Source organism: Bifidobacterium leontopitheci (assembly GCF_009193355.1).
Classification (GTDB): domain Bacteria; phylum Actinomycetota; class Actinomycetes; order Actinomycetales; family Bifidobacteriaceae; genus Bifidobacterium; species Bifidobacterium leontopitheci.
The window spans coordinates 1-115,343 of record NZ_WBVT01000003.1 but is presented as its reverse complement, the minus strand read 5'-3'; the positions used below and the strand labels follow the sequence as shown (position 1 = coordinate 115,343).

General features: G+C 65.0%; 84 protein-coding genes, 2 tRNA genes, 1 other RNA gene and 1 pseudogene (1 of these 88 running past the window's edge). 32 read left to right on the top strand and 56 right to left on the bottom strand.

Annotated elements, in window-relative coordinates; translation table 11 throughout:
- Positions 1-1,660, top strand: the 3' portion of a protein-coding gene (locus tag F7D09_RS01850) for a Stk1 family PASTA domain-containing Ser/Thr kinase (RefSeq protein WP_152233730.1). 620 nt of this gene lie to the left of the window's left edge; only the last 1,660 of its 2,280 coding nucleotides appear in the window; the start codon falls outside the window, past its left edge; its stop codon occupies positions 1,658-1,660.
- Between the two features lie 233 nt (positions 1,661-1,893).
- Here F7D09_RS01850 and F7D09_RS01845 read toward each other — a convergent pair whose 3' ends face one another.
- The gene (locus F7D09_RS01845) at positions 1,894-2,634 is read right to left on the bottom strand and encodes a lysophospholipid acyltransferase family protein (protein WP_152233729.1); all 741 of its coding nucleotides are present in this window, start codon (positions 2,632-2,634) and stop codon (positions 1,894-1,896) included.
- 48 nt (positions 2,635-2,682) lie between these two features.
- Between F7D09_RS01845 and F7D09_RS01840 the strand changes: the two genes are divergently transcribed.
- Positions 2,683-3,261, top strand: a complete 579-nt coding sequence (locus tag F7D09_RS01840; protein ID WP_152233728.1) for a cytochrome c-type biogenesis protein — start codon at positions 2,683-2,685, stop codon at positions 3,259-3,261.
- Positions 3,262-3,472: 211 nt separating this feature from the next.
- On the opposite strand, the gene trpD is transcribed toward F7D09_RS01840, so the two are convergent.
- From trpD to hpf, 3 genes are all read right to left on the bottom strand, one after another.
- A complete protein-coding gene (trpD, locus tag F7D09_RS01835; protein WP_152233727.1) occupies positions 3,473-4,528 on the bottom strand; it encodes an anthranilate phosphoribosyltransferase in 1,056 nt (351 codons plus the stop codon).
- A gap of 323 nt (positions 4,529-4,851) precedes the next feature.
- The gene (gene secA / locus F7D09_RS01830) at positions 4,852-7,797 is read right to left on the bottom strand and encodes a preprotein translocase subunit SecA (RefSeq protein WP_152233726.1); all 2,946 of its coding nucleotides are present in this window, start codon (positions 7,795-7,797) and stop codon (positions 4,852-4,854) included.
- Between the two features lie 218 nt (positions 7,798-8,015).
- A complete protein-coding gene (gene hpf / locus F7D09_RS01825) occupies positions 8,016-8,693 on the bottom strand; it encodes a ribosome hibernation-promoting factor, HPF/YfiA family (protein WP_152233725.1) in 678 nt (225 codons plus the stop codon).
- A gap of 227 nt (positions 8,694-8,920) precedes the next feature.
- Between hpf and rnpB the strand changes: the two genes are divergently transcribed.
- Positions 8,921-9,285: RNase P RNA component class A (gene rnpB, locus F7D09_RS01820), an RNA gene on the top strand.
- 53 nt (positions 9,286-9,338) lie between these two features.
- Here the strand turns inward: rnpB and F7D09_RS01815 are convergent.
- The 7 genes from F7D09_RS01815 to F7D09_RS01785 form a co-directional block, all read right to left on the bottom strand.
- Positions 9,339-9,947 (bottom strand): regulatory protein RecX, encoded by a 609-nt coding sequence (locus tag F7D09_RS01815; RefSeq protein WP_193312275.1) that lies wholly within the window; start codon positions 9,945-9,947, stop codon positions 9,339-9,341.
- 287 nt (positions 9,948-10,234) lie between these two features.
- The gene (gene recA / locus F7D09_RS01810) at positions 10,235-11,428 is read right to left on the bottom strand and encodes a recombinase RecA (protein ID WP_152233724.1); all 1,194 of its coding nucleotides are present in this window, start codon (positions 11,426-11,428) and stop codon (positions 10,235-10,237) included.
- A 330-nt stretch (positions 11,429-11,758) separates the two neighbouring features.
- Entirely contained in the window at positions 11,759-11,992 is a 234-nt protein-coding gene (locus F7D09_RS01805) for a DUF3046 domain-containing protein (RefSeq protein ID WP_152233723.1), read from the bottom strand.
- A gap of 134 nt (positions 11,993-12,126) precedes the next feature.
- On the bottom strand, positions 12,127-12,636 hold the full coding sequence (locus F7D09_RS11655) for a helix-turn-helix domain-containing protein (RefSeq protein ID WP_226835849.1): 510 nt from the start codon (positions 12,634-12,636) through the stop codon (positions 12,127-12,129).
- Between the two features lie 60 nt (positions 12,637-12,696).
- The gene (locus F7D09_RS01795) at positions 12,697-13,278 is read right to left on the bottom strand and encodes a CinA family protein (RefSeq protein WP_376862793.1); all 582 of its coding nucleotides are present in this window, start codon (positions 13,276-13,278) and stop codon (positions 12,697-12,699) included.
- 14 nt (positions 13,279-13,292) lie between these two features.
- Positions 13,293-14,003, bottom strand: coding sequence for a CDP-diacylglycerol--glycerol-3-phosphate 3-phosphatidyltransferase (gene pgsA, locus F7D09_RS01790; RefSeq protein WP_376862814.1), 711 nt, complete (start codon positions 14,001-14,003; stop codon positions 13,293-13,295).
- A 111-nt stretch (positions 14,004-14,114) separates the two neighbouring features.
- A complete protein-coding gene (locus F7D09_RS01785; RefSeq protein ID WP_404979576.1) occupies positions 14,115-17,141 on the bottom strand; it encodes a DNA translocase FtsK in 3,027 nt (1,008 codons plus the stop codon).
- A 242-nt stretch (positions 17,142-17,383) separates the two neighbouring features.
- Here F7D09_RS01785 and F7D09_RS01780 point away from each other — a divergent pair, with 242 nt between their 5' ends.
- Positions 17,384-18,172, top strand: a complete 789-nt coding sequence (locus F7D09_RS01780) for a Fic/DOC family protein (protein ID WP_152233721.1) — start codon at positions 17,384-17,386, stop codon at positions 18,170-18,172.
- Positions 18,173-18,220: 48 nt separating this feature from the next.
- Here the strand turns inward: F7D09_RS01780 and miaA are convergent, their stop codons facing one another.
- Positions 18,221-19,222: a tRNA (adenosine(37)-N6)-dimethylallyltransferase MiaA gene (gene miaA, locus F7D09_RS01775; protein ID WP_152233720.1), complete on the bottom strand. Its 1,002-nt coding sequence runs from the start codon at positions 19,220-19,222 to the stop codon at positions 18,221-18,223.
- Positions 19,209-20,666, bottom strand: a complete 1,458-nt coding sequence (gene miaB / locus F7D09_RS01770; RefSeq protein ID WP_193312267.1) for a tRNA (N6-isopentenyl adenosine(37)-C2)-methylthiotransferase MiaB — start codon at positions 20,664-20,666, stop codon at positions 19,209-19,211. The genes miaA and miaB overlap by 14 nt, the downstream gene beginning before the upstream one ends.
- Positions 20,667-20,792: 126 nt before the next feature.
- Between miaB and F7D09_RS01765 the strand changes: the two genes are divergently transcribed.
- On the top strand, positions 20,793-21,530 hold the full coding sequence (locus F7D09_RS01765) for a GTP pyrophosphokinase (RefSeq protein WP_193312273.1): 738 nt from the start codon (positions 20,793-20,795) through the stop codon (positions 21,528-21,530).
- On the opposite strand, the gene F7D09_RS01760 is transcribed toward F7D09_RS01765, so the two are convergent.
- The 3 genes from F7D09_RS01760 to F7D09_RS01750 all read right to left on the bottom strand — a co-directional run bounded on the left by F7D09_RS01760 (position 21,487) and on the right by F7D09_RS01750 (position 24,574).
- A complete protein-coding gene (locus F7D09_RS01760; RefSeq protein ID WP_152233754.1) occupies positions 21,487-22,455 on the bottom strand; it encodes a DMT family transporter in 969 nt (322 codons plus the stop codon). The two genes, F7D09_RS01765 and F7D09_RS01760, sit on opposite strands and share 44 nt — an antisense overlap.
- 309 nt (positions 22,456-22,764) lie before the next feature.
- Entirely contained in the window at positions 22,765-23,637 is an 873-nt protein-coding gene (locus F7D09_RS01755; protein WP_152233718.1) for a Bax inhibitor-1/YccA family protein, read from the bottom strand.
- 178 nt (positions 23,638-23,815) lie between these two features.
- Complete coding sequence (locus F7D09_RS01750; protein ID WP_152233753.1) at positions 23,816-24,574, bottom strand: DUF5067 domain-containing protein; 759 nt, start codon at positions 24,572-24,574, stop codon at positions 23,816-23,818.
- 385 nt (positions 24,575-24,959) lie between these two features.
- On the opposite strand from F7D09_RS01750, the gene F7D09_RS01745 reads away from it, so the two are divergent.
- The 3 genes from F7D09_RS01745 to F7D09_RS01735 all read left to right on the top strand — a co-directional run bounded on the left by F7D09_RS01745 (position 24,960) and on the right by F7D09_RS01735 (position 29,322).
- Positions 24,960-26,264 (top strand): sensor histidine kinase, encoded by a 1,305-nt coding sequence (locus F7D09_RS01745; RefSeq protein ID WP_226835855.1) that lies wholly within the window; start codon positions 24,960-24,962, stop codon positions 26,262-26,264.
- A 4-nt stretch (positions 26,265-26,268) separates the two neighbouring features.
- Positions 26,269-26,967 (top strand): response regulator transcription factor, encoded by a 699-nt coding sequence (locus F7D09_RS01740; protein ID WP_226835845.1) that lies wholly within the window; start codon positions 26,269-26,271, stop codon positions 26,965-26,967.
- Positions 26,968-27,222: 255 nt separating this feature from the next.
- Positions 27,223-29,322 (top strand): GmrSD restriction endonuclease domain-containing protein, encoded by a 2,100-nt coding sequence (locus F7D09_RS01735; RefSeq protein ID WP_152233716.1) that lies wholly within the window; start codon positions 27,223-27,225, stop codon positions 29,320-29,322.
- A 140-nt stretch (positions 29,323-29,462) separates the two neighbouring features.
- Here the strand turns inward: F7D09_RS01735 and gmk are convergent, their stop codons facing one another.
- From gmk to F7D09_RS01685, 11 genes and pseudogenes are all read right to left on the bottom strand, one after another.
- Positions 29,463-30,170, bottom strand: coding sequence for a guanylate kinase (gene gmk / locus F7D09_RS11305; RefSeq protein WP_376862807.1), 708 nt, complete (start codon positions 30,168-30,170; stop codon positions 29,463-29,465).
- Between the two features lie 9 nt (positions 30,171-30,179).
- Positions 30,180-31,100: pseudogene (gene pyrF / locus F7D09_RS11300) on the bottom strand (orotidine-5'-phosphate decarboxylase); the annotation flags it as partial.
- 2 nt (positions 31,101-31,102) lie between these two features.
- Complete coding sequence (gene carB / locus F7D09_RS01725) at positions 31,103-34,483, bottom strand: carbamoyl-phosphate synthase large subunit (protein WP_152233714.1); 3,381 nt, start codon at positions 34,481-34,483, stop codon at positions 31,103-31,105.
- A complete protein-coding gene (carA, locus tag F7D09_RS01720; RefSeq protein WP_152233713.1) occupies positions 34,476-35,693 on the bottom strand; it encodes a glutamine-hydrolyzing carbamoyl-phosphate synthase small subunit in 1,218 nt (405 codons plus the stop codon). The genes carB and carA overlap by 8 nt, the downstream gene beginning before the upstream one ends.
- An 87-nt stretch (positions 35,694-35,780) precedes the next feature.
- Complete coding sequence (gene nusB / locus F7D09_RS01715) at positions 35,781-36,443, bottom strand: transcription antitermination factor NusB (protein ID WP_152233712.1); 663 nt, start codon at positions 36,441-36,443, stop codon at positions 35,781-35,783.
- Positions 36,444-36,464: 21 nt separating this feature from the next.
- The gene (gene efp, locus F7D09_RS01710) at positions 36,465-37,028 is read right to left on the bottom strand and encodes an elongation factor P (RefSeq protein ID WP_152233711.1); all 564 of its coding nucleotides are present in this window, start codon (positions 37,026-37,028) and stop codon (positions 36,465-36,467) included.
- A gap of 267 nt (positions 37,029-37,295) precedes the next feature.
- Positions 37,296-38,495 (bottom strand): elongation factor Tu, encoded by a 1,200-nt coding sequence (gene tuf / locus F7D09_RS01705; protein ID WP_152233710.1) that lies wholly within the window; start codon positions 38,493-38,495, stop codon positions 37,296-37,298.
- 172 nt (positions 38,496-38,667) lie between these two features.
- Positions 38,668-40,797, bottom strand: a complete 2,130-nt coding sequence (fusA, locus tag F7D09_RS01700; RefSeq protein ID WP_152233709.1) for an elongation factor G — start codon at positions 40,795-40,797, stop codon at positions 38,668-38,670.
- 29 nt (positions 40,798-40,826) lie between these two features.
- The gene (gene rpsG / locus F7D09_RS01695; RefSeq protein ID WP_152233708.1) at positions 40,827-41,297 is read right to left on the bottom strand and encodes a 30S ribosomal protein S7; all 471 of its coding nucleotides are present in this window, start codon (positions 41,295-41,297) and stop codon (positions 40,827-40,829) included.
- Between the two features lie 5 nt (positions 41,298-41,302).
- A complete protein-coding gene (gene rpsL / locus F7D09_RS01690; RefSeq protein WP_003813881.1) occupies positions 41,303-41,674 on the bottom strand; it encodes a 30S ribosomal protein S12 in 372 nt (123 codons plus the stop codon).
- A 302-nt stretch (positions 41,675-41,976) separates the two neighbouring features.
- Positions 41,977-42,052: transfer RNA gene (locus F7D09_RS01685), tRNA-His, on the bottom strand.
- Between the two features lie 209 nt (positions 42,053-42,261).
- Here F7D09_RS01685 and F7D09_RS01680 point away from each other — a divergent pair.
- The gene (locus F7D09_RS01680; protein ID WP_152233707.1) at positions 42,262-43,299 is read left to right on the top strand and encodes a threonine aldolase family protein; all 1,038 of its coding nucleotides are present in this window, start codon (positions 42,262-42,264) and stop codon (positions 43,297-43,299) included.
- Between the two features lie 131 nt (positions 43,300-43,430).
- Here F7D09_RS01680 and F7D09_RS01675 read toward each other — a convergent pair whose 3' ends face one another.
- Positions 43,431-44,621 carry a glycosyltransferase gene (locus F7D09_RS01675; RefSeq protein ID WP_152233706.1) on the bottom strand — a complete coding sequence of 397 codons (1,191 nt, stop codon included), beginning with the start codon at positions 44,619-44,621 and terminating at the stop codon, positions 43,431-43,433.
- Between the two features lie 281 nt (positions 44,622-44,902).
- On the opposite strand from F7D09_RS01675, the gene purT reads away from it, so the two are divergent.
- The 8 genes from purT (at position 44,903) to F7D09_RS01635 (ending at position 55,343) form a co-directional block, all read left to right on the top strand.
- Entirely contained in the window at positions 44,903-46,204 is a 1,302-nt protein-coding gene (gene purT, locus F7D09_RS01670) for a formate-dependent phosphoribosylglycinamide formyltransferase (RefSeq protein WP_193312272.1), read from the top strand.
- A 188-nt stretch (positions 46,205-46,392) separates the two neighbouring features.
- The gene (purC, locus tag F7D09_RS01665) at positions 46,393-47,145 is read left to right on the top strand and encodes a phosphoribosylaminoimidazolesuccinocarboxamide synthase (protein ID WP_152233704.1); all 753 of its coding nucleotides are present in this window, start codon (positions 46,393-46,395) and stop codon (positions 47,143-47,145) included.
- 187 nt (positions 47,146-47,332) lie between these two features.
- Positions 47,333-51,094, top strand: a complete 3,762-nt coding sequence (locus F7D09_RS01660; RefSeq protein WP_152233703.1) for a phosphoribosylformylglycinamidine synthase — start codon at positions 47,333-47,335, stop codon at positions 51,092-51,094.
- Between the two features lie 183 nt (positions 51,095-51,277).
- Entirely contained in the window at positions 51,278-52,525 is a 1,248-nt protein-coding gene (locus F7D09_RS01655) for a serpin family protein (protein ID WP_152233702.1), read from the top strand.
- Positions 52,526-52,700: 175 nt separating this feature from the next.
- A complete protein-coding gene (locus tag F7D09_RS01650; RefSeq protein ID WP_152233701.1) occupies positions 52,701-52,949 on the top strand; it encodes a hypothetical protein in 249 nt (82 codons plus the stop codon).
- A gap of 78 nt (positions 52,950-53,027) precedes the next feature.
- Positions 53,028-53,402 carry a hypothetical protein gene (locus F7D09_RS01645; protein ID WP_152233700.1) on the top strand — a complete coding sequence of 125 codons (375 nt, stop codon included), beginning with the start codon at positions 53,028-53,030 and terminating at the stop codon, positions 53,400-53,402.
- 106 nt (positions 53,403-53,508) lie between these two features.
- Positions 53,509-54,057, top strand: coding sequence for a DNA-deoxyinosine glycosylase (locus tag F7D09_RS01640; protein WP_152233699.1), 549 nt, complete (start codon positions 53,509-53,511; stop codon positions 54,055-54,057).
- Positions 54,058-54,167: 110 nt separating this feature from the next.
- Positions 54,168-55,343 carry a lactonase family protein gene (locus F7D09_RS01635; RefSeq protein WP_226835841.1) on the top strand — a complete coding sequence of 392 codons (1,176 nt, stop codon included), beginning with the start codon at positions 54,168-54,170 and terminating at the stop codon, positions 55,341-55,343.
- Between the two features lie 105 nt (positions 55,344-55,448).
- On the opposite strand, the gene F7D09_RS01630 is transcribed toward F7D09_RS01635, so the two are convergent.
- Entirely contained in the window at positions 55,449-55,667 is a 219-nt protein-coding gene (locus F7D09_RS01630; RefSeq protein WP_152233698.1) for a hypothetical protein, read from the bottom strand.
- Between the two features lie 169 nt (positions 55,668-55,836).
- Positions 55,837-57,546 (bottom strand): Y-family DNA polymerase, encoded by a 1,710-nt coding sequence (locus F7D09_RS01625; protein WP_152233750.1) that lies wholly within the window; start codon positions 57,544-57,546, stop codon positions 55,837-55,839.
- Between the two features lie 321 nt (positions 57,547-57,867).
- Between F7D09_RS01625 and purF the strand changes: the two genes are divergently transcribed.
- The 3 genes from purF to purD all read left to right on the top strand — a co-directional run bounded on the left by purF (position 57,868) and on the right by purD (position 61,958).
- Positions 57,868-59,379 (top strand): amidophosphoribosyltransferase, encoded by a 1,512-nt coding sequence (purF, locus tag F7D09_RS01620; RefSeq protein WP_152233697.1) that lies wholly within the window; start codon positions 57,868-57,870, stop codon positions 59,377-59,379.
- A gap of 130 nt (positions 59,380-59,509) precedes the next feature.
- The gene (gene purM, locus F7D09_RS01615) at positions 59,510-60,547 is read left to right on the top strand and encodes a phosphoribosylformylglycinamidine cyclo-ligase (RefSeq protein WP_152233696.1); all 1,038 of its coding nucleotides are present in this window, start codon (positions 59,510-59,512) and stop codon (positions 60,545-60,547) included.
- Positions 60,548-60,692: 145 nt separating this feature from the next.
- A complete protein-coding gene (gene purD, locus F7D09_RS01610) occupies positions 60,693-61,958 on the top strand; it encodes a phosphoribosylamine--glycine ligase (protein ID WP_152233695.1) in 1,266 nt (421 codons plus the stop codon).
- Between the two features lie 314 nt (positions 61,959-62,272).
- Here the strand turns inward: purD and F7D09_RS01605 are convergent, their stop codons facing one another.
- The 9 genes from F7D09_RS01605 to F7D09_RS01570 form a co-directional block, all read right to left on the bottom strand.
- On the bottom strand, positions 62,273-64,561 hold the full coding sequence (locus F7D09_RS01605) for an LTA synthase family protein (protein WP_226835839.1): 2,289 nt from the start codon (positions 64,559-64,561) through the stop codon (positions 62,273-62,275).
- Positions 64,562-64,832: 271 nt separating this feature from the next.
- Positions 64,833-66,155 carry an MFS transporter gene (locus tag F7D09_RS01600; protein WP_193312266.1) on the bottom strand — a complete coding sequence of 441 codons (1,323 nt, stop codon included), beginning with the start codon at positions 66,153-66,155 and terminating at the stop codon, positions 64,833-64,835.
- A gap of 147 nt (positions 66,156-66,302) precedes the next feature.
- Entirely contained in the window at positions 66,303-67,196 is an 894-nt protein-coding gene (locus F7D09_RS01595; protein ID WP_152233693.1) for a metal ABC transporter solute-binding protein, Zn/Mn family, read from the bottom strand.
- A 285-nt stretch (positions 67,197-67,481) separates the two neighbouring features.
- Positions 67,482-67,895, bottom strand: a complete 414-nt coding sequence (locus F7D09_RS01590; RefSeq protein ID WP_193312265.1) for a hypothetical protein — start codon at positions 67,893-67,895, stop codon at positions 67,482-67,484.
- 74 nt (positions 67,896-67,969) lie between these two features.
- Positions 67,970-68,104, bottom strand: a complete 135-nt coding sequence (locus F7D09_RS11590; RefSeq protein ID WP_264371963.1) for a hypothetical protein — start codon at positions 68,102-68,104, stop codon at positions 67,970-67,972.
- Between the two features lie 324 nt (positions 68,105-68,428).
- Positions 68,429-68,830 carry a Fur family transcriptional regulator gene (locus F7D09_RS01585; RefSeq protein WP_152233691.1) on the bottom strand — a complete coding sequence of 134 codons (402 nt, stop codon included), beginning with the start codon at positions 68,828-68,830 and terminating at the stop codon, positions 68,429-68,431.
- Positions 68,831-69,009: 179 nt separating this feature from the next.
- Positions 69,010-70,179 (bottom strand): 5-(carboxyamino)imidazole ribonucleotide synthase, encoded by a 1,170-nt coding sequence (gene purK / locus F7D09_RS01580; RefSeq protein WP_152233690.1) that lies wholly within the window; start codon positions 70,177-70,179, stop codon positions 69,010-69,012.
- Entirely contained in the window at positions 70,163-70,660 is a 498-nt protein-coding gene (gene purE, locus F7D09_RS01575) for a 5-(carboxyamino)imidazole ribonucleotide mutase (RefSeq protein ID WP_152233689.1), read from the bottom strand. The genes purK and purE overlap by 17 nt, the downstream gene beginning before the upstream one ends.
- 169 nt (positions 70,661-70,829) lie before the next feature.
- Positions 70,830-71,825 (bottom strand): zinc-binding dehydrogenase, encoded by a 996-nt coding sequence (locus F7D09_RS01570; protein WP_152233688.1) that lies wholly within the window; start codon positions 71,823-71,825, stop codon positions 70,830-70,832.
- 206 nt (positions 71,826-72,031) lie between these two features.
- Here F7D09_RS01570 and F7D09_RS01565 point away from each other — a divergent pair, with 206 nt between their 5' ends.
- On the top strand, positions 72,032-74,212 hold the full coding sequence (locus tag F7D09_RS01565) for a 1-deoxy-D-xylulose-5-phosphate synthase (protein ID WP_193312264.1): 2,181 nt from the start codon (positions 72,032-72,034) through the stop codon (positions 74,210-74,212).
- A 57-nt stretch (positions 74,213-74,269) separates the two neighbouring features.
- Positions 74,270-74,343, top strand: a tRNA-Arg gene (locus tag F7D09_RS01560).
- 599 nt (positions 74,344-74,942) lie between these two features.
- On the opposite strand, the gene amrS is transcribed toward F7D09_RS01560, so the two are convergent.
- Both amrS and amrB read right to left on the bottom strand, forming a co-directional pair.
- Entirely contained in the window at positions 74,943-76,028 is a 1,086-nt protein-coding gene (gene amrS / locus F7D09_RS01555; protein ID WP_152233687.1) for an AmmeMemoRadiSam system radical SAM enzyme, read from the bottom strand.
- A complete protein-coding gene (amrB, locus tag F7D09_RS11295; RefSeq protein WP_226835837.1) occupies positions 76,025-77,761 on the bottom strand; it encodes an AmmeMemoRadiSam system protein B in 1,737 nt (578 codons plus the stop codon). Before amrB ends, amrS begins: the two co-directional genes overlap by 4 nt.
- Before the next feature lie 234 nt (positions 77,762-77,995).
- On the opposite strand from amrB, the gene F7D09_RS01545 reads away from it, so the two are divergent.
- The 6 genes from F7D09_RS01545 to phnX all read left to right on the top strand — a co-directional run bounded on the left by F7D09_RS01545 (position 77,996) and on the right by phnX (position 86,436).
- Positions 77,996-79,240 carry an ATP-binding protein gene (locus F7D09_RS01545; protein ID WP_152233686.1) on the top strand — a complete coding sequence of 415 codons (1,245 nt, stop codon included), beginning with the start codon at positions 77,996-77,998 and terminating at the stop codon, positions 79,238-79,240.
- Positions 79,241-79,380: 140 nt separating this feature from the next.
- Entirely contained in the window at positions 79,381-80,250 is an 870-nt protein-coding gene (locus tag F7D09_RS01540; protein ID WP_152233685.1) for a MurR/RpiR family transcriptional regulator, read from the top strand.
- A gap of 307 nt (positions 80,251-80,557) precedes the next feature.
- Positions 80,558-81,355, top strand: coding sequence for an ABC transporter ATP-binding protein (locus F7D09_RS01535; protein WP_152233684.1), 798 nt, complete (start codon positions 80,558-80,560; stop codon positions 81,353-81,355).
- A 1-nt stretch (position 81,356) separates the two neighbouring features.
- Positions 81,357-84,221: an extracellular solute-binding protein gene (locus F7D09_RS01530; RefSeq protein ID WP_226835835.1), complete on the top strand. Its 2,865-nt coding sequence runs from the start codon at positions 81,357-81,359 to the stop codon at positions 84,219-84,221.
- A gap of 176 nt (positions 84,222-84,397) precedes the next feature.
- Positions 84,398-85,606 carry a 2-aminoethylphosphonate--pyruvate transaminase gene (locus F7D09_RS01525; protein WP_152233683.1) on the top strand — a complete coding sequence of 403 codons (1,209 nt, stop codon included), beginning with the start codon at positions 84,398-84,400 and terminating at the stop codon, positions 85,604-85,606.
- Between the two features lie 47 nt (positions 85,607-85,653).
- On the top strand, positions 85,654-86,436 hold the full coding sequence (phnX, locus tag F7D09_RS01520) for a phosphonoacetaldehyde hydrolase (RefSeq protein ID WP_152233682.1): 783 nt from the start codon (positions 85,654-85,656) through the stop codon (positions 86,434-86,436).
- 315 nt (positions 86,437-86,751) lie between these two features.
- On the opposite strand, the gene F7D09_RS01515 is transcribed toward phnX, so the two are convergent.
- Genes F7D09_RS01515 through F7D09_RS01500 form a run of 4 tightly spaced genes read right to left on the bottom strand, consistent with a single transcriptional unit; the run spans position 86,752 to position 91,211 of the window.
- Positions 86,752-86,961, bottom strand: coding sequence for a hypothetical protein (locus tag F7D09_RS01515; protein WP_152233681.1), 210 nt, complete (start codon positions 86,959-86,961; stop codon positions 86,752-86,754).
- Between the two features lie 48 nt (positions 86,962-87,009).
- Complete coding sequence (gene mcrC / locus F7D09_RS01510; RefSeq protein ID WP_152233680.1) at positions 87,010-88,074, bottom strand: 5-methylcytosine-specific restriction endonuclease system specificity protein McrC; 1,065 nt, start codon at positions 88,072-88,074, stop codon at positions 87,010-87,012.
- A gap of 11 nt (positions 88,075-88,085) precedes the next feature.
- Complete coding sequence (locus tag F7D09_RS01505; RefSeq protein WP_152233679.1) at positions 88,086-89,834, bottom strand: AAA family ATPase; 1,749 nt, start codon at positions 89,832-89,834, stop codon at positions 88,086-88,088.
- 36 nt (positions 89,835-89,870) lie between these two features.
- Complete coding sequence (locus tag F7D09_RS01500; protein ID WP_152233678.1) at positions 89,871-91,211, bottom strand: ATP-binding protein; 1,341 nt, start codon at positions 91,209-91,211, stop codon at positions 89,871-89,873.
- A 272-nt stretch (positions 91,212-91,483) separates the two neighbouring features.
- Here F7D09_RS01500 and F7D09_RS01495 point away from each other — a divergent pair, with 272 nt between their 5' ends.
- On the top strand, positions 91,484-95,146 hold the full coding sequence (locus F7D09_RS01495) for an LTA synthase family protein (RefSeq protein ID WP_152233677.1): 3,663 nt from the start codon (positions 91,484-91,486) through the stop codon (positions 95,144-95,146).
- A 53-nt stretch (positions 95,147-95,199) separates the two neighbouring features.
- Here F7D09_RS01495 and F7D09_RS01490 read toward each other — a convergent pair whose 3' ends face one another.
- Positions 95,200-97,323 carry a DUF2207 domain-containing protein gene (locus F7D09_RS01490; RefSeq protein WP_152233676.1) on the bottom strand — a complete coding sequence of 708 codons (2,124 nt, stop codon included), beginning with the start codon at positions 97,321-97,323 and terminating at the stop codon, positions 95,200-95,202.
- Between the two features lie 42 nt (positions 97,324-97,365).
- Positions 97,366-97,728: a phage holin family protein gene (locus tag F7D09_RS01485; protein ID WP_152233675.1), complete on the bottom strand. Its 363-nt coding sequence runs from the start codon at positions 97,726-97,728 to the stop codon at positions 97,366-97,368.
- A gap of 139 nt (positions 97,729-97,867) precedes the next feature.
- Here F7D09_RS01485 and F7D09_RS01480 point away from each other — a divergent pair, with 139 nt between their 5' ends.
- The gene (locus F7D09_RS01480) at positions 97,868-99,373 is read left to right on the top strand and encodes an aldehyde dehydrogenase family protein (protein WP_152233674.1); all 1,506 of its coding nucleotides are present in this window, start codon (positions 97,868-97,870) and stop codon (positions 99,371-99,373) included.
- Between the two features lie 43 nt (positions 99,374-99,416).
- On the opposite strand, the gene F7D09_RS01475 is transcribed toward F7D09_RS01480, so the two are convergent.
- The 5 genes from F7D09_RS01475 to F7D09_RS01450 all read right to left on the bottom strand — a co-directional run bounded on the left by F7D09_RS01475 (position 99,417) and on the right by F7D09_RS01450 (position 106,343).
- A complete protein-coding gene (locus F7D09_RS01475) occupies positions 99,417-102,170 on the bottom strand; it encodes a zinc ribbon domain-containing protein (protein WP_152233673.1) in 2,754 nt (917 codons plus the stop codon).
- A 140-nt stretch (positions 102,171-102,310) separates the two neighbouring features.
- Entirely contained in the window at positions 102,311-103,207 is an 897-nt protein-coding gene (locus F7D09_RS01470) for an SPFH domain-containing protein (protein ID WP_152233672.1), read from the bottom strand.
- A gap of 353 nt (positions 103,208-103,560) precedes the next feature.
- Positions 103,561-103,977, bottom strand: coding sequence for a nucleoside 2-deoxyribosyltransferase (locus F7D09_RS01460; RefSeq protein WP_226835833.1), 417 nt, complete (start codon positions 103,975-103,977; stop codon positions 103,561-103,563).
- 81 nt (positions 103,978-104,058) lie between these two features.
- The gene (locus tag F7D09_RS01455; protein WP_152233670.1) at positions 104,059-105,507 is read right to left on the bottom strand and encodes an RNA ligase; all 1,449 of its coding nucleotides are present in this window, start codon (positions 105,505-105,507) and stop codon (positions 104,059-104,061) included.
- Positions 105,508-105,572: 65 nt separating this feature from the next.
- Positions 105,573-106,343, bottom strand: coding sequence for a metallophosphoesterase family protein (locus F7D09_RS01450; RefSeq protein WP_226835831.1), 771 nt, complete (start codon positions 106,341-106,343; stop codon positions 105,573-105,575).
- Positions 106,344-106,497: 154 nt separating this feature from the next.
- Between F7D09_RS01450 and F7D09_RS11290 the strand changes: the two genes are divergently transcribed.
- The gene (locus F7D09_RS11290) at positions 106,498-107,067 is read left to right on the top strand and encodes a hypothetical protein (RefSeq protein ID WP_152233669.1); all 570 of its coding nucleotides are present in this window, start codon (positions 106,498-106,500) and stop codon (positions 107,065-107,067) included.
- A gap of 109 nt (positions 107,068-107,176) precedes the next feature.
- On the opposite strand, the gene dnaG is transcribed toward F7D09_RS11290, so the two are convergent.
- The 4 genes from dnaG to alr all read right to left on the bottom strand — a co-directional run bounded on the left by dnaG (position 107,177) and on the right by alr (position 113,434).
- On the bottom strand, positions 107,177-109,285 hold the full coding sequence (gene dnaG, locus F7D09_RS01440) for a DNA primase (RefSeq protein WP_152233668.1): 2,109 nt from the start codon (positions 109,283-109,285) through the stop codon (positions 107,177-107,179).
- 88 nt (positions 109,286-109,373) lie between these two features.
- Complete coding sequence (locus F7D09_RS01435; protein ID WP_152233745.1) at positions 109,374-110,690, bottom strand: deoxyguanosinetriphosphate triphosphohydrolase; 1,317 nt, start codon at positions 110,688-110,690, stop codon at positions 109,374-109,376.
- 244 nt (positions 110,691-110,934) lie between these two features.
- Positions 110,935-111,933 carry a hypothetical protein gene (locus F7D09_RS01430; protein WP_152233667.1) on the bottom strand — a complete coding sequence of 333 codons (999 nt, stop codon included), beginning with the start codon at positions 111,931-111,933 and terminating at the stop codon, positions 110,935-110,937.
- A 142-nt stretch (positions 111,934-112,075) separates the two neighbouring features.
- Complete coding sequence (alr, locus tag F7D09_RS01425) at positions 112,076-113,434, bottom strand: alanine racemase (RefSeq protein WP_152233666.1); 1,359 nt, start codon at positions 113,432-113,434, stop codon at positions 112,076-112,078.
- A gap of 313 nt (positions 113,435-113,747) precedes the next feature.
- On the opposite strand from alr, the gene F7D09_RS01420 reads away from it, so the two are divergent.
- Positions 113,748-115,175: an APC family permease gene (locus F7D09_RS01420; RefSeq protein ID WP_152233665.1), complete on the top strand. Its 1,428-nt coding sequence runs from the start codon at positions 113,748-113,750 to the stop codon at positions 115,173-115,175.
- The last annotated feature ends 168 nt before the right edge of the window (positions 115,176-115,343 follow it).

Sequence of the window (115,343 nt, the reverse complement as noted above, 5' to 3'; positions counted from 1 at the left end):
CATGGCATGGGAGATGCTGACCGGCGATGTGCCGTTCGTCTCGGACAATCCGGTCACCATGGTGTTCAAGCATGTGCATGAGGACGTGCCGTCGCTGACGACGGTCTGCCCCGGCATCGATTCGCATGTCGCCGCGTTCGTCTCTCATCTGACCGCCCGCGCGGTCGAGAAGCGTCCCGCGGATGCGGCGGACGCCTTGCAGGAGCTTCGTCAGATGACCGCCGAGCTGCCGATGGACGCATGGCGCTACCGCAAGCCGGTCCGGAAGGCCGCGGATGCGGGCGCGGACGGACAGCCTGCCGGCGATTTGCGCGACGCCACCGAGCCGGCGTTGGTGGGCGCGCTGCCGGATCCGCCCGTCCCCCCGTTGTTCGGGACGCACGGGCCTCTTGAAGGCAACGCCGCGACCACGGTGCTGCCCCCATCCGCAGGCGGGCCGTCCTCGCAGGACGACGCGGCCATCGACGACACGCTGCCGGGCGCCGGCTCGTCGCCGCGAGTCGTCAGCGCGAAGCCGAAGCCCACGGCCGTCATGCCGAAGGGGCGTGACGGACTGTCCTCTCCGAACGACGTGGCCACCCAGGTCATCGGCGATCTCGATACGCGCGAACCCACGCAGATCATCGGTCTGATGGACGTCAAGCCGCTTGATGGCGGCACCGCGCAGCACGCGAACGACAAGCCGCGCAAACGCAGCCGCAAGCCGCTGATCATCACGCTCGTGGTCGTTCTGGTGCTTGCGGCGGCTTCCGGCGGCACCGGCGCATGGTGGTATTACCTGGGGCCGGGCAGCTACTGGACGCTGCCGCAACCGAGCGACGTCACCTGCACCGCGCAGGCGAACTGCTCGATCGTCGGGGCCTCCTGGAACGAATACCGCAGCACGCTCAACGTGGCGAACATCCCGTTCACCGTGTCCGAAGACTACAGCGACACCGTGGAGAAGGGCAAGATCATCTCCGCCAGCCCCAAGCAGGTCGGCACGCATATCAGCAAGCGGCATGACGGCCGGGTCACCATCACGGTCTCCATGGGAGTGAAGCAGGCGACCGTTCCCGCCGGCGTCGACGATCCGACGACCGCTAACGGCCGCGACCCGATCACCGCGCTCAAGGCGGCGGGCTTCACGAACATCACCGAGGACAAGTCGAAGGAGGAGTACTCCATGGACCTTGCCGAAGGTGTGGTGCAGAGCATATCCGTGAAGCCCGGCGAGACGCTCGACCACAACACGGCCATCACCGTCGTGCTGTCCAAGGGGCCGATGCCGGTCACCATGCCCGATATCGTCGGCAAGACCAAGGACGAGGCGATGACCGCATTGGACAACGCACGGCTCAAGACCACGATCACCGAGCAGAACAGCGACAGCGTGGCCGCCGGCAGCGTGATCTCGGCCTCCCCTGATTCGGGTACGCAGCTGCATTGGGGCGACTCCGCCGAACTGGTCGTCTCCAAGGGACCGGAGACGGCCGACGTGCCCAACCTGGTCGGCAAGAGCAAGGATGAGGCCACCAAGACGCTGGAATCGCTGGGCTTCGAGGTGAAGACGAACGGGCTGAACATCCTCGGCCTGGTGCAACAGCAAAGCGCCAGCGGCAAGACACGGCTACGCGACAAGGACGGCAAGAAGACCGTGATCACGCTGACGGTCGTCTGAGCGCGGCCGATCCGGCATCGGATGGCAGCGGCAATCACCGGTGAGGCCCGGCACGGAAACGAATCCGTGCCGGGCCTCACCGGTTCCGGGGCTTCCCGGCGCCGCGGCGTCAAACGACCAGGCAACCGGACGCACGGGAACGTTCCGACGGACGCCATCGATCCCTATCATTCAACCGTGCGGCCGCTTCTCGCCCGGTTCGACCGCGTCCGCGTCGGCAGTCAGGTCAGCGCTCAGTCTGCGGTCTTCCCATCCGCGCCCGACTGGCCTTCCGCAGCCGCCTGAACGGCCTCCTTCTGCGCCTTGAGCTGCGCCTTCACCTTCTGCGCGTATTCGGGCACGTACTCCTGTCCGCTGAGCTTCTGGATCTCCGCGGTCAGACGGTCGGTGAGCCCGCGCAGGTCATCGTGCGTGATCTCGTCGGCCGCCTTCCTCTCCACATGAATCGGCTTGCCGTAGATCACCTGGGTGCGACCCTTCTTCGGGATGGTCGTGCCGATGGGCTGGAGCTTGTCGGATCCGATGAGCGCGGTCGGCACGATCGGGCAGCCGGTCTCCAGTGCGAGGCGCGCCACGCCGGTGTGACCCTTGTACAGGCGACCGTCCGGACTGCGCGTGCCCTCGATGTGGATGCCGAACAAATGGCCATCCTCGATGATCTCGCGCGCGTGCTCGAGTGCGCCGAGCGACTTGTTGCCGCCGGAACGGTCGACGGGGAACACGCCCACGGACGTGAACCACCATTTCTTGAACTTGCCCTTGATGCCCTTGCCTTCGAAGTATTCGGCCTTGCCCATGAAATGCACCATGCGCGGGCAGGTGATCGGGATGAGGGCGTCGTCGATGACGGCGAGATGGTTCGCCGCGATGATTGCGCCGCCTTCACGGGGGATGTTCTCAAGCCCATGCACGGTGGGCCCCATGCGACGGCGGGCGATCCAACCGAATCCTTTGACGAAGAACCAGTAGAGCATGATTGCCTCCTGCGCGGTTTGACTGGCCGCTTGATTACAGTGGAAAGTATGACCGAACACCACGATACCAGCCCCCACGATACCGGCAACGGCAACGACCCCGATAATGGCCGTGCAGCGAGCGGCGGCACGGACGCCGACCTCGACTGGGCGACGTTCGCCGCCGAACACGCCGAGGACCTGCAGGACGTCGCCTCGTCGCGCAACGCGCGCCGGTTCGAACGTCACGCGCAACGCAAGGAGAAGGAGGCGCTGCTGTCGGTCGCGGACCTTGACGCACGGGCGTTCACCGACGGCTCTCCCGCAGGCGACCGCGACCGAGGCCCGCGTGACCATGTCGGCCGCAGCTGGCTGGATACCGACGACGTGATGGACCGGTACGGCGACGACTTCGTGCCGCCGAATCCGAAGATCGGCCCGGTGAACGCCACGACGCTGGTGCTGTGGATCCTGCTGGTCGGCGGCATCGGCGGCATCATCGCCTCGGTGTTCGTGCCGGCACTGGCGATGGTGCTTGGCTCCGTGTTCGGCTTCTGCGCACTGATCGGCGGCGCCGGCCTGATTCTGCGGCATAAGGGGCACAGTGAGACCCGTTCCGGCCCGTTCGATGACGGCGCCCGGGTCTGATTCCGGCCGATTATCCCTATGATGACGTGATGCCGGTGCGCGTCGCGGTCCGGACTCTTGCTTGCGTCCGGTCATGACGCACACCGGCATCACGTGTTTCCGTAAGTCGGTCACAGGGCCGGCGATGCGAAAGAAGGGGCATCGCCGGCCACCGACGGCGCCGGAATACGGGCATGGCCCGGTCAGGGCCCGGCGGCTCAGGTCAGGCCGTTCAGTCCTTGTCGACCTTGGACTGCGCTGTGGCGATCCAGCGCTCGAACAGCGCTTCGGCCTTGCCGGAGTCGACGGCCTGCTGCGCGAGGTCGTATGCGGTGCGGAACCGTTCGGCCAGCGTCCCTTCGCCGGCCAGATGCCCGTCGGCCACGATGGCGGATGCGGCGTTCAGCAGCGCCGTGGTGCGTGCGGGGATGTCACGGCCGGCGAGGAAGTCGCGGAACGCCTTGGCGTTGACCTCCGGCTCTCCGCCGCGCAGCTGCGTGACGTCGATCTTCTCCAGACCGAGGTCCGTGGTCGGGTCGAAGTCGGTCTCGCTCACCTTGCCGTCGCGGATCTCCCACACGGAGACCGGGCCGGTGGGGGCAAGCTCGTCAAGGCCCTCATGGGACGTGTACACCATGCCGCTCTGGCCGTTGGCCGCATACACGGCCGCCATGATCGGGCTCATCTCGCGCTTGGCGCAACCGATGGCCACATGGGCCGGCTTGGCGGGGTTGGTGAGCGGTCCCAGCACATTAAACACGCACGGGATGCCGAGCGCGGCGCGGATCGGACCGACATAGCGCATGGCGGGGTGGAACGTGCGCGCGAAGGCGAAGGTGATGCCGACCTCGTCGCCCACTTCGGCGACTGCCTTCGGGGTGAGATTCAGCGGCAGGCCGAGCGTCTCGAGCACGTCGGCGGCGCCGCACTTGGACGATGCGGCGCGGTTGCCGTGCTTGACGATCTTCACGCCGGCCGCCGCGGCCGCGACCGAACCCATGGTGGACAGGTTGACCGTCGAGAAACCGTCGCCGCCGGTGCCGACGATGTCGGTCGTCTCGCCGGAGACGTCAAGCGGTACGGCGTGGGCGACCATGGCCTTCGCCGCGCCGGACACTTCGGCCGCGGTCAGGCCCAGCTGCTGTTGCATGGCGAGCGCGGCGCCGACGGCGGCCGGGTTCGCGTTGCCTTGCATCAGATCATCGACGAACCATTCGGATTCCTCTGCACTCAGGTGATGTCCTCCAACCAGCGTGGTGAGAATCGACTTCCATGTGATCTCGTCCATTGTTCCTCCTTGACGACTTCGCGTCTGCTGACGGCTATGGCCCTCATTGTAGCCGCGGCGTATTGCGTGGCCGTGGTTCTTCCATATAGCAGAATGCGATTGCCTATGGCGTCGGCGTTTCACCGAGCCGGAGGATCTGAAAGTGCCGCCGTAACGCGGAGGCAGGATGCGCTTCCGTATTCCGGACATACGAAATGAGGCCCTCCCCTGTTGTCAGGGGAAGGCCTCATCCACTGTCGTCAGTGATTGTCGTCAGTGATGTTTCCGCTCCGTCAGCGGTGTCTCGTCATCGGCAGCCATGTATAGCCGCCGATGACAGCGAATCACTGCTCGTTCTGGCCGTGGCACATCTTGTACTTACGGCCCGAACCGCACGGGCAGGGGGCGTTCTTGCCGGTGCCGGGGAACGTGCGGCCGTCGGCCCACGGGGTCTTCAGCTCGACGTTCTTCGGACGCTTGGAGGTCGGGACCTTGCCTTCAGCGTGGCTGATCGGCGCCGGGCCGACGATCGACGCAGTGGCTTCGCCGGCTTCGGAGGCCTTGGCGGATTCGGCGATGGCGGCGGCGGTCTCCGCGTCCTCCTCCTCGACTTCGCCTTCGGCGGCCTCGGTCTCGGTTTCGCCGTCCTCGTCGGGGCCGGCGGCGTCGGTGGAGACCTCACCGGCATCGGCGTCCTCATCGGCGGAGGAGGTGATGCCGATTTCGGCTTCCGCCTGGTCGACGGCGGCGTCCTCGTCAGATTCGGTCGTCAGGTCCTCGGTGCGGGCCACCTGCTGCACGTCCACGTGGAAGAGCAGCTGGACGGACTCCTCCTTGATCGCCTCGATCATGGAGTTGTACATCTGGAAGCCTTCGCGCTGGTACTCGACCAGCGGGTCGCGCTGGCCCATGCCGCGCAGGCCGATGCCGTCCTTGAGGTAGTCCATCTCATAGAGGTGCTCACGCCACTTGCGGTCGAGCACGGCGAGCACCACGCGGCGCTCGAGCTGGCGCATGCCTTCCTTGCCGACCTTGCCTTCGAGCTCCTCATACTGGTCCTTGGCCTTCGCGACGATGGCGTCACGCACGGCGGCGACGGCCTTCTCGCCCTTCAGCTTGCCTGCCGCGTCCTTGGCCTCGTCCTGATCGAAATCGATCGGGAAGACGGTGCGCAGCGCCTTGAACAGGCCGTCCCAATCCCACTCGGCGGGCTTGTCGGAACCCTTCTGGGCGCCCTTGATGTAGCTTTCGACGGTGTCGCCGATGAAGCGCTCGATATCCTCGTGGATGTCCTCGCCCTTCAGCACGGCCTGACGCTCGGAGTAGATGACGGTACGCTGCTTGTTCATCACGTCGTCGTACTTGAGCACGTTCTTACGAATCTCGAAGTTGCGCGATTCGACGGCCTTTTGTGCGCTGCGTACACCCTTGGAGACGCTCTTGGACTCGATGGGCTCGCCCTCCGGCATGCCCTTGGCCATGACGCGGGCGACGAGCTGCGTGTTGAACAGGCGCATCAGGTCGTCCTCCAGCGACAGGTAGAAGCGGGACTCGCCCGGATCGCCCTGACGACCGGAACGGCCGCGCAGCTGGTTGTCGATACGGCGGGACTCGTGGCGCTCGGTGCCGAGCACGTACAGGCCGCCGAGCTTGACGACCTCCTCATGCTCGTCCTTGACCTGCTCCTTGACTTCGGAGAGGGTGCCCGGCCAACGCTTCTCGTACTCCTCCGGCGTGTCCTCCGGCGAGTAGCCCTCGGACTTGAGCTTGGCGTCGGCGAGGAACTCGACGTTGCCGCCGAGCATGATGTCGGTACCACGACCTGCCATGTTGGTGGCCACGGTAACGGCGCCCTTGCGGCCGGCGACCGCGACAACCGCGGCCTCCTTGGCGTGCTGCTTCGCGTTGAGCACCTGATGCGGGATGCCGGCGACGTCAAGCAGCGAGGAGACGACCTCGGAGGATTCGACGGATGCGGTGCCGAGCAGCACCGGCTGGCCCTTGGCGTGGCGCTTCGCCACATCCTTGACGATGGCGGCGAGCTTCTCCTTCTTCGTGCGGAAGATGAGGTCGTCCTGATCCTTGCGAATCATCGGCTTGTTCGTCGGGATCGGCAGCACGCCCAGCTTGTAGGTGCCCATGAACTCGGCGGCCTCGGTCTCGGCCGTACCGGTCATGCCCGCGAGCTTGTCGTACATGCGGAAGTAGTTCTGCAGGGTGATCGTGGCGAAGGTCTGGTTCTCGGCCTTGATCTCCACGTTCTCCTTGGCTTCGAGCGCCTGGTGCAGGCCCTCGTTGTAACGGCGGCCGGGCAGGATGCGGCCCGTGTGCTCGTCGACGATGAGCACCTCGCCGTGCGTGACCACGTAGTCGCGGTCGCGCAGGAACAGCTCCTTCGCCTTGATGGCGTTGTTGAGGTAGCCGATGAGCGCGGTGTTGCTCGGCTCATACAGGTTGTCGATGCCGAGGAAGTCCTCGACCTTGGTGATGCCCGGGTCGAGGATGCCGACGACCTTCTTCTTCTCGTCGACCTCGTAGTCCTCGTCGCGGGTCAGCTTGGGGACCAGACGCGCGAACGTGCGGTACCAGCGGGTCACGTCGCCTTCGGAGGGGCCGGAGATGATCAGCGGGGTACGGGCCTCGTCGATGAGGATGGAGTCCACCTCGTCGACGATGGCGTAATGATGGCCGCGCTGCACCAGTTCGCTCTTGTCCCACGCCATGTTGTCACGCAGGTAGTCGAAGCCGAACTCGTTGTTGGTTCCGTAGGTGATGTCGGCGTTGTACTGCTTGCGGCGCTCGGCAGGCTTCTGGTCGGTGATGATGCAGCCGACGCTCATGCCGAGGAAGCGGTAGATGCGGCCCATCAGCTCGCTCTGGTAGCTGGCGAGGTAGTCGTTGACGGTGACGACGTGGACTCCCTTGCCCTCCAGCGCGTTGAGGTAGCTGGGCAGCGTGGCGACCAGGGTCTTGCCTTCACCGGTCTTCATCTCGGCGATGTTGCCCCAGTGCAACGCGGCGCCACCCATGAGCTGGACGTCGAAGTGACGCTGGCCGAGGGTGCGCTTGGAGACCTCACGCACCGTGGCGAACGCCTCCGGCATCAGCTTGTCAAGGCTCTCGCCGTTGTCCAGACGCTGCTTGAACTTGGCGGTCTGGCCCTTCAGCTCCTCATCGGACAGCGCTGAAATCTCATCCTCAAGGGCGTTCACGGCCTTGGCCACGTTCTCCAGTTTCTTGAGCTGGTGCCCTTCTCCCATTCGAAGGGCTTTGTCGACGATATCTACCACATTCGCTCCCTGTTTAGCTTTCGTACGTCAACGAGCATAGCCTGATGCCCGGCATCAGGCACAAACTTCATTCATGATAGGCGGACACACGGATTTTGGCGATTCGCTCCGCCCATGACGTCCGCCTGACGAACGTCCTGTTTTGTTCCCCTCACAACGATGTGGCCCGTCCGGACCACTGTTTCCGAACGGGCCACATCATGCGTTGTCGGGGCTGGCTACTCCTCCTTCGCCGCCTTCACGTTCTCGGGGGTGTCGATCTCGAACACGCCGTAGCTCCAGCCGTGGCGGTGGTAGACGACGGACGGACGTCCCGTCGCCTTGTTGACGAACAGGAAGAAGTCATGTCCGATCAGTTCCATCTCGTACAGCGCCTCGTCGATGCTCATCGGCTCTGCGATGTGCAGCTTGCGACGGATCACAATCGGCGTGTCGCCGACCTGGACCTCGACGGACTCGCCCGGTCCCAGATCGGAGGCGACGGCCGCCTCGGGGCTGTTGTTCGGCTCTTCCGGCTCGGTTTCCTCCTCGGGCTCCGGCTCGGGCGCGACAGTGCCGAGATCGACCGGCACCGGGTTGATGTAGCCGCGGCGGTGGTCCTTGCGACGGTCGCGGGCACGGCGCAGACGCAGCGTCAGCTTGTCGAGCGCCATGTCCAGCGCGCTGAACTCGTCCGTGCTGGAAGCCTCGGCGCGAACCACGGTGCTGCCTGCGATCACGGTGATCTCGACGCGCTTGGCGGTGTCGGCCTGACGCGGATTGCCCTCGTGCGTCAGCACGATCTGCGCGCGCTGCGCGTCCGGAGCGATAGCGGTCACACGATTCATCTTGCTTTCGACGACGTCACGGAACTTCTGCTTGACCTGCGTATGACGTCCGGTTACGACGATTTCCATGTTGACCTCCCTGGACTCAAGCGGTGTCACCCGCTGGTTGTGTGTCGGACGGCTTCTTCACCGCCCGGGTATGTTTCATTGTAGCCGAACATCGGGTGAACGGCCGGCTAACTCGCCAAAAGAAATAAGTTTCTTTTTTCCCAGTGTTTCGTAACGTAGGCATGGTTGAATGTGTCGGTTGCCCATCGGAACGGCGTTTCTCCGGCCCGTATGTATAATGAATCCCCTGAGACCCCCAGATGGCCGCGGCCGCGTCATTCATTTGGCAAGGCTGAGGAACTTCCGGGCTCCATAGAGCACGATGGCGGATAACGTCCGCCCAGGGCGACCTGAGAGATAGCGCAGCAGAGAACAGACCGCCCGTCCTCGACGGGTAAGGGTGAAACGGCGGTGTAAGAGACCACCGGGCCGCTGGCAACAGTCGGCCGCATGGCAAGCCTCATCGGGAGCAAGGCCAAGCAGATGGCGGTAAGGGCTGCTCGCCCGTGCCATCGGGTAGGCCGCTAGAGCCTGACGGCAACGTCAGGTCGAGATGGATGGTCATCCGCGTGGCGACACGCGACAGAACCCGGGGTATCGGGGGTCTCACATCACTGTTTTCCGGCCGGATCCGCCAGGCCGGTCTCCCCCGATACGGGTTTCCCTTCAGTCGAAGCAGTCGTGGGCGACTTCACGCAGGATTGCCGGATCATGCCCCTTGCGGCCGCCCGCCGACCAGAACCGGCGTTTGCGCACCTCAGGCTCAAGCCCTTGCGTCTTCGCCGCATAGCGGCGTCCCAGCTCCCAGGCGCATTCCTCGAACACGCCCTCGTCACGCGCCTGATCGCACACGCGCCTGGCGAGGGACCTTTCGACGCCCTTGCGCGTCATCTCCGCAAACGTTCCCCGGTATCCGAGAAGACGGCCTGCACAGTACCGAATCGCGGAGCGCGCATACTCCTCGTCGTCCACCAGACCGACTTCGACCAGCCTGGCCACGACCCGCTCCACGACATCGGCATCATATCCCTTGCCGCGCAATCGTTCGGCCAACGCACCGGAAGGGCGCGGCGCCGCATCCAGCAGACGCAGCGCCGCCTCACGGCAGGCATCGGCATCCCGGGCGTCGTCCCGCTCATGGGCCGACTCCGTCTTGGTCCCGGGATTGCCGGCAAACCCGCCTCTCCCCGCGGAACGGGAACGACGGGAGCCGTGACGGGAGTATCCGCCGGTTCGCCGTCCGCCGGAATATCCTCCGCCGACATTCCGGGCCATGCCACGCCCGGTTCCCGTGCCGCCGAACACGGGAACCGCATACGCATCGCCAGACGGTCCGTGCTCCGCCGACCCGGCTTCCTCCGACGACTCGAAGCCCTCAGCCGGCGCGATGTTCCGGGCTGCTGCGGCGTCCTGAGTGGATACGGCGTCCGAAGCGGCCCCCGCCGGCCGTGCCGTCGAAGAGTCAAGCCGTGCCGAACCGAATTGCACCGGAACGTCGCGCAAGTGGTCCTGCTCGCCGCCGATCCTCGGCGGATGGGCGGCGAGGAACTCGCCGACCTCGATCATGCGGTCTTGGCGGACTTGTCACCGCCATCCACCGGCTGCGCCTGCCCCTGCTCGCCGACATCGTTCCGGGCCTGTTCGTCGTCGCCTTCGGCGAGCTGGTCCGGCGTCTCGATCAGGCCGAAGGCGGCCTTGACCTTGTTGCCGATCTCTTCGGTGACATCCGGGTTCTCCTTGAGGAACTTGCGGACGTTCTCGCGTCCCTGCCCGAGCTGGTCGCCGTCATAGGTGAACCACGAACCGGACTTCTTGACCACGTTGCATTGCAACGCCATGTCCAGCACGGAGCCTTCCTTGGAGATGCCCTCGCCATACAGGACATCGAATTCCGCGGACTTGAAAGGCGGCGCCATCTTGTTCTTGACGACCTTCACCTTGGTTCGGTTGCCGACCGCCTCGTCACCGTTCTTGATGGTCTGGATCCTGCGGATGTCAAGGCGCACGGAAGCATAGAACTTCAGGGCCTTGCCGCCGGTCGTGGTCTCGGGGCTGCCGAAGAACACGCCGATCTTCTCGCGCAGCTGGTTGATGAAGATGGCGGTGGTGTTGGCCTGCGCCAACGCTCCCGTCATCTTGCGCAGCGCCTGGCTCATGAGCCTGGCCTGCAAACCGACATGGCTGTCCCCCATGTCGCCTTCGATCTCCGCCTTCGGCACCAGAGCCGCGACCGAATCGATGACGATGACGTCAAGCGCGCCGGAACGAATCAGCATGTCGGCGATCTCCAGCGCCTGCTCGCCGTTATCCGGCTGGGAGACGATCAGCGAGTCGGTATCCACGCCCAGATGACGCGCATACACCGGGTCGAGCGCGTGCTCGGCGTCAATGAACGCCGCCACGCCGCCGTTCTTCTGCGCGTTGGCCACCACATGCAGCGCCAGCGTCGTCTTGCCAGACGATTCAGGTCCGTAAATCTCCACGATGCGGCCACGAGGCAGGCCGCCGATGCCCAACGCCAGATCCAAGGCCAGCGATCCCGTCGGGATCACCTCGACGTTCTGCATGGGCTTGTCGCCAAGGCGCATGGCCGAGCCCTTGCCGAAGTTCTTCTCGACCTGCTCAAGCGCGGAATCAAGCGCGGCCTTGCGCCGCGGGTCGATGCCGTGATCGGCGGCGCCATTGTCGGCAGCGGGTCGCGTCGCCGAGGACTTCGCGGCCTTCGTGCCGTCCTTCGCCGTGGTACGTGTTGCCATCTCATTCTCCTTTACCCATATCATTGCGGCGCGTCGGCCCATACCGGCCCCCATCGGAGCGAATCCGTGGAATATGACGCGGTTCCACGCTACGGTTCACGTGCCGCGCTCGGCAAGCCGAACCCGGCATTGTGGTCGGAGCTTCGCTCCGGCGCCGATATCGACACCGCGAAACGCTTCCGACGCAAGGCTTCCATCGGCGTGTCGCCTCCACGTGGGTCACCGCACCGCCCTGTGGATAACCATACACCAATAGACGAACATCCGTTCGACAATCGTGGTTGTCAGCGTGTCATCCATGCGAACATGCAATCGTACGGCATGGATTGTCTAGCGCGCCGGCAACGGAGGCGCATTGTGCCCATGCCCCCATCGCTGCGGGTCCGCGATCCCCATATGGTCGCACAGCACATTCCACACGACGCGCGGCTGTTCCCCATCGTCGAGCGCCTCGGCCGCGCTCCTGCCGCCCAACGCGTCCAGCCGCTGGTCCTTGACCACGCTGCGGCCGTATCCGCGGCCGAACACCTCATCGACCAGTTCCCAGAATTCTCGTTCACGCATGGCATCACAGTGTACCCGGCCGCGCGTCCATCGCCCCGCATCATCAGCGGCGCACCCCGCGCATACGGCGGGGCCGTTCGCGGGCATTGCCCATGCCCGCGAACGGCCCCGCCGAACTCGCCTGCCAATGACGGCTAACGGCTCACCGCATCCAGATAATCCGCCACCATACGCAGCATCTGCGCGGTGGTCACCCCCAAGGAGCCGGCGATGGAGCTCAACAGCTCGGAGCTGGCCTCCTTCTGGCCACGTTCCACCTCGGACAGGTATCCAAGCGACACGCCGGCCTTCTCGCTGACCTCACGAAGCGTCTTGTTGTCGTGGGTCCGCAACTCCCGGAGCACATGTCCGATGGCCTCACGCAACGACACGTCACGTCCTTCGGGGCGGACGACCGGCTGCGGCGCGACCACCGGCTGCGGCTTCTCCTCGAAGGAGTCCTCCGCAAGACGCATGCGGTTGATTTCCGCCTGACGCTCGTCCTTGGCCTTTTTCGCGGCGCGCGCGCGAAGCACCTGCTGCTGGGCGAACAGCACCGCACGGCGTTGCGCCGGGGTCAAATCGCGCATACGCGCGGTTCCGGCCTGTACGACCGGAATGCCCGTCGTGTCCATCCGTTCACCAGTTCGGGTCATCATCTCCATGGGACCCTCCTTTCGCCTTGTCCGACTGATACTACATTCATCAACCGTCAGACGTCGGTTTTATTCCTGCGAAACGTCTGTGAGTTCCCTCACGATTGACAGAAGGCCATGCACCGTACGCCTGCGAACCTGCTCGCGCGTACCGTCAAGCCGCAGTTCCCTGGCGATCAGAAGATCCCGCCCATCGCCTGTCAGCTCGCCTGGCAGGCGGCATCCCACATAGACCAGACCGGCGGGTTTGCCGCCATCGGGTCCGGGACCCGCCACCCCCGTGGTGGACAGCCCGACGATGCGCCCCTCATACTCCGGCTGGCCATACAGCCGCGACACGCCGGCGGCCATCTGCCGGGCCACCTCCGGGTGGACCGCGCCCTCACGCTCCAGCAGGTCACGGTCCACGCCCAGAATCGAGGCCTTGGCCCTGATGTCATAGGTGACCGCCGATCCAAGGAACACCCGGGACGCCCCCGGGATCCGCACGAAGGCGTCCGCGAGCAGGCCGCCCGTCAGCGATTCGGCGCATGCGATATGCGCCCCGCGGCGCTCGCACAGTCTCAGCAGCCCGCCGGCAAGCTCATCGCATGCATTGCCCTCGAAATCCGACTCATCACGCATCCCCGACGGCGATTCGTCCATGTTCATACGCTACGCCCGAATCACTTGTCGCGCTTGCCGAAGGTGTTCACCAGATATACGCCGCCGGAGTACAGGCACAGGATGAGCGCCACATAGATCAGCGTGTAGGTGAGCGTGTAGTAGACGGTCATCCACATGGGGGCGGTCTGCGCGGGGTTGAGCACCCACATGGGCAGCATCAGCATCGACAGGCCGATGCACTGGAACAGCGTCTTGAGCTTGCCCGGCCACGCGGCGGCGATCACCTTGCCTCCCGGACGCTCCATCACGAAGAATCGCATGACCGTGATGCCGACCTCGCGCACGAGGAACAGCGCCACGACGACCCATCCCAGCCAGACCGGCCCGAGCTCGCCGAACGCTGCGGCCACGATGAGGGCGCCGCATGTCAGCAGCTTGTCGGCGATGGGGTCCATGAGCTTGCCGAGCTCCGTGACCTGATGGTACTTGCGCGCCATCCAGCCGTCCAGCTTATCCGTGGAGGCGGCGAGGATGAACAGCACCGCGGCCGTCCAGCGCATCGGGATGTTGCCCTCGCCCCATGGGCCGGCGGTGATGTACAGCGAGAGGAAAATCACCACGAGCACGATGCGCGAATAGGTGACGAGGTTCGGCGGCGCGTTCCATCCGTCGAACAGCGAGCCGGAGGACTTCCCCTGGCCTTCCGCCGCGCCGTCCGTGACTGTTGCCGTATCGTTGACTGTTGTTTCGTTGCTCATGGTATTCACGATACCCGCACACTACTACGTTACATGAACGGCACATGCGCGAATGCTGACAATTGCGTCCCCATATCACGAAAACCAGTCTCCCGCGCCCCAGCGCGCCGGCGCCGGCGCAGGTCAGGCCTCGTCCTGCGCCGGAGGTTGGGTGTGCTGCAACGTATCGGTCTGCCCTTTGATGAAGGCGAGCACGGCGGGCAGGTCCTGCGGCTGGACCAGCACCTGACGGGCCTTCGACCCTTCCGAAGGGCCGACCACGCCGCGCGACTCGAGCAGGTCCATGAGACGGCCCGCCTTGGCGAAGCCGACACGCAGCTTGCGCTGCAGCATCGACGTGGAGCCGAACTGCGTGGTGACGACCAGCTCGGCCGCCTGCAGCAGCACGTCCATGTCGTCGCCGATCTCCTCGTCAGGTTCGACGGCCGTCTTGTCCGCATCCTTGGCCATCTGCTCGATGTCCTCGCGGTAGTGAGGCTTGCGCTGGGTGCGCACGAACTCGACCGCCTTGCGGATCTCCGACTCGTTGACCCACGAGCCCTGCACGCGAATCGGCTTCATGGAGCCCATCGGCAGGAACAGCGCGTCACCCTGGCCGATCAGCGTCTCGGCGCCGACTGAATCGAGGATGACCCTCGAATCGGTGGCCGACGACGTGGCAAACGCGAGCCTGGAGGGGATGTTCGCCTTGATCAGGCCGGTGACGACGTCGACGGACGGACGCTGCGTGGCGAGCACCAGATGCACGCCGGCGGCTCGCGCGAGCTGCGTGATGCGCTGGATGGAGCTTTCCACATCGTTCTTCGCGACCATCATGAGGTCGGCCATCTCGTCGACGACGACCAGCAGGTACGGGTACGGGGCGACCTTGCGGTTGGAACCGGCCGGCGCGTGCACCTTGCCGGCGCGCACCGCCTCATTGAAGTCCTTGACATGGCGGAATCCGAAGAACTGCAGGTCGTCGTAGCGCGCGTCCATCTCCTTGACCACCCATTCAAGCGCCTGCGCGGCCTTCTTCGGATCGGTGATGATCGGCGTGAGCAGATGCGGGATGCCCGCGTACGCGGACAGTTCGACGCGCTTGGGGTCGACCATGATCAGGCGGACCTGCTCGGGGGTGGCCCGCATGATGATCGACATGAGCATCGAGTTGATGAAGCTGGACTTGCCCGATCCGGTGGCGCCGGCGACGAGCAGATGCGGCATCTTGGTCAGGTCGGCGGTGACGAAATGCCCTTCGACATCCTTGCCGACGCCGGCGAGCATCGGATTGGGGTCGCTCATCGCCTTATCGGACCGCAGCACGTCGCCCAGATGGACGATCTCACGGTCGTCGTTCGGGATCTCGATGCCGATGGCGGACTTGCCGGGGATCGGCGACAGGATGCGCACGTCCGAGCTGGCCACCGAATAGGCGATGTTCTTCTGCAGGTTGGTGACCTTCTCGACCTTGACGCCGGGGCCGAGCTCCACCTCGTACTGCGTGACCGACGGCCCGCGCAGGAACCCGACCACCTTGGCGTCCACGTTGAACTGCTGGAACGTGGAGGTGAGGGCGCGGATCACCCGGTCGTTGGCCGGCGTGCGCACGGCGTGGGGGCGGCCGTGCGACAGCATGTTGAGGTCCGGAAGCTGGTATGGGCGTTCGTCGCCGCCCGCGGGGGCGAGCTCCTCGAGGTTGGGGTTCATCGGCTCGCCGCCGTCCGGCTGCCCATCCGACATGGTCGGTGCGGCGGCCGTGTCGGAGGCCGCCGGCACCGCGGCCCATGGGTCGGCGGCGGACGAGGCGACTGACGGGGCGGCGCCGGCGGACGGCGTAGCCGGGAACTGCGTGGCTGCATCCGTCGGGAATGCGGCATCCGCCTGCATGGCCTGCGTCGCCGCGTCGGACGATACCGTACGCGGCGTTGGGGTCGCCGGTGATGCGGCGGCATCCTGCCACATGCCCGTCGCGGCTGCACCATCGGCGACGGACGATGCCGGCATATGGCCGGATAGCGGCGACGTCACCGCCGGCAACGTCACCGCCGGCAACGTCGCGGCCAGCGATGCCGCCGGCATGAAGGAGCCGGAGGATGCAGTGGCGGCGTTCGCCGCCGCGCCTGCGGCGGCGCCCATCGCCGCGCCGAGCGTGGAGGAGACGGTCCGCGGGATCACGTTGCCGTGCTCGTCCAATGACGTTTCGGCCGCCTGACCGTGCCGGCTTGCGGCATGGGCGAACGGGTCGTCGCCCTCATACCGGTCGAGCGCGGCATCCTGTCGGTCATGGTTGCGCCGACGGAACAGCTTGGACAGCCATCCGCCGACCGAAGACCGCGGACCGGCCCCCTGCCCGGTTTCCTCGTCGGTGCCGTCGTGGGCGGGCACGCCTTCGGCGAAGGCGAGCGTGTCGTCCTCGCCGTCGCCGACGCGAATCTCGTTCGGGAACTGCATATCGTCAGCCGGCAGGTCATCCGGCGCACCGTCGCCGCGTTTCGCGACATCGGGGTGAATCGTACGCTGCCGGAACATCGCGGCGAGGGTGCGGCAGCGGTCGGGGATCTCGGTCACATGGGTACGCGTGATCATCAGCAGCGCGAACAGGCCTACCACGACGAACACGATCGCCGCGAACACCTTCGACAGCCCCCATGCCAACGGCGAACCCAGTATGAAGCCGAGCAGGCCGCCGGCGCGCTGCAGCAGCCCGATGTCGAACGAACGGGCGTCGGCCGCCACGAGCACGTCGATAACCGAGCACACCGACCACAACAGCAGTGCCCAGCCGGCCACCACACGCGGATTGTCCGAGTTCCTGCCGCTGTTGCGGATCAGACGGAACGCGACGATCACCAGCAGCACCGGAAGCACGACGCTCATCACGCCGAGGACCCCGGACGAGAACGCATGCAGGATGCGTCCGAGCACGCCGTTGACGCGGAACCATTCCGACGCACAGAAGAACACGGCAAGCACGATCAGCAGGAAGCACAGGCCGTCACGGCGATAGACTGGGTCGAATTCGCCCACGCCCGCGACGGAGCGCACCAGCGATCCGAACCCCCTCGGAATCGCCAGCGCGACGCGCTTCCACAGCGGCTCCTGCTCCGGCTGATCGTCATGGTCGCCGGAGTCACGCCCGGCGGCGCGCCCGGAGGCGCCGCCGCGGATCGTCCTGCCGGCGACGTCGACGTTGCGCGCCGACGTCGAACGTGATGTACGACGGGGCCCCCGCGCGTCCCCTGCAGGGTCGCCCGCGCCCGTCCCCCCGCGCGCGGATGTGGAGGACCTGTGTTCTGATGAGGAAGTTGTTCGTGCCATAGCGTCTTCAGATTCTACCCATCGCCCGTCATTTTGCCGACATTCGCGTCGAAACGGCCTGCGGGGCGTCCCGGCGCATGTACCATCTAACTATGACTCCTGCGGAACGTGCGAGCGCAGTCGCATTTGCACTCAAAAACTGCGCATTGGAAGCGATGGTGCCCGGTGATGCCACAATGCGTGCGGCGCAGGCCTACGAACGCGGCGACGCCGACGTCTCCCGGCTGATCGACGCGGCGGACCGGGAGACGTCGGGAATCGTGAGCGGGAGGCTTGCCGACGGCAGTCTGGACGATCATGCCGCCGACCACGCCGGCAGCATATTCGCCAGGACCGTGCTGCTGGTCGAACGGCGGTGGAATCCGAGCGGCGACCTGGATGAGCTCATCGCCATCCATCGCGGCCTGTTCGACGGCGTGTTCGCCGACGCCGGACGGCTGCGGACGTCCAACACCACGCGCGAAATCACCGACAACCATGCGCGGGCGCGCAATCCGGAGGCGTTCTTCCCCGCCCAGCTCATCGAGACGGGCGCGCTGAACATCGCCACCGAACTGGCCGATTCACGAAACCTCGGCAATCTCGACCGTGACGTGTTCGTCCACGAGCTCGCCCGCATCTACGACGAGCTCGGATATCTGCACCCGTTCAAGGGCGGCAACGCCATGACCCTGCGGATGTTCGCCTCGCGTCTCGCCCATGACGCCGGATGGGACCTCGACTGGGGCCCGGTGACCCGCGCCATGTACAAGACGGCCAAGCACGCCGCGTACGGCGGTGACATCAGCGCCTTCGAGCGCCTGTTCGCACTCATGGTGAGGCCGGCGAACCCGACGCGCGTGTTCCTCATCGCCGGATGGAGCCAGGGCCCGGCGCACTGATCGCATCGCTCCGGCGGCTGAATCTTCGCGGCCGCCGGAGCTGGTCATCTATGCGATATCGCCCAGATGATGCTGGGTGTAGGCGTCCGCCTGCGCGTCGATGGCGTCGTAGTCGCCCGCATCGGCATGGGCGATGATGGCCATCGCATTGTCGACGAGCGCCGGATTGAGCGCCTGCAGCCAGTGGATGCGCGGGTCACGGCCGAACCATCCCATCTGTTTGCGCGCCAGGCGTTTCGTTTTCTGGGCGATGTCGAACCGCGTGTCGTCCAGGTCCTGCAGGCCGTCGAGATAGTCGATGACCTGCTGGTAGCCGAGCGCGCGGCCGGCCGTCGCCCCGAGCCGGGGACGCAGGCGTTCCACTTCGCCGACGAATCCGTCCTCGAGCATCGCCGCAGTGCGCAGGTCGATGCGCCGGTCGAGCTCCTCGCGCGGCAGGTCAAGCCCGATCTGCACGGAGGGGATCACATACCGGTATCGCGGCAGGCTCGCCGAATACGGCTTGCCGGTCAGCTCGATGACCTCCAGCGCGCGGATGGTGCGCCGCGGGTTGCGCGGGTCCATGCGGGAGGCGGCCTCGGGGTCCTTGGCGCGCAGCTCCTCGAACAATGCGCCCGCACCTTCCCGTCTCTCCCGCTCTTCAAGCCGGGCGCGGATGTCCGGGTCCGTTCCGGGGAACGATATGTCGTCGAGCGCGGCCCTGGCGTACAGTCCCGAGCCGCCGACGAGGATCGGGCGGATGCCGCGCGACTGCAGGTCATGGATCGTCTCGCGGACGATCCTCTGGAACCGCGCGACGGTCATCGTCTCATCGGGCTCGATGATGTCGATGAGGTGGTGAGGCACCTCCGCCTGCTCCTCGGCCGTCGGCTTCGCCGTGCCGATATCCATGCCGCGGTACATCTGGTAGGCGTCGGCGTTCACGATCTCGGCCTGCCCCCCACGCTCGCGCAACGCCTTCGCGACGGCGATGCCCAGCCCCGTCTTCCCGGACGCGGTGGGTCCGACGATGGAGACGACGCGATCGGTACCGATTTCAGTGCCTGACATGATAGGTCTGCCCCTTGCCGAGGTCCGGGTCGGCGATCAGGTTGTGACGGCCCGCATGCGTGACGGTAGCGGTGACGAAATCGCCGACCGTGGGCATGGGCTGCCCCTCGGGCGCGCCGATGTGGACCAGCACACCGGTGCGCTCCCTGCCGGTGACACGGTGCGTCGCCGCGTCCTTCTTGCCCTGCGTGCCGGTGATCATCACCTCGACGTCGCGGCCTTCGAACTTGGCCAGCTCCTCCTCGGTGATCTGCTCCTGCAGCCGCACAAGCCGGTCGAACCGCTCCTGAACCACATCATGCGGCACCTGCGGCATGGATGCGGCGGGCGTGCCGGGGCGCGGCGAATACTCGAAGGTGAACGCGGACTGGAACCGTGCCTGACGGACCACGTCCATCGTCGCCTCGAAGTCCTCGTCCGTCTCGCCCGGGAATCCGACGATGATATCGGTGCTGATCTGGGCGTCCGGCATGGCCTCGCGCACCTTGTGCAGGATGCCGAGGAACCGTTCGGAGCGGTAGGAACGACGCATGGCGCGCAGAATCCGGTCGGAACCGGATTGCAGCGGCATGTGCAGCTGGTGCATGACGTTCGGCGTCTCGGCCATCGCCTCGATGACGTCATCGGTGAACGCCGCCGGATGAGGCGACGTGAACCGCACGCGCTCCAGCCCCTCGATGTCGCCGCAGGCGCGCAGCAACTTGGAGAAGGCGTACCGGTCACCGATCGAATAGCCGTACGAGTTCACGTTCTGCCCGAGCAGCGTGACCTCCTTGGCGCCGCTGTCCACGCAACGCCGGATCTCGGCGAGGATGTCCCCCGGACGACGGTCATGCTCACGACCTCGGGTGGTCGGCACGATGCAGAACGTGCAGGTGTTGTTGCAGCCGATGGAGATCGACACCCAGCTGGACACCTTCGAGGCGCGCGCGGCGGGAAGCTGGCTGGGGAAGTAGTCCAGATCCTCCTTGACTTCGACCTGGCAGGTGCCTGCAAGCCGTGCCTGGTCCAGCAGACGGGGCAGCGAGCCGATGTTCTTGGTGCCGAACACCGCGTCCACCCACGGCGTGCGCTGCGCGATGCGCTGACGGTCCAGCTGGGCCATGCAGCCGCCCACGGCGATCTGCATGTTCGGGTGCGTGCGCTTGAGGTCGGCCCACAGTCCGATGGTGCCGTACATGCGCTCGGCCGCGTTCTCCCTGACCGCGCAGGTGTTCATCACAATCAGGTCGACGTCCTTGTCCGCCGCCTGCTCCTCGGTCGCCGGCACATAGCCTTCCTGTTCGAGCACGCCGGCGATGCGCTCGGAGTCATGCACGTTCATCTGGCAGCCCAGCGTATGCACGTAGAACACGCCTCGGCCCCGGCCCTGCCCCATCCGGCCTGCGGCGGGATCGGCCGTCACGGACGCGCGTTCGGCCTGTGTCATCATGTCTTCGTTCATGACACACCATCGTAACTATTGCCCACGCCAGCGGCGACGGGCCGGGGCCGCGCAACCCGCTGACGCCGGCGTCGCGAGCGTGACGGCACAGGAATTTTTCAGTTCCTCCGCAACCTCGCGGCTATGATGGTGACCGTGATACTTGACCGACAAAGCCGCATCAACACCAATGACCTGAAGGCGCGTCTCGATGCCGTCAGCGGCGACAGGCCACGGTTCTCCACGCAGGAGCTGACCGAGTTCGTCAACCTCATGCAGGTCTATGAAGGCGCCATGTACGAGATCAGCACGAAACTGGAGATCCTCGATTCCGAATTCCAGGTGCGCTTCGCCCATGACCCGATCCATCACATGGAGCGCAGGCTGAAGTCGGTGAATTCGATCATCGGCAAGCTCAAGCGCAAGGGGCTGCCCGTCAGCGTCGCCTCGATCAAGGACAACCTGTTCGACGTGGCCGGCATCAGGGTGATCTGCAACTACCGTGACGACGTGTACTCCGTGTCGAACTACCTGTCGGCCCAGAACGACATCTCCGTGCTGCGGGTCAAGGACTACATCAAGAACCCCAAGCAGAACGGCTACCGTTCGCTGCATGTGATCTACGCCGTGCCGGTGTTCCTGTCGTCGGGTGCGCACTATACGCCGGTCGAGGTCCAGTTCCGCACCATCGCCATGGATTATTGGGCGAGCCTGGAGCACGCGCTGCGATACAAGACCGACCTGCCGGACGCCAAGCTGGCCGAGCACTCGCAGACTCTGCTGGATTGCGCGCGCAGCCTGCAGAACATCGAGACGCAGATGCAGAACATCCACCGCGACATCAACGGCGCGCCTCAGGTCGAGGAGACGCCGAAGGCCGGCTGATCCTGACCTGCGCGAGCATGGTGCCGGCAAAGATCAGCGCGCAACCGACATACCCCCGTGCCGTCATCGTCTCGCCGAGCAGCAACGCGCCGCCGAGAACCGAGAAGAACGATTCGAGCGACATGATCAGCGAGGCGCGCGTCGGCGGCACCCATTGCTGGCCGATGACCTGCAGCGTGTAGGCGATGCCCACCGATCCTATGCCGGCGTACAGCACCGCGGGCCATGCCGCGGCAGCGCCCTGCCAGTTCACGGAGCCCTCGAGGAGAGAGCCCGCCCAGCTCAGCGCCGCCGTGGTGACGAACTGGATGAATGAGAGTTTCAGCGGCTCGACGCGCGAGCCCATCGTGTCGATCACGAGGATGTGGGCGGCGAACAGGACCGCGGTGAACAGCAGCAGCAGGTCGGCCATGGTCAGCGAGCCGAATCCGTCGGTGATGCAGAGCAGGTAGAATCCGGCGACCGCAAGGGCCACCGCGATGACGGTCATGATGTTCACCCGGCGGTGTTGGAAAACGAACGCCAGCAGTGGAACCATGACGATGTAGAGCGCCGTGATGAAGCCGGCGCGTCCGGCGTTGCGCCCATAGAGGATGCCGTACTGCTGCAGGGTGCTGGCCAGGAACAGGAACACCCCGCAGATGACGCCGACCCATAGCGGGTCTGCCAGCAGGCCGCCGATGCCGTCGCGCGGACGGGACATTTGCGCTGACGCTCGTTCGGCGGGGGTGATGGAGGCCGCATCGGCAGACGAACCGACGGCGGTCTGGCGTCTGCTTCGCCACCACAGCAATGGCAGGAGCGACATCGCTCCGAGCGTGAACCGGGCCGCGTTGAAGAACAGTGGGGTCATGGAGTCCATGCCCTGCACCTGCGAGACGAAGGCGAAACCCCAGATCAGCGCGGTCAGCAGCAGGCATCCCATACCGGCGAGCTCAACTTTTCTCATGAGGATTCACGCTAACGCATCGTCGTGACCGGCAGCCGGCTGCGTCGTCATGGAATGTCGGCGCATATGAAAATGCGTCCGGCCGCCCTCATGTCAGGGCGGCCGGACGCATTTCGTCATAGGGTTTCACCTGCCGGTGTTGCCGGGCATCCGCTGCCATGCATCATGCCCCGCCACCGCCGGCTGCGCTGGAACGCGATCGCAACGGACGCCTTGGGCGTCTGCAATGCCGGACATATGGCAATGGCGGACATATGGCACGGTCGGACCGGCGTCCGCCGACGATCAATCCCTGCTGCCGAACAGCTGCAGGATGTACAGGAACATGTTCACGAAATCGAGGTACAGGTTGAGCGCGCAGATGATCGACACCTTCTTGATCATCTCCGGCCCCTGGGCCTCGTACTGCTGGAACAGCATCCGGGTCTGCTGCGCGTCGTACATCGTCATGCCGGCGAACAGCACCAGTCCGATGGCGCAGATGATGCGGGTCGTCTCCGTGGTTCCGGGGACGAAGAACAGCACCAGCTGAGCGATGATCAGCACGATGAGACCCACCATGAGGATCGGCCCCAGCTTGAGCATGTCGAACTTGGTCGTCAGCGAGAACATGGTGAGCACGAAGAAGAACGCCGCGCACAATCCGAGCGACACGCCGATGGCCTGCGGCGCGAACAGCCAGAAGATCGAGCTGAGCGTGAATCCCATGAGCGCCGCGTACACGTAGAACATGATGCGGGCGGTGGACGCCTTCATCTGCATGATGCGGGCGCCGAGAACGACGGCAAGCCCGACCTGCACGATGCACAGGCCGATGAGGCCGACGTTGCCGGTGGCCATGAGGAAGTCGTAGTAGGCGTTCTGTCCGAGGACCGCCACGAGTGCGGTGACGATGAGGCCGAGCGTCATCTCGCCGTAGGCGCGGGTGACGGAGACCCGCCGGGCCTGCTGCACCTGATCGTAGCTGTAGGTCGCCTGCGCGTCCATCACCGCAGGGCCGTTCGCCGTCGCGTACGCATACTGCTGCCCGCCGTACGGCGCCTGCTGATACTGCTGCTGATACTGGCCGTTGTTGTTGTACTGCTGGTTGACGTTGTTGTACTGCTGATTGCCGCCATAATATGGGTTGCCGTTCTGCGGCTGTTGACCGAATGTCATGTTGGCTCCTTACTTGTTAAGCAAGGCCCACTGTAGTGGCGGAGGCTGAATGTTTGATGAACGTCCCGCCTCCGTCTCTCTCGCGCTCGCCGACCCATCCGCGACGCGGGATGTCGGCGTCGACAGGCACGGTCTTTCCTACCCACTTCTCTCGTGCAGGTCCATCCGCAATCGCCGTCTACAGGTTGAAGGTGTGTGCGACCTTGGCTGAGTCGTCCAGCGAGAATGTGTCGGTCACGTCGACGGTCACCGCCGACTGGTCCTTGAGCACGTATCCGACGGTCGCGGTGGCCGTGGCGCCGGGCTGTACGTCGGCCATATAGGAGCTCCCGTCATAGCCTTCGGGCTCATCCATGTACACGGCGGTCTCCAGCGCCTGGCCGTTCTGGAACACCTGGGCGTTGGCGAGCACCATGAACGAATTGTTCTTCTCGGTGGTGTTCTTCCACTCGTAGGTCACCAGGACGGTCGGCTTGCCTTCGTAGTCGTTGCCCGACTTGACCGCGGACACGATCTTGACGTGCATGGTCTTCAGGTCGCCTTCCATGTCCTGCTCGCCCTTGGCGTCCTTGGACGCGCTCTTGGAGGAGCCGGACTTCGCGGTCTGCGACGTGCCCACGGCCTTGTCCATGGCGTCGTCGATCGCCTTGCTGGCCGCCGCCTGCATCGCCAGGGTGATGACGATTGCGAGGATGGACAGCACCGCGGCGACGACGGCGACGATCTTCCCGTCCTTCTTGCCGCGGAACGTTCCCACTATGGCGATGATGGCAAGCACGACGCCGATGGCGCCAAGGATCGCCGCGATGTTGTTGATGATGGGAATGAAGCTCAATACCAGTCCCAGTGCGCCAAAGACCACGCCCACGACTCCGCAGATCGTGATTCTGCCTCGGCCCGCCGCCTGCGGCTTCTCCGTTATGGTTGTATTCGACATCGAATGCTCCTTCTTTCTCTGCTGCGCGGTCATGTTCTTCATGACGTCGTTGCTATGACGTCGTTGCTATGACGTCATGCTTCATGTTGTCGGCCTCCATGCTGCCGTTCTCAAGTTGCCGGGCACCTATGGTCCGGCATGATGGAGGACGTGATGTCTACGGTAGTGAACGACGGCAGGATGCGTCAGTGGACGAATGGCCATTTCGTGATGCACGTTCGGGCAATGCGTGATGTCCGCCGGTCCAATGGCGGACGAAGGTTCGGCGACGTACAGTGGATGCATGAACGAGCACGCACCGCAGACATGGCCATCGGCGCATCCGTCCTCTTCCGCTGACGAGGACGATGTTCCGGTGCGCACGCGCATGTGGTGCACGTCCGTGATGATCCTGCTGGCATCGTTCATGTGTCTGGTCCAGACATCCTACGCGGCACAGCGCTATGTCAGCGACCCCCACAACGCGATGTTCGTATGGATGACGGCCAGCACGCTTCTGTCGCTGGCATTCCCCTTCATGCTGCTGCTGCGTTCGCAATACCCCGAGTCGGTGTTCTGGACCTCCTGCGCGGTCATACTCGTGTTCCCGTACGATCCGCTGCTGATGCTCATGGCGTTGACGTCGCTGGTGGCGCGGCGAAGCGATACGGCGAGGACCATACGGGCGGTCTGCGCCGCGGCCGTCATCGGAGGATGGGCGCAGCTGCGCGACGTCCTGCGCACGCCGGACTCCTCGTTGTGGCAGTCCGCGATATTCGCCAAACCGCATACCGGTGTCGACGGAGAGCCGCTCATCGTGCTTGCCGGCATACCTACGATTGCGGCGACGGCGATCGTCGTGGAGCTGATAGCCGTAGCCGTCGCCACGCTCATCGGCCTCTACATCCGTTCACGCGCCAGGCTCATCAGGGCCGACGAACGCGCACAGGCCATCAGCCGTCATGCCGAGAACCTCGAACATGACCTCTCCGACAAGCGTCTTGCCGAAGCCATCGCCGCGGAGGCCCATGACACGCTGGCACATTCGCTCTCACTCATCGCGCTGAACGCGAGCGCCCTGCAGGTCGAGGCAAAGAAGCTGGCCAAGGCGAGCGCCAACGCCGATGATGGTTCCGTTCATGGCCGGCCATCCGGCGACGGCATCACGGAACTCGCCGCGAAAGCCGACGAGATCCGCCGTCAGGCCGCCGGCGCCCTTGACGAGGCGCACGCCATCATCGGCATGCTCCGTCACCCGCAGCAAGCCTGGGAGCAGCTCCAGCCGGATGGCGATACGTCACTGACCCGGGAATCGTTGGACGCGCTGTGCGCGGACGCCCGCAGCGCCGGCACGCAGCTCAACACGTGGATCGACGTGCAGCAGCTGTCCATGCTGGACGAGGATACGGGCAAGGTGGCGTATCGCACGATTCAGGAGGGGCTGACGAACGCCCGACGTCATGCCGCCGGCCAGCCGGTGTCCTTGGAGGTGCATGCGGATCCTGGGCAAGGGGTGCATGTGCATGTCAGCAACCCGATGCAGTCGGCAGCGATTGTGCCGGGCAACGGGCTCACCGGACTTGAGGCGCGCGCGAAGTCGGTCGGCGGCATCTGCCGGTTCGGCACCGACGACCGACGGCTGTTCCACCTTGACGTACGGCTGCCGTGGAGGCCACGGCATCCCACACCGGAGGCAGAGCGCGTACAATGAACCCGTGAGCGATTCCACCGTGACGGCGCGTCCTTCAATCACCGTGAGCATCATCGACGACGATCCCATGGTCTGTCAGGCCATGGGCATGATTCTGCGTGACTATTCGCAGCAGCGGATTCAGGTCTTGTCCACGTCGACCAGCGGAAGGGATGCGGTCGAGAGGGCCAGTCGGGAACACCCCGACGTCGTGCTGATGGACATCGCCATGCCCGGCATCGACGGCATCGAGACGACCCGTCTGATGAGAAGGCTGCCTCAGGCTCCCCACGTGCTGATCCTGACGTCGCTGAACCCGGAGCACACCGTGGAACGGGCCATCGAGGCAGGGGCTGAGGGATTCGTATCGAAAACGGACTCCCCCGAGGAGATCATCGAAAGGATCAACGGCGTATGCGACGGGACGCCGCAGTTCAATCCCACCAGCCAACGCCAGCTCATCGCCGCGATCAGCAGGCAGCAGCCCACATCACGGCGCGACGAGGCGCGAAGCCTGCTCGACTCCCTGCCTTCACGGGAACGCGAGGCCGTGCTGCTCGCCGCGGAAGGCCTCACCAACGCGCAGATAGCGAGCAGGATGTTCATCTCGGAGCGAACGGCGAAAGCGCATCTTTCCAGCGCATCCGACAAGTTGAGCATGGGGCGCGTCCAACTGGCCCGTCTGGTCGAACGGGCTGATATCGCGCCGCCGGCCGACGACTGAGCCCAAGCCGGCACCAGTAGCCGGCTGATGGCTGCAGTCAGTTCGCTTCCCGGTCATCCGGCACCGGGCATCATTGCCGCCCAGCATCATTGCCGCCCAGCATCATTGCCGCCCAGCATCATTGGAGCCCGGCAACAGCATCCGCCGGCAACAGCACAGTCGCGCCGCGCCGCACAAGGATGCCGGCGACATCTGCATCCATACCAGCCAGCTGGTAGGCTGAATACGATAAGCACGGCCAAAGGAGGGGGAATCATGGCGATCGACGCGACGGAAAAACCTTTGGGCAAGGTGTTCACACCGGATTATCAGCTGTCCATCCCATCGTTCCAGCGCGCATACATCTGGAAGCGGGAGAACATCCTGCAGCTCATCACCGACCTGCAGGACGCCTGCCAGTCGCCGGAGACCCCATACTTCCTCGGGTCGCTGATCCTGGTGCGCGAGGGGGAATGCCGCTATTCGGTCATCGACGGCCAGCAACGGCTGGTCTCGCTGTCGATCATCATCGCCGCGCTGCGCGACCTCGAGCATGACGAGGAATGGATGAAACTGCTCGACGCGCTGATCGTCGAACCCGGAGACAAGCTGCGCGGCATCATCGCCCAGCCCAGGCTCGCCCTACGCGAGCGCGACGCGGCATTCTTCCGTGAATACGTGCAGGAAGGCAATCTCGAGGCCCTGTTCGACATGTCGGACGAGGACTGCGCCTCGAACGCCCAGCGCAACATCCGCGCGAACACCCGCCAAGCCTACGATACGCTTTCGCTGATGAGCGAAGAGGAGCGTCGCCGCTTCGCCTCCTATGTGGTGAACATGGTCACGCTGGTCATCGTGACCACGGACGATCTGGACGGCGCGCATCGCATCTTCGACGTGATGAACATGCGCGGACTGCCACTCACCCCGTCCGACGTGTTCAAGGCGAAGGCGATATCAGGCCTCTCCCCCGCCGCGGCCGACCTGTATTCGGCCCGCTGGGACGACATCATGGATCCGCTCGGCGATGACGCGTCGAGGATCGAGGACTTCTTCTCCTATCTGCATCTCATCCTCACGCATACGCCGGCGACGGGGCGTCTCATCGAGGACTTTCTCACCGGATGCCTGCAGTCGTATATCGACCGGCACAGCATCGAATCGTTCATCGACGGCGTACTCGCCCCGTACGCCATGGCATGGCGGATCATCGACCGCCCGTCCGACACCGTGCTTCCGGATACCGTTCGCGGACGTCTTGAATCGTTGTGCGATTATCGTCATGACGAATGGCGTCCCGTCGCGATGTGGGCGCTCGTCCACTCCTACCGCAGCCTCGGCGACGCCGACTCGGTGTTCCAACGCCGTGGATCGCATTCGGCACGGCCCGGGCAGAGCGCGGCCGATGCCCTGGAGCCTCACGACCGTCAGCGGCTTGACGACATCCTGCGGCTGCTGGAGCGCGTGACCGGCATGGATACGCTGAACCGTCGCAATGCCATGATTCGCCGTGGCCATGCGGCAAGCGCAATCCGTGATCTTGACAAGGGATTCCCCGTGCATCTGGTGCGCGGCCTGAGCGTATCCGCCGATGATCGCGCCGGTGCCTTGGTGCGTCTGCACGGTGAGATGCAGGGCGATCCGGAGCTCATCCGGCTGCTGCTGATCCGCGCCAACGAGCAGCTCGCCGGGGCGCGCATCCCCCGGCCGCGTTCGCTCAGCGCCCTGCCCATCATGCCACTCGCCAACTATGCGGCCTCCTCGTTCGCCGGCTGGGATGATGACGCGCACGATTACTGGATGTACCGGCTGGGCAACATGGCGCTCGCCCAGGGAAACGACGAGCAGCTGAACAATCTTGACGACTATATCCGCCGGCGTAACCGCCTGCTGCTACGCGCCGACTCGCGCCGGTTCCCGCTGACCAGCCAGTTGCAGGATTTCAACGCGTGCACGCCGCAGATGGTCGAACACCGTCAGGCCGAGACCATACGGCTGCTCGCCGATTACTGGGACATCCGGTATGACGAGAATCATCGGGACCTGACTGATAACACACCGGAACGTTTGGCTGTCGACGCCGCCAAACCGTCGCGCGGATCCCAGCGCGTCACCATCAGGCAAGTGGTCGCCGCCGGACTGCTGATTCCCGGGGAGACCCTGGTCTGGGAACGCCCGCGCAAGGGCGAGCGGTGGACGGTCACCGTGACGCAGGACGGACGTTTCCGTCTCGAGGACGGTTCAGAATACACGACGCCGACCGCCGCTGCGCGAGCCGCAGGCGGTCACAGCGCCGGTCTTGACGTGTGGAGACGCACGTCGAACGGGGAAAAGCTCAGCGACATCTGGAAACGGTACCGTCTGCTGGGACGCTGATATCGCAGGACGCTGACGCCGGATGACGCCTCAGCATGGCTGACATATGACAATGGCCGGCGAACGGAACCGCCCTCTCGGGCACTCCGTTCACCGGCCACGCGCGTATATGGTCAGCGGCAATCACCGTCGGCCTGTCGTCACTCAGTGATGCCGTACTCCTTGGCGATGATGCCCCACAGCTCTTCCGAAGCCCTGTTGACATCGTCGTTGACGATGGTGACGTCGAACTCGTTTTCGGCGGCGAGCTCGACCTTGGCGGTCTCCAGGCGCTTGGCCACCTCCTCGGCGGATTCGGTGCCGCGTCCCTTCAGACGGCGGACGAGCTCGTCGAAGCTGGGAGGCGCGATGAAGACATACACCACTTCGAGTCCAAGCTCGGCGGCACGCTGCTTGACGCGCCGCGCTCCCTGCAGGTCGATCTCCAGCACGGTGGGGATGCCTTCGGCAAGATGCTCCTGCACAGGCTTGATGAGCGTACCGTATCGGGCCAGTCCGTGGACGACCGCGGTCTCCAGGAATTCGCCGTCCTTCTCCTTGGCCGAGAACTGCTGATCGTCAAGGAACCAGTAGTTGACGCCGTTCACCTCGCCGGGGCGGGGCTTTCGGGTGGTTGCCGAAACCGAGACCCAGACGCCGGGATGCTTCTTGCGCAGGGCGTTCTCCACGGTCCCCTTGCCGACTCCCGCCGGTCCGGTGAGCACGACGAGACGCTTCTTCGGCGTCTTGTCCGCAGGAGCGGCGGTCTCTTCGGCACCGGCCGCACCGGATTCGGACACCTGCACACCGGTCTTGTTGTCATGATCGTGGCTTGCCGCCGTCGTGCCGGACTTTCGGATGGTTCCCATGCCGTCCTTCTCCTTGTCTTCGCCTTCTTTCATGGCCTCGTACAATGCCTGGCGCACGTCAATGGCAATGGCTTCGGTGGCCTGCGAGAGCGCCGAGATGTCGGGGCCGTGCGCGGCGATGAACCGCGACACGGTGACGAGCACATTGCCCTTGGTGCCTTTGAACACGGTCTTGAGGTCCTTGGCCTCGGCGCCCTGCCAGCCGTATCCCGGCGACAGGATCGGCCCCGTGAACTTGGCGGGGTCGACGCCGCTGTCGGCGATCCACTGGCCGATGGTGGCGCCGATGATGAGGCCCACGGAGCCCATGCCGCTGACGCCATCATTGAACTTCTGCGCGGTGCTGGCGATGCCGTACGCCACGGTCTTGCCCTTGAAGTCGCCGGTCTGGCGGATGGCGGTCTGCATGCTCGCGCCCTCGGAATTTGAGGTGAGCGATGCGATGAAGACGCCACGGCCGTTGTTGAGGGCCTCGTTGGTCAGGCCCTGCAGCGAGCGTGCGCCGTAGTACGGCAACAGGGTGATGGCGTCGGCGAGCATGGGCGCGCCGGGCTTGAAGTAGGCGTCCGCGATGGCGGAGATGGTGGTGGACAGACCGCCGTGCAGGCAGTCGACGATGGTGATGATGCCCATCTGCCGCGCGGCATACAGGACGCGTTCGAGCGCGGCGAATCCTTTGGATCCGTAGCGCTCGAACATGGGCGCCTGGAACTTGACGGCAGCCGCACGGTCGCTCATGGCCTGCAGCATGCGCATCGAGAACAGCTCAGCGCCCTCAGCGTCGACGTTGTATCCCCAGTCGGTGAGGATCTTCCGGTGTGGGTCGATGCCCACGCACAACGGACCGTATTTCTGCATCGAACTGCTCAACCGCAGTCCGAAGTCCGATCGCAAGGCCTGAAGTTCCTGATCACTGCTGGGGTGTGTCATCGTTAATCCTGACTTTCCAACTCGAACAACTGCTTGGCGTGTTCCTGAATGCTCATGATCTGGTAGTCGTTGTTCTTCACGGCCTCGATGGCGAGCAACACCGCGGAGAACTCGGTTATGGTCGTGAACTGCGGCAGGTCGGCGGCGATGGCGGCGGCTCGAATCGAGTAGCCGTCGGAACGCGAGCCCCTCGAGTTCGGCGTGTTGAGGATCATGTCGATCTTGCCTTCCTCGATCAGCTCGACCACGTTCTTGCCGACGCTGCCCTCGGCGTGGACGACCTTGACCGCGGCATCCGGATCGGAGTCGATCCTGGTGCTGATCTTGTCGACCACCTTGGATTCGATGCCGTAGCGGCGCAGCACGGAGGCGGTGCCCTCGGTGGCCCAGATGGAGAATCCGAGCTGGACGAGACGCACGGCCATAAGCGGAAGCTGCCGCTTGTCGGTGTCGTTCACGGAGATGAAGACGTTGCCGCTGGTCGGCAGACCGCCTTCGTAGGCGGCGAGCTGGCTCTTGGCGAACGCGTGCGGGAAGTCTCGGTCGAAGCCCATGACCTCGCCGGTGGAGCGCATCTCGGGGCCGAGCAGGATGTCGACGGTCTTGCCGACCGGAGTGCGGAAGCGCTTGAACGGCAGCACGGACTCCTTGACGGCGACCTGCTGGCCGCGATGCATCACGCCGCCGTCTCCCTTCGGCAGCAGCAGGCCGTTGGCGCGCTGCTGGGCGATGGTCTCCCCCGCCATGATACGCGCGGCGGCCTTCGCCAGCGCGACGCCGGTGGCCTTGGATGCGAACGGCACAGTGCGCGACGCACGCGGGTTGGCCTCGATGACGTACAGCGTGTTCGCCATGAAGGCGTACTGCACGTTGATCAGGCCCTGGACGCCACAGCCCTTGGCGATGGCGTACGTACCCTCGCGCAGGCGGCGAATCTGATCGTCGGAGAGCGTCGACGGCGGCAGCGTGCAGGCCGCGTCGCCCGAGTGGACACCGGCCTCCTCGATGTGCTCCATGATGCCGCCGATGTACAGCTCCTTGCCGTCGAACAGCGCGTCGACGTCAATCTCGATGGCGTCCTGGAGGAACTTGTCGATGAGCAGCGGGGAGGGAAGACGACCGGAGACGACCGTATCGGCCTTCGCCTCGTCAAGTGCGCGGTTGACGTACTTGATCAGCTGGGCGTCGTCATACACGATCTCCATGCCGCGGCCGCCGAGCACGTAGCTGGGGCGGACGAGCACCGGGTAGCCGATGTTGTGCGCGGCCTCGCGCGCCTCTTCGAGGCTCAGCGCCGTGCCGTAGCGCGGCGCGTTCATGTGTTCGCGACGCAGCACCTCGCCGAACAGCTCACGGTTCTCCGCAAGGTCGATGGATTCCGGCGTGGTGCCGAGAATCGGAACGCCTGCGGCCTTGAGTCGCGCGGCGAGCGACAGCGGGGTCTGTCCGCCGAGCTGCACGATGACGCCCTTGACCGGCCCCATCTTCTTCTCGGCCTCGTAGATCTCGAGCACGTCCTCGAAGGTCAGCGGCTCGAAGTAGAGGCGGTTCGACATGTCGTAGTCGGTCGAGACGGTCTCGGGGTTGCAGTTGACCATGATGGTGTCATAGTCCTTGCCGAGCTCCTGCACGGCGTGCACGCACGTGTAGTCGAACTCGATGCCCTGGCCGATGCGGTTCGGGCCGGAACCGAGGATGATGACCGCCTCGCGCTCGCGCGGGCGCAGTTCGGACTCGTCGGCGTAGCAGCTGTAGTAGTACGGCGTGACCGCGTCGAACTCGGCGGCGCAGGTGTCCACAGTCTTGTAGACGGGTCGCAGGCCATACGTCCAGCGCAGCTCGCGGACCGTGTTCTCGCCTTCGTCGCCAAGATGGCGCAGGTGGGCGATCTGCAGGTCGGACAGGCCGGCCAGCTTGGCCTTCTTCAGCAGCTTGCGGGTCAGGGTCTCGGCGTCGCGCACCTCGAGCGCGGTGTCGTTGATGAGCGCCAGCTGACGCACGAACCACGGGTCGATCTTCGTGGCGTCGAAGATCTCCTTCTCGCTCGCGCCGCCCCACAGGGCGCGCTGAATCTGCAGGTAGCGATGCTCGGTCGGGATCTTGATCGCTTCGAGCAGCTCGTCGACCTCGTTGCGGTCGGGCTTGTCACCGTCCCAGCTGAAGCCCATGTGACGCTTGTCGATGGACCGCATGGCCTTGCCGAGCGACTCCTGGAAGTTGCCGCCGAGGGCCATGGCCTCGCCGACGGACTTCATGGAGGTGGTGAGCCTCGGATCGGCACCGGGGAACTTCTCGAACGCGAAACGCGGCACCTTGGTGACGACGTAATCGATGGTCGGTTCGAAGCTGGCGGGCGTGGACTGGGTGATGTCGTTGCGGATCTCGTCGAGCGTGTAGCCGAGCGCCAGCTTGGTGGCGATCTTGGCGATCGGGAAACCGGTGGCCTTGGACGCCAGCGCGGAGGAGCGGGAGACGCGCGGGTTCATTTCGATGACGATGATGCGGCCGGTCTCGGGGTGCACGGCGAACTGGATGTTGCAGCCGCCGGTGTCGACGCCCACGCCGCGGATGATGGCGATGCCGATGTCACGCAGCTTCTGGTATTCGCGGTCGGTGAGGGTGAAGCAGGGGGCGACGGTGATGGAGTCGCCGGTGTGCACGCCGACCGGGTCGACGTTCTCGATCGGGCAGACGACGACCACGTTGTCGTTGCGGTCGCGCATGAGCTCGAGCTCGAACTCCTTCCAGCCTTCGATGCCCTCCTCGAGCAGCACTTCGTCGGTCGGCGAGTAGTGCAGGCCGGCACCAGCGATGCGGTGCAGCTCCTCTTCGTTGTGGGCGATGCCCGAACCGAGGCCGCCCATGGTGAAGCTGGGGCGCACGACCAGCGGGAAGCCGAGCTCGGCGGCCACCGCGTCGACCTCCTTCATGGAGTGGGCCACTTCGGAGCGGGCGGACTCGGCGCCCGCCTCGTCGACGACCTTCTTGAACAGCTCGCGGTCCTCGCCGCGGTCGATGGCATCAAGGGACGCGCCGATGAGTTCGACGTTGTACTTCTTGAGCACGCCGGCCTCGCCGAGCGCCATGGCGGCGTTGAGCGCGGTCTGGCCGCCGAGGGTCGGCAGCAGCGCGTCGGGGCGCTCCTTGGCGATGATCTGCTCGAGGATCGGCGTCGCGATCGGCTCGATGTAGGTGGCGTCGGCCATCTCCGGATCGGTCATGATGGTCGCCGGGTTGGAGTTGACGAGAATGACGCGGATGCCCTCCTCGCGCAGCACGCGGCACGCCTGGGTGCCGGAGTAGTCGAACTCGGCGGCCTGACCGATCACGATCGGGCCGGAGCCGATGACCATCACTGACTTGATGTCGGTGCGCTTAGGCATTGCGGTGTTCCTCCTTGGACGTGTTCATCAGATCGACGAAACGGTCGAACAGATAGGCGGCGTCGTGAGGGCCGGCCGCCGCCTCGGGGTGGTACTGGACGGAGAACGCGGGGATGTCCACGCACTGCAGACCCTCCACCACGTTGTCGTTAAGGTCGATATGCGAGACGAACACCTTGCCGTAGCGGCCGGAGTCGAACGGGGAGACCACGGTCTCGCCGATTGGCGCGTCGACCGCGAAGCCGTGGTTGTGCGCGGTGACTTCGACCTTGCCGGTGGTGAGGTCCTTGACGGGCTGGTTGATGCCACGGTGACCGAACTTCAGCTTGTAGGTGCCGAAGCCGAGCGCGCGGCCGAGCAGCTGGTTACCGAAGCAGATGCCGAAGAACGGGTATCCGGCGTCGAGCACCTTGCGCAGCAGTTCGACTTCGGGGTCGGCCTGCTCGGGGTCGCCCGGGCCGTTGGAGAAGAACACGCCGTCCGGGTTGAGCGCCTGCAGCTCGTCGAACGTGATGGTCGAGGGCACGACGTGCACGCGGCAGCCACGCTCGGCCATGCGATGAGGCGTCATGGCCTTGATGCCGAGATCGACGGCGGCGACGGTGAACAGCGGTTCCTTGCCTGCGAACTCGCCGCACGGCTCGATGGTGTATGCCTGCTTGGTGCTGACCTCGTCATACAGGCTCAGTCCCTTCATCTGCGGGGTGGCCTTGACCTCGTCGATCAGCGAGTCGATACTGCGGATGCGGCCCTGCTCGTCCTTGAGCACATCGCCGGAGAAGATACCGGCGCGCATGACGCCTGCCGAACGCAGGTGACGCACCAGCTTTCGGGTGTCGATGCGGCTGATGCCGACGATGCCCTCGCGTACCAGATCGTCGTCAAGGCTGCCGGTCGCACGCCAGTTGCTGACGGTCGGGCTGGGGTCGCGAACCACGTATCCGGCGACCCAGATACGGGAGGATTCCGGATCCTCCTCGTTGATTCCCGTGTCCCCGATGTGCGGGAACGTCTGCACGACGATCTGCCGATCATAGCTGGGATCGGTCAATGTCTCCTGGTAACCGGTCATGCCGGTCGCGAACACGATCTCGCCAGTGGTCCTGCCGACCGCGCCGTAAGGCTCACCCACATACACTTGCCCGTCCTCGAGAACAAGAACGGCATCATCAGGGGAGAAACTCACGGCTTCGGAATCAATCTGGTTCACCAAAACCCCCTTATAATCTTGGGATATTCGTACCAACCATAACCGTCGGCGGGGACGCTCCCCGCCGCCCGGCATGGTGGTTTCACTTTATTTGTCTACGGACTCGCCGTCGTTCGCCGCCGCGTCGTCCGCAGGGGCGTCGTTCACATGGGCATCGTCCACGGAAACATCATCGAAGCTCATGTCCTCGAAGTCGACGGCACCGTCATCGTCGGCGGAATCAGCGCCGGCCGAATCGGCAGCGTCCGTCGCAACCGGCTTGTCCTCGGTGTCTTCATGGGACTCGCCGTCCTGATGCGAGGCATCGTCCTGGCCGTTCGCGTCAGCCGTCCTGCGCAGCTGGGTACGGGCCTCGTCGTCATCGCTGATCGCGCTGAGCAGACCATGGATGAAGGCCAGCGAATGCTCATCGCTCAGCAGCTTGGCCAGATCAAGGGCCTCGTCGATGGCGACGCGGTCGGGCACGTCGTCGTTGTAGATGATCTCCCACGCCGCGATGCGCAGGATGTTGCGATCCACGACGGCCATACGCCAGACCTTCCACCCAGTGGAGTGATCATTGAGCATACGGTCAATCTCGCGACGATGGTCTGCGACGCCGCGCACGATTTCGATGGCATAGTCGGGAAGCGGCGTCTGAGCGCCGGGCTGCTTGATGCGCTCAGCAAGAAGGGACAGGAAGTCCTGTCCCTTCTCGTCCGCTTCATACAAGGTGTTCAGAGCCCTTTTGCGAGCGGTGGAACGTGCCATGGAAGCTTGGTGTCCTTACTCTCAGTTCTCACGGCCGAGGTAGGAGCCGTCACGCGTATCGACCTTGACCTTCTCGCCTTCGCCGATGAACAGCGGCACCTGGATCTCGGCGCCGGTCTCCACGGTGGCGGGCTTGGTGCCGGCGTTGGAGCGGTTGCCCTGCAGGCCGGGCTCGGTGTGGGTGATGGTCAGGATCACGGACGCCGGCAGCTCGACGGACAGCGGGGTGCCGTCGTGGAAGCTCACCACGCAGTCGGTGCCCTCAAGCAGGAACTTGGCCTGGTCGCCAAGCAGCGTCTTAGGGATGTAGATCTGGTCGTAGGTGGTCATGTCCATGAAGACGAAGTTGTCGCCGTCCTCGTAGGAGTACTGGAGGTTGCGGTTGTCCACCGTCTCGAACTCCATCTTCATGCCGGCGTTGAAGGTCTTGTCGACGATCTTGCCGGAGAGCACGTTCTTGATGGTGGTGCGCACGAAGGCGGGGCCCTTGCCCGGCTTGACGTGCTGGAACTTGATGACGGTCCACAGCTGGCCGTCGAGGTTCAGGACGGATCCGTTCTTGATGTCATTGGTAGTCTGTGCCACAGTAACTCACCTTTTCATATGTCAATGTCGGCAAAGCTCAAAATTAGCCTTGGTAATTATGCCATGACCCGTATACAGCGCTGCGAGCGCGTGCCAAGGGCTGCATGGCAACGACGTATCACTGAGCGGCATAGGGGCGCAGGTAAGTGTAAGACCCGCTGGGTGATACTCCGTGGGGATATACGAATGGGCCCCGGAACCTCTTGCAAGGTTCCGGGGCCCATTCAGCGCGCTAGTTCAAGCGTGTCGGATGTCGTCTGATGAAAATCAGGCGAGAATCTTGGTGACACGGCCCGAGCCGACGGTGTGGCCACCCTCACGCACAGCGAAGGTCAGGCCCTCCTCCATGGCGATGGGCTGGATCAGCTCGACCGTGAAGGTCGCGTGATCGCCAGGCTGAACCATCTCGACGCCTTCCGGCAGCTCGATGACGCCGGTGACGTCGGTGGTGCGGAAGTAGAACTGCGGACGGTAGTTGGAGAAGAACGGCGAGTGACGGCCACCCTCATCCTTGGTCAGGACGTAGACCTCACCCTCGAACTTGGTGTGCGGGGTGACGGAGCCCGGCTTGGCCACAACCTGGCCACGCTCGACGTCCGTACGGTTGATGCCACGGAGCAGCAGACCCGTGTTGTCGCCGGCCTCGCAGGAGTCCATCGTCTTGTGGAAGGTCTCGATGGAGGTGACGGTGGTGTTCTGGGTCGGGCGGATGCCGACGATCTCGACCGGGGTGTTGACGGCCAGCTGGCCACGCTCAACACGGCCGGTGACGACCGTACCACGACCGGAGATGGTGAACACGTCCTCGATCGGCATCAGGAACGGCTTGTCGAGGTCGTGGACCGGGGTCGGGATGTACTCGTCGACCGCATCCATGAGCTGCTTGACGGTCTCGACCCAGTGCTCGTGGTTCGGGGCGTCGTCGTGCAGAGCGCCGTAGGCGGAGGTACGGATGACCGGGCAGTCGCGATCGAAGCCGTTCTCGTCGAGGAGGTCACGGACCTCTTCCTCAACGAGCTCGATGAGCTCCTCGTCCTCGACCATATCGCACTTGTTCAGGGCGACCAGGATCTTCGGGACGCCGACCTGACGGGCGAGCAGAACGTGCTCGCGGGTCTGGGCCATCGGGCCGTCGGTGGCGGCCACAACGAGGATGGCGCCATCCATCTGGGCGGCACCGGTGATCATGTTCTTCACGAAGTCGGCGTGGCCCGGGCAGTCCACGTGAGCGTAGTGGCGCTTCGCGGTCTGGTACTCGATGTGGGCGATGTTGATGGTGATACCACGCTGCTGCTCTTCCGGAGCGGCGTCGATCTGGTTGAAATCGTACTCCGGGTTGACATCCGGGTACTCATCGTGCAGCACCTTGGAGATGGCTGCGGTCAGCGTCGTCTTACCGTGATCGACGTGGCCGATGGTACCGATGTTAACGTGCGGCTTGGAGCGTACGTACTTTTCCTTTGCCATTTAATTGTCCTCCTGGACGTCTCGTGTAGTTGGCTTGCACTTGTGGCGCAAGGCACTCGCTACATTGTACTGGGTTTCTGGGTTGCTTGCCACTTTGGAGCCAGAACCCAGTCAGCGGTAAACGATTTTACCGCTGACTGGAGACAGCCGGCATCTTCAGCGGCAGCGCGTGTCACTCGCCGCGCTGGGCCTTGATGATCTCGTCGGAGACGCTCTTCGGCACCTCGGCGTAGGAGTCCATCTGCATGGTGAACATGGCGCGGCCCTGGGTCTTCGAACGCAGGTCGCCGATGTAGCCGAACATCTCGGACAGCGGGACCTTGGCGTCGATGACCTTGACGCCGGTGGCGTCGGTCATGGACTGGATGTTGCCACGACGCTGGTTGAGGTCGCCGATGACGTCGCCCATGTACTCCTCCGGAGTACGGACCTCGACGGCCATGATCGGCTCGAGGATGACGGGCTTCGCCTTCGGGGCAGCCTCCTTGAACGCCATGGAACCGGCGATCTTGAAGGCCATCTCGGAGGAGTCGACCGGGTGCATCTGGCCGTCGTACACGGTGGCCTTGACGCCCACGACCGGGAAGCCGGCGAGCACACCGGACTCCATGGCCTCCTTGACACCGGCCTCGATGGGTCCGATGAACTCGGCGGAGATGTGGCCGCCGGTGACCTTGTTCTCGAACTCGAAGGTCTCGCCCTTTTCGGTGTCGAGAGGCTCGAAGTTCATGAACACCTTTGCGAACTGGCCGGAACCACCGGTCTGCTTCTTGTGGGTGTAGACCTCGTTCATGACGGCCTTGCGGATGGTCTCGCGGTAAGCGACCTGCGGCTTGCCGACGTTGCACTCGACCTTGAACTCGCGGCGCATACGGTCGACGATGATGTCGAGCTGGAGCTCGCCCATGCCTGCGATCAGCGTCTGGCCGGACTCTTCGTCAGTGGTGACCTGGAAGGTCGGATCCTCGTCGGAGAGCTTCGCGAGGGCGACGCCCATCTTCTCCTGGTCGGCCTTGGTCTTCGGCTCGACGGCCACCTGGATCACAGGATCCGGGAAGGTCATGGACTCGAGCGAGATCGGGGCGGACTCGGCGCACAGGGTGTCACCGGTGGAGACGTTCTTGAGGCCGACGAACGTGTAGATGTTGCCGGCTTCGGCGGCGTCGACCGGGTTCTCCTTGTCGGCGTGCATCTGGAAGATCTTGCCGATGCGCTCCTTCTTGCCCTTCGTGGAGTCGAGCACGTTGTCGCCCGGCTTGACGGAGCCGGAGTAGACGCGCACGAACACGAGCTTGCCGTAGAAGGGGTGGGTGGAGATCTTGAAGACCAGGGCCGCGAACGGATCGGAGGTCAGCGGCTTGCGGTCAATCTCGACGGACTCGTCGCCCGGCTTGAAGCCCTTGATGGACGGCACGTCCTCCGGGGACGGCAGGAAGTCGATGACGGCATCGAGCATCGGCTGCACGCCCTTGTCCTTGAACGCGGAACCGCACAGGACCGGGTAGGCGCGACGCTCGATGGTGAGCTGGCGGATGCCCGCACGGATCTCTTCCTCGGTCAGCTCGCCGGAGTCGAGGTACTTCTCGGTCAGCTCGTCGTTGGCCTCGGCCACGTCGTCGAGCAGGGCGGAGCGGTACTCCTCGGCCTTGTCCTGGAGGTCGGCCGGGATGTCGACGGTGTCGTACTGGGCGCCCATGTTGTCCTTGACGTCGTTCCAGACGTAGGCCTTCATGCGGATCAGGTCGACGACGCCGGCGAAGTCGTTCTCGGCGCCGATCGGCAGCTGGACGACCAGCGGCTTCGCACCGAGCTTCTCCTTGATGGTCTTGACCGAGTAGTAGAAGTCAGCGCCGAGCTTGTCCATCTTGTTGATGAAGCAGATACGCGGAACGCCGTACTTGTCGGCCTGGCGCCACACGGTCTCGGACTGCGGCTCCACACCTTCCTTGCCGTCGAAGACGGCGACGGCACCATCGAGGACGCGCAGGGAGCGCTCCACCTCGGCAGTGAAGTCCACGTGGCCGGGGGTGTCGATGATGTTGATCTGGAACTTTTCCTTGGTGTCGTGGGTCTGGCGGTTCCAGAAGCAGGTGGTGGCGGCGGACTGGATGGTGATGCCGCGCTCCTGCTCCTGCGCCATGAAGTCCATCGTGGCGGCGCCGTCGTGCACCTCGCCGATCTTGTAGCTCTTACCGGTGTAGAAGAGGATACGTTCGGTGGTGGTGGTCTTGCCGGCGTCGATGTGGGCCATGATGCCGATGTTGCGGATCTGATGAAGATCAGTAAGCACGTCTAGTGCCATGAGTGTTCCTTAACTCTCGTTCTGACGTATTACCAGCGGTAGTGGGCGAAGGCCTTGTTGGCCTCTGCCATCTTATGAGTATCCTCGCGGCGCTTGACAGAGGCGCCGAGACCGTTGGAGGCGTCCAGGATCTCGTTGGCGAGACGCTCGGCCATGGTCTTCTCACGACGGGCGCGGGAGAAGTCGGTCAGCCAGCGAAGGGACAGCGTGTTGGCGCGGGCCGGCTTGACCTCGACCGGGACCTGGTAGGTGGCGCCGCCGACTCGGCGGGAACGCACCTCGAGGGACGGGCGGATGTTGTCGAGGGCGCGCTTGAGGACGGCGACCGGCTCCTGGTCGGTCTTGGCCTTCACCATATCGAGCGCGGAGTAGACGATGTCCTCGGCGATCGACTTCTTGCCGTCGAGCAGAATCTTGTTGATGAGCTGCGCCACGACGGTCGAACCGTAGATCGGATCGGGCAGCACCTGATGCTTCTTGGAGGGTCCTTTACGTGACATATCTCTTACTTCGCCTTCTTTGCTCCGTACAGGGAACGACCCTGCTTGCGGTCCTTGACACCCTGGGTATCGAGCGCGCCGCGCACGATGTGGTAACGAACACCCGGCAGATCCTTCACACGGCCGCCGCGCACGAGCACGATGGAGTGCTCCTGCAGGTTGTGGCCCTCGCCCGGGATGTAGGCGGTGACTTCGATGCCGGAGGAAAGGCGCACACGAGCGACCTTACGCAGAGCCGAGTTCGGCTTCTTCGGGGTGGTGGTGTACACACGGGTGCACACGCCGCGACGCAGCGGGCTGCCCTTGAGAGCCAAAGTCTTTGACTTCTTCGGCTTGGCCTGGCGTCCCTTACGGACGAGCTGTTCAATAGTAGGCAACTTGAATTCTCCGATTCAGTGGTTTCTTCTTTTCCGTGGAGCCGCCGCACTGCGCCCACGCCCACAACCACGAATCAGTCGTAAGCAGCCACAGTCCACCGGCCCGATGGCCCGCTCGTCTCTCGCCGACCGCATTACTGCGCGCGATGCATCCGATTCGCGGGATATCCCGACCCGTCCGCCTGTCACATAAGGCGAACCGTCGGCACACACGAATATCAATACTACGGAAGCGACGGACAAACGACACGCCCGACGACCATGGCGGAACAAACAAAAAAGCCCCGGAGACCGGGGCTTGATGGGGTGGATAACGCGGCTCGAACGCGCGACCTTCTGAACCACAATCAGATGCTCTACCAACTGAGCTATATCCACCATGTGGAGCATGTCCCGGCGAACCGGAACTGCGCAACAGGTGAATACAATACAGGAAATCCACCGTGATGCAACTTCGGCGTGTCGCGCCGTTTCGGAACACATGACCGAGGCCGCGCAATGCATCCCGACGCCGGCGCTCCGTCCCGTCCGCAGCCGCTTCGCATCCCGCTTACACGACGCGATGCACACGGTGCTATGGTAACGACATGCTTTCCTTTGAGAACGACTATTCCTATGGGGCCTGCCCGCAGATCATCGACAGGCTCGCCGCAATCAACGACACCGCCTACCCGGGCTACGGCTCGGACGACCTGTGCGCCAGCGCCAAGTCCCGCATCAAGGACGCCTGCGACGCACCCGACGCCGGCGTATGGTTCCTGGTCGGCGGCACGCAGACCAACCAGACGGTCATCGACAGCGTGCTCCCCCAGTACGCCGGCGTCGTCACCGTCGAATCAGGCCATCCGAACGTGCATGAGGCCGGGGCCATCGAGGCGACGGGTCACAAGGTGATCACGCTGCCGCAGCACGACGGCAAACTGAATCCGGATGACCTCGCCTCATACTGCGAGGCCTTCTACGCCGACGACAACCATGAGCATATGGTGTTCCCCGGCATGGTCTACATCTCCCACTCCACCGAATACGGCACCATCTACACGAAGTCCGAACTCGAGTCCATCGCCGCGGTGTCGCACCGCTACGGCATGCCGCTGTATGTGGACGGGGCGCGTCTCGGCTACGCCCTGACGGCGACCGGCACCGACGTGACGCTCGCCGACCTCGCCCGCATCGTCGACGTGCTCTACATCGGCGGCACCAAGGTCGGCGCGCTGTTCGGCGAGGCGGTGGTGTTCATGAATCGCGACGAGTTCAGCCGCGCGCCGAAGCACTTCCTCACGCTCATCAAGCGGCATGGCGCATTGCTGGCCAAAGGCTGGCTGCTTGGGCTGCAGTTCGACACGCTGTTCAGCGACGGCCTGTACCTGCGCATCGCCCGGCGGGCGAACGAGGCCGCCGACCGCATCCGCGCCGCGCTGCGCGAGCGCGGGTATACGCTGACCTTCGACGCGCCCACCAACCAGATCTTCATCACCGTCGACGCGGCGACACGGCAGCGTCTGGAACGTCACGTGCGTCTCGGCTTCATGGAGAAGGCGGACGACACGCACGTCGTCGTGCGCATCTGCACCGGCTGGAGCACCACCGACGAGCAGGTCGACGAGCTGATCGCGCTGCTATAGGCGGCCTGCAACGCGCGATACGGCGACCGCACGGCCACGCCACGCACACGCACGGCACACGCAGCACACGCAACACAAGAGTCGGGTGGCATCGACGATGATGCCACCCGACCGCCCATCCGTTCACATCCTCACACGCCTTCGGCGACGGCCTCGCGCTCCATGGCCACGAACTTGGTGACCGACGCCTCGACGGAGTAATGCTCCTTCGCATGCCGCGCATACTGCGCACCCCACCGGCGCAGCTCGTCGGGATGGTCGATCCACCAGTCGATGCGCCTGGCCAGCATCGTCACGTCCCGCGCGGGGAACAACGATTCGTCAAGCAGCGCGAACTGGCTGGCCGCGCTCAGGTCGCTGGCCGCGATCACCGGCACCAGGCCGGAGGCCATGCCCTCGATGACGCTCAGCGATTCGATGTCGACGATCGACGGGTGCACGAGCAGGTCGCACGAACGCAGCAGCGCCGGCATGTCCGCGTTGCGGTGGAAGCCGATCTGCGCCTCGCGTTCGAGCAGCCGCTTGGCGCGGAACCGCAGATACCGCTGCAACGGACCGGTGCCGCAGATGACGAGCTCGATGTCCTTCGCGTGACGGCAGCGGGCGATGGCCTTGATCAGCGTGATATGGTCCTTCTCATGGGTGAGCCGGCCGGACGCGACGATCCGGAACGGCACCGGCACGGGGGCATCGGCTGCGGGCTGCCGTTTCGGCGTGAACCTCGGCACATAGCCGTTCGAGATCACATGCAGCTTCGCCTTGTAGCCATGGGCGCGCAGCTGGCCGGCGATCATCTCGGTCGGCGCGTGGATGTGACGCACATGCCGGTACAGCCAGAACCGGAACAGCGCGTACAGGAACGCCGACATGCCGGGCAGGTACTTGAGCGGCCCCGCGGAGTACATGACGTTCTCCGGCTGCAGGTGGAAGCCTGCCGTCACGGGGATCCCCATGTCATGCGCGACCTTGCAGGCCCGACGGCCGAATTTGAACGGCAGGTAGACGTGCACCACGTCCGCGCCCGCGAACGCGGTGCGGAACAGCGTGTCGCTGGGACGCGCGAACTGCATCTGCTGCTTCGCCGCCACCCAGGAGACCAGCGGGACCTTGTTGACCTTCGCCGGATATTCGGGCGCGCCGACGCCGACCAGCCGCACATGATGCCCCTGACGCTCCAGCTCGCGCGCATACTGCAGCGCCGAGTTCGAAGTGCCGTTGCCCTTGTTGCCGATGGTGTCCACGACCAGGGCGATCGTCAGCGGCGCCTCGATCTGCGGCGCCTGAGTCCGCCCGTCGTTCTCTTTCCCTCTGTTTGCGAGCATTGCATCATCGTACCGCCGACGCTCCCCCGCATCGTGTTCCCTCACCGACCTGCGCCGCCATGCGCGGCGCGCCTTCCCCCGTGTAACGTTGGCCCGGTGCAGCCCCTTCGTGCCGCCCGGTGACATCCATGATGGCATGCGCGGGCGGCGCGCACAAGCCCCACGCCATAGACGTTGTTTATGGGCCGTCATCAAGGCGGCGCCATCGCAAGAGAGGGCGCGGCCTGCGGGCCGTGTCGCCTGCGTATCCCCTCGATGGCACAATGTGCCGTATGACCCGTATGACAGCGACACAGACATCATCCACCCTCGTTGAACAGGCCGACGCGCAGCCAGCCGAAGGCCGTGTGCTCGGCACCCCGTACGGCGACCGGGCCACCCGCGTGCTGTTCCTCGGCTCCGGCGAGCTCGGCAAAGAGGTCGCCATCGAGCTGATGAGGCTCGGCGCCTGGGTGTGCGCCGCCGATTCCTATGACGGCGCGCCCGCGCAGCAGGTGGCGCATGAGCGCCGCGTGCTCGACATGGCGAACGCCGCACAGCTGCGCGCACTGATCGACGAGGTGCGCCCGGACATCATCGTCCCCGAGGTCGAGGCGATCGCCACATCCGAGCTGGCGGATGCGGCGGCCCGTGGCATCCAGGTGGTGCCGAGCGCCGGAATCGCCGCCATCTGCATGGACCGCGAACGGCTGCGCGTCCTGGCGCACGAGGAGCTGGGGCTGCCGACCACGCCGTACCGGTTCGCGGGGTCCCTCGAGGAGCTGCGCGCCGGCGCCGAGGCGGTCGGCTACCCTTGCGTGGTCAAGCCGGTGATGAGCTCGTCCGGCCACGGCCAGTCGGTCGTGCGCTCGGCGGATGGGATCGACGCGGCATGGACCGAGGCGCAGGAGGGACGCCGGGCCCACGACGAGGGAGACATCTCCCGGGTGATCGTCGAGGCGCTGGTCGACCTGGATTATGAGCTGACGGTGCTGACGGTCTCGTCGTCGGCAGGCATCGTGACCTGCGCGCCGATCGGGCAGCGGCAGCAGTCCGGCGACTACCGCGAGTCGTGGCAGCCTGCCGCGTGCGCCGAGCCGGTGCTGGCGCAGGCGAACATCATCGCGCGCGGCATCGTCGACGGTCTGGTCGCCCGCGCCCAGCAGGCAGGCGAGACCGGCTGGGGCGTGTACGGCGTGGAGCTGTTCGTGCTCAAGGACGGCTCGGTGCTGTTCAACGAGGTGTCGCCGCGTCCGCACGACACCGGCATGGTGACGATGATCTCGCAGCGGCTGAGCGAGTTCGCGATCCACGCGCGCGCCATCCTCGGCATGCCGATCACCGCTCGTCATGTGGCGATGACCCTGACGGGCGACGGCGTGGCGGCCAGCCATGCGATCGTCGTGGAAGGCGACGGCAGGGCCGAATTCTCGAACGTCGCCCGCGCGCTGATCGACCCGGGCACCGACCTGCGCATCTTCGCCAAGCCCGAGGTGCACGGCCATCGCCGCATGGCGGTGGCTCTGGCGGTCGGCGACGACGAAGCCGACGCCCGCGACAAGGCCGCCCAGGTGGCCGACGCGCTGCGCATCACGGTGCGCTGAGCGCCGGGGACGACGACCCTGCCACCGTTCCGATTGCGAGACGCCCCCGATGGGCGGCTACATGCGGCATGCGCCGCACGTGTTTTCCGACGCGTGCGGCGCATGTCGCATGTAGCCGCCCATTGCTATCCTTTTACCGTTAGTTCACCCAGAAATTCCGCCGCTCAGGCACGATTTGGAAGGCGATTATGGAGAAACTGGAAATGCTCTACCAGGGCAAAGCCAAGAAGATGTACGCGACCGACGACCCCGATGTGCTCTGGGTCGAATACATGAATCAGGCGACCGCCGGCAACGGCGCGAAGAAGGCCCAGATCGAAGGCAAGGGCAACCTGAACAACCACATCACCTCCGTCATCTTCGACCTGCTCAAGGCCCGCGGCGTGGACAGCCACTTCATCAAGCGTCTTTCCGACACCGAGCAGCTGGTGAAGAAGATGGACATGTTCCCGCTTGAGATCATCATGCGCAACACCGCCGCCGGCTCCTTCGCCAAGCGCTACGGCGTCAAGGAAGGCACCCCGCTCAAGAAGCCGATCCTCGAGTTCTGCCTCAAGTCCGATGACCTGGGCGACCCGTTCATCAACGACGACGGCATCGTGGCCCTGGGACTGGCCACCGAGGAGGAGCTCGCTGAGATCTCCCGCATCGCCCGCGCCGTGAACAAGGGCCTGCTCGACATCTTCTCGAAGATCGACGTGCAGCTGGTCGACTTCAAGATCGAGGAGGGCAAGACCTCCGACGGCACCATCCTGCTCGCCGACGAGATCACGCCGGACACCTGCCGCCTGTGGGACCTCAAGGACCACAGCGGCAAGATCGAGCACCTCGACAAGGACCTCTTCCGCCGCGACCTGGGCAACATCATCCCCGCGTACGAGGAGATCTACGGTCGCCTGGTCAAGCTGGCCGAGGCCGAAGGCGTCGAGCGCGCCGAGTGACGTTCTGGCTCCCATCGGCGGGGGCTGCCGGTCGGACACCGGCCGGGGATGACGATCCGCAAATCCTGCGGTGACCGTCCCGGACAGTGTCCCCGCAGACCCGCCAACGGGGGCCATATTCATATTCACCAGTCTTTCATCACCGCTGCAAAGCACCCCAAAGCACTTCCCAAACGAAAGGATTCCCATGGTTTTCCGCGTGTACGTGGAGAAGAAGCCCGGGTTCGACGTCGAAGCCCAGCAGCTCGCCGGCGAACTGCGCACCATTCTCGGCATCTCGGGCCTCAACGCCGTCCGCATCGTCAACCGCTACGACGTGGAGGGCATCAGCGAGGAGCTGTTCCGCCAGGCCACCCCGACCGTGTTCAGCGAGCCGCAGGTGGATGACGTGTCGGCCGACCTGCCCGACTTCGGCGACGCCACGGTGTTCGCCACCGAATACCTGCCCGGCCAGTTCGACCAGCGCGCCGACTCGGCCAGCGAATGCATCCAGCTCATCTCCCAGGGCGAGCGCCCCACCGTCCGCTCCGCCAAGGTGTATGCGCTGGAAGGCGAGCTGACGGACGCGGACGTCGAAGCCATCAAGCGTTACGTGATCAACCCTGTGGAGGCGCGCGAGGCGTCTCTGGCCGTGAAGGACACACTGAAGACCCAGGTGCCCACCCCCGGCAAGGTGGAGGTCATCAAGGGCTTCGACGAGATGGACGCCGAGGCCGGCCAGCGGTTCATCGACGAGCGAGGGCTCGCCATGGACCTCGCCGACCTGGAGTTCTGCCAGCGATACTTCGCCGAGGAAGGTCGTGAGCCCACGATCACCGAAATCAAGGTAATCGACACCTATTGGTCCGACCACTGCCGCCACACCACGTTCGGCACCGAGCTGGACGAGGTCACAATCGACGACGCGACCGTGAAGGCCGCCTTCGACAAGTATCTTGAGATCCGCCACGAGCTGGGCCGCGACGCCAAGCCCGTCTGCCTCATGGACATGGGCACGATCGGCGCGAAGTGGCTCAAGAAGAACGGCATCCTGACCGGTCTGGACGAGTCCGAGGAGATCAACGCCTGCACCGTCAAGGTGAAGGTCGACGTCGACGGCGAGGACCAGGACTGGCTGTTCCTGTTCAAGAACGAGACGCACAACCACCCCACCGAGATCGAGCCCTTCGGCGGCGCGGCCACCTGCATCGGCGGCTGCATCCGCGACCCCCTGTCGGGCCGCTCCTACGTGTACCAGGCCATGCGCGTCACCGGCGCCGCGGACCCGACCGTCCCGGTCTCCCAGACGCTTGAGGGCAAGCTCCCCCAGCGCAAGCTCGTGACCACCGCCGCTGCCGGCTACAGCTCCTACGGCAACCAGATCGGACTGGCCACCGGCCAGGTCGACGAGATCTACCACCCGGGCTATGTCGCCAAGCGCATGGAGGTGGGCGCGGTCGTGGCCGCCACCCCGGCGGACCACGTGCGCCGCGAGACCCCCGCCCCCGGCGACAAGATCATCCTGCTCGGCGGTCGCACCGGCCGTGACGGCATCGGCGGCGCGACCGGCGCGTCCAAGGCGCACAACGTCGAATCGCTCGAACTCGACGGCGCCGAGGTGCAGAAGGGCAACGCTCCCGTGGAGCGTAAGCTGCAGCGTCTGTTCCGTCGCGGCGACGCCTGCCGTCTGATCAAGCGCTGCAACGATTTCGGCGCGGGCGGCGTGTCCGTGGCGGTCGGCGAGCTCGCAGACGGCCTGTACGTGGACCTCAACACCGTGCCCAAGAAGTACGAGGGCCTTGACGGCACCGAGCTGGCGATCTCCGAATCGCAGGAGCGCATGGCCGTGGACGTGGCCGCCGAGGACGTGGACGAGTTCCTGAAGTACGCCCGTGAGGAGAACCTCGAGGCGACCGTGATCGCCACCGTGACCGAGGATCCGCGCATGGTGATGACGTGGAACGGCGACGAGATCGTGAACCTCAAGCGCTCGTTCCTCGCCTCCAACGGCGCATCCAAGCATCAGGTCGTGCACGTCGAGGCGCAACAGGGCTACGCGGTGCCGGCCGCATGGCGTTCCGGCTCGCTGGCCGAGCGCATGCACGCGCTGGTCACCGACCTCAACGTGGCGTCCAACAAGGGCCTGTCGGAGCGTTTCGATTCCACGATCGGCGCGGGCACTGTGCTCATGCCGTTCGGCGGCCGCCGCCAGCTCACCCCGAACCTGGCCATGGTCGCCAAGATCCCGGTGTTCGGCGAGACCACCACCGCATCCGCCATGGCATGGGGCTTCAACCCGTATCTCATGGAGAAGAACCAGTTCACCGGCGCGTACCTGTCCGTGGTCGAATCGCTGGCCAAGCTCGTGGCCGCAGGCTTCGAGCACGAGAAGGCGTACCTGAGCTTCCAGGAGTACTTCGAGAAGCTGCGCGACGAGCCGGAGCGCTGGGGCAAGCCGACCGCGGCCGTGCTGGGCGCGCTCATGGCGCAGATCGATCTGGGCGCCGGCGCGATCGGCGGCAAGGACTCCATGTCCGGCTCGTTCGAGAACCTCGACGTGCCGCCGACGCTGATCTCCTTCGCCGTGGCCGTGGGCAGCATGAAGCGCACCACTTCGCCCGAGTTCAAGGGCGCCGGCCACCGTCTCGTACGCATCGCGCCGCAGTATCTGGCCGACGGCCTCACGCCGGACAAGGATGCGCTGCTCGAGGCGTTCTCGCTGGTCGAGGAGCTCACCGACCCGTCGCACCACGTGGCGCTGGCCGTCTCCACCCCGGGCTACGGCGGCACCGCCGAGGCGCTGTTCAAGATGACGCTCGGCAACCGCATCGGCGTGACGCTGAACGACGGCATCTCGGCGGACGACCTGTTCGCCCCGGCCTACGGCTCGTTCATCGTCGAGCTCGCGGACAACGAGAAGGTGCCGGCCGCATCCAACCGCGTGTCCGTCGCCGAGATCGGCGTCACCACGTCCGATTACGTGTTCAAGGCCGCCGGCGAGACGCTGGACCTGAACGACGTGCAGGAGGCGTGGGAGTCCGGCATCGAGTCCGTGTTCCCGTATCGTTCCAAGAACGTGGCCGCCGCCGCTGCCGATGCCGGCAAGAGCGTCGAGGCCGTGACGTATGAGACCCCGAAGAAGACCGTGTACGTGGGCGCCCCCGTGGCCAAGCCGCATGTGGTGATCCCCGTGTTCCCGGGCAACAACTGCGAGTACGATTCGGCCGCCGCGTTCGAGCGCGCCGGCGCGGACGTGACCACGCTCATCGTGAACAACCTCACGCCGGAGGACGTGGCCAAGTCCACCGCCGCGCTGGCCGAGGAGATCGGCCGCAGCCAAATCGTGATGATCCCCGGCGGCTTCTCGGGCGGCGACGAGCCGGACGGCTCCGCGAAGTTCATCACCGCGTTCTTCCGCGCACCCGCCGTCACCGAGGCCGTGCGCGACCTGCTGCAGAACCGTGACGGCCTGATGCTCGGCATCTGCAACGGCTTCCAGGCGCTCATCAAGCTGGGCCTGGTGCCGTTCGGCGACATCGTGCCGATGACCGCCGAATGCCCGACGCTGACCTTCAACACGATCGGCCGTCACCAGAGCCGTCTGGTGCGCACGCGCGTCGCGTCGAACCTCTCCCCGTGGCTGGCGAAGACGAACGTGGGCGACGTGCACACCGTGGCGATTTCGCACGGCGAGGGCCGCTTCGTGGCCGCCGAGCCGGTGCTCGAACAGCTCAAGGCCAACGGTCAGATCGCCACGCAGTACGTGAACGAGGACGGTGTGCCCGGCATGGACCTTGACGTGAACCCGAACGGCTCGCTGCTCGCCATCGAGGGCATCACCAGCCCGGATGGCCGCGTGTTCGGCAAGATGGGCCACTCGGAGCGTAGCGGCAACGGCCTGTACGTGAACGTGCCCGGCGACAAGTACCAGCCAATCTTCGAGGCCGGCGTGGAGTACTTCACCGCGTGATCGATAAGCCGCTAAGGGGAGGGGCTGGTTTCCGGGGTCCTGCGACTCTGGAAACCAGCCCCTCCCCTTATGTCCCCTGTGCATGATTCCAGCGGCGTGAAAACCATGAACCGTCGTCCACGCACAACATACACGACGGACTGGTAGTCTGAAGGCATTGATTTATTCAAGGAGGAATGAACGATGCAAGACGACGAGAATGAAACCCTCTTCGATGACGATGACGACGACTGGACTGATGACGACTGGTGCTCCACGTTCGAATATGACGAGGATACGCCGCCGGCGCCCGAAGCACCCGAATGCGTTACGGAAGCGATTCGCCGGTTCGCCCATGCATCCGCTCCTATGTTCCTGACCGTCGACGGCAACGTGAACTACTCACCTGCATCGCTGTGGACGGCACTGGCACTTGTCGCCACCGGCGCCGCCGGCGAAACGCGACGTGAACTGGAATCCATGCTGGGTTCCGCGGACATTGGCGCAGACGACTTGGGGCTGTTCCGCGATGCGCTCAATGCCACTCGCATCCATCAGATCGCCGACTCGTTATGGGTGCATGATGGAATCGCTCTCCATGAGGACTGGCTGGACGGGATGCGCCGATGCGCCGCCGAAGTGTTCGGCCACGAACCGTTCGATCAATCCACAGGCCGGCGCATGTCAGATTGGATCGACGCGCACACCCATGGCATGCTCAAACCGGAGATCGACACGAATCCAGATGACGTTCTGGTCCTGATCGACGCGCTAGTCTCCAACGGACGTTGGCTCTGCACGTTCGACGAACAACTGACATGCCCCGAGATGTTCCACGGCGTGCGTGGTGACACTCCCACGCCTATGATGCACGACGTTTCGACCGTCACCGGATATCTGCGCGGCGATGGGTGGACCAAGGCCACCTTGCCGTTCAGCGGGTATTCGGGCGGTGTGAGTGTCATACTCCCCGATGATTCGATGTGTCTCGACCGACTTCTGCACGACAGGCTTCTGCTCGAAGATGCGCTCGACGCACCGGCCGAGAGCAGTTGGCGACGTCTGGTGGATTTGTCCATGCCACGGTTCATCACCGATTCCACGTTCGATGCCGCCTCCTTGCGAATGCGGTTGAGCGCCATGGGAATCACACGCGCATTCGACCCTGATCTGGCGGATTTCTCCGACATGTCCGACAATCCGCTGCACATCGGGCAGGTCATTCAGGAGACACGCATGGAGGTCACCGAGGAGGGCGCGAAGGCTGCAGCATACACCATGATTCGCGTGCTCGCAGCCGGAGCGCCGCCGGAACCCGATACGACCGTGACCGTGCGTGTGGACCGCCCCTTCATCTACACGCTTTACGCCAATCTGCCTGGCTCCAGTCACACGATTCCCCTGTTCCTCGGCATCCTGCGCGACCCGGAATCCCCTGAAACGGAGCTATAGCCGCCGGCGCGGCGCCTCGCGGACACCAGTCGACTCATCAATCGAATATCGCGAAATTCAGTTGGGAACTGAGGTATGACGCGGGCGGTGGCATACATTTATTCTCAAGTACGTTTCGCAGGCATGCGGAACAACCGATATCCGACAACGAAGCGATCATATGAAGGAGCACGATATGCCCACCGGCCCACTGCATTGGAAGACGGTGCTCATCACCACCTATGACAACGGGGAACAGGAGGAGGACACCGAACCCTGCCGTTGCATGATCGGGCATGACCATAACGCCGACAACGTTGCCTACGAGTACCCGGATGCCGAATGCCTGAGCGCTTCCGACTCCGCCCTCATCTGGGGCTCCAGCGGCATGGACGAGGACTACACGTTCGGGTATTCCGAAGACGAGCTGCGCGACGCGATGTGACGAAAAGGTTGAAACTCTCAGAAAAACATTTCAACCGAATGATTGCTTTTTCCAGGAACCAACCTCACGAGGAACACAATGATTACGAACATGCCCAAACTCACGTTGGATAAGACGCTGCCTAAGGCAATCGGCATTGCAGCCGCCTGCGTCATGTATCTGGCATCAAAGTACAGTTCCGGAATCCCCGGTGCGGCGAGTACGACCAAAGGATTGAAAACAATGGGATTCGGCATGAATATGGAAGCTGGGCTCGTTACTCTCGGCGGTACTCCACTGGTTATCTCCGCAATTGGCGAGCCCACCATCAGCAGGCTGGCTGTTAACGGAGTAAGGAAACGAATCCTTCATGGAGAAGACAGAGAAGCCGTCATCGCCGATATCGAGAAGTATCCTTTCAGCGACGAACTCAAGGCACGAATGAGGGAAACCGCGCGCGCAACCAGCGAATGAGCGAAAACAGTAATCATACCGACGACCATACCGACCGTACCCCAATGGGGAATCCCGGTTCCTGGCACACGATTTCGCCGGCGTCAAAACCATGAATCGGACTATCATGGGCGCTATGACGCATGTAGAGCATGGGGCCGGACCGGTGTGGGACGCCCGGTCGCGCGTGTTGGTGTTGGGGTCGATGCCCAGCCCGAAATCCCGCGAGGCGGCGTTCTACTACATGCATCCGCGCAACCGGTTCTGGCCGGTCATGGAAGCGTTGTTCGCCGACTCTGGTAATCCGGCCGACACGGTAGGCGACGATGCCGGGTCGCGCCGCATGTTCGCGTTGCGCCATGGCATCGCCTTGTGGGATGTGATTGCTTCCTGCGACATCGCAGGCGCCAGCGACGCCAGCATCCGCAACGTCGTGCCGAACGACCTGACGCCGATCCTGCGCGCCGCGCCGATTGGCGCGGTGTTCACGACCGGGGCGAAGGCGGCTCAGCTGTATCGTCGGCTCATTGCACCACGGTTGGACGCGCAGGGCATCCGCATCGACATGACGCCGCTGCCATCCACCAGTCCCGCCAATGCGTCGATGCGGTTGCCGGACCTCATCGACGCTTACCGCGCCGCTTTTCTGGATGCCGGCATGACAGTGAACCGGTGATGCACGGTTTCGCCGGTTGCAGACCGTTCCGCAAGGTGACGCGGTGATGGCAAACCGTGGCAAATAATGGCAAATACAACGGCCGTGCATTTTGGACGTACATTGGCCACATGAATGAAACGACTGTACCCGATACCGGCCTGCCTTTTCGGGTGAAGCTGCTGACCGGCGGATTCGGCGCATTGCGCGGATCGGCGTGTCCCGGCATCGAACTGCTCACCGTACAGGTCGCCGGCGATGATGAACCGGATGTGATCCTGTCGAAAGGCCTGCTGCTCGCCGACGCTCCTTCTCCCACGTGGATGGAGCGCGATGGTGATCTGCTGTATGCCGTCCTTGAAGATACCGATGAGATCGCCGCGTACCGCATCGAACATGACGACAATGGGATGCGCCTGGCCGAATTGTCCAAGGTCGGCGTGCAGGGGGAAAGCCCAACGCATGCGGTGGCATGCACCGACGACTTGGGCGCGAAGCATCTGATCGTGGCCAATTATGCGGACGGCCATGTCTGCGTGCATCCGATTGCCGCTGATGGCGCGGTGTCGGGGTCGGCCCAAGTGCTGACCGGCGAGGGACGCGGACCGCTGCCGGCGCAGGAGTGCCCGCACGCCCATTGGATTCTTCCGCTGCCTGACGGCCGTGTGCTGTCCACCGACCTGGGGGCCGACTGTGTGTATGTGCATCATTGGAGTTCCGGCCGGCTGGTCCGTGATGGGGCGGTTCACCTCGCTCCCGGCACTGGGCCGCGCGACATGCATCTGCTGCCTGTGTCCAGTGATGCCGCACATGGCTGGCGCGTGGCGGTGGTCGGAGAATGGGGCGGCACCGTGACGCTGCTTGGATCAAGCGGCCACGTGGATGACGGTTCCTGTGGCATCGCCGTCCTGCAGACCGTGGCACTGGGTGCCGACCCGCTCGATCAGGCGGCTTCGCTGGCGTTCGTACCGCAGACGGTGCTTCGGAATGATGCGGCCTCAACGGCAGGGAATCCGGCTGCAGGCTTCGTCTATGTCGGGTTGCGTGGCTCGGAGCGCATCGTTTCATTGGCTTGGGACGGCGAGACGTTGCAGAGGCTGGCGCCGGTTGATGAGCCCGGCTGGAAAGGCCGCGGCATCGATTGCGGCGGCAGGCGTCCCCGCCACATCATGCCGGTCGGCCGTCTGCTGCTCGCAGCCAATGAGACATCCGATAACGTGGCGGCGTTCCTACTTGCAGATGATGGCAAGCCTCGAGAGGCGGCCGATCTGCCGTCCGGTTCCCCCACCGTGTTCGTCCGCCTGTGAGCTGCTTCGCCCCGGCACCACATCAGCAACCGGAGACTGTCATCGTCCATGCCCGGGAATGAGGAGCGAGAGACGGGCTCCTCACTTCCGGGCATGGCGTAAAAGCTATGCGCCGAAGTCGGTGTCTCCGGCGGTGTCGGCCTGTGCGACCGCGGCTTCGGAGTCCTGCGCCGTGCGGGAGAGAACCTGCTCATAGCCGGTAAGCGCGGCGAACGGCATGAACTGGGCGGCGCGTTTCTGCCGGGACATCGGCGGATGCCTATGCGAGACATGATGCGGCAGGTTGATGATGTCGTCGTAACGGTGGGTCTCATGCAATGGCATGGTGTACGGCTCCTTTCCTCAGGTTCTTCTGCTTCAACCATCCTCAGTCTCGCGCATGCGAGACAGCTCCCGCCAGCGGGAGCGAATGACGGGTCTCCACGTGGGCACATTACGGCTGCGCGAGCGCACATCTCATCAGGCTGGCCCGCTCAGCGGGTGAACTCTGGGGTCATGCCCGGTGGCCTCCGATCTGACGGTTGCGTTCCTGACCGGTGGCGCCGTCCTCCATGTCCATCGCCTTGATGACGGCGTTACGACCGAATTTCCGTTTGACGTCCAGCAGCGCCTGCTGCACGTCATGCTCCCGGCGTTTTCGACGCTCCCGCTCCCCCGGATTCGGCACGCGCCCGGAATCACGGCCGTCAGAACCCGTGTGCGAGGAACGTACCGTCCCGTTCGTCGTCTCGCCCGGATCCTCCTCGCGAAGGCGCCCCGCGTCCTCATCCGCCGTCTCCTCGAACAGCCCCGGCTGCTCATACCGGCGCCCGGCCGCAAGGTCGGCCGCCGTGGCCACATCCGCCGCGATGACGGTGAGTCGGCGCACGAGCAGCCACGAATCCACGATTCGCTCGTACAGCGTCACCATGGCTTCGCGGATGCTTGTCGCCGACGAGGTGAACTCCCCCAGATCAATCATTCCAGAGACCGGTTTGGGTACACGCCGACCATAATGGTCGACGGAGACCGGACCCCGATAGCTTTCCTGCGCACGCGCAGCCGTCCGTTTCATCGCGGCACCGACTCCGGCATCCAGCCTGGAGGGGTCAAGGCTGCCGGAGTCATAGCCGACGGCGAGGGCCAACCGATTCGTCAGCACACGTTTCGACACCAGGTCGAGGGCGAGCGTATCGGCCATCTCCTTGACGATGAGCCTTCCGGTGGCATAATCGGCGGGGCCGGTGAGCACTTGCCCGCTGCTGATGCTGTGCGATTCCGGCGTATACGCCTGAATGTCGGCGATCGTGCACGGCTCCCACCCCCATGCGTGGTCGATGAGCAGTTCGGCGTTCACGCCGAACATGCGGTAGAGCAGATCCTCGTTGTAATAGTCGGAGGCCCTGCCGAGCGAGCATCGGGCGATGTCGCCCATGGTCAGCAACCCCATGGCCTCGAGCTTGCGGGCGTAGCCGCGGCCCACACGCCAGAAGTCGGTGAGTGGTCGGTGGTCCCACAACAGCCTTCGATACGACATCTCATCGAGCTCGGCCACGCGCACGCCGTCCGCGTCCGCCGGCATGTGCTTGGCGACGACGTCCATGGCGACCTTCGCCAGATACATATTGGTCCCGATGCCCGCCGTGGCGGTGATGCCCGTCTCGGCCAGAATGTCGCGCACGATGGTCCGGGCCATCGCGTGCGGCCCCATGCCCAAGGCCCGCAGGTATGGCGTGGCGTCGATGAACACCTCATCGATGGAGTATACGTGGATATGCTCCGGCGCGGCATAGCGCAGGTAGATGCCGTATATGCGACCGCTGACCTCCAGATAATGGGCCATGCGCGGCTTGGCCACCAGATAGGAGGCCTCCAGCCATGGCGACTCCTCCAGTTCACGCGCGTCCGTGGACGCTCCCACCAGCCGGCCGTTGGGCGAACGCAGACGACGCTGGGCGTTGACCGCGCGCATCTTCTCGACCACCTCGAACAGGCGCGGCCGCCCCGGCAGCCCATAGGCCTTCAGCGACGGCGACACCGCCAGGCATATGGTCTTCTCGGTACGGCTGGCGTCGGCGACCACCAGATTCGTCGTCAGCGGATCAAGCCCGCGCGCCACGCATTCGGCCGACGCATAGAACGACTTCAGGTCGATGGCGAGATAGACGTGGGCACGGCCGTCGGCTCCGATCGAGCCGCCACGCGAAGCATCATGCCGTGGCATCCCCGCCGTGCCGGCGGACCCTTCCCCGTTCATCATCACACCTCCCCGAGGCTGCTACGTGTACGCCCTGGTTCAGGCTCCCGGAAACGGCGGGCCGCCCCAAGCACGCACCATATCATACACATGTTCGATTACTTGATGCGAACAAGCATATGATTACCATTGGACTTCCCGGCTTGCGCACGCGAAAACGGCGTATGCCTTTGCCGGAGCCCGCAAACCCTGGCGAAGGCGCGGCGGACGGTCCGATGTAGCCGCCGATTGCTAGACTGGATGGCTAGCTAATCCCCTCGTCTCCCAGTTTGAAAAGGAGCTTTTGGCTTGTCAGCTGAACTCGAAGACATTCACGAAGAATGCGGCATCTTCGGCGTATGGGGTCACCCGGACGCCGCCCGACTCACGTACTTCGGCCTCCACGCCCTGCAGCACCGCGGACAGGAGGGCGCCGGCATCGTCTCCAACGACCACGGTCATCTGATTGGTCACCGCGGGCTCGGCCTGCTCACCCAGGTGTTCGGCGACGAGCGCGAGATCTCCCGCCTCAAGGGCGACAAGGCGATCGGCCACGTGCGCTACGCCACCGCCGGCTCCGGCACGACCGACAACATCCAGCCCTTCATCTTCCGCTTCCACGACGGCGACATGGCGCTGTGCCACAACGGCAACCTCACCAACTGCCCGTCGCTGCGCCGCCACCTCGAGGACGAAGGCGCGATCTTCCACTCGAACTCCGACACCGAAGTGCTCATGCACCTCATCCGCCGCTCCGACAAGCCCACGTTCATGGACAAGCTCAAGGAGGCGCTCAACACCGTGCACGGCGGATTCGCCTACCTGCTCATGACCGAGGACGCGATGATCGGCGCGCTCGATCCGAACGGCTTCCGCCCGCTCTCGCTCGGCCGCATGAAGAACGGCGCCTACGTGCTCGCCTCCGAGACCTGTGCGCTTGACGTGGTCGGCGCCGAGCTGGTGCGCAACATCCGCCCGGGCGAAATCATCGTCGTCTCCGACCACGGCTACAAGATCGTGCAGTACACCAACAAGACGCAGCTGGCCATCTGCTCGATGGAGTTCATCTACTTCGCCCGCCCCGACTCCGACATCTACGGCGTCAACGTGCACTCCGCGCGCAAGCGCATGGGCGCCCGCCTCGCCGCCGAATCCCCGGTCGACGCGGACATGGTCATCGGCGTGCCGAACTCGTCGCTGTCCGCGGCGTCCGGCTACGCCGAAGCCGCGCACCTGCCCAACGAGATGGGCCTGATCAAGAACCAGTACGTCGCCCGCACCTTCATCCAGCCGACGCAGGAGCTGCGCGAGCAGGGCGTGCGCATGAAGCTGTCCGCCGTACGCGGCGTGGTGCGCGGCAAGCGCGTCATCGTCATCGACGACTCCATCGTGCGCGGCACCACCTCGAAGCGCATCGTCCAGCTGCTCAAGGAGGCCGGCGCCGCCGAAGTGCACATGCGCATCAGCTCGCCGCCTCTCAAGTACCCGTGCTTCTACGGCATCGACATCTCCACCACCAAGGAGCTGATCGCCGCGAAGAAAACCGTCGAGGAGATCCGCGAATACATCGGCGCCGACTCGCTCGCCTTCCTGTCGCTCGACGGCCTGGTCGAGTCCATCGGACTCAACGCCCAGGCGCCTTATGGCGGCCTGTGCGTCGCCTACTTCAACGGCGACTACCCGACCGCGCTCGACGACTACGAGCAGGACTTCCTCAAATCCCTCACCCCCGAGGACCGCGTGCGCCTGCCCGAATTCGCACTCTACAAGAGCAAGTACATCGGCAACGAGTACGCCACCGCACCGGTGACGGCCGAGTAGAAAAGCCATCGGAGGGGCTTCGCGGACGGCACGGCCCCTCCGCCCGGCCATCCGTCACGTACAATCACAAGACACAGCCGAACAACCCAACCAACAGCAACAGCATAGAGAACAGCAAGAAAGGTACGTCATGCCCAAAGCATACGAGAACGCCGGTGTCAGCGTCGAAGCTGGCTACGAAGTCGTCAAGCGCATCAAATCCCACGTGGCCCGCACCACGCGCCCGGGCGTCGTCGGCGGCATCGGTGGCTTCGGCGGCCTGTTCGACCTCGCCTCGCTCGGCTACAAGGAGCCGGTGCTCATCTCCGGCACCGACGGCGTAGGCACCAAGCTCATGGTCGCCAAGATGGTCGGCCGTCACAACACCATCGGCATCGACTGCGTGGCCATGTGCGTCAACGACATCGCCGCCCAGGGCGCCCAGCCGCTCTTCTTCCTCGACTACATCGCCTGCGGCAAGAACGACCCGGCACTGCTCGAGCAGGTCGTCTCCGGCGTGGCCGACGGCTGCGTGGAGTCCGAGGCGGGCCTGATCGGCGGCGAGACCGCCGAAATGCCCGGCATGTACGATCCGGACGAGTACGATCTCGCCGGCTTCGCAGTCGGTGTGGCCGAAAAGTCCGCCATCGTCGACGGCTCCACCATCACCGAAGGCGACGCGCTCATCGGCCTGCCCTCCACCGGCATCCACTCCAACGGCTTCTCGCTCGTGCGCAAGGCGCTCTTCGAACAGGCCGGCTACACCGTGGACACCGAACTGCCCGAACTCGGCGGCGCCAAGCTCGGCGACGTGATCCTCACCCCCACCAAGATCTACGTCAAGACCCTCAAGCCCCTGTTCAAGGCGGGCGTGGTCAAGGGCGTCGCCCACATCACCGGCGGCGGATTCATCGAAAACATCCCGCGCATGATCCCCGACGGCCTCGCCGCCGAGATCGACCTCGGCACCTGGCCCGTCCTGCCTATCTTCGACGTGCTCGAGAAGGCCGGCGACATCGACCACAAGGAGATGTACAACATCTTCAACATGGGTCTGGGCATGGTGCTCGCCGTCCCCGCCGACCGCGCCGACGAAACCCTCGCCCTGCTCAAGGACAACGGCGAGACCGGATACCTCGTCGGCCGTATCGGCAAGGCCGTCGACGGCCAGCAGATCGTACTCAAGTAACGTACATCCGCGGCTCCTCCGCTGGCGGATGCCGCAACGTGCACAATGAAACTGGGGGCGGCCGCCTGACGAAGGCCACCCCCAGTCCGTCTATGACGGACAGCCCCCGCCAGCGGGGGCCTTCTAGATTGAAAGGACCCAAACAATGGGACAGAAGGTTCTGGTCATCGGCTCCGGCGCGCGCGAGCACGCCATCTCCCACGCGCTGCTGCGCGGCGACAGCGTCAGCGAAGTCACCGTCGCCCCCGGCAACCCCGGCATGGAACTCGACGGCATCCGCACCACGCAGATCGACGAATCCAACCACGCCGCACTCATCGCCTTCATGCAGGACAACCAGTACGACTGGGCGTTCGTCGGCCCCGAAGTGCCGCTGATCGACGGCATCGTCGACGACTTCGCCGCCGCAGGCCTCAAGGCCTTCGGCCCCAGCAAGGCCGCCGCCCAGATCGAAGGCTCCAAGGACTTCGCCAAGCAGCTCATGGAACGCCACGGCATCCCGACCGCGAAATACCGCACCTTCGACAACCTCGACGAATCCGTCGCCTACGTGCGCGAACACGGCGCACCCATCGTCATCAAGGCCGACGGCCTGGCCGCCGGCAAGGGCGTCACCGTCGCCATGGACGAGGACACCGCCGTCGCCGCGCTCGACGACATCTTCATCGACCACCGCTTCGGCAAGGCCGGCGCCAAAGTCGTCATCGAAGACTTCCTCGAAGGCCAGGAGTTCTCCCTCATGAGCTTCGTGCGCGGCACCGAATTCTGGCCCATGCCCATCGCCCAGGACCACAAGCGCGCCTACGACGGCGACAAGGGCCCCAACACCGGCGGCATGGGTGCCTACAGCCCCGTCCCCCAGATCGGCCAGGATGTCATCGACACCGCCATCAGCACCATCGTGCGCCCCACCGTCGAAGCCATGGCCGCCGAAGGCACCCCCTTCACCGGCATCCTCTACGCCGGCCTGATCGCCACCGCCGACGGCCCCAAGGTCATCGAATTCAACGCCCGCTTCGGCGACCCCGAAACCGAAGTCGTCCTCCCCCGCCTCACCTCCGACCTCGGCTCCGGCATCAGCGCCATCCTCGACGGCGGCACCCCCGAGTTCACCTGGAAGACCGGCGACGCCACCCTCGGCGTCGTCCTCGCCTCCGACGGCTACCCCACCAACGTCATCAAGGGCGCCCACATCCCCGCCATCGACGTCGACAGCGACTCCCACGTCTACTACGCCGGCGTCGCCAAGAACGACGACGGCCAGCTCGTCGCCTCCTCCGGCCGCGTCCTCTTCGTCGAAACCACCGCGCCGACCATCAAGGACGCGCAGGACAAGGTCTACGGCATCATCGACCAGCTGGACACGACGGGGATGTTCTATCGCCACGACATCGGCTTCCGCGCCCTGTAGGGCGGGCATGGAGCGTTAGCTGCGTTGCGGAAGACTCGACGTACTCAGTACGCCTTCGTCTTCCACGCCTTGCTACCGCACACATGCCCACCCTACAGGCATACGGCCGGCGCGTCTGCTGCGTTGTTCCTCGGTCGACGTACTGAGTACGCCTTCCCTCGGTACGCCTTGCAGCCACACCACCCAAACTTATAACACACAAAGAAACGCCCCCGCCAGCGGGGGCGATATTGAGCCCACGGTCAGCAGCGCAATACAGTGAAGGCCCGTCCTCATAAGAGGGCGGGTCTTCGTCATACCGTACGGCAACGACCTTACGGCAGGTCCATGAAGCCGGTGTCCTTGAGATAGTTGTCGCCGGCGGTGATGTCGTACTGGATCAGCTTGTAGTCCTCCATAAGCTGCTTCGTCTGCTCGTCGAACTCGCTTTCGGCCATCGGCTTGCCGCTCTGGTCAAGATAGATGTCCTGGCCTTCGGGGATGCGGTCCCATCCTTGGATCTTGTTGACGACAGGCGGCTCCATCGCGGAGACCTTCTCGTGCATGCGCGTCAGGAACGCCAGATACGGCGACACCTTCGCATTCATGTGCTCGGCGGCCTGCGCCACGAAGAAGTTCGGCGACGAGTACGCGCTGTCGTTGTTGACGTGGCCCTGCGAGTCGGACGCCTTGTTCGACCAGATGAAATAGTCGGTCAGGTGCAGGGCGAGCGAATTGTTCGTGTCCTGGCTGGCGGTCTCGTAGATGCCGGGCAGGTGGTCGCCGTAGAAGACGACCGTGACCGGCTTGTCGAGCTTGTCCAGCTCGTCCAGGAATTTCTTCGTCTCCACGTCGGTGATGCTCGCGCCCTTCGCGTACGTGTCGATGGACTTCGTCTCGTCACCGTCAAGCTGCTGCGCGCCCTCGGACGCGGTCGCCTTGAACTCGTTGTTGCGGTACCAGCCGTTGTACGGCATGTGGTTCTGCATGGTGATGATCTGCACGAACTGGTTGGACTTCGAGGCGCTGATGTCCTCCAGCGCGCTCTTGTAGGTGGCGGCGTCGGAGACGTACGGCGAGTCGTCGATCTTGTCCTGGTACTTGATGATGTCCTTGCCTTCGAGCGTGTAGAAGTGAGAGAAGCCGAACTTCTGGTAGTTGATGGCTCGCGAGTACATGGACGGTTCGTACGGGTGGAAGGCGATCGAGTTCTTCGGCGCGCCCCACATCTGGTTGATGGTCGGCGTCCAATGCTGGCTCGGCACCAGCTGCTGGTAGGGGCTGGTGAGCGAGGCGTCGAAATTGGCCATGCTCAGGCCGGACAGTCCCATGTACTCAAGGTTCGCGGTGCCGCCGCCGTAGCCGGACGAGAGCATGAGTCCGCTCGTGGTGCCGGCCTTGATCTTGCGGATGTTCGGCATCGCGTCCTTGTTGAGGGTCAGTCCCGGCACGCGCGACGGATCGGAGAACGATTCGGAGAGCACATACACGACCGTCGAGTCGGTCAGACTGGTCTTGCGCGTCTCGTTGATCTGCTTGGCGGCCTTCTCGTACCGTTTGACGACGGCCTGCATCGTCTCCTTGCTGTAGTTTTCCGGCTTCTCCATGATCATCGGGTTGAGCTGCCGGGTGAAAGAGATCAGCGGACCGTTGCGCTGCGCGTCGTAAACGGAATCCCACATGGACGGCGTGTCGCCCATCGCACGGGAGAACCGGTACGCCCACGAGTCGACCGTGCTGACCTGCGCGCAGTACAGTCCGAAGAACAGGGACGGGACGAGCAGCAGCAGGACGCGGCTGACCGCGGCCAGTCCCTTGTTGTCGAACCGGATGATGCGGCCATGACGGCCGTCGATGTGGTTGAGCACGACGAACACGGCCACGAACGCCGCGAAAATCAACGCCGCGAAGAGAATCACCCAATGCGCCCCCGGAGGCGTGAAGCTCAGCAGGTCGCCCGTGTTTGCGCTCAGAAAGCCCAGATCGGACGGCAGAATCGCCTCATAGCGTATCGACACCTTGAAATGTTCGATGACCGCGACGATGATGGCCGCGGCGAGCAGCACCGGAGTCGCGATCCAGAACCGATTGAACAGCATGAGCAGCGCAAGGTACAACATGCCGATGAGCAGCAGGTTCAGCACGAACACGAAGTTGCCCTTGGTCCACATCTTCGAGACGAACCCCCAGCCGACGGTCGGGCTGGACAGCTGGACGCGCGTGCTGGACTGGCTGACGCCGATCTCCAGCGCGGCGACGGCGATCATGTCGAACACGACGAACAGCACGCCGTACAGCCAGCCGGGGAACGGCTTGAACGTGCGGCGGGCGCCACCGGACTTGCGCAGACGGCCGAACAGGCCTCGACGGCCGGCATCGCTCCCCTCGCCGCCGGACGGGCGCGTCTCGCCCGAATCGTCCGGCGACGTATCGGCAGCCGCGGCAGCCGACGCACCGGAATCACCGTCCGCAGTCTTCTTGCCGCCGCCGAACCAGCGGTGCTTCTTCTCGTTCGGGTCCTTGCGCCTGATCTCCAGCACCTCGATGTCGTCGCCCGCACCGGAGCCGCCTGAAGCCGGGCTCACAGGGGTGCCGCCAGCACTCACATTGTTCCTGTCGCTCATAAACCTGCACTCACGCTTACCGCATGGGGATGTCGTTCCCGCCCATGCTGATGTCTTCGTTATCCGTCGTCGTGACGCCGATCTCATGTCGACGTCACGACAGGTGTCGGTGTCGCGCATTCGCGCCGTGTCCATTGTTCCACCCGCGTCTCACGGGCGGCATGGCACAGCCGACACCTTCACATGATTAATCCGAAATGACATATTAGTGAACGACAGGCGACATTCACGGTCGTGGTGACGTCACTGCGGCAACGTCACTGCGGCAACATCACAGCGCGGCTTCGTCCCACCGTTGCGGCTTCGGAATCGAACGCACGCCGTCGCTGCACAGGGCGACGACCGCGCAGACCGCGGCGAGGGACACCAGAACCGTGGCGAGCACGCCGAAACCGAACCGTTCGATCAGCACGGACGCGACCGCCGGCGACAGCGCGCCCAGCGAGACGCTCACCACGGACACCAGCGACGACACGCGGCCTTGGAACTCGTCGGGCGTCTGGGCGAACACGTAGCCGCACACCGAGGCGCTGGACATCGGGGTGGCAAGCACGGCGAGCGTCACGCAGACGAACAGCACCGGCAACGACTGTACGAACACGAGCGGCAACATCGCCAGCGTCGGCAGCACCATCGACGTGATGATGACCGCTCCGGTGGGCATCCGGCCGATCAGCATCGTGGACAATGCCGCACCGACGAGCGCGGCACCGCCGACGCACGAGCTGAGCAGGCCGATGACGAACGGTGAGGCGTGCACGTGGATGAGCTGCAGCTCGCCGCCCATCTGAATGCCGAGCAACGGGAAGTTGGAGACGCACAGCAACAGCGTCAGCAGACGCAGGCGTTTATGCGACACGACGAAACGGAAGCCCTCGGCAAGGTCGGCGAAAAACGAGCGGTCACGGCGGCGGGACGCGCGACCGGTGGCCTGACCGTCAGCAGAGCCGGACGCCTGCGGCCGCGGACGTCCGGTAAGGAACGCCGCCACGCCGCCGACGATAAACGACACCATGCTCGCCACGTACGGCACCCACTGGCCCAGACCGTAGAGCAGGCCGCCGAGTGGGCCGCCCAGCAGGTCGAGCGTCGCGTCACGGCCCTCGTTGACGGAACGCGCCTTGGCGTACTGCTCGCCGTGCACGAGCTCGCGCAGCATCGCGTCGCTCGCCTCCGACATCAGCCCCTTGACCGCCACGGCGATGAACGTGAGCACGAGGAACATGGGCGTGTTCAGACGGCCGAGCGCGAGCAGGACGGCGGCGAGCGCCCAGATCGCCGCGCCGGCCGCAGCGTGGAGCATCATCATGCGGCGACGGTCATGCCGGTCGACCAGCGTGCCGCCGAACGGCATGCACACCAGGGTGACGAGCATCGCGACCGTGCTGACGGTGCCGGCGAGCTCCAGTGAACGCGACAGCGCGAACACGATCAGCGGCTGCGCATACGAGGTGAGCGCCCCGGCCAGCCGCAGCGTCGTGTCCGCCGTCATCCACGACGCATACCGCCGCTGATGCCAGAAGGATACGGAGGCGGCTCGCTTGGATGCCGTCTGCTGCGGAACGCTGAACGCTGTGTTTCCCTGTTCGGCCATGTCAGCCATCTCCTCATGCGTCGGATGCGTAAGCCCTACCGCCACGCTGCCGTCCAGCATATACCGATATATATATGGCATGTTACGGGCCGGTCCCGCATACTGTCACGCATGTGGAACCGGCCCTGTACAATGGGTGCGCATATGCTACAGCGCGGCGAACTTGGCGACGAGGGCGTCCATCCAGTCGAGCAGGTCGTCGTATTCGGCGGGCATCTGTTCGGTGAGTTCGACGATCGGCACGTCGGACTCGCGTGCGACGGAGGTGATCTGGTCGGTGGTGGAGTTGGCTTCCTGCGTGTTGAGGACGAGCGCCTTGATGTCGCCGGCCTTGATCGCCTTCTGGAAGTCCTTGATATCGGCGGGTGTGGGCTCGCTCTCGTTGGCGGAGGCCTGCGCGTAGCCGGTGGGGGTGGCGTCGGTCATGCCGAGGTCGTCGGCGAGGTACCATGCGACGGATTCGGTGGCAGCGTACGGCAGGCCCTTGGTGGTGGCGGAGGCGTCCTTGATCTTGTCTTCGAGGGCGGTTTCGCGCTTGTGCCAGGCTTCATTGAGCGTGGCGTAGTCGGCTTTGTGTGCGGGGTCGGCCTGCTGGTAGGCGTCGGTGATGGCGTCGGCCGTGGCGCTGCGGACCTTGGCGGAGAACCACACGTGCGGGTTGTCGCCATCCTTGATGCTTGCGGTTTCGGCGGCGTCGACCAGCGCGGCCTTCGTGGATGAGGCGGCCTTGGATGCCCACGGGTCGTAGTCGGCGCCGTTGACGATGGCGACCTTGGCGGAGGCGATCTTCGCGACGTCCTGGCTGGTGGGCTCATAGTCGTGCGCTTCGACGTTGGTCTTGGTCATGATGCTGGTGACGTCGACGTGGGAGCCGCCGAGGTCCTTGGCGATGGAACCCCACTGGTTGATGCTGGCGACGACCTTGATGGCGGCCTCCCCCGCGCTTGAGCCGGCGGTCTGGCCGCAGGCGGCAACGGAGACCAGCGTGGCGGCGGCAGCGGTCACGGCGAGTGTGCGTTTGATGACGGACATGATGGGCATTGTTGTTCCTCTCTGTTTGGCCGGCGCCTCCCGTGCGGGGAGTCTCCTTCAACCGGCCACGGCATGACATCGTAACACATATTGAGAATTATTATCATTATTGATAGCTGTGGCGTGTCGCAATGCCGCCGTGCAACTTCCCTTCGCGACAACCAACAGGGGACTTCTCGCGGCAAATGGCCGCAAATACGCTGATTTGCGGCCATTTGCCGCGAGAACGCGCAGTCCGCCAACCGCAAACGGACGCCACGGCCCCGATTTTCGGCCTTTCCCAGCTAGAAGCCGTCACGAAGCAGCATGAAACGACCGCATCCATGACTGCCTGAGCCGCTCATCCCACTGCTGCCCCGCCACAAGGAACGGAATCGCAGGCGGCGCGCCCGTTTCGGTCCGGGGATTGCGCGGCAGACCGGCGCCGACCAGCTTGTCGACCAACGGTTTGCGCTGCAGCGCCTCCTCAAAAGTTGCACGGACGATCCGGTCGGCGCCGCAGGCGTAGATGACGCGCTCCCGCTCGCTCTGGCTGCTGACCACGGCCCGAATCGTGCGCCCATCCGTCATCGTGGGGTCGACGTATTTGGCCATGCCATCGAATTCGAGCACGACCGTGTACCCGCCCGGGAATATCCATACGAAATCGGATCGGTACCATTCGCGGGGATTATCGGGGTTGACGAACACGTATTGCAGCAGCGGCACCGGGAGGCCCTCCTCCAGGATCACTCCCCTGACGAAGGATTCACCGCCGTTTTCGCTGAGCGGATCCGCATACGTCAGCAGTAGGTCCACAGCCCCGCCTGCACGCGGCGCCGGAGCGCCTTGCCCTCGGCGGCGTCGGATGCGGACAGGCAACGCCCGTACCGGCTGGCCTGCATGAGTTTGTCGGTGATGATGTGATGTGCTCTCATGTCCGTGACGTTACGGGAGCGACCGGCGCATATCCACCTGCACCGGGGTATGTGGTCGGAGGTTCACCCAAAACGGCCATCTACGGCGTGTCGCGGCCTTTTCCGACCAGAAGAGACGGTCTCATTGTGGATAACCGACGCAAAAACGCCTTCCAGCGGCCTTTTCCGACGAGAAGTCCCGCGCCGGCAGTCGGAAACGACCGCAAACCGGCCGTTCAGCGGCCGTTTTCGGCTGGAACATGACGGCCAGTCGCGGCGAGAGGCCGCGCATCGCGCAATCGCATATCCTCACGGCCTCATATCCTCACAGCCGGCGAACCGCCGTCAGCGGCCGTCAGCCTGCTGGCAGTCCGGGCACAGGCCGAAGACCTCGAGCGTGTGGCTTTCGACAGTGAACCCGTGGGCCTGCGCGACGTTGCGCAGCCATGTTTCGCTCGGCGGATCGATTTCGACGGTCTTGCCGCAGTTGCGGCATACGAGATGATGATGGTGCGCGTCCTCGCCGCACAGGCGGAACAGCTGCTGGCCGTCCAGCCGGATCGTGTCGGCCGCGCCAGAGTCGGCCAGCGCGTTGAGCTGACGGTAGATGGTGGCAAGCCCGATGCGCACGCCGTCATCCTCGAGCTTGCGGTGGAGGTCCTGCGCCGAGACGAAATCATCGCATCCACGCAGCCGCTGCAGCACGGCGTCCTTCTGCTTGGTATGCCGGGTCACTCCATCCGTCATGACGCACTTCCTTCAATCCGAACCATCGATGACTAGCAGATGATACTACACGGCGGCGCTGCCGGCGCAACAGCGCACAGCAACACTCAACAGCGCCGCCATATGAATCCGGCGCGGCCACGCAGGTCCATGCGCGGCCGCGCCGGGAAAACACCGAAACCAGACCGGCTTGTCGCAGGCTACTTCAGGTCGTCCCAGCAGCCGGTCGCCTCGAGTTCGGCGACCGTGCGTGCGGTGTCGTCGGTGAGCACGGTGATGTGGCCCATCTTGCGGTTGTGCCGCACCTGCGCCTTGCCGTAGTCGTGTACGTTCCACTCGGGATGGTCGGCGATGAGCGCGCGCGTGGGAGCGACATGCTGGCCGAGCACGTTGACCATGACGGCCGGCGACAGCAGCTTCGGCTGGATGAGCGGCCAGCCGGCGATGCCGCGGATGTGCGCGTCGAACTGATCGATGGAGCACGCCTCGATGGTGTAGTGGCCGGAGTTGTGCGGACGGGGCGCGAGCTCGTTGACGATCACGCGGTCGTCCTTGGTGACGAACAGCTCGATGGCGAGCGTGCCGGCCAGCTCGAAGCCCTTGGCGAGCGCGAGCGCCATCTCGTGCGCGGTCTGCGCGATCTCGGGGCGCACCTCGGCGGGGGCGATGGTCATGTGCAGGATGTTGTTGCGGTGGTCGTTGCGCACAATCGGGAACGTCACATAATCGTGGCCGTTGCCGGAGACGAGGATGCTCGCCTCGAACGCGAAGTCGACGAACCCCTCGAGGATGCTGGGCGGGAAGCCGCCGCCGCGGTCGCCGCGCGCGCGGATCTTCTCGAGGTCGGCGTCGTTCCTGAGCACGTGCTGGCCGTGGCCGTCGTAGCCGCCGGAGCGGGTCTTGAGCACGCACGGGTAGTGCAGCTCGTCGATGGCGGCGTCCAGTTCCTCGAAGTTGTTGACCTCGCGCCAGGGTGCGGTCTCGATGCCGTGCTTGTTGATGAACGTCTTCTCGTGGATGCGGTCCTGTGTGACCCTCAGCAGGTCGGTGCCCTGCGGGGCGGCGACCAGATGGCGCACCTCGTCGATGGATTCGGCGTCGACGTTCTCGAACTCGTAGGTGAGCACGTCGGACTTCTCCGCGAGGTCATGGATGGCGGTCTTGTCGTCGTATTCGCCGACGACCTGGAAGTCGGCCACCTGCGCGGTCGGGCAGTCGGGGGTGGGGTCGAGCACGCCGATGCGGAATCCCATGTATTTGGCGGACAGGGCCATCATGCGGCCGAGCTGGCCGCCGCCGATGATGCCGATCGTGGCTCCAGGCTGGAGCATGGTGACGGCGCCGTGCGTCTCCTCAGACAAGCTGGGCATTGGATTCGGCCACCTTCTTCTTCAGGTCGTTGCGGTAGTCCTCGAGCTTCTTGGCGAGCCCCTCGTCGTTGGTGGAGAGGATCTGCACGGCGAGCAGGCCGGCGTTGGTCGCGCCGGAGTTGCCGACCGCCGTGGTGGCGACCGGAATGCCGCCGGGCATCTGCACGATGGACAGCAGCGAATCCCAGCCGGAGAGCGCGTGCGAGCGCACCGGCACGCCGATGACGGGCAGCGTGGTCTGGGCGGCGACCATGCCCGGCAGGTGGGCGGCGCCGCCGGCTCCGGCGATGATGACCTTGAAACCGTTGCCGCGCGCGTTGTGGGCGAACTCACCCATCAGCTCGGGCGTGCGGTGCGCGGAGATGACCTGCTTGTGGTAGGCGACGCCGAACTGGTCGAGGATGTCGCAGGCGCGCTTCATGGTCTCCCAGTCGCTCGCCGACCCCATGATCACGGCGACTTCGGGTTTGCTGTCTGTCATTGGAACCTCCGAAAAAGGGAAGGACGGTATCGGGGAACAATACAGTATTACTGTACGCAGGACGGGATACAGCGGCCGGCGCGCGGGTGGCGGCGGCCGGACGTCGGACGACCTGCCAAGATAGGCGGCACCCGGCCGCGACAGTCCGCGCCGCCTGCGCCCGCACGGCTCACACGGTGAGCGCGACCTTGCCGAACACGTCGCCGCCGAGCAGCCGGGCGAACGCCGCCGGCGCGGCGTCAAGGCCGTGGAACGTCGAGTCGATGGCCGGATGCAGGTCGGCGTGTTCGACGAAACGCAGCAGCCGGGCGAAATCCTCGCGCGAGCCCATCGTGTTGCCCTGCACGCGGATGTCCTGGAAGAAGACGCGCGTCAGCTCGGCGCCCGGCTGGTCGCCGCTGGTCGCGCCGCACACGGCGATGGTGCCGCCGGGACGCACCGAGCGCACGGAATGCGCCCACGTGGCAGCGCCCACGGATTCGACGACCGCGTCGACCTTGCGCGGCAGCCTCGCGCCGGACTCGAACACGGCGTCGGCGCCAAGCTCCAGCGCACGCCCGCGTTTGCCGGCGGAACGCGACGTGACGAACACCTCGAGCCCTGCCGCATGGGCCAGCTGGATGGCGGCCGTCGACACGCCGCCGCCGGCGCCCTGGACCAGCACGGTGTCGCCCGGACGCACGTCCGCCGCGCGGAACAGCAGCGAGTAGGCGGTCAGCCAGCTGGTGCCGAGCGCCGCCGCCTCGGCGAAATCGAGGTTCGCCGGCTTGGCGAACACGTTGGCGCTCGGCACCTGCACGCGCTCGGCCATGGTGCCCTGGTACCGCTCGGAGAGGATGGAGCGCCGCTCCCCCGGCGCCACGCCGGAGCCGTCGGCGCCGACGACGGTGTACAGTACGACCTCGCTGCCCGCCCTGAGCCCGCCGCGCGCCGCCGGAACGTCCTCCTCGAGCACGCCCGCCGCGTCGGTGCCGAGGATCATCGGCGTGGCCTCGGCCGGCAGCCCCACGCCCTTGAGGCTCCACAGGTCGTGATGGTTGACCGTGGCCGCCTTCACGCCGACCGTCGACCAGAACTGCCGTGGCTGCGGTTCGGGCCGTTCTCCCACCGCGAGTGCGGACAGGGGATCGGTTGGGTTGATGTTCGCTGCGTATACGGCCTTCATCGCTGCTCCTTTGCCGGTGGTCGGTTGTGTCGTGCACCATTCAACCACGCGGCGGCGGCATCGGACGGGAGCCGGCCGCACGCTGGACGGTGGCCGCACGCTGGACGTCAATTGCAGAGATGTTGAACCCATTTGCGCGAATGCCGGCCCGGCGGTTCAGGCATGCGTTATCATTGCGCTTTTGGAAACGGACAAGGAAAGGACAGATGCGTATGACCGCCGGCATACTGAACACGATTCACGGACCTGCCGACGTGCATGCGCTCGACGCGGCCCGGCTGCCCGAACTGTGCGCCGAGATCCGTGCCGCGCTGATCCGGTTCGGTCATGCGCATGGCGGCCATATCGGCTCGAACCTGGGCATGGTGGAGGCCACGGTGGCGCTCCACCGCGTGTTCGACTCGCCGCGCGACCGCATCGTGTTCGACGTGTCGCATCAAAGCTACGTGCACAAGATGATCACCGGACGCGCCGCGGCATATCTGGACCCCGCGCATTTCAACGACGTGACGGGGTTCACGAACCCCGACGAATCCGCCCACGACCAGTTCACGCTCGGCCATACCGGCACGTCTATCTCGCTGGCGTGCGGTCTGGCGAAGACTCGCGACATGCGGCGTGCGGCAGGCCGCGACGGCGGCGGCAGCGACGTCCGCGACGACATCGGCAACGTAATCGCCGTGATCGGCGACGGCTCGCTCAGCTCGGGCATCGCGTTCGAGGGGCTCAACAACGCGGCCGAGCAGGGCGGCAACCTCATCATCGTGCTCAACGACAACGAGATGTCGATCGCCGGCGACTTCGGCGGCATGTACGGGCCGCTTGCCCGGCTGCGCGCCTCGAACGGCACCTGCCAGCCGAACCTGTTCAACGCGCTCGGCCTGGACTACCGGTATGTGGAGGCCGGCAACGACGTGAACGCGCTGGTGGCCGCGTTCCGTGAGGTCAAGGACATCGACCATCCGGTCGTCGTGCACATCCACACGCTCAAGGGCGCCGGGCTTGACGCAGGGGATGCGGCGACGGGCGGCGCCGCAACGTCGGCAGCAGGGACGTCCACAGCAGGGACGGCCGGCTCAGCCACCGGCATCCGTCCCACCGGCAACGTCTCACATACCGAGCCGTGGCATTCCGACCTGTGCAACCTGCCCGACCGGCATCTGCATGAAGGCCAATGCGAGGCTTCGCACTGGCAGACCCCGGACAAGGCGCTGGGCCGCCCCGAGGACTCCCGCAAGCATTACGGCAGGCTGGCGATGGCGTTCCTGGAACGCAGGTTCGCCACGGAGCCGGGGCTTGTGGTCATCTCCCCCGCCACGCCGGGGTCGAACGGCATCACGCATGAGTTCCGCGAGCGCGCTGGCTCGCATTACGTGGACTGTGGCATCACCGAGGCGCATGCGGTGACGTTCGCGGCGGGCATCGCCAAGGCGGGAGGCACACCGGTGGTGGCGACGACCGCCTCGTTCTTCCAGCGCGCGTACGACCAGCTGTTTCAGGAGGTGAGCCTGAACCGTTCGCGCATCACCATCCTCGACTTCCTCGGCGGCCTGTCCGGCACGGACAACACGCATTCCGGCGCGTACGACGCGGGGATGTTCGCGAACATCCCCGGCATGACGATGCTCGCGCCGACCGGCACCGACGATTATCTGGCCGACCTCGCGTGGGCCACGCTGCCGCAGGGCGCACCGGGCGCACCGGACGGTCCGGTGACGATCCGCGTGCCCGGCCAGCGGATCCTCGACGCGGAGCGCACCGGCGAGAACGGTGCGGACAGGCCGCTCACCGCCGACGAGTTCTCACGTACCGAACGCTGGGAGGCGCCGGGCGCCGTGTGGTCCCTGTATGACGGTCGATGCCGGTACGTGGGTCCGGGCGAAAGCGAGTCCGCCGATCTTGCCGGACGAATCCGCAACGAGATCCTGTCGTATCGGCCGGATGCGAAGCCGGCCGACGTGCGACGGTCTGGCGACATGGCCGGCGACGTCGCGATTCTCGCACTCGGCAACACGATGCCGCTCGCACGCCGCGCTGCCGCGGCACTGCGGCAGGACGGCGACCGTGCTCTTGCGGCGACGGTCATCGACCCACGGCAGTGCACCGAGCTGGACACGGCCACGCTGAGCCTGCTGCGTGACGGGTACCGGCTCGTCGTCACGTTGGAGGACGGGCAGCTGGAAGGCGGCTGGGGCGAGAAAGTGACCGCCTACTACGCGAACCTTGCCGGTGGCGGGAACGTCCCGCGCGTGCTCAACTTCGGCGCGGTCAAGGAATTCACCGACCGCGTGCCGCTGGACGAGCTCGAGCGACGCTACGGACTGACCGTGGAGGGCGTCACGGGCCGCGTGCACGACACGCTGTGCTGTTATTCCGAAGCGCGCTGATGTCCAAGGCCGGCGCGTCCGTGTCCGCCGCGCGTGTGCTATACTCGTGCGATGTTTGGCCCCGTAGCTCAGCTGGATAGAGCATGTGACTTCTAATCTCAGGGTCGGGAGTTCGAGTCTCCCCGGGGTCACCTCAAAAAGCCCGGAATTCCAACGATTTCGGGCTTTTCATATCTAGACGTTTTACTCGAAGACGTCTTGTTTCACCTCCTGTTTCGCGCATTCTTGTTGCGCGTATGTTGCGCGAGGGGTGCACGAGGGGTGCACATGAATCCGCACGCCTCCTCAACGGACCGTACTCGAAGCACCCCGTCCGAGTACGGTCGGTCACGAAACCACCAACCGACCGTACTCGCAGACACCCACTCGAGTACGGTCGGTCAGACATTCCCAACGGAACGTACTCGAATCGCCGCCTACGGGTACGTTCCGTCACGAAACCACCAACCGAACGTACTCGCAGACACCCACTCGAGTACGGTCGGTCAGAAATTCCCAACGGAACGTACTCGGAGACGGCCGCTCGGGTACGGTCCGTCATGGATTCTCAACGGAACGTACCCGAAGACACCCACTCGAGTACGGTCGGTCAGAAATTTCCAACGGAACGTACTCGTAGACGACATTAGAGTACGGTCGGTCATGATTTTCCAACGGAACGTACTCGGAGACGGCCGCTCGGGTACGGTCCGTCATGGATTCTCAACGGAACGTACCCGCGGCAACACAATCACCAGCGGCCGGGGATGACGGTGCCGCAGTCCGGGCAGCGACCGTCGGCACCGAGACCATCGGCACCGAGACGATTGTCAAGGATCTCGTACCAGTCGCGTACGACCAGCGCGGCCCCGCAGCCCGGGCAGAATGTGGTGCCGCCCTCGCGGTCGGTCACATTGCCGGTGTAAACGAACCGCAGTCCTTCCTCCATGGCAATCGCGCGCGCCCGGGTCAGGGTCGCGGGCGGCGTGGCCGGCACGTCCATCATCCTGTACGCGGGGTGGAACGCGGAGAAGTGCAACGGCACATCCGCCCCGCACTGCTCGCGTATCCACGCGCATTCGGCGTGCAGCTGCGTGTCGTCGTCGTTGAGCCCGGGGATAAGCAGCGTGGTCAGTTCAACCCAGGTGTCGGTCTCGTTGACCGCGTATGCGATGGTGTCGAGCACGTCGGCGAGGTGTGTGCCGGTCACCGTGCGGTAGAACGATTCGGTGAACCCCTTGAGATCGATGTTCGCCGCGTCCATGACCTGATAGAAGTCCTTCCGCGCCGGCTGTGCCATGTACCCGGCGGTCACGGCGATGGTCTGCACGCCGGCCTCGCGGCAGGCGGCCGCGGTGTCGATCGCGTATTCGGCGAACACGATGGGGTCGTTGTAGGTGAACGCCACGGCTCCCGCGCCATGGGCGCGCGCGATCTGGGCGATGCGTTCCGGCGAGGCTTCGACGGCCAGCGTGCTCCAGCGGCGGGATGCCGAGATGTCCCAGTTCTGGCAGAACCGGCATGCCGAGTTGCAGCCGGCCGTGCCGAAGCTGAGCACCCGTATGCCGGGATGGAAGTGGTTGAGCGGTTTCTTCTCCACGGGGTCGATGGCGAGCCCCGAACTGCGGCCGTACGAGTCGAGGATGATCCGCCCGCCGTGGCAGGCGCGCACGAAGCAGAATCCGCGTTGCCCCTCGCGCAGCCTGCAGTGCCGCGGGCACAGGTCGCACTGCACGCGGCCGTCGGCGAGCCGGCGCTGCCACCTGCCGACCGCGCGCGGGTCATGAGCCGTCACGTCGACCGTCTCACGCCATGCTCCCCTGTCGGCTGTCATCATCGTTCTTCCGCAAACGCGCTCACCGTGTATCGTGCGCAGTCGACCTCGCCGTCGTTCCAGTCGAGTCCTGCAGGAAGTCCCGCCTTGGCGAGCAGGTGCGAGACGAAGTCGTGCGGGGCCGGCAGCTGCTCCCACACCTGCGGCAGGAACGTCGCGCGGCGTCCGCGACCGCCCTGTTCGGCGAGGATAAGCCCGTCCCTGCCGGGCCGCAGCGCACGTTCGAGTTCGTTACGCGAACGCACGGGATGCGGCTGCGGTTCGGCGGTCATGCGTCCACCGTCCCCGAGCCGCCATCGGGGCGTGACGACCTCAATCGGTTCAGGTTTGCCCAGCACCGACACTTCGATGTCGATCAGCGGGTATTCGTCCGGCGTAACCGGCCTGAACCGCGGGTCGTGTATAGCGGCGTCGACGGCATGGTCGGCGACGTCACGGCCGAGCTCGCGCCATGCCTCCAACGTGCCGATGCAGCCGCGAAGGTCACCGCCCTCGCGCAAGGTGACGAAGCTTGCGCCGGGCTGCCTCAGCCATGGATGGTCGTCGACGATGGCGGACGCGGTGACGGGGGCGCCGTCCGGACCGGCTGGCTCGATGCCGAGATGGGCGGCGAGCGCCGTGCGCGCAAGCGAGAGCAGGACCGGCCCCGCGTCGACCGGCAGTCCGTCGTCGTCGGCAGCGTCGCCGGCAACGTCATCGGCAATGTCATCGCCTGAGCCGGAACCAGACCCGCCACAGTCGTGGTCACGACCGCCGTCACCGGGGTCGCCACCGTCTTGCGCGCAATCTACCGTTGCCGCAGCCCCGCCCTCGTCGCCATGTCCGTCCCCGTCCGTCTTCCACAGCGCGAACGAAGCGTAGCCGACCACACGCTCGAACGGGTCGCGCATGGGCTGGCGAGTGATCGACGAGGCGGTCGTCTCGCCGGCAAGCGACACCTCGCCGTCGTCGCCGGAGGTCGAGCAGCCGAGGAACCGCATGCGCAGTCCGCGTTCGGCGCACACGTCAAGCAGTCCGTTGACCGGATACGCCCCGCAGGCGCGGTCCGGCCCGATGGGGAGCAGGCCGGCGGCGATGCGCGCGATGGTCATGTCGTCGAGCTCGCGCGCCTGGACTTCGGGATGGTAGTGGGACAGGTCGGAGCTGATGACGATCACGGTCTCCGGACCGCCCCATAGTGCGCGGATGACGTCGCCGACCTGCCGGGGTGTCGCGTCGCCGGCGTTGAGCGGCACGATGCGCAGGGTCTCGCCGAAGATCCGCTGCAGGAACGGCACCTGCACTTCGACGGCATGCTCGCGAGCGTGCGTGGCATCGTTGACGATCATGGAGGGCACGGCGTCCAATGCCCGGCGTTCCGCATCCACGTCGACCGGAGCGACGCCCAGCGGCGTGGCGAACGCGCCGGCGTTGCAGCAGGCGACGCCGCGCACGGCGACGCGATGGGTGGGGCCGACGATCACGGCGCGGGTGACGGTGCCACGGCCGCGTTCAAGCAATGCATAGGCGAGCGCGGCCGTCGTGCCGGAGTAGACGTAGCCGGCGTGCGGCACGATCACCGCTTTGGGGCACCCTTCGGGCAGGCGGGCGGTGATGCGTCGCAGCAGCGTGCGCCCATAGTCCATCTGCCGGTCGACCAGCGACCGCAGCTCCCCCGCATCGGCCGGATAGAACGCTCCGGCGACGGCCTGCCGGCGGACGCCGGTCCCTGTGACGATTCCTGACGACTTCATCATGGCGATCACCTCGTATCCGCTTCCATGGTAGCCGCCTCACCGTTCACGATTTTCACGGCCCGGCAAATCGTGAACGCCGGCATGTGCGAATGAACATGCCGAATGCGCATGATTGCAACGGTCATGGAATCCCTCATGTGCGGTTATGTGCGGTTTTCCGTTCACGATTCGTCATATGCGATGAATCGTGAACCGCGTCAGCGCTGAGTCTCAACGCAACGATACGATCGGTCTATGGCAACAGCAGGGAACACACCGGCGACGGGGGACGACGCGCCGGGCTTCAGCCAGTCTTCGACCACCACCGGCGGCCTTTGGGAACCGGCAGGCCGCGCCGACCTCACCTTCGACCATGCGCGGCAGGCCTTCGCCACGGCTGGCGTGCGCTGGCCGCTCGACGCCGGCGGCGACAACGCAGCCGACGGCACCCGCCCGACCTTCCCGCTTCGCCGCAACGGCGCGTTCACCAGACTTGCGCTGCTCATCTCCGACCAGTGCCCGTTCTCCATCAAATGCGCGGCGTTCGACGGCGACGCGAAGGCCTCGATCACGGACCGCGCCGAACTGCACGGCTCGCTGCTGCGACAGCTCAACACCGCCATGGCGTTCCTCACCGACCACAACCAGCCCGGCGACGACGGCAGGCAATGGCCGCAGGCCGCCCTGCGCGAGGCGCTGGTGAACGCGGTGCTGCACCGTGACTACCGGTATTCCGGCCCCACGCTGGTGAACGTGTTCGCCTCGCGCGTCGAAATCGTCTCGCTCGGCGGTCTCATGCCCGGCCTGGAGATCAACGACCTGCTCAACGGGATCTGCCAGCCGCGCAACCCGGCGCTCGCCGACCTGCTCGCCGCACTGGGGTTCAGCGAAAACTACGGCACCGGCATCAGGCGCATCATGGACGAGTACGAGCGTTGCGCCGACAGTCCGCAGATCAGGGTCGGCGCGGCCTCCGTGGCGCTGGTGCTGCCGTTGCCGACGCCTGCCGAGCCGCGGCGCAAGGCGACGACCAGCGACACGGCTGCGGCGGACGCCCGCACGACGCAGGACGGCAGGACACCCGGCGGACACGCGAAAATGTACGCGTTCCCGGCCATCGTGCAATCCATGACCGACGACCCCGCGGTGGCGCTCGCCGGCATGCGGGTCATCGGGTGCCTTCCCGTGATGGGCGGCGCGGCGGACCGGTCGCATCCCATCGTCGCGCCGCTGCGACGGCAGGCGGACGAGCCGGCGCCGGCAGTCCGGCAGGACGACGGCCGGTCTGGATTGCCGGTGCCGCCGCACTCCACCCAGACGCTGGAGGAGGTGACGCTGCACTGCATCGCGCAGTCGGGCACGCCGCTGAGCCGCAGGCAGATCGCCGAGGACCTCGGCATGACCAAGAACCAGATGACCTACGTGCTGCGGCATCTGGTGGAACGCGGCCTCGTGCTGCGTCAGGGCCGGTCGCGTGCCACCCGCTACAGTCTGCCGTGAGCCGCGGCGCCACCACGGCGTCGACGAGAATTCGGTTTCCGTTCATCTTCCGGACAGCTTCATGAAGACCATTGCGTAAACTCATGCGGATACCCTCGACATAGACCATGGGACAGGAAGCCAAGCAAAAGGAGACAACCGTGCAATCCTCGGTAGGCATCCGCGACCGCATCGACCATGTCTATCCCTCGTTGCGGCCCGCCGAACAGGCGGTGGCGCAGTACATCCGCGCCCACCTCGGCGAGGCTTCGGAGCTGACGGTCGGCCAGCTGGCCGAAGCGGCGCAGGTCAGCCAGCCGACGGTGATCCGGTTCGCGCGCAAGCTCGGCTTCGGCGGCTATCGCGAGCTGCGCTACGTGCTGCGTCACCCGCAGGAGGAGCGTGCCGTCACCTTCGACCCGCTGGAAGGCTTCGACCTCAACCCGTGGGACGACCCCGAAGGCATTCCCGCCAAGGCGGTGGCGCGCGCGAAGACGCTCATCGACGACCTGCACGCCTCGGTGGACGTCAAGGCGCTCGGCAAGGCGACGGCGCTCATCGCCCAATCACGCATGATCGACATCTACGGAGTGGAGAACTCCATGGCCCCCGCGATCGATCTGTGCACCAAGCTCACCTATCTCGGCCTGCAGGCGCGCTGCAACGTGGACGCCTACCTGCAGCAGATCGGCGCCGGCCACCTCACCAAGGACGACACGGCCATCGCCTTCTCGCACTCCGGCAGCTCCGCCGACACCGTCAAGGCGCTCAAGGTCGCCAAGTCGGCCGGAGCGCACACCATCGCCATCACCAACAACACGGGCACTCCGCTGGCCAACTGGGCGGACGTGGTGCTGCTCACCGGCCGCGGCGACGTGGCGATCTACGGCAACGCGATCTTCTCGCGCGTCGCCCACTGCGTCATGGTCGACATGCTGTACATGAGCGTGATCCTCAGCGACTACGGCCGCTTCTCCACCGAACTCGACCGCTCCGGCCGCATCATCGCCGACCGCGAGTTTCGCAGCTGAGCCGCGGTCGCCCCACGGCCGGGCCCATCCCGACCCTCAGCGAGGGCGCACCCGTCGCCGCATAAACTACATAACTACGTAATCCGCATGTAGTCGCACTTGCTGTTCACCTTCCTTTCCCCGAACTTTTCACCGAAACGTCCGCACCGTCCCACGCGCGGGCCGAAGATGGAATCACGGCGTGAAGTTAGGCCGCGACAACTCAACACAGCAACGCAACACACCGTTCCCGGCGCAACGCCGGCGAACGGATCCATTATGCGAGCGCCGCGACACCGGCGGCGCGACGGAAGGCAAGCGACAACACATGCTCGAACTCGACGACATCACCAAATCCTTCGGGGACACGCACGTCCTCAACGGCATCAGCCTCACGCTGGACAACGGCAAGATCATGTCGATCCTCGGACCCTCCGGCGGCGGCAAGACCACCCTGCTCAACATCATCCTCGGCATCACCGAGCCGACCAGCGGACGCCTGCTGTACGACGGCAAGGACCTGACCCACGTGCCGATGGAGAAGCGCGGATTCAACATCGTGTTCCAGGACTACGCGCTGTTCCCGAACCTGACCGCATACCAGAACATCACGTACGGCCTGCGCAACAACCCGAACATCTCGTCCGAAGCCGAGATCAAGGAGCTCATCAGCCTGCTCGGCCTCGAGGAGCATCTGGGCAAGCGCATCGACGAGCTGTCCGGCGGCCAGAAGCAGCGCGTGGCGCTCGCCCGCACGCTCGTGATGAAGCCGAAGCTGCTGTTGCTCGACGAGCCGCTGTCCGCCCTGGACGGCGTGATCAAGGAGTCCATCAAGGCGAAGATCAAGCAGATCGTCGACCAGTACAAGCTCACGACCATCATGGTCACGCACGACCCCGAGGAGGCGTGCACGATGAGCGACAAGGTGCTCATCATCAACCACGGCAAGGTCGCCCAGTTCGACACTCCGGAGAACATCATCGAGCATCCGGCCAGCGACTTCGTGCGCAAGTTCATCCTCCACCAGCTGGAGGTCAAGCGCAACAACATCTACACGCTGTTCCACGAAGGCGACACCGACGCGGCAGCCGACACCGACGCGGCAGCCGCCGCCCGGGAGGCGTGAGATGACGACCGAAGCGATCCAGGCCGGCAACCAACTGCCCAACATCCGCCCCGAAATCGTCAACTACGAACGCCGTCCGCGCAGGCCCAAGCAGACCGAACTGTGGACGCTGATGGCGGTCGTCTCGGTGTGCTTCCTCGTCTTCCTCGTCGTGCCGATGATCCTGGTGATCATCCGCTCGTTCACCACCGCCGGCGGCTCGGCCACGATGGAGAACTACGCGACGATCCTGAGCAAACCGGAGTTCGTGCGTTCAATCACCAACTCGCTGACCGTCTCCGCCGTCTCCGCGCTCGTCGCCGTCGTGCTCGCGTTCCTGCTGAGCTACACCATCAACTGTACGAACGTGCCGCGCGGCTTCAAGAAGGCCGTCGCGCTGCTCGCCCAGCTGCCGATGCTGCTGCCGACCATCACGTACGGTTTCGCGATCATCTACTCGTTCGGCAAGAACGGCCTGATCACGCAGCTGATCGGGCATCCGCTGTTCGACATCTACGGCTTCAACGGCCTGCTGATCGGCTATGTGATCTACACGCTGCCGACCTGCTTCCTGCTGATCAACAACAGCTTCCGGTTCGTCGACAAGAAGTTCATCATCGTCTCGCACATCATGGGCGACAACCCGCTCACGACGTTCCTGAACACGGTGCTGCGCCCGCTGGTCGGCACGCTGGCCGTCGCGTTCATCCAGTCGTTCTTCCTCGCGTTCACCGACTACGGCATCCCGACCTCGGTGGGCGGCACCTATGATGTGCTGGCGATGTCGCTGTTCAACCAGATGCTCGGCTCGATCCCGAACTTCAACCGCGGCGCCGTGATCGCGGTGTTCATGCTCATTCCCTCGATCATCTCGATCATCCTGATGACCGTGCTCGAACGGTTCGCGATCCGCTACAAGCAGATCAGCCAGGTGGACCTGCCGAAGGGCAGGCGCCGCGACTGGGTGTGCGGCATCCTCTCCGTGGCGACGCTCGTGTGCACGCTGAGCGTGTTCCTGGTGATCCTGATGATCCCGTTCGTCAAGGAATGGCCTGACAGCCTCGGCTTCACGTTCGCGCACATCGCGAACCTGTTCACCGACTCGCAGCTGTCGCAGGTGTTCGTCAACTCGCTGTACGTGGCGGTCATGACGGCCATCTTCGGCTGCCTGTTCGTCTACGCGGCCGGCCTGGTCACCTCCCGCTCCAAGCTGCCCGGCTGGGCGCGCCGCTGCGTGGACGCGACCTCCGCGATCATCAACACGGTCCCCGGCATGGTGCTCGGCATCGCGTTCCTGTTCATGTTCTCCGGCTCGCCGCTGCAGAACACGTTCTGGATCCTGATCATCGCGAACATCATCCACTATTTCGCGACCCCGTACCAGATGATCAAGGATTCGCTCACCAAGATGAACGCCGGCTGGGAGACCACGGCCAAGCTCATGGGCGACAACTGGATCAAGACGCTGGTGCGCGTGGTCACGCCGAACGCGTGGCCCACGCTGCTGCAGATCTTCGGCTACTACTTCGTCAACGCGATGGTCACCATCTCGGCGGTCGTGTTCCTCACCGGCGCACGCACGCAGGTCATCACCACGAAGATCTCCGCACTGCAGCACATCGCCAAGTTCGACGACGTGTTCGTGCTCTCGCTGCTCATCCTCGTGGTGAACCTCGTGGTCAAGGGCCTGATCTCGCTCGCCACCCGCGACCGTTCGCGCAGCCGAGTAAAGGCGAAGGCCAAGGCGCGTGCGACCGTGAAGACGCCGCAGGTGGCCGCCTCGTTCAGCACCGTGCGCCCGAGCCGTCAGCTCGCCGCCGCGCAGGCCGCATTCCAGTTGCCGAGCGACGGCAACCGCCGCGCCCGCAACCTGCTGACGAGCATCGTCTCGGCGGTGGTCGTCGTGCTGCTCGTCACGTTCGGCACCGTCTCCACGGGGGCTTCGGCCGCCGGCGGCAAGGTCGTCATCTACACGAACGCCGACGAGGAGGCCGTCACCGCGTTCGAGCATGCGCTCGACGACAACGGCTACAAGGACCAGTACATCATCCAGGAGTTCGGCACCTCCGAGCTCGGCGGCAAGATGCTCGCCGAAGGCAAGGCGCTGGAGGCCGACATGCTGACGATGAGCTCCTACTACGTGGACTCCGCGCAGGAGCGCAACCACATGTTCGCGAACCTGACGGACGTGCACTCCAAGCTGCTCGGCGACTCGGAGAACTCGAAGGCCCCGGCCTACCGCTCCCCCACCACCGCGCAGGAGGGCGCGATCATCATCAACACGGAGGCGCTCAAGGCCGCGGGCGTGCCCAAGCCGAAGAGCTACGCGGACCTTGCCAAGCCCGAATACAAGGGGCTGATCTCCGTGCCCGACATGGAGGGCTCCTCCACCGGCTGGCTGATGGTGCAGGCCATCGTCGACGCGTACGGCACCGGCGAGAAGGGCAGGCGGATCCTGACGGACATCTACCGCAACGCCGGCCCTCACCTCGAACAGTCCGGCTCCGGCCCGCTCAAGTCCGTGCGCGCCAAGGAGGTGGCGATCGGCTTCGGCCTGCGCCACCAAGCGGTCGCCGACAAGAAGAACGGCCTGCCGATCGATTACGTCGACCCGACCGAGGGCAACTACTCGCTGACCGAATCGGTGGCGGTGCTCGACAAGGGCCGCGCCACCAACCCGAAGGCGCAGAAGATGGCCGGCGTGATCATCGACAAGGGCCGCAAGGAGCTGCTGCAGACCTATCCGACGCCGCTGTACGTGGGCGAGAAGGCCCCGGCCAACGCGTCCAAGCGGTCGAAGACCTTCCCCAAGCCGCTGACCGTCGACCTGCTGCAACAGCAGCAGGACTTCTCCGCCGAGTGCAAGCGCATCGCCCAAGGCGAGTGAGCGGCCGGCCGCCGCAAATTGAACGGCGACTGAACAAACCCATCAGAACTACAACCGACACGCCGACGGCATCACGGAAACTACGTAGAAGATGCCATGAACTACGCAAGTGACTACAGTCGGCACACAGCATCGCAACACAGCCACAGCGCCAAACAGAAAGGAACATCACGACCATGGCCAACGAATACAAGCTGCTCACCCCGGGACCGCTGACCACCACCCGCACGGTCAAGGAGGAGATGCTCTTCGACCACTGCACGTGGGACGAGGACTACCAGCAGATCACGCAGAAGATCCGCCGCCAGCTGCTCGAGCTCGCGCACTGCGACCCGGAGGACTACACGGTGGTGCTCATGCAGGGCTCCGGCACGTTCGGCGTGGAGAGCGTGCTCACGTCGGTGATCGGCCGTGACGAGAAGGTGCTGCTGTGCACGAACGGCGCGTACGGCGACCGTCAGGTGAAGATCTGCGAGCATGCGGGCATCGCCTACACGCAGTACGCCGAGCCGTACGACCGCATCCCGGACGCCGCGAAGGTCGAGGAGTACCTTGACGCCGACCCGTCGATCACCCACGTGTCGATGATCCACTCCGAGACCACCTCCGGCCTGCTCAACGACATCGCCGCGGTCGCCACCGTCGCCAAGGCGCACGGCTGCACGTTCATGGTCGACGCGATGAGCTCCTTCGGCGGCGTGGACATCCCCGTGGCCGGCTGGGGCATCGACTTCCTCGTCTCCTCGGCCAACAAGTGCATTCAGGGCGTGCCCGGCTTCAGCTTCATCATCTGCAACAAGGCGAAGCTCGAGGCGTCGAAGGGCAAGGCGCGTTCGCTCTCGCTCGACCTGTGGGACCAGTGGAACACGCTGGAGAAGGCTAACGGCAAGTGGCGCTACACCTCGCCGACGCACGTGGTGCTCGCCTTCTCCAAGGCGCTCGACGAGATGTTCGCCGAGGGCGGCATCCCCGCGCGCTCCGCCCGCTACCAGCTGAACAACGACCTGCTCATCGCCCGCATGAAGGCGCTCGGCTTCCGCGTGTTCCTGAACGAGCATCAGGGGCCGATCATCACGACGTTCCTCTACCCGCAGGGCACGAGCTTCGACTTCCACGACATGTACGAGTTCATCAAGGAGCGCGGCTACGCGATCTACCCGGGCAAGCTGACCGACGAGGACACGTTCCGTCTGGGCAACATCGGCGAGATCTACACCGACGACATCGAGAAGGTGACCGAGCTGCTGGCCCTGTACATGGGCGAGCGCGGCCTGCTGGAGGCGGCCACCGGCTCGGCCTCCGTGCCCGAGGCGATCGCGGCGATGGACAAGGCCGGTGCGCCGATCAAGGCGGCCGCCCCCGCCGGTGTGAAGCTCACCGCGTGAGACGTGCGGGACACAAACGACAAGTGGCAAGTGAAGGAGTCACGACAATGACCAACCGTTTTGAAGCCGTCATCTTCGACTGGGCGGGCACGACCGTGGACTACGGCTGCTTCGCGCCCGTGCGCGCCTTCCAGGAGGCGTTCAAGGAGTTCGGCATCACCCCCACCATGGATGAGACCCGCAAGCCGATGGGCATGCTCAAGCACGACCACATCGCCACCATGCTGAAGATGGAGCGCATCGCCCGCGCCTGGGAGGACGAGCATGGCGCCGCGCCGACCGAGGCCGACACGGACGCCGTGTACTCGCGCTTCGAGCCGAAGCTGCTGTCCATCCTGGACCGTTTCGCCGACCCGAAGCCGGGCGTGCTTGACGCGGTGGCCGCCCTGCGCGCGGACGGCCTGAAGATCGGCTCGACCACCGGCTACACCGACAAGATGATGGAGATCGTCGTGCCCAAGGCCAAGGAGAACGGCTACGACCCCGACTTCTGGATCAGCCCGGACGGCACGGACGGCTATGGCCGCCCCTACCCGTACATGGTCTTCAAGAACCTTGAGGCGCTGCACGTCACCGACGTGCGCAAGGCCGTCAAGGTGGGCGACACGCTCTCCGACATCCGCGAGGGCAAGAACGCCGGCGTGTTCACCGTCGGCGTAACGGAGGGCAGCTCGCAGATGGCGCTCAGCCAGGCCGAGTTCACCGCGCTGTCGCCGGCCGACCGTGCCGCCGCACGCGCCGCCGCACGTGACGCCTTCGTGGGCGCCGGCGCCGATGCGGTCATCGACACAATGGCCGAGCTGCCGGCCCTGCTGCGGCAGATCGCCTGATCCGAGCCTGAACGATTCTGATGGAAACGGCCGCCGGGGGTTCTCTCGGCGGCCGTTTTCGACTTCCACCGCCATGCTTATGGTCGGAAACGGACGCACAGGGGGTGTGTTGCGTCCGTTTCTCACCAGCCGGTCGGCCCTCTTGGTCGGGAACGGACGCTGGCGGCCCTATTCGCGGCCGTTTCCGACCAACTTCCCCAGCCTCTTAGTCGGAAACGGACGCCGACGACCGGGTTTGCGTCTGTTTTCAACCAGCCCGGTGAGTCTCCTGGTCGGGAACGGACGCATGTCGCGGGCACGGCGTCGGCCGGCGCATCACGACCGGCCGACTGTAGGCTTCCTCGCCCGTTCGCGCATCTGCCGGATCCGGTCGATCTCATCCTGCAACTGCGCGATCCGCGCCTCGATCGCCACCGCGTCGGCATCCGGATCGCTCAGCCGCCCCCGCAACTCCCCTATCTCGTCTTTGAGCCCGTCGATCCGCAACAACTGCGCCTGCAGCGCCCGCCGCATCTCCATATCCATGGGTCTGCTCTCCTTTCCGCATCCGTACAGCATTTCCGACACTGAATCCTAATCGGGGAAATACCTTGTCACGATATCGTCAAGCTGGCTGGCGATGCCGCGGAAATCCTGATTCAGATCCAATGTACGTACGGCGATGCGATTGCCTCCCATATCAAATTCTCCGTCCGGTTGCCGTTCTTCGTCCGTTTTCGCATACAACAGCAGACCGGACACGGCGTGCTCATTCCCTCTCGCCGCCAGTTGCGCCGTCTTGTTTTTGACGTAGGTGAACATCTGATACATGTTCGCGGAATGCATCGTGTAGCTGCCGAAATTCCGCTGCATCGTCCGCGTGTAGTATTTCGCATCGATGATGAGCACATCCCGGCCGTCGTCCAACACCACGTCGGGCTGCATGACCGGCAGTCCCTCGCCTGCCGAACACATCCAGGGGATGCGGTGATGGGTCGTGCTGATGCGCCCTTGCCATTCGCGCGAATAGTATCCGTACAGGAACTTCTCATAAATCCGGTGCATCTGCTGGTCGTCGAGAAAATCCATGAGCAGGGCCTTTCCGGGTTGGGAGCTCTGCAACAGCCCTTTGACTGCCAAATAGCAGATGCCGATGAGCATCCGATATGTCTCGTTGTTTCTGTCGAATCGTATGTGCCAGTCGGTTCGACGCAGGTCGGTTCGTCCTACGCCATTCAAACAGGCAATCAGCCGCCGTAGTCTCGTTTTCCGATTGGGACTGATGTCGGCATGAACCAGCAGCAGCATGGTCGATTTGATGATGCGGTTCGGCCGCGAGTCTACAGTGAAATCGTCCACCGTGCATACGAGCCGTTTCCGTGACAGTGTGGCCTTGCGGACGCTTTCGGTGATTTCGATTTTGCCGCGGGGAGAGTCCAGTTCGTCGGTATGGGGAACGTATTCCCGGGAAAGACCTCGCTTAATCTGCGCCGTCATTCCCTGAATGAGAATGGCGGCGCATAGGTCGGCGATGTTGTCAAAGGGTTCCGTGGCCAGTTTCCGGTACTGCCGCTCCTGCAAAATCTGAAAGGCATACGACAGCATGTAGTACACATTCCGGATTGGAATGCCGGGCGACGTTATGGCTGCCGACGCCATGGCCGACGATGTCATCGGATGGCCTCTCGCAGTTTCCCGGCTTCCTCTTCGACTTTTTGCGGATCGTCGAACCAGTATTCCTCAAGCAACGGAACCAGCTCGTATTCGACAATGCCCGTCAAAGTCTGCTCGTCCGCGGTTTCGGGAGTCAATCCGCAGAAATAGCTGTGCCCGATGCGGAAGCCCTTGCCCAGTGAGTCGTCACGAGAAATCTCCCGGTTCAGGTGCTTCACGGCGGCGATGAGCCTGTCGAACCGTTCGCTGTGCAACGTGTTCATATACGACATGAAGCCTTTGGCGTCGAATCCCGGTTCCAGCTCGATGAACGCGAACCTACGACGAAGCGCGTAATCGATCATCGCCAGGCTCCGGTCGGCGGTGTTCATCATGCCGATGATGAACACGTTCGCGGGGATGGAGAACAGTTCATCCGCATAGGGAAGCCGGAGGCTGAAACCGCGTTTGTCGTTCTCGATGAGCATGAACAGCTCGCCGAAGATCTTGCCGAGATTGCCGCGGTTGATTTCGTCGATGATGAAGAAATACGAGCGGTCCTCGTCTTCCTCGGCCTTTTTGCAGAACTCGTAGAACACCCCGTATTTGAGTTCGAAGCCGTTGTCTTTCGGCCGATAGCCAAGCATGAAGTCCTCATAGGAGTAGTTCTGGTGGAACTGCACCATCTCCACGCGCTTGGAGTCCTTCTCGCCCATGATGGAGTAGGCGAGTCGCTTCGCCATGAAGGTCTTGCCCACGCCGGGGGCGCCCATGAGGATGATGTTCTTTTTGCGCTTGAGTGCGGCGTCGATATTGTCGTAGGTTCGTCCGTCGACGTACACCTCGTCAAGGAACTGTTCACGGGAATAGGATTCCACGTCGTCCGTGGATGCATCGTCGACGTCCATGGCCTCATCATCGAGCAGGTCATCAATCTGCTGGACCATGTCAAGGTTTCCGGTGATTTCGTTCAGCGTCTTGTTATGAAACTGTTTTTCGGATTGTATGACGATATCATCACCGCTCTTGTCGGTCCATAAAACCTGCCTTACATGGTTGAAATCGTCAGTATCGCTCTCTTGATACTCATAGTCGGATTGCACTTCGCCGATGCCAAGAATCTTTCTGTGCCCGTCAGCAGCAACGATGATGTCGCCGACACTCATATCATGAACGAATTGCCACAGTTCACGGGAAATAGTTGTGGGAGCATTGCTCAATCCATAGGAGTTCTGCAAGGCCTGTTGGATGTCGTTCCTGCCATTACATTTCGCGAGATTCCCGACTATGCCATAGCCGATCAGCATCACGGAGTTCTGCAGACACTTCTGCCATTGTTCCGCCTTGGAACCAGGACGATACGACCAGTACCGTTTCTCCGGAATGCCACCGTCGCCGAGAGCATTGTCTGCGACCTTCTTTTTCGCGCGCTGATCTTTGTATTTCCGGTTATTTCGACGTATTATGTCCGAAGCCAGCTCGGCGGTCATGTTCACGGTCTTGCCGCTATCCGTCAGAGTCCACACACCATCATCAGTGTCCGATTCGATGTATCCGCCGAATACAAGCATCAGGCGAACGAAATCTACATCCTTCTGGTTATAGAAACAATCCTGATTGCCGACGGCAAGATCCTTCGCCACCTGCTCGTGCACTTGTGGCCGTTCACCGCTGCCTCCCAGCTCCCGCAGCGCCTCCAAGACCGGCCTCATCATCTTTCTGCGATTCGACTGCAACACAGAATCGACTTTCCCCGCAGTCATCATTGACTCCTTTCCATCAATCTGTTGCCGATTGTACCCTCAGTCCAGCCCCTCGTCCGGAATGATGTTGGCGGGGTCGTTGACCGGGTCGAAGTATGCGCCGACGGCCCAGAGCGGCACGTTGGTGAGCCAGTCCTGCTCGCGGTAGCCGCGCATTGTCGTGCGGTAGCCGTGTAGCCCGGTGCTGTTGCAAAGCATCCGCAGACTTTTGGCGTGCACGTTCTCCTCCGCCTTGACTTCCAACGGAGCAGGTCGGCTGTCGTACTGCACGACGTAATTCACTTCCGCCGTGCCTTTGCCGGACGTCCAGTAATACGGGTTCCGTCCGGTGGCGGCCAGCTGCTGACAGACGTATTGTTCGGTCATCGCACCCTTGTATTCCTCGAACACGGCGTTCGACAGCAATACGTCACGTGCACCGACATCCATCGCGGCGCCCAGAAGCCCGACGTCATGCATGTACAGTTTGAACGCAGACAGATCCTCATAGTCGCGCAACGGCAGCTGCGGCTTGCTGACACGGTACACGCGACGCGCCAGACCGGAGTCGACGATGAACTGGATGGCCGTCTCGTACTGCGCACGCCTGGCGCCTTGCACGATATGGCCGAACACGAACTTGTGGTTCTCCCTGCCCAGTTGGGAGGGTATCGAGCGGAACGCCAGACGAACCCGTTCCACGTCGATTTCGGGAACGTCGATCTTGTATTTGGAGAAATCATTGTCGTAATCCGACAGCAACGCCTGCTGACGACGGCGGGCGGCAGCATAGTCGTTGTCGCCGTCGAGGAATTCGCCGACCACCTGCGGCATCCCGCCGACGAAATAATAGCGTCGCAGCAGTCGTTCGAGACGGTCCTCGAACACCGCGGCCCTGCCGAAATCCAGCGAACGGACGATGTCCGCCAGCGCATCCTGACCGCTCGCCTGCAGGAACTCCATGAACGTCATGGGATACATGTCCAGCGAGTCGATTTTTCCCACAGGGAATGATTTCACCGCATGGTAGGCGAGGCCGAGGTACGAGCCCGCGGCGGCGATATGCTGATCCGGCGTATCCTCGGCGAACGCCTTCATCAACGTCAACGCCTCGGGCACCTCCTGGATCTCGTCGATGATGACCAGCGTATGTCCCGGCACGATTTTCACGCCGGTGAACACGGCTATGTTCTCCAGCACCTGACGAGCGTCGTATGCGGTGAACACGGACCGCGCCGACTCATCCATCAGATTGACGTAGGCACAGGAGTCATAACCGGTACGGCCAAGCTCCTTCAGCACATAGGTCTTCCCCACCTGGCGGGCCCCGCACAGCACCAATGGCCTGCGATGTTTCGAAACCCGCCACGCTTCCAGCTGCCGCATGATGTCACGCTTCATCTTCGCCCCCCAGTCTCAGCGGCTCATGTCACCATATTCTGTGATTATACACAACGCAAACAGTCGACTATGCAAAAATCACGACGAACAAACACCGGTTTCGTGCAAAAATCCCGAGGAACAAACCGGCCATCCGTGCAGAAATCCCGACGAACCACCTACGTCGCCGTCTACGTCGGGCGCACCCGCATCCCGTAGAATTCACCCGCGCTTCACCGCGGCACCCCAATAAGGCCACGCCTGCGCAAGTTCCCCGGCGTACCACTGGAGTCATGCAGACAAGACTGGTCGCGACCGGCATCAGCGCCGGTGAAACGCCTGCGGCTACCGTGCAGGCCCCGTTTGTCTCCGTCGCAGCGCCCGCGCTGCCCGCCCGCCCGCGTATCATCGGCGGGCTTCGCATCCCCGACGTGCATCTGGCGACGCCACGGCAGCGTCATGCCGGACGGACCGCAGCCGCGGCAGGCCGCCGCCTCGACGCCGCGCAGACGTTCTCCATCGGCTTCGGCATGCTCGCCATCGCCGCCGCCTGGGCGATGTACAACGCGTTCGTGCCGCTCAAGCTCAAGGATCTCGCCATCCCCACGGCCATCGTCGGCATCATCATGGGCATCGACAACATCTGCGGGTTCACCATCCAGCCGTTGTGCGGCATCCTGTCCGACAAGGTGCGCACCCGCTGGGGCCGCCGCCTTCCGTTCGCCCTGTTCGCGATTCCGCTGGCCGCGCTGTGCCTGATCGCCATCGCCGCCGCGCCGAACGCGCCGCTGACCATCGCGGCAGTCGTCGCGTACGCGGTGCTCATGTCCACCTGCCGTGCGCCGGTCGTCGCGCTCATGCCGGACGTCACCGCCTCGCCGGCGCGCAGCAAGGCGAACGGCATCATCAACCTCATGGGATCGATCGGCAATGTCCTGGCGCTCGGCGGCGGCAGCCTGCTGTACCGGCGTTACGGCATGGGCGTGACGTTCGTCGCCGGCGCGTTCGTCATGGTCGCGGCCGTCGCCGCGCTCACACGCCTCGTGCATGAGCCTGCCGAATTCCGTACGCGGCCCGGCCAGAAACCGGTGCTCCCGTTCGTCGGCTGGCGTGAGTTTCGCGACGCCGCCGTGCCGCGCGTCGATCTTGCCGACGCCGACTGCCGCCGCAGCTTCCGCATGATGCTGCTCATACTGTTCCTGTACACGATGGGCTCGAGCGCGATCGAAACCTATTTCACCCTGTATGCGACGCACGACCTCGGCATGGACGCGGCGGCGGCCAGCGGCGGACTCGTCTGGTTCGCGGTCAGCGGCATCCTGTTCGCCATACCGGCCGGCTGGCTCGGCACCCGCTTCGGCCGCAAACGCACGATGAGCGCCGGCCTTGCGCTGGCCATCGCCGCACTGGCTCCGATGCCGTGGGTGGGCGCGGCGGCCATGCTGCCCTATCTTGCGTTCGCGTTCGGAATCCTGTGGATGATGGTGCTCGTCAACGCGCTGCCATGGGCCACCGAACTGGGCGGCGTTGAACGCACCGGCACGATGACCGCCTACTACTATCTCGCCACGTCGGGCGGCGCGGCGGTCAGCCCCGCCCTGTTCGGCCTCGTCCAGCAGGCCACGGGATCGTATCGCTGGATGTTCCTGTACGCGATCGCCGGCTTCGCGCTGGCGCTGGCCTGCATGCCGTTCGTCTCGAAAGGCGAGGCCACGGACGCGGCGGCCGCGTTGCGCACGACGGCGACGCTGACGTCACCGTCAGTCACGTCACCGTCAGTCACGTCAGCACAGACGATGCTGATGGCCGGCGCCGCGACCCTGCCCGGCATCCCGGTACGACGGCACGTGCACACGCCGCTGCGCACACGGCCGCGCCGGCCGCAAGCCGACACGTCCAGCAGCGTGAAACACACCGTGAAACGCGCACGCACGCCGTTCCCCTGGTGGGCGTACGCCATCGCGTTCACCCTGTTCGCCACGGCGGCGGTCCTCATGCTGCAGTGGAGCGTGATGATCGTGCGCGGCCGCACCACCCCATGGGAGTTCCTCGCCAAGACGGTCACCACCCCCGGCCAGTTCCAGTTCCTGCTCAACCTGCTGGTGGTCTCGCTCGTATACATGACGCTCGTGTTCGCCATCAACCGGTTCTGGATCGCCAGCGGCCTGCTGACCGTCATCGCCGGCGTCATCGCCGTGCTGGAACGCATGAAGGTGCTCGTACGCTCGGAGACGATACGACCCACCGACATCACGCTCATGGCGTCCGGCGGAGCGGGCGGCATGGGCGACACCGTCACCAACACCCCCGCCGGCTCGGGGACCGCCATCGCGCAGATGAGCGTCACCGTCGTGCTGCTGCTCGCCGTATGCGCGCTCGCCGCATGGTTCGACGGCCGGCGCTCGCTGATCGCCACGCCGCGGCGGTTCATCGGCCGCATCCGCCGTGGCGTCGCCGCCGTGCTGTGCGCCGCCATGCTGGTCGCGTTCTCCGCAGACCTGGGCACGACCGGCTCGTGGGCGAACGGGTTCGCCACCGCGTTCGGCGACAAGGCGAAGCTGTGGGATTCCATCGAGGACGCACAGTCCAATGGCGTGGCGGTCGGGTTCCTGCGCCTGACCCGTCCTAAGGTCATGGACGAGCCGGCGGGCTACAGTCAGGCGGCGATGCGGCGCATCGCGCAACGCTACGCGCGGCAGGCGGCCGCCATCAACGCCGGCAGGAGCGCGGACCTGACCGACAGCACGGTAATCATGATCCTGTCCGAATCGTTCTCCGACCCGACTCGCGTTCCCGGCATCACGCTCAACCATGACCCGATGCCGTTCATTCGTTCGCTCAAACGGCATACGACGTCCGGCCTCATGCTGTCGTCCGGCTACGGCGGCGGCACGGCGAACCTTGAGTTCCAGGCGCTGACCGGCCTGAGCATGGCGAACTTCAACGCGTCGCTGTCCAGCCCGTACCAGCAGCTCGTGCCGCAGATGGGCTGGGCTCCCTCGTTCAACCAGATCTGGAACAAGGATGCGGCAGGCAGCGAGGCCGTGCACCCGTACAACCCGGCGTTGTACTCCCGGACCGCCAATTACCGCAAGTTCGGCTTCGCGAAGTTCTACTCGCAGGATGACCCGCTGATCGCCGACCATGCGCAGCGCATCGACCGGTCGCACTACATCAGCGACAAGACCTCGTACGACACCGTGCTGCGGCTCATCGACCCGGACGGCACACCCTCGGCGGGCAACCGGTTCATCCAACTGGTCACCATGCAGAACCATATGGGCTACGAGAACTGGTACGACCGCAACCAGTTCAAGGCGAGCTCCACGAACGGCACAAGGCTCGGCGACGACGAGGCCATGCACATCAACACGTACGCGAAGGGCATGAGCATCACCGACCAGTCGACCAAGGCGTTCCTCGAGGCGCTCGACCGCATGGACCGTCCGGTCACCGTAATCTTCTACGGCGACCATCTGCCGAGCATCTACAAGCATGCCAGCGCGGACGACCGCAATTCTATTCCGCTGCATGAGACGGATTATTTCATCTGGTCGAACAAGGCGACCGGCCGGACCGGCAGCGATGCGTCGGCCGCCGGCTCGCCGCACGCTTCGGCCGACAACGACGCCGCCTACACGTCGCCGAACTATCTCATGGCGCAGACCGCCGAGCATCTGAATGCCCGCGTGTCCCCGTATCTGGCGTTCCTCACGGCCATGCACCACGCGGCACCCGCCATGGAGCCGCCTGTCGTCAACGTGACGCAGGGCTGGACGCGCATCCCTGCCGGCACGCCGCTGTATCTGGACGCCTCCGGCCGGCAGTTCGACCCGGCAAAGGCGCCCGAGGCCACACGCCGGCTGCTCGACGACTACCGGCTCATCCAGTACGACATCACGGCCGGCCACGGCTACCTGCGCCAGCTCGGCTTCATGGACATGCCGAACAAGTGACGGCCGTAAGGCTGTGCTGCATCACCGGCATCGGCCGGAATGCCCCCATCTCGTCATGCCATAACAATGCCGCTGGTGTCCATATTGCAGTCGCGGTTGAGCTTGTAGGTCGCGGTCATGGCATCGGCGGGTATGCACTTGCGGCCGTTACGCAGGCACCACCAGACGACCGGATCGTAGCCGTCGAAGACGTCACACCGTATGGCGTACCGTGCGAACTCCTCGATGCGGTTGCCGTCAAAGCCCAGCGCCACCGCGTCGATGAGCAGCCCGCGCGCCTGGTCGGCGGTGAACCTCCTGCCGACATCATCTGCGTCATCCCCGTTGCGCCATCGCCGCTCGTCGAACCATCGTCTGACTGCCACCCCTCGGGCGTGCAGGTCGACGCCCTCGCCCCGCCATGCCCGCAGGCCGAAGCTCAGCATGGCACCTGCGAGCGCCGCCGTGATGGTGACGGTGAAGCCGATCCAGTCGTCGGTATGCAGTCGCGCATACAAGGCCGCGACTGGCAGCGCAACGCCGAGCAGTACGCCCAAGACCTTGCCGAGCACGCCGCGGGATGCCACCCACCCGGTCGCCGCGATGGCTTGGGAGGATGCCTCGCCGGCGGCCTGGGTCAGGGTTGCGCACAGCAGCGGGTCGCCGGTGCGCCAGCGTAACATCGCCGCATCACTGGCGTCGAAGCCGTGGTCGCGCGCGGGCACGCGGAAGGCGGGCATCGAATCGTCCTGCTTGCCGACACGTCGGCTCCGGTTTCCTCGGCCGCCGCTGAAGATCTGCGCGCCCTCGTCGCCGTCAGCCGTTGCATCAGGCCGTGTCGTCATCGCCGGCTCATAGCGCACGTCGTCGCAGCCGAACAGCGCGGTGATGGCGGCCTGCGGCAGTTTCGGCGATGCAGGATCGTGAACGAGGGCGCCGTCGTAGTGCAGGTGCCTGCCGGATGGCATCCCCGGGTATACACGGGCCGCGGGGAACCCGTGTTTGGGGTCGACGATGATGATGTCGCCGTCCATGGTGGCCTTCATCAGCGCGGCTGTGAACGCGCGTGGCCGGTGGCTTTCGCCCATAAGCGCGGCCAGCAGCCATGGCCGGTCGGCCAATACCGGCTCGCTGCTGTACCGGTCACGGAACGTCGGTCTGGCCTGCCGCGCCCGTCGGATCCGCAGGAACGCGGCAATCAGCAGGAACGCGAGCGCCGCCGCGAGCGGCAGCCGCCAAAGCACTGCCGTCACCGCCGCCTTGATGCGCGCACGCCCAAGCTGCGTCGTGTTGTCGGCGTCCATGGCGATCGCCCGTTGCATGCGTGCGACGCCGCTGTTCGGCTCGGGCATGGGCGAGTCGGCGATCCAGTCGCGTGGGAAGACCACGTGGAGTGTGCCGGTGCGCCCGCCGTCGAGACCGGTGTCGATGGCGATGGCGACGGCTCCGTCGCCGTGGGACGCGTCTTTGCCGGCGTTGATGGTGGTCACAGCCCGATAGTCTTCGGCGCTTTGGGCGGAGAAGTTGCGGCCGGGGATCGCCTGCGTACCGCCGTTCGACCCGTCGAAGGTGAGGGTCACATGCATCGACGGTATCGGCTGGTCCGGCAGCGCACTGCCGTACCGCCAGATGAGCTCGCCGGCGTCCGACCAGGTGAGGGCGTTGTCGTCAAGCGTGTACGTCACCGTCCAGTCGGAGCGGCCGGGCTGCTGCGGACCGTATATGGCCGCGGTTCTGGTGATCGGGTCGAGCACGTAGGTGCCGTTCGTGTCGTCGGTCTCGTCGTATTCGCGACGTTCATAACTGGTCGCGGCGGTCTCGTTGCGGATTGAGGTGACGGTCAGACCGGTTCCGGTCACACCGCGCTCCTTGAGCTGGTCTTCGGCGGCGCTCGACAGCGGCAGCGCGATGACGACGACATCTTGCGGCTGACGCAAGTCAAGCCTCATGCGCTGGGTGACGTCAAGGTCGCCGTTCGCTCGCAGACGCGCGGTGATATTGACCTGTTCGATGGTGCGGTCGGGCCCTTCGGGGAAGAACCGTTCCATGAACGCCGACCCTGCAAGCGAGACGATCGCCCATAGCGCGAAGGCCACCGCGCCGACGGCCAGGATGATGGCGAACGCCGCAGCCGCGGACTCGCCGAAGCTCATCCGGTCGATCTTGTGCGCGAGCTTGCGCCTGCCGGAACGTCCCATGCGCTCCCCCTTTCGTCATCGCCGCCACGGCGACGGGCCGTCTTACTGCATGATCGAGTCGACGATGCCGGACACAATCGCCATGATGACCGAGCCGAGCACCGCCCACCAGAACCCGTGCACCCACACGCCCACGCCGAACAGGCTCAGCGCGAACCATGAGGCGAGCCGCATGAACAGCCAGTTGATGATGAGGTACATCAGGCCGAACGTGAGGATCGAGAACGGCAGGGCGATCAGCTGCACGACCGGTTTGACGGATGCGTTGATGAGCGCCATGAACAGCGCAAACGCGGCGATGCCCAGCACCGGCGGCTGCCCGACGGTGGTCATGCCCGGCAGTGCGACGACCATGACGGCCGCGGCGATGGTCAATACCAGCCAACGTGTCAGAAAATCCTTCATACGGCCATGCTAGCCGCGACATCGCCGCCACACCGCCGCCGCGACGTGAACCGTGACGAATCTCCACCTGAGGCTATGGTCGGCAGGTAGACGGCGAGCACGACGCGAACGTCTGGAGCATTGCAGCACGGAGGCCAGCATGACGAACGACAGTACCGCACACGACAGCAACACGCACGGCGACGTCACTCACGACGTTCCCACAGACGACGTTCCCACAGACGACGTTCCCACGCTGTCACACGATCAGGCGCAGCGTCTGTCCGACCGGCTGCACCGTACGTTCCGCTCCGGCGTCACCCGGCCGATCCGCTGGCGGCAGGCCCAACTGGACGCGCTCGCCCGGCTGCTGCGCGACAACGCGGCCGAGTTGACGCGCGCGGTCCATGCTGACCTGGGCAAGCCTGCTGCCGAGACCAAGCTCATGGAGATCGGCCTGGTGCTTGACGAGATCCGGTTCGTGCGCGCCCGCGTCCGCCGATGGTCGGCCCGGCATCCCAAGCCGATGCCGCTGCTCATGCAACCGGCCGTCGGCTGGACGCTGGCCGAGCCGAAGGGCGTGGCGCTGATCATCTCGCCGTGGAACTATCCGCTGATGCTCACGTTCGAGCCGTTGGCCGACGCGATCGCCGCCGGCTGCTGCGCGTGTCTCAAGCCGTCCGAACTGTCGCCGCGCACCAGCGCGCTGATCGCTTCGCTCGTGCCACGCTATCTCGATCCGGACGCGGTCGCCGTGGTGCAGGGCGGCGCCACGGAGACCGGCATGCTGCTCGACCTGCCGTTCGACCACCTCTTCTATACGGGCGGCGGCAGGGTCGGCCGCATCGTCATGGCAGCGGCGGCGAAGCGGCTGACGCCGGTCACGTTGGAGCTTGGCGGCAAGTCCCCCGTGTTCGTGGACGGCACGGCGAACCTGGAGGTCGCGGCGCGGCGCATCGCGTGGGGACGGTTCATCAACGCCGGCCAGACGTGCGTGGCGCCGGACTATGTGCTCGCCACGCCGGACGTAATCGGGCCGCTCACCGAACGCATCGTCGTCGCCGTCAGGCGGATGTTCGGCGATGATCCAAAACAATCCGCGAGTTTCGGGCGCATCGTGAGCGAGCGGCATGTGCGTCGGCTCGCCGCGCTGCTGCCGGCAGGCGATGACGGGCCGCACGTGGCGTGCGGCGGCGAGGTGGATGTCGCGGCACGATATGTGGCGCCCACCGTATTGACAGGGGTTTCGCCGGACGATCCGGTCATGCAGGAGGAGATTTTCGGTCCGATCCTGCCGGTGCTTGAGGTCGCCGACGCGCGCGAGGCGGTGGCGTTCGTCACCGCGCGTGACCGGCCGCTGGCGGCGTACGTGTTCAGCCGGGACCGCCGGACGCGCACCCTGTTCGAGCGGGAGACGAGTTCCGGCGCGCTCGGCTTCGGCCTGACGCTGGGCCATCTGACGTCGAGCCGACTGCCGTTCGGCGGGGTGGGCGGCTCCGGCATGGGCGCCTACCATGGCAAGGCCGGTTTTCTGGAGTTCAGCCACGTGAAGACCGTGGTGGGAAAGCCGTCACTGCCGGACACGTTGTCGCTGGCGTACCCGCCGTATGACCGGCTGAAGCGGACGCTGGCCGATATCGTCACGCTGCACGGGCGGGCGCGGTGACACCGGACGGCACACCCGTGTCTACCGGGCGTGCCGTCCGCCGCTAGTAGTTCCTCGGCGCTCCCCAGCTGGTCGTGTCGACGCGCAGCAGCTTGCCGTCCTTGTCGAACTTGATGGTGATGGTCGCGGTGGTCGGCGCCGGGTCGGGCGAATCGAACCCGTACATCGACGGATACGACCAGTTGATGGTGGCGGTCATCTTCGCGGTGCGGGTCTTGGCGTCATACGACTGCGAGGTGGCCTGCAGCGAGGCGGTCGGATAGCCGGCGCCGCCGATGCCGCCCATGCCGGTGCTGTGCGCCTGACTGCAGAACTCCTTGTTGCCTTGGGCGAGCAGGTTGTCCATCGGCTTCGGGTTCTGCGTGCCTGCGAGGAAGTACAGGTTGAGCCCGACCGAGAAGTCCACCGGGTCGTCGGCGTGCGCGGTGCCGCCGCCCACCTGGTTGTAGTCGAACGGCTCCACTTCGGAGACCTTCTTGACCTGGCAGGAGTCCCAGCTGAAGATCTCCGCATCGTCGGACAACTGGTGGACGATGATGTCGTGCGCGCCTGACATCGATTCGCTGTTGTACAGTACGTTCGTGGTGATGTAGGCGTTGGTCAGCGCGGAGTTCTCGCTGGTCTCGACCTGCGTGGGCTGGTAGCTGCCCTTGCCCTTGTCGTAGCTCCACCGGTAGTCGACCCTCCAGGCGTTGGCCGCGGTCCCGTCGCCGCTGTCGACGCCGTAGGCGATGGTCACGTCGGCGTTGCCGTCCTTGTCGACGTCGCCGGCGTTGAGGATCAGCGGACGTATGCCGCCGCCGAACGAGTCGTCGCCGAAGCCGATGCCCTGCAGGTCGCCGCCCGCGCCCACGTGGAACGCGATCGCATAGTCGGCGGTCGCGCTGCCGCCCGGATAGTCGTAGGCGGCGAGCAGGATGTTGCCTGACTTGTCCGGCTTGTTCATCGCCGGCAGCAGGTTGTACCGGCTGTAGTGGGGGCCGCTGGGGTCGTCGAGGATCGGGTCGAGCACGAAGTTGCCGTACATGGCCTGCCCGGATTGGCTGACGACGACGTAGCCGAAGCCGGCGTCGTACCGGGCGACGCCCATGTCGCCGTCGTAGGTCTTGGCCTTGCTGCCCATGGCGAGCGTGACCAGCGTCGAACGTCCCCAGACGGGATGGTCGAAGGTGACGACGCCGGTGGCGGTGCAGCCGCGGTCGCAGGCGTTGCCCTGCTTGCCGGCCGCGTCGACGGCGGTCTTCTTCGCGGCCGCCTCCTCAAGAACGTCGGTCTTGCCGGACGCGGCGTCAAGGCTCAGCTGGGCCTCATGGTCGCCGCCACCGCCGTTGACGGTGATGCGCGCCTTGACGCCGGGTTTCGCGCTGACGACGAACGTGCCGTGCGCGGGCGCCGAGTTCGCGACGACGCCTTTGAGCACGTTGTCCGCGCCCTTGTCGCTCTTGCCGCCGATGGTGATCGTGGCGGACTTGGAGGCGTCGGACTGCCAGGTGCATGCCTGCGCGGTGCAGCGGTTCGCAGGGGCGCGGCGGAAGTCGAGCAGTGCGAACGTCTCGCCGTCCGCCGGCACGGCGTACGTGACCGTGCCGTCGGTCAGCTTGGTTTTGACGGCCTTGGGATGGTCGAGCACGGCCAGCGACGTGTCGTAGGCGTGGACGGTGGGCGTATCGTTGCCGGCCGCCGGGAACGTGGTCGCTGCGGCGTTGCCGGACGATGTGCCGTCGCCCGATGCACTGCCATCCGACGTGCCGTCGCCCGACGAGCCGGATTCGCTCGTGCCCGACGATGCCGGCGAACCATCGGACGGCATGCCGTTGCATGCCCGCCCCTCGCACACCGTCTGGTTGGGGATGACGGTCATGCCGGATTCGAGTTTCGGCAGCGCTTTGGCCCATTGCGTCGTATCGTCCTTGAGCCGGTTGGCGGCCTTGCCGAACACCCGCTGCAATCGGCTTGCGGCATCGGGGGTGATGGACGGGTCCTTGTCGATGGCGATGACGTATCGCCCGTTGGACGAGGCGGCCTTGACCACGGCGTCGCCGCCGAGGTTGCTGGTCGCGTATCCGATGCGGATCGTGTGCGGCTTGCGAGCGTCGTCATTGTAGATGCATACGCCGGTGTCCGCCTTGTCGCCGGGGTCGGTGGCGGTCACCGTGTAGCCGAACGCCTTGGACATGGCTTTGTCGTCGCCGAGCAGGTTGCGGCACAGTTTCGGACTGTCCGGTCCCGCGGCGTGGACGATTGCGTTGAACCCGACTTTCTGCCCGGGCAGGATGATGAGGAACACGACGGCGAGTATCGCTGCGATGGCGAGCGCCACGACCGCGATGACTGTCCCGATGATGATGCGGCGTTTGCGCGTTCCGCCGGTCGCGGTGGGCTTCTTCTCCTTCTTGTTCGGCTTGCCGGGCTTTTTCACGGTTTTGGCTTTGCCGTGGTCATCGGCATGGGTGTTGCCGTCCGCGGCCGCGGCGGACGGCGCGGATGTGGCGACGGGTTGCGGCAATGGGACCGCGGGAGCCGGTGGCGTCACTGGTTGGGCGGACGCATGACCCGACGCCTGCGGCTGCGGCCGGTCCGGCATCGGTGGCAAGCCGGGCATCGGGACGGCGGCGGCAGCCGGCGATGATGATGGTGACGGCAACGGCGTTGCCGGCGTGTTCGGGCTCGGCGGTGCCGGAATGGCCGGAGCCGTCGGCGCGGCGGCCGTCACCGGTGTGCCGCAGAACGTGCAGAATCTGGCTCCCTGCTCCAGCACGTTGCCGCACTGCGCGCACGTCATCGCCGCATACGTCATCGTCTTGCCTTTCCCTCGCGGATTTGTTCGCACTATTATATGGATAATTAGTTACAAAACAGGCCTTTGTGCAACGCGGTTCGACACGTCGCGCAAAGGCCTGTCATCCTTGGGCCGGCATCCTGCCGGCTGAGGTGCGGCTACTTGGTCTCGCTCGCAGTGAGCATGGCCTTGGTGACCTGATCGTACAGGTCCTGGTAGCCTCCCGGCGTGGACGCGGGCAGCACCACGGTCTTCGTGTTGTTCGATTCGGAGAGCGAACGCATCACGTCGAGATACTGGTTGAACAGCACCACGTTGTTCACGTCGTTGATGTTCATGCCCACGGCCTGCAGGCTCTTGATCTGGTCGACGATGCCGTTGGCGATCTCACGGCGGTAGTTCGCCTGGCCCTCGCCCTGCAGGCGGGTCTTCTCGGCGTCGGCCGCGGCCTGCGTCTCGATCTGGATACGCTGGGCCTCTGCGCGCTGGCGGGTGGCCTCCTTCTCACGCTGGGCTGCGTTGATGGAGTCCATCGCGTTCTTGACCTGCGGGCTCGGGTCGATGGCGGTGATCAGGGTCTTGACGACCGTAAAACCGAAGCGGGCCATCTCGTTGCCGACGGTCTTCTGCACGTCGAACGCCACATCGTCCTTGCGCGCGAACGCGTCGTCGAGCGAGAGCGCGGGGATTGCGGAGCGCAGCGCATCCTCCATGTAGCTGCGCAGCTGCCCGGCCGGATCGCGCAGCTCATAGTATGCGGTGGCCACGTTCTCGGGGTTCACGCGGAACTGGGTGGAGGCGACGACCGTCACGAACACGTTGTCGAGCGTCTTGGTCTCCAGCTGCACGTTGAGCTGGGAGACGCGCATGTTGGTCTTCGTCGCGATGCGGTCCACGAACGGAATCTTCGCGTGGATGCCGGCGAACTGCACCTTGTTGAACTTGCCGAACCGTTCGATGATGTACGCCTGCTGCTGCGGCACGACGTAGATCGCCAGGCACAGCAGCCAGATCAGGATCAGCAGTACGACGGCGAGGAAAATGAGGAATCCCATTACCGTTCCCCCTTCTTTTGGTTGCGTCGCGTTCCACAGTGGACGCGGCTATTACCGAACCATGGTAGTCGAACCGCGGCCATGACGGGCGAAGCTCCACAAAGAATTCAACAACTGTTCGGCCGCACGGCCGCATCATGCCGCTTCACCTCGCCCCCACGACCGCAAACCCGCAACCACAAACCCACAACCACAAACCCACAACCACAAACCCACAACCACAAACCCACAACCACAAACCCACAACCACAAACCCACAACCACAAACCCACAACCCACGTGTCTGTCACAGCGGGTAGCTACCCGCTGTGACAGACACGACAGCGCGCGACCAGGCCATGCGCCGGCACGTCTCAGAACTGGATGTAGTCGACTTCCTCGTGCCGGCCGGTCTCCAGCCATCGGGCGAGGTCGGCGGGGCCGGCGAACACCATGGAGACGGACTGGGAGATCATCAGGTTGATGCGGTCGGTACCGCGCAGTCCCTCATAATAGCCGTACACCGGCTTGCCGAGCGCGTAGGCGAACCCGACCTCGAACATCGTGCCAGTGTCCTCGCCGCGCAGGTTGGCGATGACCGCGTCCGCGTCGCGGATGCCCTGCACGTCGTCGGCGAAACAGCCCTCGGGTCCCACTTCGGCGATGTCGGAGGCGAACCGCGGCTTGAACAGCCGCTTGCCGTGCCCCTCCAGCACGGCTTCCAACCGCTCCATGCTCGCCACCTGCTCGTCGTCGAAAAACGGCCCCGCCACATAGAAATCAACACTCACGATGACCCATTATGCCCGTTTCCGCCGGTTGATGGTGCGTAATGCCCGGTTTCGGCACACCAAACCGGGCATTACGCACCATCAATCGGCGTCCAGCGTCCGCACGATGTCGCCGACACGGATCATATCGACGTCACGTTCGCCGAAGGCCTGCCGCTCGTAGGTCAGGTCGATGCCGTGGTCGTTTGCGTACCCGATCACCCGGCGCGCAAGGTCGGCCGTCTCGCCGGCACGGTTCAGCGCACGCCCTCGCAGCAACACCCGTTGCAGCATCGGCCGCAGCGACTTGACCAGCTTGTAATGGTCCGACTTGACCTTCACCATCCAGCCGTCGGCGAAATACAGCACGACGCCCTCCCTGTCGGTTCGCCGCGCGTCGGCGATGGCCTGCGCCACGTCTGCCGCGTCATGGCAGACCGCCACCACCTGCGGCCGCGCGAAACCGCCGGCGGCGGCGAACCGCGGCTCATGAGCGGCGTCGATGGCGAACGTCTCCTGGTTGCGGATCAGATGCAGCAGCCGCAACCCAGACCCGTCATAGCCGACGATATGCCGGTCGGACTGCATGTCGAGCACCTCGAACGCGGCGGTCACATCCCAGTCATGCAGCATTTGCCACAGCTGCTCCCGCACCTGCGCGTCGGCGGGGAACAGCCGCTCGATCAGCGCCGAATAGTCGGTCTGGCCGGACTTCGACCAGAACCGGAACCGTCCCGGCTCCCCGGCCGCCCCGACCAGCCCCAGGAAGCCGTTCTCCTTGCGCTCCACGCGCACGGGGAACGCGCCGGGGTGCTCGTCGCCGTAGGCGACCACCCGGTCGTATCGCGTCGCCTCGGTCTCGTCCACGGCGAAGAACTTCTCGAACCCGCGCTGCACCACGCGCCCGTCGCCGTCCACGAACAGTCCCCGGGCGTTGACGGTCCGCTCGTTCCACCGCCCCTTCAGAAACGCGTCGCGCGTGAAGTTGCAGACGAACACGTCCGCCTCCCCGCGCACCGGCGTCACCCGGACGTCCGGATCGGCGCGCATGCGTTCCAGCAGGTTGCCGCCGAGTCCGCCGCCGTCGAGAGGCCGGAACATCACATCGTGGAATCGCTTCCACGACGAACGGATGTAGTCCTCCGGCACACGCTTGCCGTCGGGGCGTGCCGCGTTGCGGCGCAGCAACTCATCAAGCGGCACGTCGAAGTCGCGCGTCTCCCACAACGCCCCGTGCGCCTCGGCCAGACGCACCAGATCCTTCGCATATTGCGGGTTCGCATGCTGGGCGTCGGCCACGACGTCCCAGCCGGCGTCGAGCGCGTCGGCCACCATGTGCCGCCCCATGGCCACCACCATGGCCTCGAATCCGCTGCCGCGCGTCGCACGCATGCGGTCGCGGCGTTCCGGCGAACCGGCGATCATGAGACGGATCTCGTCAAGCGAGATCACGCAGTGCGGCCACGTGTTGGCCGGGTCCAGCGCCCATGCCCGCGCCCAAGTGGACTTGCCGGCCGCCGGCAGTCCACGCAGAATGATGAGCTTCGCCATCGTCGTCTGCTCCTTTCCTGTGTTGTTTCTTCGTTGCCGCTTCTGGCGGCCGCCGCCCGCGGCGCTCAGCGCGAGGGCATGTCGAGACGATTGCGTTCCGTCACGCCGTCGCCGTCGCCGCCGGTCCGGGCCGTTTCGCGGAACCATGCGGCGACCTGATCGGCCGACACCGGCGTCAGGTTCCATGCGTCAAGGCCGACGTTGAGCGACTCCGGGCGCGCGCCCTCCGGCGTGAGCTGGTGCGTGTGCCCGTACAGCAGCCGGCGGCCGTCGAAAGGCAGCGCCTGGTCGTGGAACCGTACGGCGTCGTCGGGCCATCCGTACGCCAGATCCTCCCGGTACGGGAAATGCGACAGGTTGACGGTCTCAAGGTCGTCCGGCCGCGCGGCGTCAAGGCCGGGCAGGTCGACCGTGTCGTTCGGCTCGATGCTCTCGAACAGGTTGAGCGCCGGCCTGTTGGCCATCCACCAGTCGTCGTGGTTGCCGATCACGGCGTGCAGGTGCCGGCATTGCAGCTGCCGCAGGCAGTCCTTGAGATGCTTCACGGACGTGCGGAAGCCGATGTCGCCGAGGATCCACAGCTCGTCGTCCGGCCCGACTGCGGCGTTGATGGACGCCACGACCGCCGCGTCGTGCGCGTCGGTGTCGGCCGCCGTGCGGAACGTGAGCCGTGAGTCGTCCTCGACGGTCTGCCTGACCCAATCCTCGGCCGCCTTACGACCTTGGTCGTGCAGCAGCCGCAGGTATTCGCCGCGGCCGGGGTCGAACGTGGTGAATCCGCGCAGCGCGGAGACGAGCGGATGCCCGAAATGCGTGTCTGTGGTGAAATACTTCATCGTGGTCTCTTTTCTGTTGATGCTGTCGATTCGACGCTGCCGATAGTGCCGATGAGGTCCGCAATGACGCCGAATCATGGGAGATGGCAGGGCCGGAGGCTGAATTGCGGGGGTCTCCGGACATGCCGGCTGATGTTCGGCGCACGGAGTTCAGATGGTTGTTATGCTGTTATGCCTGCAGTCCGGGCTGTCGAAGCCGATACAGCCCTTCCGTAAGGGCTTCACACTGGACGAAGGTATGCTCGAGGAGCGTGTGCAGCACTTTCTGCACACGTTGCGCGGGGCTTGCGAACCCGCGTTTGCCGGACATACCACTCTGCACCATAATGGTCGCCAGTGTAACCGGCGCACGCCGCCGCGTCAAATCCGAGAGACCGGCATATTCTCTGCCAAGGATGCGACAATCCCGTCGTGGCGTCCGCGGCATCTCGCGGTACCGGCACGAAGAAGGCGCGCTGCGCGCAGCCGCTCCACCGTGTTGGTACGCGGGCGGAAAAACGGCGAAAAAACGCGTCGCGTCCCAATGCCCATTGGTACTCAAGACAATGTGACCGATTACAAAGGCTCGCATCCCACAATATCGTGGGACGCGAACGCCCAAACCGACGATATGCGTCTCACGTCCCAATACCAGTTGGGACGCGAGCCCGAAAACCGCGGATTCCGCCTCGCGTCCCAACCATCATCGAAACTCACGCGCAAACCCCGCCAATACGGCCTCTGACCGCGGCGATTTCATGGACATGCGACCATCCCCGCAACCGCTAACGGAAGACCTATACGCCGCAGGCTCCGCGACACGGACCACTAACCCGGCCCATCGCCACCGTCGCTCACCCCACGGTGTTGCCGTAGATCTGGGCCTGCAGATCCTTGCGCGCGGCCTCCAGCTTGGTGATGTCGCCAAGCAGGGTGAGTTTCTCGGTGCCGTCCGGCAGGCTGACCATGCGTCGTTTCGCCGCCGCGATGCGACGCATGTAACCCATGTCGAGCAGTCTGGCAAGCAGCTCGGCGGCATACTGGGTCTCGGCGGGGCTGGCCGGCCGCAGCTGGACGGCCGCCGCGTTCTGCACGCCCTGAGTGCCGCCGGCGACCGCCCGGTCCTGTTCGGACGGCGGCAGGGGCAGCGGCAGCACGGCCAGTTCGTTGATGACTGGCGCGAGCACCATGCCGCCGGCCTTGTTAAGGTTGTGCAGCCACAATCCCTGCGCCGTGGTCTCGGGAGGCAGCCCGCCCGCCGCCTCGATGGCCTGGAACAACGCCCGGAACACCGGTGCCGTGAACGAGTCGGCGTCGAGCCTCGCGAACATGGTACGGTCGATGGCCCGCGGAATCTGGATGAGCGTGGCCATGAACTGCTGTTCGCAGATGAACACCGCGTCGTCGATGCGGAAGTACGACTGTTCGGTGGCGTCCCGACGTTCCAGCGCCCGGCGCAGCGCCGGGTTCTCGTACGGGTTCGCGTTCTCGCCGCGCATGCCGCCGGCCGGCCCGGCCCCCATGCCGGGCTCGCCGCCCGCGTTGAAGCGTCGCCGCTGCGCGTAGGCGTCCTCGTCGCGCACGTGCAGCTGGCTGTGGGCCGCACGCACCTCGCGCTGCATGATGTCGAGGTCCACGCCGATGCGCCGCGTGGCCTTGCGCGCGTACAGGTCGCGCTGCGAACGGTCGCGGATCTGGGCGATCAGCGGGGCGACGGCCTTCACCGCCCCCATCTGGCCGGTCGTGTACGCGGTGTCGAACCGCCCGATCGCCGCGTCGATCACGAAATCGTAGAGCGGCCGGGCGTGTTCGATCAGCGAGCGCACCGCCTGGTCGCCGCGGTTGATGCGCAGGTCGCAGGGGTCGAGGTTGTCGTCGGCGACGGCCACGAACGTCTGCGACAGGAACGTGGCGTCCAGTCCGAACGCATGCAATGCGGCCTTCTGGCCGGCCGCGTCGCCGTCGAACGTGAACACGATGCGCGAGCTGAGCGGCTGGCCGGGCACGTTGAGCGGGCCGACCAGCTGCACGGCGCCCAGAGAGTCGTCGGCGACGAGACGGCGCACGATCTTCGCGTGCTCCGCGCCGAACGCGGTGCCGCAAGTGGCCACCGCGGTGTCGATGCCGGCCAGGTGCATGGCCATCACGTCCGTGTACCCTTCGACGATCACGACCTGCCGTTTCTTGACGATGGCGGATTTGGCGAGGTCGATGCCGTACAGCACCTGCGTCTTGCGGTACAGCTGCGTGTCGGGCGTGTTGATGTATTTCGCGGCGATCTGGTCGTCGTCGTACAGTTTGCGCGCGCCGAAGCCGAGCGTGCGGCCGGTCGAATCGCGGATCGGCCAGGTGACGCGCCCGCGGAAGTAGTCGTAGACGCCGCGTGCGCCGCGTCTGGCGAGGCCGGCGTCGAGCATCTCCTGCTGGGTGAACCCTTTGGAGGCGAGGTAGCGCACCAGATTGTCCCAGCCTTGCGGCGCGTAGCCGCAGCCGAACCGTTCGCAGTCGGCGCGGGTGAAGTTGCGGCCGCCGAGCAGCTTGCGTGCGGCGAGCGCCTCCTTGGCCATGATCTGCGAGGTGAAGAAACGTTGCGCCTCCTCGTTCGCCTCGATGAGCCGGGCGCGTTTCGAGCCTGAATGCTCGACCTTGCCGGTGGCGTTGTCGTAGTGCAGTTCGATGTGGTACCGGTCGGCGAGCAGTTCGACGGCCTCACGGAAGTCGATGTTCTCCTGCTGCTCGACGTATCCGAACACGTCGCCGCCGAGGCCGCAGCCGAAGCAGTGCCATACGCCGAGCGCGGGCCTGACGGAGAAGCTCGGCGTCTTCTCGTCGTGGAACGGGCACAGGCCGACGAACGTGCCGGTCCCCGAGGGCTTGAGCGTCACGCTTGCGGATACGATGTCATACAGGTCCGCGGCGGCGCGAACCTTCTCCACGTCTTCCTTTGCGATCATTCCAGCCATAACGCACCAGTGTATCGTCAGCCATGCCGCGGTTCGGCCGTCAGCGTGACAGCCGGCGCGCGACCTGCCACGGCGCGCGGCCGTCGCCTCAGCACAGGATCGAGTGCATGGCGAGCGCCGAGCCGTCGGTCAGCGACGCCACCTGGTCGACGGCGACGCGCAGGCGTTCGGCATCGCTCGCCGCCTCGTTCCAGTCATCGAGGAACACGTCCTCCAGCGCGTCGGAGGGGCGCGGCGAGTCGGACATGAGCACGTCGATGAGGTCGGTGACGATGCGCCGCTCCTCCCGGTGCATCGGCTCGCGTTCGCCGGGGGCCATGACGAAGTGCACGGCGATGCCTTTGAGCGCGACGATCTCGTAGGCCGTGCAATCTGGGATCACCACGTTCGCCGAGTACCGGGTGAGAGGCCCTGTGCCGTACACGTCGCGCGTGGCCTGTTCGACCGACCATGCGAACCGGCCGATCAGGTCGGAGGTGATGTTCTTGAGCTGGGCGAGCGCCCGGCGCGACCCGTTGAAATGCTCGGGGAACAGCCGGTCGCGTTTGAGTCTGGCGAAGGCGTCCACCAGGGCGTCGGCGTTCCATTTCGTCCCGTACCAGGCGCGCGTGTCGTCGACGATGCGGTCGATCACGCGGGCATCGTCGAGCGCGATCGGGTTGAAGGCGCCGGTGGCGATGGAGTCCTCGACGTCGTGCACCGAGTAGGCGATGTCGTCGGCGAGGTCCATGATCTGGCATTCCATCGGCTTGGCGGTCGTCTTGGGGGCGGCTGCCTTGAGCCAGCGGAACACCGCCGTGTCGTCCGGGTAGACGCAGAATTTGCGGCTTCGCTCCCCTTTGGGATGCTGGTCGGCTTCGGCGAGGGTCCATGGGTATTTGACGGCGGCGTCCAGAGACGCGCGGGTGAGGTTGACGCCGGCGGAGCGGCCGTCCGGATGGAAGACCTTGGGTTCGAGCCGGGTAAGCAGCCGTAGCGTCTGCGCATTGCCTTCGAATCCGCCGATGTCGGCGGCGATGTCGGCGAGCGCCCGTTCGCCGTTGTGTCCGAACGGCGGGTGGCCGAGGTCGTGGGCGAGGCATGCGCAGTCCACGACGTCGGGGTCGCAGCCAAGCATTTTGGCGATCTGCCTGCCGATCTGCGCGACCTCCAGCGTGTGCGTGAGCCGGGTGCGCGCGAAGTCGTCGGTTCCGGCGACGAGGATCTGGCTTTTCGCGCCGAGCCGCCGTAACGCGGACGAGTGGATGAGTCTGGCCCGGTCGCGTTCGAAGGCGGTGCGAGATTTGGATTTGGGCGGCTCGGGCGCCCAGCGTTCCTCGTCGGATGCGGTGTACCCTTCGCCCGCGGGAATGCGCTCGGGGACCGTGGCCGTGCGACCGGTCAGACCGGCCGGCGGGGCTGCCATGCCGCCCTGCGGCCGCCCGGAAGGCGTGGCACCGGCATTCTTGCCGCTGATATTCCCGCCGTCGGCATCTCCACTGTCAGCGTCCCCTCCGCCGAGACCTTCCAAGACCGGCTGTTGCGTCTGCTCTTCAGGATTGTCGTACTGCTGCATGCCCGTCACCCCCTTGGCATCCCAGCGTACCAGCAGTTCCCGAGGCCGCGCTGCGATGGCGTCTGTCGGCTTTGTCGGCCGCTTCGGATGGGTTTTACGAATACTGCGGATCCGAACGGATCGAGTGGAACACCGGACCGTGGATGGTCTGATAGTAGAGCAGCAGCACCCGTTTTCCGGGAGTCCGGTCGAGCGCCCGACCGATGCGATCGCCCGGATCAAGCTCCCCGCCCGGACATTCGCCGCTGTCGAAGCGGATCTGCTTGCCGTTCGCGTCGAACACGATGGTGCATTCCTGATGGGTCCCTTCATCGTATTCTTCAGTGTTCTTCTCGGTGCGCTGTTCGATGCGCGGGCGTGCGACCGAGACGCTCACGGGGCCATTGATGACAGCGATGATGTCGCTGCCGCCCCAGATCAGCCCATAGCCGATGGCGACAATGGCGATCAGCGTCAGCAAGGGGCTGCCTTGCTTCCGGGCGTCGAGCCATCGGGCCATGGCGCCGCGAGGACGTCGGACGCCATCACGCGTATGGGTGGGCACCGGTTTCCGCGGCGTCGTGCGCCGACGGTCAACAAGCCTCCCGACGCATATGCGGTAAGCGATATATGCCGCGCCTGCGATGAGGTATGCGAGTTCGATGGGGATGAGGAACATCATGGGATCGTCGTCGTGCGTCCCGTTCGTCGTGTTGATCATGAACGGCAGCAGGACCGCCATGAACGCTATGGTCAAGCCGCACAGGCCGAGGATGCCTCCGAGCAGCACGCCGAGCACGCTGCCTATTCCCCGCAACAGCGTCATGCCGATGCCGCGATGCGCGGGCGGCGTCCCGGGTGCAGGCTCGGCTGCGTCAGTAGGTTCGGCGAGCGCATCGCAGTCCGCGTCCCCACCGTCGTTGTTCTCGCCATCGGCGTCGAAACCTTCCATGATCGGCCGTTGCGTTCGCCCCTCACCATCGTCGTAGTCCTGCATGACCGTCACCCCCTGAAACCCCAGCATACCCGCGGCAAACGAACACGCCCCTTCCGCAAGATGCACATTCTGCATCTTAAGAAGTCCGGAAGCCGGATTGTGCGCCTTAAGGTACACAATCCATCACCTTTCTCCATATCTCCTTTACAAATTTCCCCTCAAGGTGCACATTGTGCATCTTGAGGGGAAAAGGAAAACGGAACAGGAATGAACTGAGCCGGCCGGCGTGCGAACAGCCCTGCGGTCCTGCAACCGCCGCCTACAGCAGCGTTGCCGGATCCAGCTTCGCCAGGTCGTCGGCGGGCAGCACGTCGGCGGCGTGCAGGTAGAGCCTCGGGATGCGGTTGCGCAGGCAGGTGAAGATCTCGTAGCTGATCGTGTCGGCCGCGCGCGCCCAGTCGTCGGCGGTCGGCTCGGCGAAGTCCTCGCCGCGCCCCGGTCCGAACAGTTCGACCGTGTCGCCCTCGTGCACGCCCAGCTCGTCGCAGGAGCCGTGCAGGTCGAGCATGAACTGGTCCATGCACACGCGTCCGGAGACGCGGTACAGGCGCGGCCCCTCCGTGGTCATCACGCGCACCGGACCTCCCTGCTTCTCTACATGCTTGGCGCCCTGCATGTCGAAGCCGGACGCGGAACGGTGGATGCCGTCCGCGTAGCCGAGAGGCACGATCGCGGTGGACGTGTCGTCGGGGGTCAGGTAGGTGCGCCCGTAGGAGATGCCGTGACCGGCGGCGATGTGCTTGACCGTGCCCAGCTGCGCCTGCAGGGTCATGGCCGGCTTCAGATGCCAGTCGCGCGGCGTGCCCATGGCCGGGTCCGGCTCGTAGCCGTACAGGCCGATGCCCGGGCGGGTGAGCTCGAAGTGGATCTCAGGGCGGTCGAGCGTGGCCGCGGTGTTGGCGAGATGCCGGATCTCGGGGGCGATGCCTGCGGCCTCCATGCGGGCGGTGAACGCCTTGAAGTTCTCGATCTGACGGTCGGTGGAGGCGACGAATTCGGGCACGTCCGGCGAGTCGGCGACCGCCAGGTGGCTCCACTGGCCGACGATGTGCAGCACGCCTTCATGCGCGAGCGGCACCAGCCGGGCGAGCGCCTCGTCGAACGACTCCTCGGTGAAGCCGTTGCGGCCGAATCCGGAGTCCACCTTCACGTGCACGCGGGCGGTGCGGCCGAGCCGGCGCGCGGCGGCGGCCACGCCTTCGATGCCGGGCAGTGAGCCGACCGAGATGTCGATGTCGTTGGCGATGAGCTCGTCGAACGGCACGTCGGTGCCGTTGTAGACCCAGGTGATGATGTGGCAACGGTCCGGGCCGATGCCGAGCTTGCGCAGCAGCAGCGCCTCATGCGCCTGCGCGGTGCCCAGCCAGGTCGCGCCTCCCGCAAGCGCCGCCAGCGCGGACGGCAGCAGGCCATGGCCGTAGGCGTCCGCCTTGACGACGCCCATCACCGCGGTCCCGGAGTTCGGGCCGCCGACCACGTCGACGAGATGACGCATGTTGTCGCGCAGGGCGGCGAGGTCCACGATCGCCTGGGCCGGATACCTGCGGCGCGCGGCCTTATAGTTGGCCTCGCCCTGCGGGGATGAGAACTGCAATTCAGGTGCTGCATTCAAAGTCATGCCCACCATTGTGGCGCGCCGCGATGACGAATCCGCGCCCATGCGCCGCAACCGTCCGAATTCCATCGCAATCGTCACAAATCCGGCATGCCCCGCACGCTGAAACGTCCATATCGTGCCGGTTTTCCCACTACGTGAAACGATTCGCCCGGCCGCGCGCCGTTTGTCCACGGCAAGGCCATACACTTGCGCAATATCCGACGGGCCTTGACATGTCGCCCGCGGATTTCTGATTCCCGGCGTTGAGGCGTGCCGGGGTCCCGGAATGCCGTCCGGTCCAGCCCATATCCAATCCGTCATTGAGAGAAGACTCATGGATCTTTTTCGCAAGAAATCGGTGGATCAGCTGGTCGCTGAATCCACTCCATTGAAGCGCACGATGCGCACGTTCGACCTGACGATGCTCGGCATCGGCGCGATCATCGGCACCGGCATCTTCGTGCTGACCGGCAAGGGTGCGCTCACCGCCGGCCCCGCGCTCACCCTCTCGTTCCTGCTGGCCGCCATCTGCTGCGGTTTCGCCGGCCTGTGCTACGCGGAGTTCGCGTCGATGGCGCCCGTGTCCGGCTCCGCATACTCGTACGCCTATCTGGCGTTCGGCGAACTAATCGCGTTCATGATCGGCTGGGACCTGATCCTGGAGTATGCGTTGCAGGCGGCGACCGTGTCCGCCGGGTGGTCCGGGTATTTCAACAAGCTGCTGGCCGGGTTCGGCCTGCAGCTGCCGGTCGAGCTGACCGCCGCGTACGGCACGAACCCTGATGTGACCACGTATTTCAACCTGCCCGGCTTCGTGATCGTGCTGCTCATCACCTGGGTGCTGTCGATCGGCATCAACCAGACGAAGCGGACGAACGACATCATGGTGATGATCAAGCTGGCGATCATCGTGCTGTTCATCGTGTGCGTGATCTGGTATGTGAACCCGTCGAACTGGCAGCCGTTCGCCCCGTACGGCGTGTACACGTTCCAGCCGGGTTCGACGCAGCCGTACGGCATCGTGCCTGCCGCGTCGATCGTGTTCTTCAGCTTCATCGGCTTCGACGCGGTCTCGTCGTCTGCCGAGGAGACGGTCGAACCGAACAAGACGCTGCCTAAGGGCATCCTGTATTCGTTGATCGTGTCGACGGTGCTGTACATCGTGATGACGCTGATCATGACCGGTGTGGTGCCGTACGACCAGTTCGCCGAGTTCATCGACGCTCCGGTGGCGGGCGTGATCATCAAGACCGGCATGAACTGGCTTGCGGTGATCGTCAACCTCGGCGCGCTGATCGGCATGACCACGGTGATGCTCGTGCAGCTGTACGGACAGTCGCGCATCTGCTATGCGATGAGCCGTGACGGCCTGTTCCCGAAGTTCTTCGGCGAAGTGCACGGCAAGTACCTTACGCCGTTCAAGGGCACGTGGTTCTTCGGCCTGCTGACCGCGTTCGCCGGCGGTTTCATCAACATCAACGTGCTGTTCGAGCTGGTGAACATCGGCACGTTGAGCGCGTTCATCATCGTCTCGGCCGGCGTGCTGTGGATGCGGCACACGCAGCCGGACGCGCACCGCGGCTTCCGCGCCCCGGGCGTGCCGGTCACGCCGATCCTGTCGATCCTGTTCTGCCTGGTGCTCATCGCCGGCCTCAACTGGGAGACGTGGGTGCGTTTCGCCGTCTGGTTCGGCCTTGGCCTGCTGGTCTACTTCGGCTACGCTCGCAAGCGTTCCAAGCTGAACGAGACGGTCCAGGCGTAACGGCCGCACGCACAAACTATATACGGACTTGGCCCCCTCGGCTGAACTGCACCCCGATTGTTGGACTGCGATAATGCAGATTCGATGATTGGAGGTGCGGTTTCTCATGTGTGGGGATCGCAGGCGTCATTACGACGACGGTTTCATGAGGAAGGTCGCGGACCTGAT

What these genes read in the sequence shown, in the direction of transcription:
- F7D09_RS01745 (WP_226835855.1), top strand. Translation starts at nt 24,960, where the DNA reads ATGATCCTGCTGGCATCGTTCATGTGTCTGGTCCAGACATCCTACGCG.
- F7D09_RS01605 (WP_226835839.1), bottom strand. Translation starts at nt 64,561, where the DNA reads ATGAGCGACAGGAACAATGTGAGTGCTGGCGGCACCCCTGTGAGCCCG.
- F7D09_RS01475 (WP_152233673.1), bottom strand. Translation starts at nt 102,170, where the DNA reads ATGACGTATGCGGCGATGACGTGCGCGCAGTGCGGCAACGTGCTGGAG.
- F7D09_RS01815 (WP_193312275.1), bottom strand. Translation starts at nt 9,947, where the DNA reads ATGGCCCGGAATGTCGGCGGAGGATATTCCGGCGGACGGCGAACCGGC.
- F7D09_RS01765 (WP_193312273.1), top strand. Translation starts at nt 20,793, where the DNA reads ATGGTGACCGTGATACTTGACCGACAAAGCCGCATCAACACCAATGAC.
- F7D09_RS01780 (WP_152233721.1), top strand. Translation starts at nt 17,384, where the DNA reads ATGACTCCTGCGGAACGTGCGAGCGCAGTCGCATTTGCACTCAAAAAC.
- F7D09_RS01600 (WP_193312266.1), bottom strand. Translation starts at nt 66,155, where the DNA reads ATGGCCGAACAGGGAAACACAGCGTTCAGCGTTCCGCAGCAGACGGCA.
- F7D09_RS11655 (WP_226835849.1), bottom strand. Translation starts at nt 12,636, where the DNA reads ATGGAGATGATGACCCGAACTGGTGAACGGATGGACACGACGGGCATT.
- F7D09_RS01805 (WP_152233723.1), bottom strand. Translation starts at nt 11,992, where the DNA reads ATGCGTGAACGAGAATTCTGGGAACTGGTCGATGAGGTGTTCGGCCGC.
- F7D09_RS01500 (WP_152233678.1), bottom strand. Translation starts at nt 91,211, where the DNA reads ATGAAGCGTGACATCATGCGGCAGCTGGAAGCGTGGCGGGTTTCGAAA.
- F7D09_RS01525 (WP_152233683.1), top strand. Translation starts at nt 84,398, where the DNA reads ATGGCCAACGAATACAAGCTGCTCACCCCGGGACCGCTGACCACCACC.
- F7D09_RS01535 (WP_152233684.1), top strand. Translation starts at nt 80,558, where the DNA reads ATGCTCGAACTCGACGACATCACCAAATCCTTCGGGGACACGCACGTC.
- F7D09_RS01470 (WP_152233672.1), bottom strand. Translation starts at nt 103,207, where the DNA reads ATGGGATTCCTCATTTTCCTCGCCGTCGTACTGCTGATCCTGATCTGG.
- F7D09_RS01795 (WP_376862793.1), bottom strand. Translation starts at nt 13,278, where the DNA reads ATGAACATGGACGAATCGCCGTCGGGGATGCGTGATGAGTCGGATTTC.
- F7D09_RS01750 (WP_152233753.1), bottom strand. Translation starts at nt 24,574, where the DNA reads ATGTCGAATACAACCATAACGGAGAAGCCGCAGGCGGCGGGCCGAGGC.
- carB (WP_152233714.1), bottom strand. Translation starts at nt 34,483, where the DNA reads ATGCCTAAGCGCACCGACATCAAGTCAGTGATGGTCATCGGCTCCGGC.
- purT (WP_193312272.1), top strand. Translation starts at nt 44,903, where the DNA reads ATGACAGCGACACAGACATCATCCACCCTCGTTGAACAGGCCGACGCG.
- F7D09_RS01845 (WP_152233729.1), bottom strand. Translation starts at nt 2,634, where the DNA reads ATGCTCTACTGGTTCTTCGTCAAAGGATTCGGTTGGATCGCCCGCCGT.
- gmk (WP_376862807.1), bottom strand. Translation starts at nt 30,170, where the DNA reads ATGGGAACCATCCGAAAGTCCGGCACGACGGCGGCAAGCCACGATCAT.
- purD (WP_152233695.1), top strand. Translation starts at nt 60,693, where the DNA reads ATGGGACAGAAGGTTCTGGTCATCGGCTCCGGCGCGCGCGAGCACGCC.
- amrB (WP_226835837.1), bottom strand. Translation starts at nt 77,761, where the DNA reads ATGATGAAGTCGTCAGGAATCGTCACAGGGACCGGCGTCCGCCGGCAG.
- F7D09_RS01420 (WP_152233665.1), top strand. Translation starts at nt 113,748, where the DNA reads ATGGATCTTTTTCGCAAGAAATCGGTGGATCAGCTGGTCGCTGAATCC.
- F7D09_RS01635 (WP_226835841.1), top strand. Translation starts at nt 54,168, where the DNA reads ATGAATGAAACGACTGTACCCGATACCGGCCTGCCTTTTCGGGTGAAG.
- F7D09_RS11590 (WP_264371963.1), bottom strand. Translation starts at nt 68,104, where the DNA reads ATGAGAGCACATCACATCATCACCGACAAACTCATGCAGGCCAGCCGG.
- F7D09_RS01515 (WP_152233681.1), bottom strand. Translation starts at nt 86,961, where the DNA reads ATGGATATGGAGATGCGGCGGGCGCTGCAGGCGCAGTTGTTGCGGATC.
- F7D09_RS01595 (WP_152233693.1), bottom strand. Translation starts at nt 67,196, where the DNA reads ATGCCCATCATGTCCGTCATCAAACGCACACTCGCCGTGACCGCTGCC.
- F7D09_RS01675 (WP_152233706.1), bottom strand. Translation starts at nt 44,621, where the DNA reads ATGCTCGCAAACAGAGGGAAAGAGAACGACGGGCGGACTCAGGCGCCG.
- F7D09_RS01435 (WP_152233745.1), bottom strand. Translation starts at nt 110,690, where the DNA reads ATGGCAGCCCCGCCGGCCGGTCTGACCGGTCGCACGGCCACGGTCCCC.
- F7D09_RS01530 (WP_226835835.1), top strand. Translation starts at nt 81,357, where the DNA reads ATGACGACCGAAGCGATCCAGGCCGGCAACCAACTGCCCAACATCCGC.
- F7D09_RS01495 (WP_152233677.1), top strand. Translation starts at nt 91,484, where the DNA reads ATGCAGACAAGACTGGTCGCGACCGGCATCAGCGCCGGTGAAACGCCT.
- F7D09_RS01645 (WP_152233700.1), top strand. Translation starts at nt 53,028, where the DNA reads ATGATTACGAACATGCCCAAACTCACGTTGGATAAGACGCTGCCTAAG.
- trpD (WP_152233727.1), bottom strand. Translation starts at nt 4,528, where the DNA reads ATGGACGAGATCACATGGAAGTCGATTCTCACCACGCTGGTTGGAGGA.
- dnaG (WP_152233668.1), bottom strand. Translation starts at nt 109,285, where the DNA reads ATGGCTGGAATGATCGCAAAGGAAGACGTGGAGAAGGTTCGCGCCGCC.
- F7D09_RS01735 (WP_152233716.1), top strand. Translation starts at nt 27,223, where the DNA reads ATGGCGATCGACGCGACGGAAAAACCTTTGGGCAAGGTGTTCACACCG.
- F7D09_RS01840 (WP_152233728.1), top strand. Translation starts at nt 2,683, where the DNA reads ATGACCGAACACCACGATACCAGCCCCCACGATACCGGCAACGGCAAC.
- F7D09_RS11290 (WP_152233669.1), top strand. Translation starts at nt 106,498, where the DNA reads ATGGTTGTTATGCTGTTATGCCTGCAGTCCGGGCTGTCGAAGCCGATA.
- F7D09_RS01545 (WP_152233686.1), top strand. Translation starts at nt 77,996, where the DNA reads ATGGCAACAGCAGGGAACACACCGGCGACGGGGGACGACGCGCCGGGC.
- F7D09_RS01505 (WP_152233679.1), bottom strand. Translation starts at nt 89,834, where the DNA reads ATGATGACTGCGGGGAAAGTCGATTCTGTGTTGCAGTCGAATCGCAGA.
- F7D09_RS01455 (WP_152233670.1), bottom strand. Translation starts at nt 105,507, where the DNA reads ATGGCGAAGCTCATCATTCTGCGTGGACTGCCGGCGGCCGGCAAGTCC.
- F7D09_RS01650 (WP_152233701.1), top strand. Translation starts at nt 52,701, where the DNA reads ATGCCCACCGGCCCACTGCATTGGAAGACGGTGCTCATCACCACCTAT.
- recA (WP_152233724.1), bottom strand. Translation starts at nt 11,428, where the DNA reads ATGGCAACACGTACCACGGCGAAGGACGGCACGAAGGCCGCGAAGTCC.
- miaB (WP_193312267.1), bottom strand. Translation starts at nt 20,666, where the DNA reads ATGAACGAAGACATGATGACACAGGCCGAACGCGCGTCCGTGACGGCC.
- hpf (WP_152233725.1), bottom strand. Translation starts at nt 8,693, where the DNA reads ATGGAAATCGTCGTAACCGGACGTCATACGCAGGTCAAGCAGAAGTTC.
- purM (WP_152233696.1), top strand. Translation starts at nt 59,510, where the DNA reads ATGCCCAAAGCATACGAGAACGCCGGTGTCAGCGTCGAAGCTGGCTAC.
- F7D09_RS01760 (WP_152233754.1), bottom strand. Translation starts at nt 22,455, where the DNA reads ATGGGATGCCTGCTGCTGACCGCGCTGATCTGGGGTTTCGCCTTCGTC.
- F7D09_RS01630 (WP_152233698.1), bottom strand. Translation starts at nt 55,667, where the DNA reads ATGCCATTGCATGAGACCCACCGTTACGACGACATCATCAACCTGCCG.
- mcrC (WP_152233680.1), bottom strand. Translation starts at nt 88,074, where the DNA reads ATGGCGTCGGCAGCCATAACGTCGCCCGGCATTCCAATCCGGAATGTG.
- F7D09_RS01490 (WP_152233676.1), bottom strand. Translation starts at nt 97,323, where the DNA reads ATGGGACGTTCCGGCAGGCGCAAGCTCGCGCACAAGATCGACCGGATG.
- F7D09_RS01565 (WP_193312264.1), top strand. Translation starts at nt 72,032, where the DNA reads ATGCGTATGACCGCCGGCATACTGAACACGATTCACGGACCTGCCGAC.
- purE (WP_152233689.1), bottom strand. Translation starts at nt 70,660, where the DNA reads ATGACAGACAGCAAACCCGAAGTCGCCGTGATCATGGGGTCGGCGAGC.
- alr (WP_152233666.1), bottom strand. Translation starts at nt 113,434, where the DNA reads ATGACTTTGAATGCAGCACCTGAATTGCAGTTCTCATCCCCGCAGGGC.
- F7D09_RS01485 (WP_152233675.1), bottom strand. Translation starts at nt 97,728, where the DNA reads ATGAAGGATTTTCTGACACGTTGGCTGGTATTGACCATCGCCGCGGCC.
- purK (WP_152233690.1), bottom strand. Translation starts at nt 70,179, where the DNA reads ATGCCCAGCTTGTCTGAGGAGACGCACGGCGCCGTCACCATGCTCCAG.
- F7D09_RS01480 (WP_152233674.1), top strand. Translation starts at nt 97,868, where the DNA reads ATGACGAACGACAGTACCGCACACGACAGCAACACGCACGGCGACGTC.
- rpsG (WP_152233708.1), bottom strand. Translation starts at nt 41,297, where the DNA reads ATGTCACGTAAAGGACCCTCCAAGAAGCATCAGGTGCTGCCCGATCCG.
- phnX (WP_152233682.1), top strand. Translation starts at nt 85,654, where the DNA reads ATGACCAACCGTTTTGAAGCCGTCATCTTCGACTGGGCGGGCACGACC.
- F7D09_RS01680 (WP_152233707.1), top strand. Translation starts at nt 42,262, where the DNA reads ATGCTTTCCTTTGAGAACGACTATTCCTATGGGGCCTGCCCGCAGATC.
- F7D09_RS01755 (WP_152233718.1), bottom strand. Translation starts at nt 23,637, where the DNA reads ATGACATTCGGTCAACAGCCGCAGAACGGCAACCCATATTATGGCGGC.
- F7D09_RS01655 (WP_152233702.1), top strand. Translation starts at nt 51,278, where the DNA reads ATGCAAGACGACGAGAATGAAACCCTCTTCGATGACGATGACGACGAC.
- fusA (WP_152233709.1), bottom strand. Translation starts at nt 40,797, where the DNA reads ATGGCACTAGACGTGCTTACTGATCTTCATCAGATCCGCAACATCGGC.
- F7D09_RS01570 (WP_152233688.1), bottom strand. Translation starts at nt 71,825, where the DNA reads ATGAAGGCCGTATACGCAGCGAACATCAACCCAACCGATCCCCTGTCC.
- miaA (WP_152233720.1), bottom strand. Translation starts at nt 19,222, where the DNA reads ATGTCAGGCACTGAAATCGGTACCGATCGCGTCGTCTCCATCGTCGGA.
- F7D09_RS01625 (WP_152233750.1), bottom strand. Translation starts at nt 57,546, where the DNA reads ATGCCACGGCATGATGCTTCGCGTGGCGGCTCGATCGGAGCCGACGGC.
- purC (WP_152233704.1), top strand. Translation starts at nt 46,393, where the DNA reads ATGGAGAAACTGGAAATGCTCTACCAGGGCAAAGCCAAGAAGATGTAC.
- F7D09_RS01585 (WP_152233691.1), bottom strand. Translation starts at nt 68,830, where the DNA reads ATGACGGATGGAGTGACCCGGCATACCAAGCAGAAGGACGCCGTGCTG.
- nusB (WP_152233712.1), bottom strand. Translation starts at nt 36,443, where the DNA reads ATGGCACGTTCCACCGCTCGCAAAAGGGCTCTGAACACCTTGTATGAA.
- tuf (WP_152233710.1), bottom strand. Translation starts at nt 38,495, where the DNA reads ATGGCAAAGGAAAAGTACGTACGCTCCAAGCCGCACGTTAACATCGGT.
- F7D09_RS01660 (WP_152233703.1), top strand. Translation starts at nt 47,333, where the DNA reads ATGGTTTTCCGCGTGTACGTGGAGAAGAAGCCCGGGTTCGACGTCGAA.
- F7D09_RS01640 (WP_152233699.1), top strand. Translation starts at nt 53,509, where the DNA reads ATGGGCGCTATGACGCATGTAGAGCATGGGGCCGGACCGGTGTGGGAC.
- amrS (WP_152233687.1), bottom strand. Translation starts at nt 76,028, where the DNA reads ATGATGACAGCCGACAGGGGAGCATGGCGTGAGACGGTCGACGTGACG.
- F7D09_RS01450 (WP_226835831.1), bottom strand. Translation starts at nt 106,343, where the DNA reads ATGAAGTATTTCACCACAGACACGCATTTCGGGCATCCGCTCGTCTCC.